This is a genomic window from Enterococcus sp. AZ095a (assembly GCF_050546735.1).
In the GTDB taxonomy this organism is placed as follows: domain Bacteria; phylum Bacillota; class Bacilli; order Lactobacillales; family Enterococcaceae; genus Enterococcus_D; species Enterococcus_D entomosocium.
In genome coordinates this window covers 3,493,242-3,596,248 of the sequence record NZ_CP172953.1, presented here as the reverse complement: position 1 = coordinate 3,596,248, position 103,007 = coordinate 3,493,242, and the positions used below count along the sequence as shown (strand labels likewise).

General features: G+C 45.1%; 90 protein-coding genes, 8 tRNA genes, 3 rRNA genes, 1 pseudogene, 1 riboswitch and 1 other annotated feature. Of the genes and pseudogenes, 83 read left to right on the top strand and 19 right to left on the bottom strand.

What is annotated here, in order from left to right; translation table 11 throughout:
- Positions 1 to 511: 511 nt before the first annotated feature.
- The 4 genes from rpmH (at position 512) to jag (ending at position 2,748) form a co-directional block, all read left to right on the top strand.
- Positions 512 to 646 (top strand): 50S ribosomal protein L34, encoded by a 135-nt coding sequence (gene rpmH, locus IGJ26_RS16655; RefSeq protein WP_002356012.1) that lies wholly within the window; start codon positions 512 to 514, stop codon positions 644 to 646.
- Between the two features lie 147 nt (positions 647 to 793).
- Positions 794 to 1,129 (top strand): ribonuclease P protein component, encoded by a 336-nt coding sequence (rnpA, locus tag IGJ26_RS16650; protein WP_008376940.1) that lies wholly within the window; start codon positions 794 to 796, stop codon positions 1,127 to 1,129.
- A gap of 18 nt (positions 1,130 to 1,147) precedes the next feature.
- Positions 1,148 to 1,972, top strand: coding sequence for a YidC/Oxa1 family membrane protein insertase (locus tag IGJ26_RS16645; RefSeq protein ID WP_008376942.1), 825 nt, complete (start codon positions 1,148 to 1,150; stop codon positions 1,970 to 1,972).
- Between the two features lie 17 nt (positions 1,973 to 1,989).
- Positions 1,990 to 2,748: an RNA-binding cell elongation regulator Jag/EloR gene (gene jag / locus IGJ26_RS16640; protein ID WP_086316718.1), complete on the top strand. Its 759-nt coding sequence runs from the start codon at positions 1,990 to 1,992 to the stop codon at positions 2,746 to 2,748.
- A 202-nt stretch (positions 2,749 to 2,950) separates the two neighbouring features.
- Here the strand turns inward: jag and IGJ26_RS16635 are convergent, their stop codons facing one another.
- Positions 2,951 to 3,280: a heavy metal-binding domain-containing protein gene (locus IGJ26_RS16635; protein WP_005226284.1), complete on the bottom strand. Its 330-nt coding sequence runs from the start codon at positions 3,278 to 3,280 to the stop codon at positions 2,951 to 2,953.
- A 238-nt stretch (positions 3,281 to 3,518) separates the two neighbouring features.
- Between IGJ26_RS16635 and mnmE the strand changes: the two genes are divergently transcribed.
- The gene (gene mnmE / locus IGJ26_RS16630) at positions 3,519 to 4,916 is read left to right on the top strand and encodes a tRNA uridine-5-carboxymethylaminomethyl(34) synthesis GTPase MnmE (protein WP_087664724.1); all 1,398 of its coding nucleotides are present in this window, start codon (positions 3,519 to 3,521) and stop codon (positions 4,914 to 4,916) included.
- Between the two features lie 33 nt (positions 4,917 to 4,949).
- A complete protein-coding gene (gene mnmG, locus IGJ26_RS16625) occupies positions 4,950 to 6,842 on the top strand; it encodes a tRNA uridine-5-carboxymethylaminomethyl(34) synthesis enzyme MnmG (RefSeq protein ID WP_008376950.1) in 1,893 nt (630 codons plus the stop codon).
- 105 nt (positions 6,843 to 6,947) lie between these two features.
- Here the strand turns inward: mnmG and IGJ26_RS16620 are convergent, their stop codons facing one another.
- From IGJ26_RS16620 to IGJ26_RS16610, 3 genes are all read right to left on the bottom strand, one after another.
- Entirely contained in the window at positions 6,948 to 7,466 is a 519-nt protein-coding gene (locus IGJ26_RS16620) for a helix-turn-helix domain-containing protein (RefSeq protein WP_005226263.1), read from the bottom strand.
- Positions 7,467 to 7,482: 16 nt separating this feature from the next.
- On the bottom strand, positions 7,483 to 7,950 hold the full coding sequence (locus IGJ26_RS16615) for a DUF5626 family protein (protein ID WP_430599760.1): 468 nt from the start codon (positions 7,948 to 7,950) through the stop codon (positions 7,483 to 7,485).
- A gap of 350 nt (positions 7,951 to 8,300) precedes the next feature.
- Positions 8,301 to 8,753, bottom strand: a complete 453-nt coding sequence (locus tag IGJ26_RS16610; RefSeq protein WP_016611678.1) for a DUF2188 domain-containing protein — start codon at positions 8,751 to 8,753, stop codon at positions 8,301 to 8,303.
- A gap of 256 nt (positions 8,754 to 9,009) precedes the next feature.
- Between IGJ26_RS16610 and IGJ26_RS16605 the strand changes: the two genes are divergently transcribed.
- From IGJ26_RS16605 to guaB, 12 genes are all read left to right on the top strand, one after another.
- Complete coding sequence (locus IGJ26_RS16605) at positions 9,010 to 9,903, top strand: SDR family oxidoreductase (RefSeq protein WP_008376956.1); 894 nt, start codon at positions 9,010 to 9,012, stop codon at positions 9,901 to 9,903.
- A gap of 38 nt (positions 9,904 to 9,941) precedes the next feature.
- Entirely contained in the window at positions 9,942 to 10,511 is a 570-nt protein-coding gene (amaP, locus tag IGJ26_RS16600; protein WP_008376957.1) for an alkaline shock response membrane anchor protein AmaP, read from the top strand.
- A gap of 7 nt (positions 10,512 to 10,518) precedes the next feature.
- Positions 10,519 to 10,710 (top strand): DUF2273 domain-containing protein, encoded by a 192-nt coding sequence (locus IGJ26_RS16595; protein WP_005226258.1) that lies wholly within the window; start codon positions 10,519 to 10,521, stop codon positions 10,708 to 10,710.
- Positions 10,711 to 10,734: 24 nt separating this feature from the next.
- On the top strand, positions 10,735 to 11,505 hold the full coding sequence (locus IGJ26_RS16590) for an Asp23/Gls24 family envelope stress response protein (RefSeq protein WP_005232937.1): 771 nt from the start codon (positions 10,735 to 10,737) through the stop codon (positions 11,503 to 11,505).
- Positions 11,506 to 11,516: 11 nt separating this feature from the next.
- Positions 11,517 to 11,660 carry a hypothetical protein gene (locus tag IGJ26_RS16585; protein WP_005232938.1) on the top strand — a complete coding sequence of 48 codons (144 nt, stop codon included), beginning with the start codon at positions 11,517 to 11,519 and terminating at the stop codon, positions 11,658 to 11,660.
- 142 nt (positions 11,661 to 11,802) lie between these two features.
- Positions 11,803 to 12,519: a 16S rRNA (guanine(527)-N(7))-methyltransferase RsmG gene (gene rsmG, locus IGJ26_RS16580; RefSeq protein ID WP_005226256.1), complete on the top strand. Its 717-nt coding sequence runs from the start codon at positions 11,803 to 11,805 to the stop codon at positions 12,517 to 12,519.
- Between the two features lie 11 nt (positions 12,520 to 12,530).
- Positions 12,531 to 13,295 carry a ParA family protein gene (locus IGJ26_RS16575; protein WP_005226255.1) on the top strand — a complete coding sequence of 255 codons (765 nt, stop codon included), beginning with the start codon at positions 12,531 to 12,533 and terminating at the stop codon, positions 13,293 to 13,295.
- The gene (locus IGJ26_RS16570) at positions 13,285 to 14,175 is read left to right on the top strand and encodes a ParB/RepB/Spo0J family partition protein (protein ID WP_005226254.1); all 891 of its coding nucleotides are present in this window, start codon (positions 13,285 to 13,287) and stop codon (positions 14,173 to 14,175) included. Before IGJ26_RS16575 ends, IGJ26_RS16570 begins: the two co-directional genes overlap by 11 nt.
- Positions 14,176 to 14,185: 10 nt before the next feature.
- On the top strand, positions 14,186 to 14,374 hold the full coding sequence (locus IGJ26_RS16565; protein WP_005226253.1) for a DUF951 domain-containing protein: 189 nt from the start codon (positions 14,186 to 14,188) through the stop codon (positions 14,372 to 14,374).
- 8 nt (positions 14,375 to 14,382) lie between these two features.
- The gene (gene ychF / locus IGJ26_RS16560) at positions 14,383 to 15,483 is read left to right on the top strand and encodes a redox-regulated ATPase YchF (RefSeq protein ID WP_005226252.1); all 1,101 of its coding nucleotides are present in this window, start codon (positions 14,383 to 14,385) and stop codon (positions 15,481 to 15,483) included.
- A gap of 71 nt (positions 15,484 to 15,554) precedes the next feature.
- Positions 15,555 to 16,247 carry a DUF1129 domain-containing protein gene (locus tag IGJ26_RS16555; RefSeq protein WP_005226251.1) on the top strand — a complete coding sequence of 231 codons (693 nt, stop codon included), beginning with the start codon at positions 15,555 to 15,557 and terminating at the stop codon, positions 16,245 to 16,247.
- 202 nt (positions 16,248 to 16,449) lie between these two features.
- Positions 16,450 to 17,934 carry an IMP dehydrogenase gene (gene guaB / locus IGJ26_RS16550; protein WP_005226250.1) on the top strand — a complete coding sequence of 495 codons (1,485 nt, stop codon included), beginning with the start codon at positions 16,450 to 16,452 and terminating at the stop codon, positions 17,932 to 17,934.
- Positions 17,935 to 18,092: 158 nt separating this feature from the next.
- Here the strand turns inward: guaB and IGJ26_RS16545 are convergent, their stop codons facing one another.
- Both IGJ26_RS16545 and IGJ26_RS16540 read right to left on the bottom strand, forming a co-directional pair.
- A complete protein-coding gene (locus IGJ26_RS16545; protein WP_005232940.1) occupies positions 18,093 to 20,798 on the bottom strand; it encodes an FtsX-like permease family protein in 2,706 nt (901 codons plus the stop codon).
- A 9-nt stretch (positions 20,799 to 20,807) separates the two neighbouring features.
- Positions 20,808 to 21,509 carry an ABC transporter ATP-binding protein gene (locus IGJ26_RS16540; RefSeq protein WP_430599758.1) on the bottom strand — a complete coding sequence of 234 codons (702 nt, stop codon included), beginning with the start codon at positions 21,507 to 21,509 and terminating at the stop codon, positions 20,808 to 20,810.
- Positions 21,510 to 21,594: 85 nt separating this feature from the next.
- Here IGJ26_RS16540 and IGJ26_RS16535 point away from each other — a divergent pair, with 85 nt between their 5' ends.
- Complete coding sequence (locus tag IGJ26_RS16535) at positions 21,595 to 22,221, top strand: TetR/AcrR family transcriptional regulator (protein ID WP_005232942.1); 627 nt, start codon at positions 21,595 to 21,597, stop codon at positions 22,219 to 22,221.
- Between the two features lie 69 nt (positions 22,222 to 22,290).
- Here the strand turns inward: IGJ26_RS16535 and IGJ26_RS16530 are convergent, their stop codons facing one another.
- From IGJ26_RS16530 to IGJ26_RS16515, 4 genes are all read right to left on the bottom strand, one after another.
- Complete coding sequence (locus tag IGJ26_RS16530; protein ID WP_034872098.1) at positions 22,291 to 23,811, bottom strand: polysaccharide deacetylase family protein; 1,521 nt, start codon at positions 23,809 to 23,811, stop codon at positions 22,291 to 22,293.
- Between the two features lie 288 nt (positions 23,812 to 24,099).
- Positions 24,100 to 25,377 carry a serine--tRNA ligase gene (gene serS / locus IGJ26_RS16525; protein ID WP_005232944.1) on the bottom strand — a complete coding sequence of 426 codons (1,278 nt, stop codon included), beginning with the start codon at positions 25,375 to 25,377 and terminating at the stop codon, positions 24,100 to 24,102.
- A 57-nt stretch (positions 25,378 to 25,434) separates the two neighbouring features.
- Positions 25,435 to 25,632, bottom strand: a binding site (T-box leader).
- Positions 25,633 to 25,667: 35 nt separating this feature from the next.
- On the bottom strand, positions 25,668 to 26,876 hold the full coding sequence (locus tag IGJ26_RS16520) for a sensor histidine kinase (RefSeq protein ID WP_005232945.1): 1,209 nt from the start codon (positions 26,874 to 26,876) through the stop codon (positions 25,668 to 25,670).
- Positions 26,866 to 27,555 carry a response regulator transcription factor gene (locus IGJ26_RS16515; protein ID WP_008376963.1) on the bottom strand — a complete coding sequence of 230 codons (690 nt, stop codon included), beginning with the start codon at positions 27,553 to 27,555 and terminating at the stop codon, positions 26,866 to 26,868. Before IGJ26_RS16515 ends, IGJ26_RS16520 begins: the two co-directional genes overlap by 11 nt.
- A gap of 714 nt (positions 27,556 to 28,269) precedes the next feature.
- On the opposite strand from IGJ26_RS16515, the gene IGJ26_RS16510 reads away from it, so the two are divergent.
- From IGJ26_RS16510 to IGJ26_RS16395, 24 genes and pseudogenes are all read left to right on the top strand, one after another.
- Positions 28,270 to 29,829, top strand: a 16S ribosomal RNA gene (locus tag IGJ26_RS16510).
- A gap of 228 nt (positions 29,830 to 30,057) precedes the next feature.
- A 23S ribosomal RNA gene (locus tag IGJ26_RS16505) occupies positions 30,058 to 32,972 on the top strand.
- An 81-nt stretch (positions 32,973 to 33,053) separates the two neighbouring features.
- Positions 33,054 to 33,169 (top strand): 5S ribosomal RNA (gene rrf, locus IGJ26_RS16500).
- The 16S, 23S and 5S rRNA genes sit together here with 8 tRNA genes alongside, the layout of an rRNA operon.
- A gap of 16 nt (positions 33,170 to 33,185) precedes the next feature.
- Positions 33,186 to 33,258, top strand: a tRNA-Val gene (locus IGJ26_RS16495).
- Positions 33,259 to 33,261: 3 nt separating this feature from the next.
- Positions 33,262 to 33,334, top strand: a tRNA-Lys gene (locus IGJ26_RS16490).
- A 14-nt stretch (positions 33,335 to 33,348) separates the two neighbouring features.
- Positions 33,349 to 33,430, top strand: a tRNA-Leu gene (locus IGJ26_RS16485).
- A gap of 7 nt (positions 33,431 to 33,437) precedes the next feature.
- A tRNA-Thr gene (locus IGJ26_RS16480) sits at positions 33,438 to 33,510 on the top strand.
- Positions 33,511 to 33,520: 10 nt separating this feature from the next.
- Positions 33,521 to 33,592 (top strand) — tRNA-Gly (locus IGJ26_RS16475).
- An 18-nt stretch (positions 33,593 to 33,610) separates the two neighbouring features.
- Positions 33,611 to 33,696, top strand: a tRNA-Leu gene (locus IGJ26_RS16470).
- An 11-nt stretch (positions 33,697 to 33,707) separates the two neighbouring features.
- A tRNA-Arg gene (locus tag IGJ26_RS16465) sits at positions 33,708 to 33,781 on the top strand.
- Positions 33,782 to 33,811: 30 nt separating this feature from the next.
- Positions 33,812 to 33,885 (top strand) — tRNA-Pro (locus IGJ26_RS16460).
- A 103-nt stretch (positions 33,886 to 33,988) separates the two neighbouring features.
- Positions 33,989 to 34,873: a ribosome small subunit-dependent GTPase A gene (gene rsgA, locus IGJ26_RS16455; protein ID WP_430599757.1), complete on the top strand. Its 885-nt coding sequence runs from the start codon at positions 33,989 to 33,991 to the stop codon at positions 34,871 to 34,873.
- 9 nt (positions 34,874 to 34,882) lie between these two features.
- Complete coding sequence (gene rpe / locus IGJ26_RS16450; RefSeq protein ID WP_176257020.1) at positions 34,883 to 35,536, top strand: ribulose-phosphate 3-epimerase; 654 nt, start codon at positions 34,883 to 34,885, stop codon at positions 35,534 to 35,536.
- Complete coding sequence (locus tag IGJ26_RS16445) at positions 35,537 to 36,169, top strand: thiamine diphosphokinase (RefSeq protein ID WP_016612034.1); 633 nt, start codon at positions 35,537 to 35,539, stop codon at positions 36,167 to 36,169.
- Between the two features lie 142 nt (positions 36,170 to 36,311).
- Positions 36,312 to 37,169 carry a rod shape-determining protein MreC gene (gene mreC / locus IGJ26_RS16440; RefSeq protein ID WP_005232949.1) on the top strand — a complete coding sequence of 286 codons (858 nt, stop codon included), beginning with the start codon at positions 36,312 to 36,314 and terminating at the stop codon, positions 37,167 to 37,169.
- 2 nt (positions 37,170 to 37,171) lie between these two features.
- Positions 37,172 to 37,681, top strand: coding sequence for a rod shape-determining protein MreD (mreD, locus tag IGJ26_RS16435; RefSeq protein ID WP_005232950.1), 510 nt, complete (start codon positions 37,172 to 37,174; stop codon positions 37,679 to 37,681).
- 185 nt (positions 37,682 to 37,866) lie between these two features.
- Positions 37,867 to 39,228 carry an NlpC/P60 family protein gene (locus IGJ26_RS16430; RefSeq protein WP_086332821.1) on the top strand — a complete coding sequence of 454 codons (1,362 nt, stop codon included), beginning with the start codon at positions 37,867 to 37,869 and terminating at the stop codon, positions 39,226 to 39,228.
- A 69-nt stretch (positions 39,229 to 39,297) separates the two neighbouring features.
- Positions 39,298 to 41,046 (top strand): PTS sugar transporter, encoded by a 1,749-nt coding sequence (locus IGJ26_RS16425; RefSeq protein WP_429960292.1) that lies wholly within the window; start codon positions 39,298 to 39,300, stop codon positions 41,044 to 41,046.
- Complete coding sequence (locus IGJ26_RS16420) at positions 41,027 to 43,057, top strand: BglG family transcription antiterminator (protein ID WP_101699574.1); 2,031 nt, start codon at positions 41,027 to 41,029, stop codon at positions 43,055 to 43,057. The genes IGJ26_RS16425 and IGJ26_RS16420 overlap by 20 nt, the downstream gene beginning before the upstream one ends.
- A gap of 12 nt (positions 43,058 to 43,069) precedes the next feature.
- A complete protein-coding gene (locus tag IGJ26_RS16415) occupies positions 43,070 to 43,504 on the top strand; it encodes a PTS sugar transporter subunit IIA (protein ID WP_144330821.1) in 435 nt (144 codons plus the stop codon).
- Between the two features lie 316 nt (positions 43,505 to 43,820).
- On the top strand, positions 43,821 to 45,593 hold the full coding sequence (locus IGJ26_RS16410) for a PTS mannitol transporter subunit IICBA (RefSeq protein WP_430599756.1): 1,773 nt from the start codon (positions 43,821 to 43,823) through the stop codon (positions 45,591 to 45,593).
- Between the two features lie 15 nt (positions 45,594 to 45,608).
- Positions 45,609 to 46,046: a PTS sugar transporter subunit IIA gene (locus tag IGJ26_RS16405; protein WP_005230254.1), complete on the top strand. Its 438-nt coding sequence runs from the start codon at positions 45,609 to 45,611 to the stop codon at positions 46,044 to 46,046.
- Positions 46,047 to 46,068: 22 nt separating this feature from the next.
- Positions 46,069 to 47,217 (top strand): mannitol-1-phosphate 5-dehydrogenase, encoded by a 1,149-nt coding sequence (locus tag IGJ26_RS16400; protein WP_008381686.1) that lies wholly within the window; start codon positions 46,069 to 46,071, stop codon positions 47,215 to 47,217.
- Between the two features lie 175 nt (positions 47,218 to 47,392).
- Positions 47,393 to 47,692: pseudogene (locus IGJ26_RS16395) on the top strand (hypothetical protein).
- A gap of 135 nt (positions 47,693 to 47,827) precedes the next feature.
- On the opposite strand, the gene IGJ26_RS16390 reads toward IGJ26_RS16395, so the two are convergent.
- Positions 47,828 to 48,340, bottom strand: coding sequence for a type 1 glutamine amidotransferase domain-containing protein (locus tag IGJ26_RS16390; RefSeq protein ID WP_008381689.1), 513 nt, complete (start codon positions 48,338 to 48,340; stop codon positions 47,828 to 47,830).
- Positions 48,341 to 48,464: 124 nt separating this feature from the next.
- On the opposite strand from IGJ26_RS16390, the gene IGJ26_RS16385 reads away from it, so the two are divergent.
- The 3 genes from IGJ26_RS16385 to IGJ26_RS16375 all read left to right on the top strand — a co-directional run bounded on the left by IGJ26_RS16385 (position 48,465) and on the right by IGJ26_RS16375 (position 50,396).
- Positions 48,465 to 49,016: a hypothetical protein gene (locus tag IGJ26_RS16385; RefSeq protein ID WP_061053507.1), complete on the top strand. Its 552-nt coding sequence runs from the start codon at positions 48,465 to 48,467 to the stop codon at positions 49,014 to 49,016.
- 181 nt (positions 49,017 to 49,197) lie between these two features.
- Positions 49,198 to 49,632, top strand: a complete 435-nt coding sequence (locus IGJ26_RS16380; protein ID WP_086316707.1) for a hypothetical protein — start codon at positions 49,198 to 49,200, stop codon at positions 49,630 to 49,632.
- Between the two features lie 8 nt (positions 49,633 to 49,640).
- Positions 49,641 to 50,396 carry a DUF6681 family protein gene (locus IGJ26_RS16375; protein ID WP_016621099.1) on the top strand — a complete coding sequence of 252 codons (756 nt, stop codon included), beginning with the start codon at positions 49,641 to 49,643 and terminating at the stop codon, positions 50,394 to 50,396.
- 55 nt (positions 50,397 to 50,451) lie between these two features.
- On the opposite strand, the gene IGJ26_RS16370 is transcribed toward IGJ26_RS16375, so the two are convergent.
- Positions 50,452 to 50,859: an Hsp20/alpha crystallin family protein gene (locus IGJ26_RS16370; protein WP_034871953.1), complete on the bottom strand. Its 408-nt coding sequence runs from the start codon at positions 50,857 to 50,859 to the stop codon at positions 50,452 to 50,454.
- 174 nt (positions 50,860 to 51,033) lie between these two features.
- Here IGJ26_RS16370 and ispE point away from each other — a divergent pair, with 174 nt between their 5' ends.
- Entirely contained in the window at positions 51,034 to 51,885 is an 852-nt protein-coding gene (ispE, locus tag IGJ26_RS16365) for a 4-(cytidine 5'-diphospho)-2-C-methyl-D-erythritol kinase (RefSeq protein ID WP_008381696.1), read from the top strand.
- A 179-nt stretch (positions 51,886 to 52,064) separates the two neighbouring features.
- Here the strand turns inward: ispE and IGJ26_RS16360 are convergent, their stop codons facing one another.
- Complete coding sequence (locus IGJ26_RS16360; protein ID WP_005232965.1) at positions 52,065 to 52,244, bottom strand: hypothetical protein; 180 nt, start codon at positions 52,242 to 52,244, stop codon at positions 52,065 to 52,067.
- 306 nt (positions 52,245 to 52,550) lie between these two features.
- Here IGJ26_RS16360 and IGJ26_RS16355 point away from each other — a divergent pair, with 306 nt between their 5' ends.
- From IGJ26_RS16355 to thiT, 7 genes are all read left to right on the top strand, one after another.
- On the top strand, positions 52,551 to 53,498 hold the full coding sequence (locus IGJ26_RS16355) for a metal ABC transporter substrate-binding protein (protein WP_139843219.1): 948 nt from the start codon (positions 52,551 to 52,553) through the stop codon (positions 53,496 to 53,498).
- Between the two features lie 12 nt (positions 53,499 to 53,510).
- Complete coding sequence (locus IGJ26_RS16350) at positions 53,511 to 54,191, top strand: metal ABC transporter ATP-binding protein (RefSeq protein WP_005232967.1); 681 nt, start codon at positions 53,511 to 53,513, stop codon at positions 54,189 to 54,191.
- Positions 54,164 to 54,994, top strand: a complete 831-nt coding sequence (locus IGJ26_RS16345; protein ID WP_005230272.1) for a metal ABC transporter permease — start codon at positions 54,164 to 54,166, stop codon at positions 54,992 to 54,994. The genes IGJ26_RS16350 and IGJ26_RS16345 overlap by 28 nt, the downstream gene beginning before the upstream one ends.
- 151 nt (positions 54,995 to 55,145) lie before the next feature.
- Positions 55,146 to 55,970, top strand: a complete 825-nt coding sequence (purR, locus tag IGJ26_RS16340; protein WP_008381701.1) for a pur operon repressor — start codon at positions 55,146 to 55,148, stop codon at positions 55,968 to 55,970.
- A 177-nt stretch (positions 55,971 to 56,147) separates the two neighbouring features.
- Entirely contained in the window at positions 56,148 to 57,521 is a 1,374-nt protein-coding gene (gene glmU / locus IGJ26_RS16335) for a bifunctional UDP-N-acetylglucosamine diphosphorylase/glucosamine-1-phosphate N-acetyltransferase GlmU (RefSeq protein ID WP_034871957.1), read from the top strand.
- A 116-nt stretch (positions 57,522 to 57,637) separates the two neighbouring features.
- Positions 57,638 to 58,612 (top strand): ribose-phosphate diphosphokinase, encoded by a 975-nt coding sequence (locus IGJ26_RS16330; RefSeq protein WP_008381705.1) that lies wholly within the window; start codon positions 57,638 to 57,640, stop codon positions 58,610 to 58,612.
- Positions 58,613 to 58,793: 181 nt separating this feature from the next.
- Positions 58,794 to 58,895: riboswitch (TPP riboswitch) on the top strand.
- 52 nt (positions 58,896 to 58,947) lie between these two features.
- Positions 58,948 to 59,520 carry an energy-coupled thiamine transporter ThiT gene (gene thiT, locus IGJ26_RS16325; RefSeq protein ID WP_430599755.1) on the top strand — a complete coding sequence of 191 codons (573 nt, stop codon included), beginning with the start codon at positions 58,948 to 58,950 and terminating at the stop codon, positions 59,518 to 59,520.
- A gap of 54 nt (positions 59,521 to 59,574) precedes the next feature.
- Here thiT and IGJ26_RS16320 read toward each other — a convergent pair whose 3' ends face one another.
- Entirely contained in the window at positions 59,575 to 60,363 is a 789-nt protein-coding gene (locus tag IGJ26_RS16320) for a hypothetical protein (RefSeq protein WP_005232973.1), read from the bottom strand.
- Positions 60,364 to 60,594: 231 nt separating this feature from the next.
- Between IGJ26_RS16320 and IGJ26_RS16315 the strand changes: the two genes are divergently transcribed.
- From IGJ26_RS16315 to gor, 18 genes are all read left to right on the top strand, one after another.
- On the top strand, positions 60,595 to 61,311 hold the full coding sequence (locus tag IGJ26_RS16315; RefSeq protein ID WP_005232974.1) for a class A sortase: 717 nt from the start codon (positions 60,595 to 60,597) through the stop codon (positions 61,309 to 61,311).
- Between the two features lie 75 nt (positions 61,312 to 61,386).
- Complete coding sequence (locus IGJ26_RS16310) at positions 61,387 to 63,051, top strand: patatin-like phospholipase family protein (protein ID WP_430599754.1); 1,665 nt, start codon at positions 61,387 to 61,389, stop codon at positions 63,049 to 63,051.
- The gene (locus IGJ26_RS16305; protein WP_005230288.1) at positions 63,044 to 63,259 is read left to right on the top strand and encodes a YdbC family protein; all 216 of its coding nucleotides are present in this window, start codon (positions 63,044 to 63,046) and stop codon (positions 63,257 to 63,259) included. The genes IGJ26_RS16310 and IGJ26_RS16305 overlap by 8 nt, the downstream gene beginning before the upstream one ends.
- Positions 63,260 to 63,286: 27 nt before the next feature.
- On the top strand, positions 63,287 to 64,171 hold the full coding sequence (locus IGJ26_RS16300; RefSeq protein ID WP_061053501.1) for a YicC/YloC family endoribonuclease: 885 nt from the start codon (positions 63,287 to 63,289) through the stop codon (positions 64,169 to 64,171).
- 13 nt (positions 64,172 to 64,184) lie between these two features.
- A complete protein-coding gene (locus IGJ26_RS16295; RefSeq protein WP_005230307.1) occupies positions 64,185 to 64,466 on the top strand; it encodes a hypothetical protein in 282 nt (93 codons plus the stop codon).
- A 124-nt stretch (positions 64,467 to 64,590) separates the two neighbouring features.
- Positions 64,591 to 65,205 carry a guanylate kinase gene (gmk, locus tag IGJ26_RS16290; RefSeq protein ID WP_005230308.1) on the top strand — a complete coding sequence of 205 codons (615 nt, stop codon included), beginning with the start codon at positions 64,591 to 64,593 and terminating at the stop codon, positions 65,203 to 65,205.
- A gap of 5 nt (positions 65,206 to 65,210) precedes the next feature.
- The gene (rpoZ, locus tag IGJ26_RS16285; RefSeq protein WP_005232977.1) at positions 65,211 to 65,516 is read left to right on the top strand and encodes a DNA-directed RNA polymerase subunit omega; all 306 of its coding nucleotides are present in this window, start codon (positions 65,211 to 65,213) and stop codon (positions 65,514 to 65,516) included.
- A gap of 128 nt (positions 65,517 to 65,644) precedes the next feature.
- The gene (priA, locus tag IGJ26_RS16280) at positions 65,645 to 68,047 is read left to right on the top strand and encodes a primosomal protein N' (RefSeq protein ID WP_144330826.1); all 2,403 of its coding nucleotides are present in this window, start codon (positions 65,645 to 65,647) and stop codon (positions 68,045 to 68,047) included.
- 10 nt (positions 68,048 to 68,057) lie between these two features.
- Positions 68,058 to 68,549: a peptide deformylase gene (gene def, locus IGJ26_RS16275; protein ID WP_005230314.1), complete on the top strand. Its 492-nt coding sequence runs from the start codon at positions 68,058 to 68,060 to the stop codon at positions 68,547 to 68,549.
- A complete protein-coding gene (gene fmt, locus IGJ26_RS16270) occupies positions 68,542 to 69,495 on the top strand; it encodes a methionyl-tRNA formyltransferase (protein WP_315044188.1) in 954 nt (317 codons plus the stop codon). The genes def and fmt overlap by 8 nt, the downstream gene beginning before the upstream one ends.
- Positions 69,485 to 70,843 carry a 16S rRNA (cytosine(967)-C(5))-methyltransferase RsmB gene (gene rsmB / locus IGJ26_RS16265; protein WP_086316704.1) on the top strand — a complete coding sequence of 453 codons (1,359 nt, stop codon included), beginning with the start codon at positions 69,485 to 69,487 and terminating at the stop codon, positions 70,841 to 70,843. The genes fmt and rsmB overlap by 11 nt, the downstream gene beginning before the upstream one ends.
- Positions 70,844 to 70,857: 14 nt before the next feature.
- Positions 70,858 to 71,598 (top strand): Stp1/IreP family PP2C-type Ser/Thr phosphatase, encoded by a 741-nt coding sequence (locus IGJ26_RS16260; protein ID WP_005230317.1) that lies wholly within the window; start codon positions 70,858 to 70,860, stop codon positions 71,596 to 71,598.
- Positions 71,595 to 73,598, top strand: a complete 2,004-nt coding sequence (gene pknB, locus IGJ26_RS16255; RefSeq protein WP_005232981.1) for a Stk1 family PASTA domain-containing Ser/Thr kinase — start codon at positions 71,595 to 71,597, stop codon at positions 73,596 to 73,598. Before IGJ26_RS16260 ends, pknB begins: the two co-directional genes overlap by 4 nt.
- Before the next feature lie 223 nt (positions 73,599 to 73,821).
- Positions 73,822 to 74,289 carry a CtsR family transcriptional regulator gene (locus IGJ26_RS16250; protein WP_005230319.1) on the top strand — a complete coding sequence of 156 codons (468 nt, stop codon included), beginning with the start codon at positions 73,822 to 73,824 and terminating at the stop codon, positions 74,287 to 74,289.
- A 5-nt stretch (positions 74,290 to 74,294) separates the two neighbouring features.
- Positions 74,295 to 76,775, top strand: a complete 2,481-nt coding sequence (locus tag IGJ26_RS16245; protein WP_008381720.1) for an ATP-dependent Clp protease ATP-binding subunit — start codon at positions 74,295 to 74,297, stop codon at positions 76,773 to 76,775.
- A 269-nt stretch (positions 76,776 to 77,044) separates the two neighbouring features.
- On the top strand, positions 77,045 to 77,965 hold the full coding sequence (locus IGJ26_RS16240) for a peptidase U32 family protein (RefSeq protein ID WP_016612060.1): 921 nt from the start codon (positions 77,045 to 77,047) through the stop codon (positions 77,963 to 77,965).
- Positions 77,966 to 77,978: 13 nt separating this feature from the next.
- Complete coding sequence (locus tag IGJ26_RS16235; RefSeq protein WP_008381725.1) at positions 77,979 to 79,220, top strand: peptidase U32 family protein; 1,242 nt, start codon at positions 77,979 to 77,981, stop codon at positions 79,218 to 79,220.
- A 93-nt stretch (positions 79,221 to 79,313) separates the two neighbouring features.
- The gene (gene gor / locus IGJ26_RS16230; protein WP_005230323.1) at positions 79,314 to 80,660 is read left to right on the top strand and encodes a glutathione-disulfide reductase; all 1,347 of its coding nucleotides are present in this window, start codon (positions 79,314 to 79,316) and stop codon (positions 80,658 to 80,660) included.
- A gap of 163 nt (positions 80,661 to 80,823) precedes the next feature.
- Here gor and IGJ26_RS16225 read toward each other — a convergent pair whose 3' ends face one another.
- The 4 genes from IGJ26_RS16225 to IGJ26_RS16210 all read right to left on the bottom strand — a co-directional run bounded on the left by IGJ26_RS16225 (position 80,824) and on the right by IGJ26_RS16210 (position 84,947).
- The gene (locus tag IGJ26_RS16225; protein WP_176257019.1) at positions 80,824 to 81,810 is read right to left on the bottom strand and encodes a polyprenyl synthetase family protein; all 987 of its coding nucleotides are present in this window, start codon (positions 81,808 to 81,810) and stop codon (positions 80,824 to 80,826) included.
- Positions 81,811 to 81,821: 11 nt separating this feature from the next.
- Entirely contained in the window at positions 81,822 to 82,382 is a 561-nt protein-coding gene (locus tag IGJ26_RS16220; RefSeq protein WP_005232987.1) for a Gx transporter family protein, read from the bottom strand.
- A gap of 10 nt (positions 82,383 to 82,392) precedes the next feature.
- On the bottom strand, positions 82,393 to 82,800 hold the full coding sequence (locus IGJ26_RS16215) for a NusG domain II-containing protein (RefSeq protein WP_010748871.1): 408 nt from the start codon (positions 82,798 to 82,800) through the stop codon (positions 82,393 to 82,395).
- 206 nt (positions 82,801 to 83,006) lie between these two features.
- Positions 83,007 to 84,947: an NAD(P)/FAD-dependent oxidoreductase gene (locus IGJ26_RS16210; protein WP_005232989.1), complete on the bottom strand. Its 1,941-nt coding sequence runs from the start codon at positions 84,945 to 84,947 to the stop codon at positions 83,007 to 83,009.
- 270 nt (positions 84,948 to 85,217) lie between these two features.
- Between IGJ26_RS16210 and pplA the strand changes: the two genes are divergently transcribed.
- The 3 genes from pplA to menA all read left to right on the top strand — a co-directional run bounded on the left by pplA (position 85,218) and on the right by menA (position 88,458).
- Entirely contained in the window at positions 85,218 to 86,156 is a 939-nt protein-coding gene (gene pplA, locus IGJ26_RS16205; protein WP_430599753.1) for an extracellular electron transfer flavoprotein PplA, read from the top strand.
- A 259-nt stretch (positions 86,157 to 86,415) separates the two neighbouring features.
- Complete coding sequence (locus tag IGJ26_RS16200) at positions 86,416 to 87,492, top strand: FAD:protein FMN transferase (protein ID WP_016612068.1); 1,077 nt, start codon at positions 86,416 to 86,418, stop codon at positions 87,490 to 87,492.
- Positions 87,493 to 87,504: 12 nt separating this feature from the next.
- Entirely contained in the window at positions 87,505 to 88,458 is a 954-nt protein-coding gene (gene menA, locus IGJ26_RS16195; RefSeq protein WP_008381742.1) for a 1,4-dihydroxy-2-naphthoate polyprenyltransferase, read from the top strand.
- 337 nt (positions 88,459 to 88,795) lie between these two features.
- On the opposite strand, the gene IGJ26_RS16190 is transcribed toward menA, so the two are convergent.
- Positions 88,796 to 89,758: a biotin--[acetyl-CoA-carboxylase] ligase gene (locus tag IGJ26_RS16190; RefSeq protein WP_008381744.1), complete on the bottom strand. Its 963-nt coding sequence runs from the start codon at positions 89,756 to 89,758 to the stop codon at positions 88,796 to 88,798.
- Between the two features lie 433 nt (positions 89,759 to 90,191).
- Between IGJ26_RS16190 and rpoB the strand changes: the two genes are divergently transcribed.
- The 8 genes from rpoB (at position 90,192) to IGJ26_RS16150 (ending at position 103,007) form a co-directional block, all read left to right on the top strand.
- On the top strand, positions 90,192 to 93,809 hold the full coding sequence (rpoB, locus tag IGJ26_RS16185) for a DNA-directed RNA polymerase subunit beta (protein WP_008381746.1): 3,618 nt from the start codon (positions 90,192 to 90,194) through the stop codon (positions 93,807 to 93,809).
- An 87-nt stretch (positions 93,810 to 93,896) separates the two neighbouring features.
- Positions 93,897 to 97,547: a DNA-directed RNA polymerase subunit beta' gene (gene rpoC / locus IGJ26_RS16180; protein ID WP_034871965.1), complete on the top strand. Its 3,651-nt coding sequence runs from the start codon at positions 93,897 to 93,899 to the stop codon at positions 97,545 to 97,547.
- A 244-nt stretch (positions 97,548 to 97,791) separates the two neighbouring features.
- Entirely contained in the window at positions 97,792 to 99,258 is a 1,467-nt protein-coding gene (locus IGJ26_RS16175) for a BglG family transcription antiterminator (RefSeq protein WP_429962065.1), read from the top strand.
- Positions 99,259 to 99,260: 2 nt separating this feature from the next.
- Complete coding sequence (locus IGJ26_RS16170) at positions 99,261 to 99,758, top strand: PTS sugar transporter subunit IIA (protein WP_061053488.1); 498 nt, start codon at positions 99,261 to 99,263, stop codon at positions 99,756 to 99,758.
- 16 nt (positions 99,759 to 99,774) lie between these two features.
- On the top strand, positions 99,775 to 100,089 hold the full coding sequence (locus tag IGJ26_RS16165; protein ID WP_005230357.1) for a PTS fructose transporter subunit IIB: 315 nt from the start codon (positions 99,775 to 99,777) through the stop codon (positions 100,087 to 100,089).
- Positions 100,090 to 100,135: 46 nt separating this feature from the next.
- Entirely contained in the window at positions 100,136 to 101,215 is a 1,080-nt protein-coding gene (locus IGJ26_RS16160) for a PTS fructose transporter subunit IIC (RefSeq protein WP_086298895.1), read from the top strand.
- A gap of 17 nt (positions 101,216 to 101,232) precedes the next feature.
- A complete protein-coding gene (locus IGJ26_RS16155; RefSeq protein ID WP_008381753.1) occupies positions 101,233 to 102,087 on the top strand; it encodes a class II fructose-bisphosphate aldolase in 855 nt (284 codons plus the stop codon).
- Between the two features lie 20 nt (positions 102,088 to 102,107).
- Entirely contained in the window at positions 102,108 to 103,007 is a 900-nt protein-coding gene (locus IGJ26_RS16150; protein WP_008381754.1) for a ketose-bisphosphate aldolase, read from the top strand.

Below are 103,007 nucleotides of genomic sequence, written 5' to 3'. Positions count from 1 at the left end.
AAATTGTCCTCCTATAACTAAGAATAGATATAACTAAAATAGCACGGATTGAAAAAGTTTTCCACAGATTACGATAAAAAAGGTTAGAAAAAAATACTTTTCCACAAAACGGGATAAAAGAAAAAAGGAAATGCACATGTTCGAAAATGCACTATCCACAGGTAGAAAAAGAATGTGCATAACTAGAAAAAAATCTCTCTTATCCACAGATCTATGTGAAGATCACGCCTTGATAATACTAGGTTTTAGGGCAGTTATCAACAGCCGGAAAAGCGATTGTGGAAAACTTTTCTACAGGCTGTTTGTTTGTGGAAAAAGTCAAAATAACTCTGGGGAAAAAGTTATCCACAAAAATTAGCTGTAAACAGCAAACCCACACAAATCAAGGGAATTGTGGATAAAGAATGGTCGATTTTGAGCAAACTTCTTATTGACAAACTAGTACTTGACTCGTTATACTATCAAAGTATGTCTGTGCGCATAAGCATTATCCTGATGGAGGTGGAAATAAATGAAAAGAACGTATCAACCAAATAAACGTAAACGTCAAAAAGTTCACGGATTCCGTAAACGTATGAGTACAAAAAATGGACGTCGTGTTTTAGCTAGCCGTCGTCGTAAAGGCAGAAAGGTTATTTCTGCGTAAGCCACTGAATGCCAGTGGTTTTTTTTTATGCCGTTTTTGCGGAATATAGTGTCTGACTTTTGGCAAATATGGTATTATTGACAGGTGAGTGGTTACGGATTCAATCCGTTTCGCGAAGCTTAATTGAAAGAAGTGAAGGAACCGAAGATGAGAAAATCCTATCGAGTAAAAACAGAGCAAGATTTTCAAAAAGTTTTTCAGGCAGGAAATTCTTTTGCAAATCGGAAGTTCGTGGTGTATGTCTTACCTAAAGAGCAATCACATTTTCGAGTTGGTTTATCTGTAGGAAAAAAAGTCGGTAATGCAGTGAAGCGAAATGAGGTCAAACGTAAGATTCGTGCGAGCTTAACGGAAATGAAGCCGCGAATCGAACCAGCGATCGATTTTATTGTGATCGCCCGTCCAAGTATCGCCACTTGTTCCTCAAAGGAAATCTACTCGAATTTAGAGCATGTCTTAAAGCTTGCCAAAATTATTCATTAATGGAAAGGAATTAGTTACGTGAAAAAAGGGAAACGCGTCTTACTATTTTTGGGAGTTCTCTCATTAGTAGTTGTCTTATCTGCCTGCGGTGCAACAGGTGAAGTAAATGCACAAAGTACCGGTCTATGGGATCGTTACATCGTTTATTATTTTGCAGAGGCGATCAAAGCCCTCTCCTTCGGCAATGCCGGGATCGGGATCATCCTCTTTACATTGATCATCCGGGTCATTTTGATGCCGTTGATGCACTTTCAAACCAAAAGCATGCGCAAAACGCAAGAATTACAACCGAAGCTAAAAGCGCTGCAGCAGCAATATGCGTCAAAAGATACAGAAACACAAAGCAAGTTAAAAGAAGAAACACAACGTTTGTATGCGGAAAACAATGTCAATCCCTATGCCGGCTGTCTACCATTATTGGTACAAATGCCGATTTTGATGGCCTTGTGGCAATCGATCTCACGGGTTCCTGCTCTGCAAGAAGGAAAATTCTTATGGCTGCAGCTGGGTGATCGTGACCCATACTTCATCTTGCCGATTTTAGCGGCGCTCTTTACTTTTGCAAGTACCTACTTATCAAGTATGAGCCAAGTGGAATCAAATGCGAGTTTGAAAATCATGAATTTCGCTATGCCGATGATGATCTTACTGATGGGGATCAACATTGCCAGCGGTCTTTCCTTGTACTGGGTTGTTTCTAATGCATTCCAAGTCTTGCAAACAATGATCTTAAATAACCCATTCAAGATTCGCCAAGAAAGAGAAGAAGCCGCCCGCAAAGAACGCGAGCGTGAACGAGCCCTGAAAAAAGCAATGAGTCCTAAAAAGAAACGGAAAAAATAAGAGGAGGTTGCACTGCAATGCCGATTTATGAAAATCTGACAGTAGCTGAAGCAATTCAAGAGGGATTGCAAGTCCTTGGTATCACCAAAGATCAAGCAGTAATCGAAGTCCTGGATGAAGGAAAAAAAGGCTTCTTGGGGCTAGGAAAAAAACAAGCACGGGTCTCCATTGAAAAAAGAATCGTTGAAGAACCGGCACCCGTTGAAGAAGTACCAGCAAAACCGCTGGTAGAACCAGATCCTGTGACGACAGAGGATGCAAGCAGTGTGATGGAGGCGGCCGCGAGCGAACCTGTTTTGCTGACGGATCTTTCAGATGAGGAAGCACTGGCTCAGTTGGGACTCTATCTGACAAATATTTCAAAAGCATTGAATGCACCTGCCTTAGTAAAAACCGCTCGTCAAGACGGCGTGATCGTCTTTCAATTAGAAACGCAAAAACAAGGCATTTTGATTGGGAAGCACGGCAAAACCTTGAATGCACTGCAATATTTGGCGCAAGTTTATATTCATCGCATCGCGAAAAACAAATTGTCGATCGTTGTGAATGTCGGGGATTACCGTGAAAAACGTCAAGCGATCTTAGAACGTTTGGCCAGCCGTACTGCTGAAAAAGTCAAACGAACAGGCCGCCCGGTCTTTTTAGAGCCGATGCCGGCGTTTGAAAGAAAACAGATCCATTCCGTATTGAGTAAAGATGCGTATGTTCAAACTCATTCTGAAGGGGATGAACCGTATCGCTACTTAGTAGTGGAACCTGCGGACAAACGAATTTAATGAAAAAAGGGAAAGGCGGTCTGACAAGCCTTTCCCTTTTTTGATGGGAAAAAGCGATTGACAACAAATTTAAAACCAAGTATCCTTGACTAGAAATCATTCTTATCAAAGTCAACATACGTTACGTAGGTCAGCCTTTGGTATCAAAAAAGAGTCCGTATGCCGCGGACTCTTTTTTGTATTTCGTTGTTCAAAGGGGCAATTAGCCGCCAATGGTTGATTGAGTAAATTGAACCACCGTACCATAGGCAAAGATCTCAAGGTAGGTTTTGTCGCCTTCGACGATGCGGTCGTGTTCGAAATGACAGTTGATCACTGCATTCGCACCGTAGCTGTGAGCTGTTTCTTTTAAGCGATAGGTCACATCTGCCAAAAGATCGTTCAAATTCACAGATGTATCAAATAGATCTACTTCGATTTTGTCTGCCGCAAAGACGATATCCCGCACGACATAAGGCCGATTCACGTTTCCTGTCGATAAAATGATTTCTTTAATGCGGGCAGCACTGTTTGATGATTTGATGGTTTCCATAATAGATCCCTCTTTTCTTATTCTTTGCTTTTATTTTAAAGGTTTTTGCGGACAGATGCAAAATTTAAAAGTTTTTGAAGGAAGCTTGCGACTCGCGCAAAAATGTGCTAATCTATTTCCAGAATTTAATTGACAAGCAGTCAAAGTGCTAAGTCTACTCGTTTTTATTGATTTTCAATCAATTTGACGGGTGGAGTGGGCACTTTTTTTATGTGAAAAAATAGGAGGAGCATGCAACATGGCGAATATTACGCAAGAATTTGATACGATTGCCGCAATTTCCACCCCGCCAGGCGAAGGGGCCATCAGTATTGTACGATTAAGCGGGGAAGAAGCAATCGCAATTGCGGATCGGATTTTTCAAGCAGGCACTAAAACCCTCGCCCAAGTCCCTAGTCATACGATTCATTATGGTCATATCGTGGACCCAGAAGAAAACCGTTTGATGGATGAAGTGATGCTTTCAGTGATGAAAAAACCGCGGACCTTTACCCGAGAAGATGTCATTGAGATCAACTGTCACGGCGGGATCGTTGTCGTCAATCAACTCTTGCAATTGGTTTTACGACAAGGCGCTCGTTTGGCTGAGCCGGGAGAATTCACGAAGCGGGCCTTTTTAAATGGACGGGTTGATCTTTCTCAAGCCGAGGCGGTGATGGACCTGATTCGTGCTAAGACCGATAAGGCGATGAATCTCGCTGTCAATCAGCTGGATGGCAATCTTTCCCACTTGATTCGGACCTTACGCCAAGAGATCTTAGAGACGTTGGCGCAAGTTGAAGTGAATATCGATTACCCTGAATACGATGATGTGGAAGAATTGACGACCCGCTTATTGTTAGAAAAGGCCACGATGGTCAAAGGGCAGATCCAAGCCTTATTAGCAACTGCCCAACAAGGAAAAATTTTGCGAGAAGGTCTGAGTACTGCGATCATCGGTCGGCCGAATGTCGGTAAATCCAGCTTATTGAACCATTTATTAAGGGAAGAAAAAGCTATCGTAACAGACATTGCTGGTACGACTCGAGATGTCATTGAAGAGTATGTCAATGTTCGCGGGGTACCGTTGAAACTGATCGATACGGCTGGTATCCGCGAAACGGAAGATGTCGTTGAGAAAATTGGGGTCGAACGCAGCCGCAAAGCACTGGCAGAAGCGGAGTTGATTTTGCTGGTTCTCAACCAAAGCGAAGGATTGACCCAGGAAGACAAACAATTGCTGGAGCTGACTGCTGGCAGCCGTCGGATCATCTTATTGAATAAGACCGACCTTGAGCCAAAACTAGCGCCCGCTGAATTAGCGCAGTACGCAGCAGATGAACCGATTTTTTCTGTCTCTGTATTGACCAACGAAGGCTTGGATCAACTGGAACAAGCCATTGCCGATCTATTCTTTGGGGGGAAAACCACCGACAAGGATGCTTCCTATCTTTCTAACACCCGCCACATTGCCTTATTAGAAAATGCCGTTCAGTCGTTGTCTGAGGTCATCCAAGGGATCGAAGCAGGAATGCCTGTCGACTTGGTTCAAATCGATATGACACGCTGCTGGGACTATCTAGGAGAAGTTGTCGGCGACAGTGTCCAAGATGAGTTGATCACCCAATTATTTAGTCAGTTTTGTTTAGGAAAATAAAGAATGCGCCACTGGCGTAAAAAGGAGAACACCATGCAAGAATATCAAGCAGAAAGTTATGACGTGATCGTTGTTGGTGCCGGCCATGCCGGATCAGAAGCTGCCTTAGCAGCCAGCCGAATGGGGGCAAAAACCCTTTTACTGACCATCAACTTAGACATGGTCGCATTCATGCCTTGTAATCCCTCCGTCGGCGGACCAGCAAAAGGCGTCGTGGTGCGCGAAATCGATGCTTTAGGCGGAGAAATGGGCAAAAATATCGATAAAACCTACATCCAAATGCGGATGCTCAATACAGGAAAAGGTCCCGCAGTGCGGGCTTTGCGGGCGCAAGCCGATAAACATGCCTATGCGGCTGAAATGAAACGAACGATCGAAAAAGAAGCCAATCTAACACTGCGCCAAGGGATCGTTGAAAAGCTGATCGTTGAAGAAGGCGAGTGCCGTGGCGTCGTGACATCTACAGGCGCTCGTTACCAAGCCCAAGCTGTAGTGATCACTGCAGGAACAGCGTTGCGAGGGGAGATCATCATTGGAGAGTTGAAGTATTCTTCTGGTCCAAACAACTCCCAGCCATCGATTGGATTAGCCGATCATTTGAAAGAGCTTGGTCTAGAGATCGCTCGTTTTAAAACCGGTACACCACCGCGGGTCAAATCCAGCACCATCAACTATGAGGTAACGGAGATCCAGCCTGGCGATGAACAACCGAATCACTTTAGTTACAGCACACCCGATGAAGCCTACAATCAAAACCAAGAACCTTGCTGGTTGACCTATACGAACGAAGGGACGCACCAAATCATCAACCAGAATTTACATCGGGCGCCGATGTTTACAGGGATCGTCGAAGGGGTAGGTGCCCGTTATTGTCCATCCATCGAAGACAAAATCGTGCGTTTTGCAGACAAATCTCGTCACCAACTATTCTTGGAGCCAGAAGGATTGAACACCGAAGAAGTGTATGTTCAAGGGCTTTCTACTTCTATGCCAGAAGACGTCCAAGTCCAAATGCTGCATTCCATCGCAGGTTTAGAAAAAGCGGAAATGATGCGGACGGGCTACGCCATTGAATATGATGTCGTGGTACCTCATCAATTGCGTCCAACATTAGAAACCAAAGTCATCGAAAACCTCTTTACGGCAGGACAAACCAACGGAACCAGCGGCTATGAAGAAGCGGCCGGTCAAGGCTTGATTGCCGGCATCAATGCCGCTTTGAAAATTCAAGGCAAAGAACCTTTCATTATGAAACGCAGCGACGGTTATATTGGTGTGATGATCGATGATTTGGTGACCAAAGGAACCAATGAACCATACCGTTTATTGACCTCTCGTGCCGAATACCGCTTATTGCTGCGTCATGATAATGCCGATCTGCGTTTGACCGAAGTGGGACATCAAATTGGGCTCGTCCCAGAAGCGCAATACGAAGCATATGTAGCGAAAAAAGAAGCTGTTGAAGCAGAAATCAAACGCTTGTCTAAAATCCGCATCAAACCAACGCCAGAAGTACAAGCATATTTGACTGCCAAAGGGACGGCCACCTTGAAAGATGGCGTTTTAGCAAATGAATTCTTGCGCCGGCCTGAAGTGACGTATGCCGAAATGCTACAATTTATCGAAGCCAATGAAGCATTGAAGCCAAAAGAGATCGAACAAGTCGAGATCCAAATCAAATACGAAGGCTATATCAAAAAAGCCCTCGAAAAAGTGGAGAAACTCAAACGGATGGAAGCCAAACGCATTCCTGAAAACATCGACTATGCCGCTATCAATGGCTTGGCAACAGAAGCCAAACAAAAACTGCAAAAAATCCAACCCGAAACCATCGCCCAAGCGAGCCGTATCAGCGGAGTAAACCCAGCTGATATCAGTATTTTGATGGTGTATATCGAACAAGGGAAGATTGCCAAGGTTAACTAAAGACGGTTAATATTCTTTGAAAAACCAATTTATAAATGGTAAATAGAGTGTCAAAAGCCCGCTGCGAAAACAATTCGCAGCGGGCTTTTTTTCTTAATAATAAAGTTATTCCACTTTTTCAATCGTAGTGGTTCCCCAATTCATGATGTTGCTGAGATGGACATAGCCATCGTACAAATTCAAGAAAATCGAGAAGGCACAGACGATATAGATCAATACATAAAAATTATTGGCTTTTTTGTTACGCCATAAAACAAAGCCATCTAAGATCAGTCCTAAAGGAAAAAGAAAGGAGCCGATTCCAGCTAACAGTAGCAAGAGCAGACTTTCATCTTTATCTGCTGCCATCGTTCTTTGGAGTAACGACAATTTTTCTTTCTTGTCGTTGATTTCTTGATTGTTGGTTTCGATCCGCTCTTTTAAGGCTTCGTTCTCACGTAAAAGCTCATCAATCGAGACTTGATAGAGATCGCTCAACAAAATCAAATTCTCAATATCTGGATAGCCGCGCCCGTTTTCCCATTTTGAAATCGACTGGCGTGAAATCTGTAATTTTTCTGCGACTGCTGTTTGCGACAAGCCGGAAGACTCGCGACAGCTTTTTAATTGTTCTGCTAAAGCCAATGTATGCTCCTATCTGCTATTTAACAACTAGCTTCCCATTTGAGATCGTGGTTACGACACTCCCATTGGTAGTGATTATACCTGCTTTTTGCTTAAACGTACAGGTGGCTTTAGTGGACGTGTGAGTTAATGAACTAGAAGTGATACTTCCTCTGTGAGCAACTAAACTTAAATTCGAAGTGCCTGTAAATTGATTGCGGCTATTGACCGTGACATTGTAACTAGCGGTCCAATTACCGGTGGATGTTTTTGACACGCGATACGTTCCTGCTGCCAGATTTGCCCGGAATGACGGCAATTTTTCAATGGTCAAAATCAACTCGTTGCCTTCTTCATCTATGGTGATCAGCTGCTCATAGGGACTATCTGATGCTAAGTCGTAAACGAGTTCAGGTTCTTCCACTGTTTGGGCGGCAGCTGGGAGAGCAAAGAAGAAACAAATAAAAATAAACGGCACAAAAAATAATTTTTTCACAAATACCACTCCTTGTACTTTTGATAGTTTAAGTATACAAGGTTTGGCTAGTTAAAGAAAGCACAAGCTAATTTGCAACGGCAACGGATGGTTTACAGTTGTTGCTAGAGCAGCATTTCATAGGCTTATTTTTTAGGATGTCGAGAAATTTTAAACGTAATGGTTCATTCAAAAGGTCTTCGTTTTTTAGGTTTCTGACAATGAAACGTTGTTTTTTAAAAGAAACGTTAAAGAAGCGGTTGCTTTAGTTTTAACCAAACCTAGCTGTAAAAGGAAACAAAAAAGCGAAAGAGAAGGTAACGTTTCGCGCCGTTAAAACGACAAACGTAAGACCTCCTTCCACTTTTCTGCGGCCAATTTTATTCTCCTAAATCAATATCCTTTTGATGGTCGCCGTCTTTTTTATAAACGTTCACCACGGATTCTTTATTTTCGGCAATTTCTTTGGCACGGGCGATGGCCTCTGCTTTATTGTCGAAATGATCACTGGCACGTTTTGCTCCTTTGGAACGGACTTGCCATTGGTCCTCTTCATACACAACTTCAACATCCGCATCCATTAATTTTTTCGCATTTTTATTGGTTTGATGGGCATCATCTTTTTGCGGATTTTTCTCTTTCTGAAAAGCTTTCTTCTCCTCTTCATCTGCATTGTCATACCATTTTTCTGCTTGACTCGTGGCGATCGGGATCGCCCGATCGTCGGAATAGCCATCGGCTAGCAGGGCATTGGCGATATCGATCGCTTTTTTACGAACTAAGGGGTCTAGATTCTTCATTGACGCAGGATAATCACGGACATTCCAAGGCATTGTTTGGTTCCTCCTTTTTCTTGATCCAAAGTCATTTTCCTAGGGGTTCCTTTTTACAGGCACCACCAGATATTACTTATTAGTTTACCCCCTTCTATAAAAAAGTGAAATCATTTGCTTTCTGGTCAAAAATGAGGGCACTTTCTTTTTTCATTTTCTAATAAACGAGGATTTATTTTTGTTAACAAAGCGTTATATTTCCCAAAAAAAAATGAATGGTTTAGAATTTTATTATAGAGAAAAGGAGGACGTAAGAATGAGTGAACCTATTTTGACTGATCCACGGGAACTTTATCACACGGGTAAATACAGCAAACAGGAACAAGATACGCCTGCTTTACAAGAAGAAATGCGACCAAAACCTGATTGTGGTGAAGACTCTTATGAGGGAAGTCAGCAGTTAGAAAACCGGCGGGTACTGATTACCGGTGGGGATTCTGGGATCGGACGAGCAGCAGCGATTGCCTTCGCTCGTGAAGGAGCAGACATTGCCCTGCACTTTTTCCCAGGAGAAGAAGAAGATGCCGAAGAAGTTGCAGGGTACATCAAAGAAGCCGGACGCAAAGTGATTTTGCTACCCTATGACCTGCGAGACGAAGCGGCACCACAAGAGATCGTTGACAAAGCGGTAGCAGCATTAGGTGGGTTAGATACATTAGTATTGAACGCAGCACAGCAAATCACGCGGCCATCGATTGCAGAATTACCGATTGAACAAGTGAAAGACACCTTTATGGTAAACATTATCTCAATGTTTGCATTAGTGAAAGCAGCTGAGCCACACTTACCGGCTGGGGGAGCGATCGTGACAACGACTTCTGTCCAAGCCTTTAGTCCAAGCGCCCATTTAATGGATTATGCGGCAACCAAATCGGCGATCGCCAGTTTTACAGTCAGCTTGGCGAAACAATTTGCTGAAAAAGGGATTCGGGTCAATGGGGTAGCCCCAGGACCAATCTGGACACCATTACAGTTAGATCATGGCCAACCGCAAGACAAGCTGCCTGAATTTGGTCAGCAAGCATTACTGGAGCGGGCAGGACAACCAGCTGAGCTGGCACCCGTCTATGTCTTTTTAGCTTCCAATAAAGCTAGCTATGTGACAGCACAGATTTATGGTGTTACCGGCGGAGAAGCCATCAACTTGTAAGCTTATCAAAAAATCGGAGAAAAAGGAGGAGGTGTCCTATGAGTAAAGGGTGGAAAATCGTATCAATCATCGTTTCGTTGATCTTTATCACTGTCTTATTACCAATCGTTTTAATGAGTAATCCTTACATGCAGCTGCCATTTGGTTTGGACAGCAGAGGCAATGTCGTCACGTATTTCTTTGACAACTTGTTTATGCGTCAATATATGTTTTGGGTAGCCGTTGTTTTAATCGCCGTATTCTTGATCGTGATCTTAGTCGTGCTGTTTTATCCAAAAACCAAAACAACCTTTGTTTTGAAAGAGGATAAGGGCGTATTGACGATCGATAAGAAAGCGATCGAAGGACTTGTACGTACGAAAGTAAATGAAAAAGAATTTGTTGAAGGACCAAAAGTTCATGTCAAGGCGACCAAAAATCGAATTTTAATCAAAATCAAAGGCCGCTTGAAACGGACGTCTGCCTTAGTTGGCAAAACCGAAAACTTAATGGCGGAAATCCAACAAGATGTCCAACGAGTGCTTGGCTCAAGTGAAAAAGTCAAAGTCGAAGTCAATTACGCGAATTTTGAACAAAATGAGACTCCGGAAAACCCGCGAGTAGAATAGGAGGGCTATGATGAACGAACTACAACAATACAAAATCCCATTGATTTTTGGAGCAATCGGCCTTGTTCTGGCTGTGTTGTTTGTAACGATCGGTTTTTTCAAAACATTGCTGATTCTACTCCTAACAGGTTTGGGTTTTGCGCTAGGATTGTATCTCCAACGTACCGGTATCATCGACGAATTTTTTAACCAACAATAACGTATTTTATAGGAGGAATTTTTAATGAATAACGATAAAAACGAATTAAACAATGAAAAAAATGTCAGTGCACATCCAGATCCAGTGGTTCCCAACACCAATCATCAAGCCAATGAAAATGCGATTCCAATGACTGAATCACCTGATCCAGTGGTACCAAATGCTGAAAAAGCAGTAGCAGGACAACAAAATGGACCAAAACCAGGGGATCATCCAGCACCAGGAAATCCAGATCCAGCCGGACATCATCCAGCACCGCCAAAACCTGGCCACAACGATTTTGAAGGACCAACCGGGGATGCACCCGTTCATGGTTCATTGACCTATGATGACAAAGTGATCCAAAAAATTATCGGAATTGCATTAGAAAATGTAGATGGTCTGTTGACGGTCGATGGTGGTTTCTTCTCTAATATTGCTGAAAAATTAGTTAATACAGACAATGTGACTGCCGGTATCAATACTGAAGTTGGGAAAAAACAAGTAGCCGTTGATTTAGATATCGTGGTTGAATACGACCGCAATATCCCAGAAATCGCTGAACAAGTCAAAGAAGTCATTCAAAAAGAAGTAACGACAATGACCCAATTAGAAGTGATCGAAGTCAACATCAACGTTGTGGATGTGAAAACAATCGCTGAATACGAAGAGGAACAAGAAACGGTTCAAGACAAAGTAACGTCAGCGGCTTCTAAAACCGGCGACTTTGCTTCACGTCAAACCAACAAAGCCAAACATGCGGCTTCCCGCGCGTCTGATCGTATCGAAGAATACAACGAACCTCGCGTGAAATAAAAAAGTTTCATATGAAACAAAAACAAGCATTGATCCTGAGATCAATGCTTGTTTCTTTGAGAAAAAAGCTGACCAGCAGGGTTGGCAGCCTTGCTGGTCAAGGAAAAATGAAAAAAGTTTTTTGGATTGAAATGAGTATAATTTCTATGCCTTAAACCAACCTTAAAGCCCCAGTTAAAAAATAGTAAATTCTCCTAGAAAGCAATCTCTGGCTATTGCATCGCACTGCTTTTTGCGTTAAAGTAGGAACTAGTCTGTGAAACATTTTTCTGTTTCACAAAATAGAAAGGATTCGTTATGCTACCTGAAGAATTTCATGAAGAATTACGCAAAAACGGGATCGTTTTAACCGAAGAACAAATGGAAAAATTCGCTGTCTATTTCGAGCGTTTAGTCGAATGGAATCAGAAGATGAATCTAACCGCAATCACGGAAAAATCAGAAGTGTATTTAAAGCATTTCTACGATTCTGTTTCCTTAGCTTTTGAAACCGCCTTTGACCCGCAAAGTCATTTGTGCGATGTCGGTTCAGGTGCTGGCTTTCCAAGTATTCCACTAAAAATCGTGTTTCCTGAATTAGAAGTGACGATCGTCGACTCTTTAAATAAGCGCATCACCTTTTTACAAACTCTTGTGACGGATCTACAATTGGAAAATGTCCACTTGTACCATGACCGTGCAGAAACATTTGGTCAAAACCCGCAATTTCGTGGGCAATTCGATTATGTGACCGCTCGAGCGGTTGCCCGTTTGAATGTGTTAACGGAACTCTGTGTGCCATTGGTGAAAAAAGCAGGCTATTTTTATGCGCTCAAAGCTGCCAAAAGCGAGGAAGAACTGGTTGAAGCCAAACCAGCGATCTCACTCTTAGGCGGCAAATTTATTGAAGAAAAAAGCTTTACCTTACCGGTCAGCGGCGATGAACGCCATCTTTTGATCATTCAAAAGAAAAAAGAAACGCCAAAGAAATACCCCCGCAAACCGGGAATGCCAGCGAAACAACCAATTAAATAGGAGGAAAATCAATGGCCCGTATTATTTCTGTTGCAAACCAAAAAGGCGGCGTAGGCAAAACCACCACAACGGTGAACCTAGGTGCGTCCTTAGCATTTGTCGGCAAAAAAGTGTTACTCGTAGATATTGATGCCCAAGGCAACGCCACAAGCGGTGTCGGCATTCGCAAACCAGATGTGGAACAAGACATCTATGATGTATTAGTCAATGAAACACCGATCGTTGAAGCGATTTTACCTAGCAGCCGAGAAAACTTGGATATCGTTCCAGCGACGATCCAATTAGCTGGTGCGGAAATTGAATTGACCTCCATGATGGCACGGGAATCTCGATTGAAATCGGCTTTGAATGAAATCAAAGAACAATACGATTATATCTTTATCGATTGCCCGCCATCTTTAGGTCATTTGACGATCAATGCCTTTACCGCCAGTGATTCGATTTTGATCCCAGTCCAATGTGAGTACTATGCATTAGAAGGGCTGAGCCAACTATTGAATACCGTGCGTTTAGTACAAAAACATTTTAACCCTGAGTTAGAGATCGAAGGGGTCTTACTGACGATGTATGATGCTCGCACGAACTTAGGCGCGGAAGTCGTGGAAGAAGTCCGCCGCTATTTCCAAGAAAAAGTATATGAAACCATTATTCCGCGGAATATCCGGTTGTCTGAAGCACCTAGTCATGGATTGTCGATCATTGATTATGATCCACGCTCAAAAGGAGCCGAAGTCTATCAGACGTTAGCAAAGGAAGTGTTAGCCCGTGAAGAATAAAGGGAAAGGATTAGGGCGTGGGATCGATGCGTTGTTTCAAGACCTGCAAGGGTTAGAAGAAGTCGATATCAAGACAGAAAAAGTCGTTGAACTGCCTTTAAACGAATTAAGACCCAACCCTTATCAACCGCGAAAAACCTTTGATGAGCTTTCATTACAAGAACTGGCCAATTCGATCCAGCATTCGGGGGTCTTTCAACCGATCATCGTGCGGCAATCATCCGTCAAAGGCTATGAGATCATTGCTGGTGAACGCCGGTTTCGAGCGTCCAAATTAGCTGGCAAGGAAACGATCCCAGCCATCATCCGCAATTTTGATGAAGAAGCGATGATGCAAGTCGCCGTTTTAGAAAACTTGCAGCGGGAAGATTTAAATCCTTTAGAAGAAGCAGAAGCCTATGACATGCTGATGAAGAACTTGAAATTGACCCAAGCACAAGTCGCTGAACGTTTAGGGAAAAGCCGCCCGTATATCGCCAATTATTTGCGGTTACTGTCCTTGCCGAAACTCGTCAAAGAAATGGTTCAAGATGACCGTTTGTCTATGGGGCAAGCCCGGACATTATTAGGCTTGAAAAACAAAGAACAGATCTTAAAATTAGCCAATCGTTGTGTCAAAGAAAATCTGACAGTCCGCCAATTAGAACAAATGGTCGCTGAGATGAACGACACGAAAAACGAAAAGAAAAAAGTGCCGCGTCTGATTCGGGAAAAACCGTACTATTTACGAGAAAGCGAAGAACGGTTGATGGATAAATTCGGCACGAATGTCGAGATCCGCGAAAAAGAAGGCAAAGGAAAAATCGAGATCGAATACCTGTCACAAAAAGATTTAACCCGTATTTTAGATTTATTGAACATTCAATTTGATGAAGCTTGAGGTGATAAAGATGTATGATCTTGGGGATATTGTCGAAATGAAAAAACCGCATGCCTGCAAAGCCAATCGTTGGGAAATCATCCGCATGGGGGCAGACATCAAAATAAAGTGTACGAATTGCGGCCACATCGTCATGATGACGCGCCGAGAATTTGATAAAAAGATGAAGAAAATCCTAGAAAAAAAAGAGAAAGAGTGAAGTGAAGCATGGCGTTAACTGCCGGAATCGTTGGATTGCCAAATGTGGGCAAATCTACTTTATTTAATGCAATAACCAAAGCAGGAGCAGAAGCCGCAAACTACCCGTTTGCGACGATCGATCCGAATGTAGGAATGGTGGAAGTGCCAGATTGGCGCTTACAGCGTTTAACAGAATTAGTCCGTCCGAAAAAGACGGTCCCAACCACCTTTGAATTTACGGATATTGCCGGAATCGTCCGCGGTGCCAGCAAAGGGGAAGGATTAGGGAACCAATTTTTGAGCCATATCCGCCAAGTGGATGCGATCTGTCATGTCGTTCGTTGTTTCGACGACGACAACATCACCCACGTGGAAGGCCGCGTGGACCCATTAGCTGATATCGACACCATCAACTTGGAGTTGGTTTTAGCAGATTTAGAATCCGTCAACAAGCGCTATACTCGGGTCGCAAAAATTGCCAAAACCAAAGACAAAGATGCGGTTGCGGAATTGGCCGTTCTTGATAAAATCAAACCGGTCCTAGAAGAAGGGATCTCTGCTCGTTCGATCGAATTTACAGATGAAGAACAGCGCATCGTCAAAAGTTTGTTTTTACTAACGACCAAACCAGTCTTATACGTTGCCAACGTAGCAGAAGAAGACGTGGCAGACTATGAAACCAATGACTATGTCAACAAAGTGAAGGAATTTGCAGCGAGCGAAAATGCGGAAGTGATCGTCATCAGTGCTCGTGCCGAAGAAGAGATCGCTGAGCTGGAAGAAGAAGACAAAGCAGAGTTTTTAGAAGCATTAGGAATTGAAGAATCAGGGTTGGATCAATTGATTCGTGCCGCCTATGATTTGCTGGGTCTAGCAACGTACTTTACCGCTGGTGAACAAGAAGTGCGTGCGTGGACGTTCCGCAAAGGCATCAAAGCACCGCAAGCAGCGGGGATCATCCATACGGACTTTGAGCGCGGCTTTATTCGTGCGGAAACTGTTTCCTTTGAAGATCTGAACCAATACGGCACGATGCAAGCGGCCAAAGAAGCCGGTCGGGTACGTTTGGAAGGAAAAGATTATGTCGTGCAAGATGGCGACGTGATGTTGTTCCGTTTTAACGTATAAAGGGCTTTCTTCCCAGTGAATTTGTGGTAAAATGTCCATTGTGAAGAAAACGCAGAAGGGAGAATCAATTCATGGAACCAGAAACTCTGCGAAATTATGTTTCCGAAAATCGTGAATTAGAACAACAATTAACAAAACGAAACCAACAATATATATTTGATTTAAAAAAATCGCTAGAGGCAGCCAACCTTTCTGAAGAAGAAAAAACGATTGCCTTGCATGAGATGCTGCCGGTCTTAGTCAAAGAACAAAAAGGCGGCAAAACGGCCCGCCAATTATTTGGTACAGTGTCTGAACGTACCGAAGCCATCATCAACAAACCCGTTGAGCAAAAAGAATCCGGCCCCTTCTTGATGTGGTTGGATAACACCTTGCTGATTTTAGGGATTTTTGGGTTGATGCTAGGGGTTATGGGAATCTTTACTAGAGGACAAGCACAACCTTATGGCTTATTGACCCTCTTCTTGATGGCGATGCTTGCTGGTTGGGTCTTCTACTTGATGTACAAATACATGTATCAATATGAACGCCCGGGTGCTGATAAGAGCAAACGGCCGAAGATGTGGAAGATCATTTTGATTTTAGTCGCAGCCTTCATGCTATGGATCGTTGTGATCTCGCTTTCTGCGATGATCCAACCACCATTGAATCCACAAGTGGACCCTGTGATCGAAGCCTTGATCGGGGCAGTGGCATTAGCAGCGAAGTACTACTTGAAACGCAAATACAATATCATCAGCAGTCTGTCTGTTCCTAGAGGCTGATGGCTACACGTTGATCGTGCGCCTTCTTTTGTTAAAAAAGACCGCACGATCAGCGTGTTTTTTTAGAAAAAATGGCGAATTATGAAATTTGACCAAAGGTTTGAAGAGGATTATTAAGAAAGCTTTCCGAATGGTTGACTTATGAAAAAATCTTTGCTATTTTTTTTAAAATACCTAAAAACTTTAAGGAGTGGTTACAAAAATGTCCAACTGGGAAACCAAATTTGTAAAAAAAGGGTTAACGTTTGATGATGTCTTATTGATTCCGGCAGAAAGTCACGTCTTGCCAAATGACGTGGATATGAAAGTGCAGCTTGCCCCGAATATTACACTAAATATTCCAATCATAAGTGCCAGTATGGATACCGTAACTGATAGTAAAATGGCGATCTCAATGGCGCGTCAAGGCGGACTTGGCGTGATTCACAAAAACATGAGTATCGCCGCGCAAGCAGATGAAGTGCGCAAAGTAAAACGTTCTGAAAGCGGCGTGATCATCGATCCGTTTTTCTTAACACCAAGCCACTTAGTTGCTGATGCAGAACATTTGATGAGCAAGTACCGCATCAGTGGGGTACCGATCGTAGAAACGATGGAGAACCGCAAATTAGTCGGTATCATCACGAACCGCGACATGCGTTTTGTCACGGATTATACGATGCCGATCAATGATGTGATGACCAAAGACCAATTGATCACAGCACCTGTCGGTACTTCGTTGAAAGACGCGGAAAAAATCTTACAACAACACAAGATCGAAAAATTACCGATCGTTGATGAAGCAGGGATCTTAAGCGGGTTGATCACCATCAAAGATATTGAAAAAGTGATCGAATTCCCGAATGCAGCCAAAGACACGCATGGACGCCTATTAGTGGCAGCAGCAGTCGGCGTTACCAGCGATACCTTTGAACGTGCACAAGCATTATTGGATGCAGGCGTGGACGCGATCGTCATTGATACTGCCCATGGACACAGTGCGGGTGTTTTACGCAAAATCTCTGAAATTCGCGCGCATTTCCCAGAAGCGACATTGATTGCTGGAAATGTTGCCACTGCAGAAGGCACGAAAGCATTGTATGATGCTGGTGTCGATGTCGTAAAAGTCGGGATCGGTCCAGGATCGATCTGTACTACTCGGGTGGTAGCCGGTGTCGGAGTTCCTCAATTGACCGCGATCTATGATGCAGCCTCTGTGGCACGTCAATATGGCAAAGCAATCATTGCCGATGGTGGGATCAAGTACTCTGGCGATATCGTCAAAGCTTTAGCAGCTGGCGGACATGCTGTAATGCTCGGTAGCATGTTGGCAGGAACTGACGAATCACCAGGTGAATTTGAAATCTATCAAGGCCGTCGCTTCAAAACGTACCGCGGAATGGGTTCATTGGGGGCAATGGAAAAAGGCTCCAGCGACCGTTACTTCCAAGGGGGCGTAAATGAAGCCAACAAATTGGTTCCAGAAGGCATTGAAGGACGTGTCGCTTATAAAGGCAGCGTTTCTGATATCATCTTCCAAATGATCGGCGGGTTGAAATCAGGGATGGGTTATGTCGGTGCCGGCAATCTGCAGCAATTACGTGATGAAGCACAATTCATCCAAATGAGCGGCAACGGACTAAAAGAATCACATCCCCACGATGTTCAAATCACGAAAGAAGCACCAAACTACTCCGTAAAATCATAAAATGTTTCACGTGAAAACCAACGCCCCCTCTGTTCAAAAGCGGACAGAGGGGGCGTTTGGTTCTAAAAAAGGGTGCCGATCTTGCCAAAATGGCTGAGATCGGCACCCTTTTCTCTAAAATCGCTGCTGGATGATCAGCAAATCGCTTTAGCAGTAACTTATTCGTTTGATTTCAACGCATCGATCATATTGACATGAGTCAGTTTCACATGGGTGACGTACATCACGATGATCGTAAAGAGAATCGTCATGCCACCGGCCAAAGCATAAGCCGGCCAATTGATCACTAATGGAAAGACCATGTTCTCCATCGAAGCTTGGATCAAAATAAAGTCAGTCAAGAAGTAACCTACCACGTAACCTGCGAGAATCCCAAATAACGTAAAGACGATATTTTCTCGTACGATGTACATAGTCACTTCCTTATTGTAAAACCCTAATACTTTGATAGTAGAAAGCTCGCGAATCCGCTCGGAAACATTGATGTTGGTCAAGTTATACAAGACGACAAAGGCTAATGCCCCTGATAATACAACTAAGATCAAGACAATGGCGTTCAAGTTACCCATCGAATCATCCTGCATTTTGATCTGAGTGGAAAGGAACGTCGTGTTTTTGACTTTGTCGGTATCTAACAAGGCTGTTGATAAAGCTTCCTCTTGTTTTTTCGTCATCGTCTTGCTTTTGACTAAGAACGCATTTGGTTCAAAGGTACTATTGGTGATTTCTTCATAAACGGTCGGCGACAGATAAAGAGAATTGCCTAAATAATTTTCTGCGATGCCACTAATAGGTACTTCATAGGCTTCTTGATCGCTGGTATAGAAGGTCAATGTATCGCCAACGTGCAAATCATATAATTCTGCGTACTTCATAGTCAGCACGGCACCCTCTGTTAATGACAGCTTCTGTCCTGCCGTCGTTTTCAAATGGACATAGTCTGCAAAAGCATCCTGATCTGCCGGAACCATCAAGGTCAGACTTTGTTTTCCTTGGTTAGTCGGTCGAATCTCGATCGTTTCATTGTAGACTAGCATCGAATGGGTCACAAGAGGCTCGTCTGTTAAAACCGTTTCAGCGGCAGCAACGGTTTCTTCCTTCGCATCATTTAAGGTCACGACGGCTTGATAATCCGTAATGGGCCCAAATTGTTTTGCAGTCACGGCACTTAGAGAATCTTTCAACCCAACGCCTGCCACCATCAGTCCCGTACAACCGGCGATGCCAATGATTGCCATGATCATTCGCGATTTGTAGCGGAAGATGTTACGGAAGCTGACTTTTTGATTGAAGCTTAAACGGGACCATAAGGGGGTAATTGCTTCTAATAAAATCCGTTTCCCGGGCTTTGGTGCGCGAACTTGCAGCAGCTGGGCAGGTTTTTCCCGCAATTCTTTGATCAGAACAAACAGACAGGCACCAAGCGTCGCCAGTAAAAAGGCGATTGCGGCCAAAATAATTGGCGACCAGACATAATAGACGCGAATCCCGTCTAAAAGATACCGTTCGCTGGATAGGAAATAGATCAAACGCGGCAACAGTTCGGTTCCTAATACGGCACCACTAATAATGCCAATGGCCGAAGAAAGGAGGGCATAAATCAAATATTTAAGGGAGATCTCGACTTTGCCATAGCCCATCGCTTTTAAGGTACCGATCTCTTTGCGGTTTTCTTCTACCATCCGCGTCAGTGTCGTAAAGGTGATCAACGCAGCGATAAAGAAGAAGAAGACAGGAAACACATTGGCGATCGCTGCGATACGATCAGACAGCCCACCATATTCTTGGAAACCGGGATTGTCTTTGCGTTGGTTGTAAAGATACGTCGGCTCTGCCAAGTCTTCGATCTCTGCCCGTTTTTCTGCCAGTGTTTGTTGGGCATCGGTTAGTTCTTGTTGCTGTTCATCTAATTGGTCTTGCTGCTGTGTCAATTCTGCTTCTCCAGCCGCCAATTGGCCTTCGAGGGCTGCTTGTTGTACGGGCGGCAGCTGTGCCAAGGCGGCTTGCTGTTGTTCTAGTTCCGCTTTGGCCTGATCCAGTTGGGCTTGTCCATCAGCTAACTGTTTTTGTCCATCGCGGACTTCTTTTTCTGCAGGGGCTAATTCATCAAAAGCGTCTTGTTGAATTTCTGCTAAGCGTTCCTTAGGACGGTCCGCAAACAGTTCCTCAATCGTTTCTTGATGGGCTGCCATCTTGTCGGTGTACGTATCGGAGTATGTTTCAAGCCCGGCGACATCATCAAAGGCGAGATAGAGGATCGATTTGACCTCCATCGTGAACTGTTCTTCCGGTACATAAGCAAAGTACGTCACGACACCGCTGCCGACATTTGCATAGCCCCGTTCGGCAGCACTGATATAAATGGGAGAAGTGGCAAACCCAACGATCGTATACTCTTTGTCCGACAGATTATCGGCATCATCGATCGTAAAAGTATCACCTATTTGCCAGCCATAATTTTTTGCTTCGGTGTCCAGCACGATTTCATCGGCTTTTTCTGGCAGTCGGCCGTCCTTCACCAGTAACTGGTTGAGTTCCTGTGAGGGGTCATAGGAGGTCACTTGCACGACTTCATCTGAATTGGCAGCGTAATAAAATTGATAGGCGGCTTCTGTGTGAGCACCGCTTTTTTCCGCGGCATCAATGTCTTCCTCTGTCAATCCCAGTGTTGAAGTGACTTGCAGATCTGCTAATTGCTGGCCGTTGACATATTCACTCGCGGAATGGTTCAGGATCGGGCCGGTTGCTTTGACACCGACAAAGAGAAACGTTCCTAAAAAAATGATCAAGGTGATTGCGATAAAGCGGCCTTTTGATTGGCGAATCTCTCGCAAACTTGCTTTAAGATAGGTCTTATTTTTCATCAGATCCTCCTACCAAACGATTTCATCGATCGAGATGGGATGAGGATTCTCTTCAATGGAACGGGCAGTGGCATCGTTGATATGGATCACCCGATCGGCGATCGGGGCAATGGCGCTATTATGGGTGATGATCAACACCGTATTGCCATTTTTCCGGCTAGCGTTTTGCAAAAGCTTCAACACTTGTTTTCCTGTTTCAAAGTCCAAAGCACCAGTCGGTTCATCGCATAGCAGCAGTTTCGGGTTTTTGGCTAACGCCCGAGCGATCGATACCCGCTGCTGTTCCCCACCAGAAAGCTGAGAAGGAAAGTTGTTTTTGCGGTTTTCTAACCCGACTTGGGCCAAGACTTCATCAGGATCGAGTGCATTCGGGGAGACTTCAGTAGCCAATTCAATGTTTTCTTTTGCTGTCAGATTTGGGACCAAATTATAAAACTGGAAGACAAACCCAACGTCTGTACGGCGGTATTCTGTTAATTGTTTGTCGTTAAACTTCGCGATATCGACATTGTCGATAATGATTTCTCCTTCATCTGGCGAGTCCATCCCGCCTAAGATATTCAAAACGGTCGATTTTCCGGCACCACTAGGTCCAAGAATCACCACTAATTCGCCTTCTTCAATGGCAAAGGAAAGATCATTGTTGGCAGTGATAGTGGTTTCGCCCATCTGATAGCGTTTATATTCATTCTTTACTTCAACATAACTCATTAATAAAGCCTCCATTTTTTAAACACGTGTTGATTTAATCACATGGTGTTAGTATACTAAGAAAGAAAAGTAAGAGCAATCCTCAATGCTTGCTTATTTGTCATTAAATAGACAAATATTGATTAAATGTACAGAGAAAAGGGGAAACGATATGGTAGGGACTGTCGGGAACCGTCGAACGATCTACTCGAAAAAAGTGATCCGGCGCGCCTTTCAGGAGTTATTGTTGGAAAAAGAGTATCGCAAAATCACGATCAAAGAGATTGCGGAACGAGCAGATATCAATCGGGGAACATTTTATAAATATTATAAGGACACAGCCGCTTTGTTGGAGGAGATCGAAGGGGAGCTCGTTGAGCAGATCGCATCGAACTTGCAGCAGGAAAATTTGTCATTGGATCTTTGGCTGGAAAAACTATTGACGATTTTGTATGAGAATCCTAGTACCACCCATTTGATTTTGTTGAACAACAGCCATTTGCTGAATCTTTTGTTGTCAGAAATCAAACCGGAGACCTTGAAACGATTTGCCCAATACTTTCAAGATGCTTCCGAGGAAGAATTGGAACTGTGCCTTAGCTTTTTTGTCTGCGGGTCTATCGGTTTGATCGAACGCTGGCTCAAAGATTTTTCAACGATGCCGCCAAAAGCTGTCGCTGATCTATTGATTCAAATTTTTGTGACTAATGTGTATGAAGAAAAGAAGGGCTAAAAAAGAGGGAATGATCCAATAACTAAAAAGGAACGCAGCAAGAGACAATTTGCTGCGTTCCTTTTTCTCTTAATCAACGAGGCGTTCATCGTTCATCCCAAAGTATTGATGCAACGGTTTTTGCCGTGCTTCTAATAATTGATCGACGGTCACGAATTCGTAGCCTTCGTTTTTGAGTGTTTTAATGACTCCCGGTACGGCTTTCACAGATTTCGGGTGAATATCATGGATCAAGATCATGGCACCATTAAAGACATTTTGTTGAACCAAGGCATTGATTTTCTTCGGATCCTTCAATTTCCAGTCTTGAGAATCGATGTCCCATTGAATGATCGGCATGCCGATGGTTTCTGCGCTTTGTTTGTCGATAGCGCCATAAGGGGGCCGTAAATTCCTAGGTAGTAAACCCGTCGCATGGTAAATGGCTTTATTGGTTTTCGTAACTTCTGCCTGCAAATCTTCCGCTGAAAGAGTATTCAGCTGCGGATGAGAGTATGAATGACTGGCGATCTCGTGCCCGGCTTCTTGGACTTTTTTGGCAGCTTGTGGATATTGCTCAACCATTTGTCCCAGCATAAAGAAGGTCGCTTTGACGTCATTTTCTTGTAAGATGTTCAAAAGATCCATAGTGGAGGTACTGTTGGGTCCATCATCAAAGGTCAATGCCACGTATTTTTTATTGGGGTCAAGACTTGGCAAGGCATTGTTGAGTTGGTCAGCAGCCACGAGATCAGGATCAATGAATGGGGCGATCTCGCTGTAAGACAGGGTGATTTCTGTCGCTTCCGTCTGATTTTTTGGCAATTCGATGGTCAGCTTTTCCGGATCATAAGTAAATTTCGAATCGAAGGTGATCCGCTCCATGGCCAAGACGGCGTCGATGATTTTTGCGGGTTCCTTGGCTTGATCCAGCAGTTTCTGTTGAATGACTTGTTGAATACCTAATAAGCTGCCTTCATCAGGAACAAGTTCTTTCAAAGACAATTCGGTTTGCGTCTTCTCTGATACGAAGATCGGTGCATCTGTTAAACGATCAGCATCTTCAAAACGACCGGTTTCTCGATTCCATACATAGCTGTCGGCTTTTAATGAATAGGTAGAGACTTTTGCAGCTACCGTTTGTGCTTGGATACGGGCAACGGTGACGACTTCTTTTTCCGTTTGTTTTTTGCGCAATGACTCAGCGGCTTTTGTCAACCGGTCTTTGATATCTTTGATGGGAAACGCATCGAGGTCTTGCGGGCGGTAGATCAGTTCTTTGTTTGCTCCTTCTGAGAGCACTTCAGGCGTTGTTTTTAACCCATTTTGGCTTTGTTCTGCTTGGATTGATGCCAGTAATTTCTCTGCAGCTGCCTCATATTTTGCTTTGGCCGCAACTTCTTGTTGGTGCAAGGTGTAAAGAACCGAGCCAGCCGTTGCGATCAAAACGATCAATAATAAGGCAAATAAGGAAAAAATTGCTTTCCGATACGGCTTCTTTCTCGAGGGTGGTCCTTTCGGTCTTTCTTCAGCTGATGCTGTTCGTTTTTGATTATTGTTTGGTTTCTTGTGCAAGTCACTCCGACGGGCATAGGTCTTTCGTTCGGGCATTGGTGAAGCTCCCTTCATTCCATCCTAAATTATGCCCACGTTACCATAAGTCACAGGCACTTTCAACGATCATGCCCGGTTTCTGATAGAGGATTAAAAAGACAAAGGGATTTTTCTAATTATTCGCTTAAAAATTACAGCCTTGTTGCGTTGTTTCTCTTGCAAGAAGTGATCAAAGTGGTTAGGGGGATGGAAACCACTCTAGGCTACGTAAACAAGAAAACCCCTAGGCAACAGCTCACGCGGTGTGACTGTTCTCTAGGGGGGTGCTACTGAGGTTACTAAGGCTTAGGCTTTTTCAATTTTTGTCAGTCCGCCCATATAAGGAACCAGAACTTCTGGTACCGTTACACTGCCGTCTTCGTTTTGATAATTTTCAAGCACTGCGGCTACCGTCCGACCGACAGCCAAACCAGAGCCGTTTAGTGTATGCATGTAGTGAATCTTGCCCTCTTGATCACGGTAACGGATCATGGCACGACGTGCTTGGAAGTCTTCACAGTTTGAGCAAGAGCTGATCTCACGATACATCTCTTGGGCAGGGATCCATACTTCTAAATCATAGGTCTTCGCTGCAGAAAAGCCCATATCTCCTGTACACAAGCTAAGCACACGGTAAGGCAAATTGAGTTTTTGCAAAATATCTTCGGCATTAGCCGTCATTTTCTCTAATTCTTCATAAGAATGTTCTGCATCACTGAATTTCACCATTTCGACTTTATTGAATTGGTGCAAGCGAATCAAACCGCGAGTGTCACGGCCAGCGCTGCCGGCTTCTGAACGAAATGATGGGCTCAAGGCAGTGAAGTAGGCAGGGAGCTGTTCTTGTTCTAAGATCTCCCCTTGATAGTAGTTGGTCAAAGGTACTTCCGCAGTCGGGATCAAAGTCAAATCAGTGTCTGCCAATTGGAAAACATCTTCTTTGAACTTCGGAAATTGCCCAGTACCGAACATTGCTTGGCTATTGACGATATACGGGGTGATCATCTCCGTATACCCATGCTCATAAACATGCTGATCCAACATGAAGTTGTATAAGGCACGTTCCAAACGAGCACCTAAGCCTTTGTAGTAAACAAAACGGCTACCAGAAACTTTGGCACCCCGCTCAAAGTCGAGGATCCCCAAGTCTTCTGCGATCTCCCAATGGGGTTTTGGTTCAAAGGCAAAGGTTTTTGGGTCTGCCCAGCGGCGGACTTCTACATTGTCGTCTTCATCTTTGCCCACCGGAACAGAATCATTGGGCAAGTTCGGCAACGTCGTGGCGATCTCTTTGATGTCTTCATCAATTTGAGCGATCTCTTCATCCAATTGCTTGATTTGGCTGCCGACTTCTTTCATTTGGGCAATTTTATCTGCCGCATCTTCTTTCGCCCGTTTCAAGGCGGCGATCTCACCAGAAACCTCATTACGCAATTTCTTGCGCTCTTCCGTTTGGACTAAGAGTTCTCGGCGACGCTCATCAAGTGTTAAAAAGCGGTCCAACACTTCTTTTTGGACACCTCGTGTTGCGAGTTTGCTTTGTACTTCAGCAAAATTTTGGCGAATCATTTTTACATCTAACATAGTGATACATCCTCCTTTGATTTTTCCATAGAAAAAAGGCCATTCCAATCCCGTATTGCTTGGGACGAAATGACCATTCGCGGTGCCACCCAAGTTCAGCTTGCGCTGCCCTTGCTGCTCGTATCGTGAGCCAACGATTTTTCTTTCGAAAAATACACGTTAAAGAACTGGATTCTATTTTTTCCAACACTGATTTTCACCAACCATCAGCTCTCTATACAGATGAAAAAAATATACTAGGTTCTGTGCCTTGATTATTTTCTCTAGCATACCCAAAAAATGTTGGGTCGTCAACCATAGGTTTGTGTGTTGGATAAGTTGTTGCGTTTCAACGGGAGATGGATAATAAAGGACGTCCATTCCGGCGTTGACTTGGCATAGATATAGCCGCCATGTAAGGCGACGATGCTTTGAGCGATCGCTAGACCTAAGCCAGTTCCTCCTGTTTCTTGAGAGCGGGATTCTTCCACTCGGTAGAAACGGTCGAATAGAGAATCAAGGGCTTGCTTAGGGATCATTTGCCCATTGTTTTTGACTGTTAAGATCGCTTCGGTCCCGACTTTCTCGACTTCCATGCGGATCTTATCGGCGCCTTTGCCGTATTTCAAGGCATTCGAAAGCAAGTTATTGAAGACCCGCACCAGTTTTTCGGTATCGCCATCCATCTCGATGTGTTCCGGACGGGTGTATGTTTCAATCTTGATGCCTTTCCGACTAGCTTCTAATTCAAAGTCCGCCGCCAATTGTTCCACTAGCTGGGCCATGTCAAATTCCATCACATTGATTGGGACGCTAGGCTGGCGCACTTTTGTGTATTCAAACAAATCATCGACAAGGGATTTCATTTGCTTGGCTTTGACATACGCCGTATGGGTATATTTCAGCAATTCTTCTTCTGAATGGTATTGTCGATCTTCAATTAGACCTAAATAGCCGATGATCGAAGTCAACGGTGTTCGAATGTCATGACTGACATTGGTAATCAGCTCATCTTTGGATTGCTCGATCCGCCGTTCATCTTCAATCGCCGCCACCGTACTGTCGACTAAGCCATTGATATTAGAAACGATCCGACTTAAATCGCCCCGTAACTCGAAGGGGATGCGATGATCGTAATTGCCTTCCGCAATAAAATGAAGCTCGCTGATGATGTGACGTAGCTGCATTTGATGGTAGCGACGAATCAAACGCCAATATAAGACGATCACATCTAATAGGAAGAACATCGGTAGAATGAAGTTGCGTCCACTGCGGAAGATATCTGTATTAAAGGCAGATGTGAAAGCATTCTTCGATGCGTAGATGGCATCAACTAAATCTGGTGAATTTTCAACGATTGAGGTCAAGATGACCAAAATAGCGATATTTAATAGAAGTAAAAGAACAATCGTTACAATTCCTTCGGCAAATAACTCACTGATTTCCTTTGAGGTCAGCGTGATCCGTTTCTTTTTTTCGATGGGTGTGTTGCGCTTTTTTTCAGTTGGTTTACTTCGCATCTATTTTGTAGCCGACCCCCCATACTGTTTGGATGACTTTTTCACCATCCGTGGCTTCTTCGATCTTATCTCGTAAGTGACTGACATGGACCATAACTGTTTTGGCAGAAACGACACTTTCTTGTTTCCAAACTCGTTCAAAAATCTCATCGGCGCTAAAGACACGGTTCGGATGCGATGCCAGCAAGTAGAGGATACCGAATTCTAATGCAGTCAATTGAATTTCGTTGCCATCGACGGTTTTTACTTCATGGGAATCGCGATTGATAATAAGGGAGCTTACTTCTAGAATCTCTGGTTGATTTGAAGCAGCCTGCATCTTGGTTCTTCTCAATAGCGATTTTACCCGGGCCATAACTTCTAATGGGTTGAAAGGTTTTGTGACATAATCATCCGCACCGGCGACCAATCCACGAATCTTATCCATATCGGTTGTTTTAGCGGTCAGCATAATAATAGGGATTTGGGATTCTTTTCTCAATTCTTTCACGACTTGCATGCCATCCATTTCTGGCATCATGATATCTAAGATCAATAGTTCGATATCAGAAGTGGTGCGGATCTTGGTCAGTGCTTCTTTTCCATCATATGCTTTGACCGATTCATAACCTTCATTGTGTAAATAAATGCTTAATAGTTCTACGATCTCTTTGTCATCATCTGCTACAAGTATTTTCATACTGGGTCCTCCTAGGAACAATATTCTTTTCTCCATTTTAGCAAATATTCCACAAAATAGATAAAATCATACTTAAATTTATAAGAATGATAGGAATTAAGAAAACACAAAAAGGAAAAAGACGAACGATAGGCAAATAATAACGGAAAAAGTCCTTAAAAAAGGCGGAAATCACGGACTAAAAATCACGAATCATCTTTGGAAACGGAGTAACTAGAAACGTTGGTCTATCAATCATTTTATGGTTGACGAATAGCGCAAGTCTTGGTATATTATTACATGTGCCAAATGACTAAACGAATTCGTAAAAAGAATTTAAAAAAGTGGTTGACGCACAGCTCGACAGATGATATTATAACGAAGTCGCAATTTTAAAATAGTTAATCGATGTTGATACATCAACAAAATTAATTAAAAAAAGTTGTTGACAAATAACAAATCATTTGTTATTCTAATGAAGTCGCTGAGACAGCCGCTGCGAAGTTGAAAAACAACGAGCGAAAAAAACTTTTAAAAAAGAGTTGACAATCAATTGTCGCTCTGATATGATATAAAAGTTGCTAACACAGCACTGTAGACCTTTGAAAACTGAACAAAGCAAGCAAACGAACCAATGTGTAGGACGTTTCAATTTATTGAAACAAATACATGCAAGCAATAGCTAGCAAAGTTAATTTTTATGAGCTTAATGACCATATGGTCATTCAAACAAATCATTATGAGAGTTTGATCCTGGCTCAGGACGAACGCTGGCGGCGTGCCTAATACATGCAAGTCGAACGCTTTTCCTTTCACCGGAGCTTGCTCCATCGAAAGGAAAAGAGTGGCGAACGGGTGAGTAACACGTGGGTAACCTGCCCATCAGAAGGGGATAACACTTGGAAACAGGTGCTAATACCGTATAACACTATTTTCCGCATGGAAGAAAGTTGAAAGGCGCTTTTGCGTCACTGATGGATGGACCCGCGGTGCATTAGCTAGTTGGTGAGGTAACGGCTCACCAAGGCAACGATGCATAGCCGACCTGAGAGGGTGATCGGCCACACTGGGACTGAGACACGGCCCAGACTCCTACGGGAGGCAGCAGTAGGGAATCTTCGGCAATGGACGAAAGTCTGACCGAGCAACGCCGCGTGAGTGAAGAAGGTTTTCGGATCGTAAAACTCTGTTGTTAGAGAAGAACAAGGATGAGAGTAAAACGTTCATCCCTTGACGGTATCTAACCAGAAAGCCACGGCTAACTACGTGCCAGCAGCCGCGGTAATACGTAGGTGGCAAGCGTTGTCCGGATTTATTGGGCGTAAAGCGAGCGCAGGCGGTTTCTTAAGTCTGATGTGAAAGCCCCCGGCTCAACCGGGGAGGGTCATTGGAAACTGGGAGACTTGAGTGCAGAAGAGGAGAGTGGAATTCCATGTGTAGCGGTGAAATGCGTAGATATATGGAGGAACACCAGTGGCGAAGGCGGCTCTCTGGTCTGTAACTGACGCTGAGGCTCGAAAGCGTGGGGAGCGAACAGGATTAGATACCCTGGTAGTCCACGCCGTAAACGATGAGTGCTAAGTGTTGGAGGGTTTCCGCCCTTCAGTGCTGCAGCAAACGCATTAAGCACTCCGCCTGGGGAGTACGACCGCAAGGTTGAAACTCAAAGGAATTGACGGGGGCCCGCACAAGCGGTGGAGCATGTGGTTTAATTCGAAGCAACGCGAAGAACCTTACCAGGTCTTGACATCCTTTGACCACTCTAGAGATAGAGCTTCCCCTTCGGGGGCAAAGTGACAGGTGGTGCATGGTTGTCGTCAGCTCGTGTCGTGAGATGTTGGGTTAAGTCCCGCAACGAGCGCAACCCTTATTGTTAGTTGCCATCATTTAGTTGGGCACTCTAGCGAGACTGCCGGTGACAAACCGGAGGAAGGTGGGGATGACGTCAAATCATCATGCCCCTTATGACCTGGGCTACACACGTGCTACAATGGGAAGTACAACGAGTTGCGAAGTCGCGAGGCTAAGCTAATCTCTTAAAGCTTCTCTCAGTTCGGATTGTAGGCTGCAACTCGCCTACATGAAGCCGGAATCGCTAGTAATCGCGGATCAGCACGCCGCGGTGAATACGTTCCCGGGCCTTGTACACACCGCCCGTCACACCACGAGAGTTTGTAACACCCGAAGTCGGTGAGGTAACCTTTTTGGAGCCAGCCGCCTAAGGTGGGATAGATGATTGGGGTGAAGTCGTAACAAGGTAGCCGTATCGGAAGGTGCGGCTGGATCACCTCCTTTCTAAGGAATATTTCGGAAGACTACACATCGTTTGCCTTTGTTCAGTTTTGAGAGGTTTACTCTCAAACAAATTTGTTCATTGAAAACTGGATATCGAAGAAAAAATCAAAACAAGTAACACACACCGAGTTGAAATGTTAAAAGAGTTTTTTAATAAGTTCAACGCTTATTTTCTTGAGCAACCTTCTATCGCTAGAAGAAGTACTCAAAACCGACCGTAAGGTCAAAGGTTAAGTGAATAAGGGCGCACGGTGGATGCCTTGGCACTAGGAGCCGATGAAGGACGGGACTAACACCGATATGCTTTGGGGAGCTGTAAGTAAGCTATGATCCAGAGATTTCCGAATGGGGAAACCCAGCATCTTTTATAGGATGTTACGTCTGCGTGAATACATAGCGCAGTCGAGGTAGACGCAGAGAACTGAAACATCTAAGTACCTGCAGGAAGAGAAAGAAAATTCGATTCCCTGAGTAGCGGCGAGCGAAACGGGAAAAGCCCAAACCAACAAGCTTGCTTGTTGGGGTTGTAGGACTCCGATATGGTAGTCTATTCAGATAGTCGAAATACTTGGAAAAGTATGTCAAAGAGGGTAAAAACCCCGTAGGCGAAATTTGGATAACACCTAGGAGGATCCTGAGTACGGCGGAACACGAGGAATTCCGTCGGAATCCGGGAGGACCATCTCCCAAGGCTAAATACTCCCTAGTGACCGATAGTGAACCAGTACCGTGAGGGAAAGGTGAAAAGCACCCCGGAAGGGGAGTGAAATAGATCCTGAAACCGTGTGCCTACAACAAGTTAGAGCCCGTTAATGGGTGATAGCGTGCCTTTTGTAGAATGAACCGGCGAGTTACGATAGCATGCGAGGTTAAGTTGAAGAGACGGAGCCGCAGCGAAAGCGAGTCTGAATAGGGCGAATGAGTATGTTGTCGTAGACCCGAAACCATGTGATCTACCCATGTCCAGGTTGAAGGTGCGGTAAAACGCACTGGAGGACCGAACCCACGTACGTTGAAAAGTGCGGGGATGAGGTGTGGGTAGCGGAGAAATTCCAAACGAACTTGGAGATAGCTGGTTCTCTCCGAAATAGCTTTAGGGCTAGCCTCGGAATTGAGAATGATGGAGGTAGAGCACTGTTTGGACTAGGGGCCCATCTCGGGTTACCGAATTCAGATAAACTCCGAATGCCATTCATTCATATCCGGGAGTCAGACTGTGAGTGATAAGATCCATAGTCGAAAGGGAAACAGCCCAGACCACCAGCTAAGGTCCCCAAATAACTATTAAGTGGAAAAGGATGTGGGGTTGCACAGACAACTAGGATGTTGGCTTAGAAGCAGCCACCATTTAAAGAGTGCGTAATAGCTCACTAGTCGAGTGACCCTGCGCCGAAAATGTACCGGGGCTAAATAGTTTACCGAAGCTGTGGAGTGCACCATTAGGTGCATTGGTAGGAGAGCGTTCTAAGGGCGTTGAAGGCAGATCGTGAGGACTGCTGGAGCGCTTAGAAGTGAGAATGCCGGTATGAGTAGCGAAAGACAGGTGAGAATCCTGTCCACCGAATGACTAAGGTTTCCTGGGGAAGGCTCGTCCGCCCAGGGTTAGTCGGGACCTAAGCCGAGGCCGACAGGCGTAGGCGATGGACAACAGGTTGATATTCCTGTACCCGTTGTTTTTGTTTGAGCAATGGAGGGACGCAGGAGGCTAAGAAGTGCAGACTGATGGATATGTCTGTTCAAGCAGTAAGTCTTGGTAGGAGTCAAATGCTTCTACCTATACGGACAAGCTGTGATGAGGAGGGAAATAATAGTACCGAAGCTTCTGATGTCACACTGCCAAGAAAAGCTTCTAGTGAGAAAACAACGGCCCGTACCGCAAACCGACACAGGTAGTCGAGGAGAGAATCCTAAGGTGAGCGAGAGAACTCTCGTTAAGGAACTCGGCAAAATGACCCCGTAACTTCGGGAGAAGGGGTGCTGCTCTAACGAGCAGCCGCAGTGAATAGGCCCAAGCGACTGTTTATCAAAAACACAGGTCTCTGCAAAATCGAAAGATGACGTATAGGGGCTGACGCCTGCCCGGTGCTGGAAGGTTAAGAGGAGTGCTTAGCGTAAGCGAAGGTACGAATTGAAGCCCCAGTAAACGGCGGCCGTAACTATAACGGTCCTAAGGTAGCGAAATTCCTTGTCGGGTAAGTTCCGACCCGCACGAAAGGCGTAACGATTTGGGCACTGTCTCAACGAGAGACTCGGTGAAATTTTAGTACCTGTGAAGATGCAGGTTACCCGCGACAGGACGGAAAGACCCCATGGAGCTTTACTGTAGTTTGATATTGAGTGTCTGTACCGCATGTACAGGATAGGTAGGAGCCGTAGAGATCGGGACGCCAGTTTCGATGGAGGCAATGGTGGGATACTACCCTTGCGTTATGGCCACTCTAACCCGCAGCCCTTATCGGGCTGGGAGACAGTGTCAGATGGGCAGTTTGACTGGGGCGGTCGCCTCCTAAAAGGTAACGGAGGCGCCCAAAGGTTCCCTCAGAATGGTTGGAAATCATTCGAAGAGTGTAAAGGCAGAAGGGAGCTTGACTGCGAGAGCTACAACTCGAGCAGGGACGAAAGTCGGGCTTAGTGATCCGGTGGTTCCGCATGGAAGGGCCATCGCTCAACGGATAAAAGCTACCCTGGGGATAACAGGCTTATCTCCCCCAAGAGTCCACATCGACGGGGAGGTTTGGCACCTCGATGTCGGCTCGTCGCATCCTGGGGCTGTAGTCGGTCCCAAGGGTTGGGCTGTTCGCCCATTAAAGCGGCACGCGAGCTGGGTTCAGAACGTCGTGAGACAGTTCGGTCCCTATCCGTCGCGGGCGTTGGAAATTTGAGAGGAGCTGTCCTTAGTACGAGAGGACCGGGATGGACTTACCGCTGGTGTACCAGTTGTCTCGCCAGAGGCATCGCTGGGTAGCTATGTAGGGAAGGGATAAACGCTGAAAGCATCTAAGTGTGAAGCCCACCTCAAGATGAGATTTCCCATTTCTTTAAGAAAGTAAGATCCCTGAGAGATGATCAGGTAGATAGGTCAGAAGTGGAAGGCCAGTGATGGTTGGAGCGGACTGATACTAATCGATCGAGGACTTAACCAAAAAGAAAAAAGCACGTAAACTCGTAGCGTTTTGATTTCTTCGATCCAGTTTTGAGTGAGCAACACTTACTCAATTGAATAGTGTGGTGGCGATAGCAAGAAGGATACACCTGTAACCATGCCGAACACAGAAGTTAAGCTTCTTAGCGCCGATTGTAGTGAAGGGTTTCCCTTTGTGAGAGTAGGACGTCGCCACGCGTTTTTTTTACCTTATGGGGGTTTAGCTCAGCTGGGAGAGCATCTGCCTTACAAGCAGAGGGTCAGCGGTTCGATCCCGTTAACCCCCATATGAGTCGTTAGCTCAGTTGGTAGAGCATCTGACTTTTAATCAGAGGGTCACAGGTTCGAGCCCTGTACGACTCATAGTAATAACCTATGCGGGTGTGGCGGAATTGGCAGACGCACTAGATTTAGGATCTAGCGCCTTCGGGCGTGGGGGTTCAAGTCCCTTCACCCGCACTTCATTGCCGGCTTAGCTCAGTTGGTAGAGCATCTGATTTGTAATCAGAGGGTCGAGGGTTCAAGTCCTTTAGCCGGCATCAGGAATACGCGGAAATAGCTCAGTGGTAGAGCACCACCTTGCCAAGGTGGGGGTCGCGGGTTCGAACCCCGTTTTCCGCTTTGCCTTAGCAATTTTCAGCCGGGGTGGCGGAACTGGCAGACGCACAGGACTTAAAATCCTGCGGTGAGTGATCACCGTACCGGTTCGATTCCGGTCCTCGGCATTTCATAATATGCGCCCATAGCTCAATTGGATAGAGTGTTTGACTACGGATCAAAAGGTTAGGGGTTCGACTCCTCTTGGGCGCGTAGTCTTTTTATTTGTTTCATTTTTATTATCGGGAAGTAGCTCAGCTTGGTAGAGCACTTGGTTTGGGACCAAGGGGTCGCAGGTTCGAATCCTGTCTTCCCGATTTTTTGATGCCTGAAGCATTCGCTTCAGGCTTTTTTTGTGTTTTCAGCCAGTGAGAAGACCTGAAAATATGATACAATAGTAAAAAACGAGGAGGAAATTGTTTGAAGGGACAAATCATCAAAGCGCTAAGCGGATTTTATTATGTGGCATCAGAAGATGAAATCTTTCAAACCCGCGCTCGAGGAAATTTTCGAAATCGAAAAATCACTCCTTTGGTTGGGGATGAAGTGATTTTTGAAAGCAGCAATCAAACAGACGGCTATCTTTTAGAGATCTTGCCGCGAAAAAATGAGCTGGTTCGACCGCCAGTCGCAAATGTGGATCAAGGAGTGGTCGTGACAAGTCTAGTTGAGCCGAACTTTTCCTATAATCTATTGGATCGCTTTTTGGTGACCTTAGAGTATGAGGGGATCGAACCGATCATCTTTTTGACAAAAGCGGATCTTGTGAAAGATCTTGCCGCAATGAAAGCAATTGAGGAGACCTATCAAGCAATTGGCTACCACGTGATCACGTCAAAAGCAGAAGGCGAAGATCTATTGGAACTTCAACGGTACCTCCCTGAGCGGATCACCGTCTTTATGGGGCAATCCGGTGCTGGAAAGTCTACGCTATTGAATCGAATCGTCCCGGAATTGGCATTGGAAACAGGAGTGATCTCAGAATCTCTCGGACGGGGGAAACATACGACCCGTCATGTGGAGCTCTTGCCGATTTGTGATGGATTGGTTGCCGATACACCAGGATTTAGTTCGATCGATTTTCTGGAAATCGAAGCAGTAGAGTTACCAAAGCTCTTCCCTGATTTTTTAGCAGTAGCTTCCAACTGCCGCTTTAGGGAGTGTATGCACCTCAATGAACCTGATTGTGCAGTTAAACAGGGAGTTGCAGCAAATGAGATTGCTGCAACTCGTTACAAAAATTACGTGCAATTTTTAGAAGAGATTGAAAACCGACGTCCGGTTTATAAAAAGAAGAAAAAGTGAGGGAAAAGCATGATGAAACTAGCACCATCTATTTTAAGTGCCGATTTTGCAAATCTTCAAAGAGACATTGAGTTAGTGGAACGCCATGGCGCAGATTACATTCACGTAGACGTGATGGACGGTCATTTCGTCCCTAATATTACCTTAGGCCCAAACATCGTTAAAGCGATTCGCCCAGTTACCAAGCTGCCGTTGGATGTTCATCTAATGATCACCGAGCCAGAAAAGTATATCCATGCCTTCGCGGAAGCTGGCGCAGATATCATTGGTATCCACGCGGAAGCAACGCCTCATATCCATCGTGCGATCCAAATGATTGTGGCAGAAAATGTCAAAGCAGAAATCGTCATCAACCCAGGTACACCAGTTTCAGCCATTGAACATGTTTTATCCATGTGTGATCAAGTGTTAGTTATGACGGTTAATCCAGGGTTTGGTGGGCAATCCTTTATTGAAGAATCACTGGAAAAAATTGCGGCGCTGGCTGCTTTAAAAGAAGAAAAAGGCTACCGTTATGATATCGAAGTAGATGGCGGGATCGTTCCTGAGACAGCCAAACGCTGCCTGGAAGCAGGCGCAAATGTCTTTGTAGCAGGAAGCTATATTTACGATGCCGATGAACCTGCGGCGCAAATCAGAGCCTTGAAAGAAGCTTTGCAATAAATGAAGATTTTGTTAGCGGCAGGTGGAAGTCCTGAAAATTGGCCACAGTTGATGGCGTATGATAAATACATTGGAATTGATCGTGGGGCCCTGTTTTTGCTTCAGCACCAACGGCCAGTCGATCTGGCAATCGGTGATTTCGACTCCCTGACCGCAGCAGAACTGCAAGCGGTCAAACAACAAGTTAAGACAGTGATCCAAGCCCCTGCTGAAAAAGATGATACAGATACTCAATTGGCATTGGTTGAGACGTTGCGTCTTTATCCAGAAGCGCAAATCGACGTGATTGGTGCAACGGGGGGACGCCTTGACCATCTTTTAGCCAATCTGTGGTTAGTTTTAGAAGATCGGTTTCGTCCATTTGCCCCAAATTTGCGTTTTTTAGATCGTCAAAATGTCGTTCAGTTCTTTTTACCAGGCACCTATCAATTGGAAAAAGAACCTGGGATGCAGTATTTGGCGTATTGCTGTTTGACGCCGGTAACAGATTTGACGTTAACAGGTAGCAAGTATTTATTAGAAAACGTCCAAGTACCGTACCCAACTTCTTATGCTAGCAATGAATTTCTGACACAAACAGCAGGTTTTTCCTTTAGCAGCGGGATGATAGCAGTCATTCAAAGTTGTGATTAAGAGACGGAACGTCTCTTTTTTTTGTTGAAAATTTCAGAAACTTAATTACAAAAAAAACATTAAGACGGACAACTTAGCTTTTGTTTGCAGGGTATTAATGGTAAAATTGGAACTACAGTTTGGAATTATTTGAGGTGTCTTTGTGAAAAAGTTTAATCCTAATAAAAATATTATCATCACATTGATTATTGTGATTTTAGTTGTCACCGTATTAAGCGTGACGATCGCCCGCCGAGCAGCGGGAAACTCCACCAATGCCGTGCAATCTACGGTCAATGACTCCGTTGGCTTTATCGATAAAATGATTACCGCTCCTTTTCGTTGGATCGAAAATGGTGCCAATTCAGTCAAAAATTTGTTTGTGACCTATGAAGAAAATGAACGTTTAAAAGAGAAATTGGACAGTTTTGAGGAACTGGAACAAGCGAAGGACAATGCGCAAAGAGAAATCGATGCCTTGAAAGAAGAGCTAGAGCTGAATGCAACCTTGACGAATTATGAACGGATCTCCGCCAATGTCATCAATCGGTCACCTGATACTTGGCAAGATATGCTGATCGTGGACCGAGGCTCAAGAGATGGCGTTGAGGTCAACATGGCAGTCATGTCGCAAAAAGGCTTGATTGGTCGTGTCATTGAGGTCAATGCAGCTTCTTCTAAAATTGAACTTTTGACTTCTGAAAACCAGAATTCCAACCACTATCCGGTTCGGATCAGCGGCGAAGATGGGTCAAACTTTGGGATCCTAAGTAGTTACGATCAAAAAGAACGTTCCTTAGTCATTACCCAATTGACGGGGGACAATGAGCTGAAGGAAGGCGATGTCGTGCAGACCTCTGGATTAGGAGGAAACTCGCCCGCCGACTTAGCGATCGGAACAGTGATCCGTACCACCAAAGATGAGTTTGGTCTTGATACCCAAGTATTTGTAAAACCGTATGCCCAAATGTATGATATTCAAGCAGTAACGATTATCAAACGCTTGGCAGGTGAGGAATAGCCATGAAAAAGCATGACTACATCAAATACCTGGCAGCGGGCGTCTTCTTTTTGATGATGTTGGCAGATGGACAACTGACGCGTTTTTTGGAAAAATGGACCCAAGACAATTATATCGCCAGTGCGCATCTTTTATTGATCGCCCTTTTATGTGGCGCGAAGTATTTGCCGAAAAACTTTTTGATTACCACGGCGCTGGTGATCGGCTGTCTCTATGACGTGTATTATGTCGGTGTGATCGGCATCTACACGGTGGCGTTTCCCTTGATCGTGTGGATTATGTATATTTTGAAAAATACGCTTTATCAAAATGTATTTACCATGTTTTTCGGAATGATCATCTTTGTTACCAGCTTAGAAGTTGTGACATTGGGGGTTCAATTGCTGTTTAAGATCGCATCAGTTAGCACGTCATTCTTTGTTTCCCGCTTTTTAGCACCAACGCTTTTATTGAACATCCTTTTGTTTATCCTTTTAGTTATTCCATTCATGAAGCTATTCAAAGACGAATAGCTTCATTTTTTTTGCGTTTGACTGTATAAAAATAACAGAGATTGAAATGTTTTTGTAATATTCCTTTTATCTCTCTGACATACGGCTGTGTTACAATCACACTATCGTGAAGGACTTTAGGTATTCTTAAGCATTTATACATAAAAAAACCATATTAGGGGAAGCAACAGCCGGAGGAATGAAGAGTGAAAAAGCGAATTTTATCTTTATTGTTAGTAAGTTCAATTGTTCTTACTTCTGCAGCAGCACCGACACTTGTCTTTGCATCAGATTTTGACAATAAAATTGAAGAAAAAAATCAAGAGATCTCTGACTTGCAAAACCAGCAAGCGAGCATCCAGTCACAAGTAGCAGCACTTGAAAGCGACGTGACTGCAATCAATGAAAAAGCCCAAACTTTGTTGCAACAACAAGGGGATTTGCGTGCGGATTCTGAAAAGTTGAAGCAAGAAATTGCCGATTTGAAAGTCAGAATCGAAAAGCGTGAAGAAGCGATCCAAAAACAAGCTCGTGATGTTCAAGTCAATGGACAAAGCACGAACTTTATTGATGCAGTATTAGAAGCTGACTCTTTAACAGATGCTATTGGCCGTGTGCAAGCAATGACGACGATCGTCAATGCTAACAAAGATCTTGTGGATCAACAAAAAGCAGACCAAGAAGCAGTTGAAGCGAAAAAAGCGGAAAACGACGATAAATTGGCAGAGATCGCAGCGAACCAATTTGAATTAGAAACACAATTAGGGGATCTACAAGCCAAACAAGCTGATTTGAATGTTTTGCAAGCGGAATTGGCTGTTCAACAAGCATCTAAAGAAGATGAAAAAGCTGATTTAGAAAAACAAAAAGAAGAATACGAAGCAGAACAAGCTCGCATCGCTGCAGAAGAAGCGGCGGCAGCAGCAGCTCGTGAACAAGCAGCACAAGAAGCAGCGGCTCAAGAAGCGGCAGCAGCTGAAGCAGCTACTCAGGAAGCAGCACCAAGCGAATCTTCAACGTCGAATTCAACGACATCAAGCGCCACAACAAATTCTAGTACGACGACTGATACTACGCAAGGCAGTTCATCACAAGGCAGCGGTTCAGCAAATACGACACCATCGACACCTGTCAATAATAACAATAGCAATAACAACCAAGGATCAAATAATAGCAGCAACGGTTCAAGCAGTACTCCTGCACCCGCACAAACGGTCAATGGTTCAGCAATCGTAGCAGAAGCAATGAAATACATTGGTACCCCTTATGTTTGGGGTGGTACGACACCAGACGGCTTTGACTGTTCTGGCTTTACACAATATGTATTTGCTAAAGTTGGGATCTCATTACCACGGGTAACTTACGCACAAGAATTTTCCGGTACGGTAATTTCGATCAACGAAGCAAAAGCCGGTGACTTGTTATTCTGGGGTAGCCGCGGAAGCACACACCACGTGGCGATCGCTATGGGTAACGGACAATACGTTCATGCACCAACACCTGGTCAAAATGTTTCTGTCAGCAGTTACTCTTATTACTCACCAGATTTCGCGGTGCGCGTAAACTAAATCAATTGAAGCTACTTCAAAAGCTGGCGTTTTACGTCAGCTTTTTTTGATTTCTGTTTTAAAAAACGTATGCTTTTTTTGTTTTCAGTCTTGCCAGAACATCTTATAATAGAAAAGAGAAAGGAAGCGGATAAAATGAACAAGACCTCGTCTTCCAGAGAAAAAATGATAACGGTTAAGTTTTATACGAATTATCTTTCTCGCATGATGATGCCGAATCTAAGTATTTTTATTGCATGGATGCTGATTTCATTCCTGCTGCCTTTGTTTTCAGTCGATCAACAAGTGATCCAGCAAATGGAACAAGGGGTCTTGACTGTGTTGCTGCCCCTCATGATTGCTTATACAGGTGGGCAAATGTTGGCACCTGAGCGAGGTGGGGTCGTAGGAGCAGTGGCGGTCTTAGGGGCTATTCTCGCAACGGATATTCCCCAAGTCTTTGGGGCGATGCTACTGGGTCCACTGGCAGGCTGGCTGTTGTATCGCAGTGATTCGTTCGTGAGTAAGGTCAAAAGTGGCTATGAGATGCTGGTGCGCAATTTTATTGCAGGTGCGCTTGGCGGACTCCTTTTTTTAGGTAGTTATTTCCTATTGGCGCCGCTTTTTAATTGGTTCAGTCTCGGCAGCTATCAGCTCGTGGATTATTTCGTTCGGCAAAATGTCTTGCCCTTTATTCATATCATTGTAGAACCATTGAAAGTTTTGTTTTTTAATAATATTGTCAACCATGGACTATTTACGCCGCTAGGAATCGAAGCCGCGGCAGTTAACGGTCAGTCGGTTTTATTTTTGATCGAGGCCAACCCTGGTCCGGGATTAGGGGTCTTAGCGGCGTATCTTTTCTTTGGTTCAAAGCGAAACCGAACGAATGCCGCAGCATCCATTTTTGTGCAGGCTATTGGTGGGATTCATGAAGTGTATTTCCCGTTTGTTCTGCTCGATCCTTGGGTGTTGCTCGGTCCGATCGTTGGTGGTTTCAGCGGTACACTGATCTTCCAATTTTTAGGAGTAGGCTTGAGAGCACCGGCGTCCCCGGGCTCGATTTTGGCGATTTTGCTCAATACACCGGCTTCTATGATCCTTGGTGTCTTAACTGGGATTGTCGTCAGTACGGTCGTATCGTTTGCGATCGTTAGTGTGCTATTAAAACGGAAGACCAATACAGAAAATGAGGAGCGTAAGATGCCGAAAATGAAGAAAGTCACGGAGATCGTCGTGGCCTGTGACGCAGGGATGGGGTCCAGTGCGATTGGTGCCAGCATACTAAAAAAACAGTTGCAAGAAGCCCAGCTAACGTTTCCTGTCCGCTATCAGTCGATTTATCGTGTGACCGATGATCCCAAGCTGTTAGTGATCACCCAACGGGAATTAGCAGCTATTGCCCAAAAGCAGACACCACACGCACAGCATTATGTGCTAGATAATTTTTTGGCGGCAGATGAGTATGCTCCGCTGATCCAAGAATTACAAAGAAGAGAACAGGATCCGCAAAAATCGTTACAAATCGAAGCAGAAAATTCGCTAGGGTTTTCAACGATCATCTTTTTGTATACTGGAAAAAAACGCGGTTCACAAACGATGGCAGTGGAGATATTAAGAAAAATGGCTCGCCAACAAGCGCTGTCTTTGACCATCAAAAAAATGGCATATGAAGGACAAGCTCTTGATCCTACGGCAGTCTATATCCTCCCGAAAGAACTTGCAGAAAAGTGCCCGATGCCAGATGTTTCTTTACTGGTGGTGGATGATTTATTGACGACAGATGCGTATCGTCAGTTACTGACAGAAGGAGTCGACTATGTTTTTGACCAATCGTGAAACACTTTTATTAACGGAATTGATGAATAGTACCGGTCCGGTTTCTTTAGATCGCATGATGCAAGTCTTAAAAGTCAGTAAACGAACGGTGTACCGTGAACTGGCTAATCTAGAAAAATCCTTAGAAACAGTAGGTGCTACCTTAGAGAAGGTCGGTCGTGGTCATTTCCAAATTTTTGCATCAGAAACGAGCATTCGCCAATTGCAAGAAGCCATTATGGCAGATACCGATCAAGAATTCGCGGCTAGTGAGCGGCAACACCGTATTTTGTTGCAACTGACTACCGCCACGAAGCCTGTATCCAGTCATTTTTTCTTGGAGCGTTACCAAATCAGCAACACGACGTTTTTTTCAGACATCAAACAGCTTGAAGAGAGTCTCGCACGGCTGCCGTTAAGGATCGTGCGCAATCAAGGGTATGAGATCGAAGGCTCCGAAAAGTATCGGCGGTTGCTCACAGCCAATACACTAGTGATGGAGATCAATGAATACCAATTTTTCCATTTACTGGAAACCGATGATGAAGCCCCGTTTATTTTTCAATTTCTGTCCCGCGACCATCTATTGCTAGCCCAGCGGTTGATTCGGGAAACCATCGAACCCCAATTCAAGGAACTTAGTGACCGCAAATTAGCCTTTATCGTCTTGATGCTGGCGCTAGCCATGGATCGGGTAGCTTTGGGCTATACGGTGGAAGAAGAGACGTACCCGAGTCAGATCAACAAAGACTTGCTGAAGGTGGCGAAAAAGATTTTTGCTCAGATCGCCGAAAAGACCAAACTGCTTTATTCCATCAACGAAATCGTCTTTTTTGCCGTGTTACTAGGTGATTTTGCCAATTCCTTTGATCGTGATTTTTTTGATGACAATTTTGACACCGACTTGGCTTATCGTGTAAAACGCTTGATCGAATTGGTCAGTGAGCAAACGGAAGTGGCATTTTATGAAGACACGAACTTGTATAAAATGCTGCTGACCCATATCTCAGGAGTAATGACGCGGGCTATTTTAGAAGAAGATCATTTGAACAACCCTATCCTAGAAAAAATCATGAACCAGTATGTCGAGATCGCCAGCGGGATTCGCAATCATCTGCCGCAAGTCTTTCCGCAGCAGCAGTTCTCGGAAGAAGAAATCGCTTATATGGTCCTGCATTTTGCCAATTCGTTGGAAAAAAATCCGAAAGTGTTAGAAGTCAATATTGCAGGGATCTCTCCTAGCGGATTAGCCTCCATCAGTTTGTTAGAGATGCAGCTGCGGAAACATTTTCCCTTTATCAATCAAATCACCTTCTTTCGAGTGGGGGATGTCAAACGGGAAAATATCGAGGAGACCTATGACTTGGTGATCTCGACTTCATTGCTGCCAGGGTATCAAGGAGAATACAAACTCGTTTCACCGATCCTGCTAGAAGAAGACATTCAAGAGTTGAAGAAGGCCTTCCAAGCCATTAGTCAGAAAAAACGTTCCGCCAAAAAAGCGCCCTCTGCTTTAGTCAAAGAGGAATCCTATGAAGCGGTCTTGGCTTTTATCGAAGCTATTAACCAGCTATTGGCGCTGTTTCAAGTGCAGGCGATTGATAACCCAGCGGACTTGGAAGAAACGTTGCAGCTGGTGCTGACGTCTTTTGATGCACATGTTGTTTTGGATCGTGAGAAAGTCGTTGATCGTCTCTTACGGCGCTACTTCCAAGCGCCAGTGGGCATTCCTGACACCCACTTTGCCTTGTTTCACGCGGCGAGTTCGGCGATCCTGCAACCAGTTTTTCGTATTTTCGATTTGAAACAGCCGCTGCCACTTCTAGCGATGGATAAAAAAGAGATCGCTGTTACCCGTTTATTAGTCATGCTGGCGCCCTATCCTATCAATGAAACAAGCTCTCAGATGTTAGGGAAGATCAGTGGTTCGATCATTATGAATGATCTAAATACGGAGATTTTTAATTCCGGCAATGATTCGATTATTTATCAGTTACTCTCTTCGCTCTTGATTGAAGAAGTAAAACAATAGGAGGGATCAGCGATGTATATTCCACAGGAGCGGATTTTGTTGGATCAACACTTTACCGATGCCACAGAGGCTCTGACAAAAATTGGCGAGTACTTAGTCAACCAGGAGATCGTCTCTTTACCTTATGTCAAAAGCCTTTTGCGGCGCCATCAAAAAACAGGTGTTTATATCGGTAACTTTGTTGCATTGCCCCATGCGGAAGAAGAAGCCCAACAATGGATCAAGGAAGAAGGGCTCTTTTTGATCCAAGTGCCGGATGGCGTCGAGTTCGGCACGAAGGAGCAACCCAAAATCGCTACGATCCTTTTCGTAGTCGTCCTAAAAGAGCAGCAATTAGCTGTTTTGCAAGAAATCGCCTTTTTTTGTTCCGATATGCAAAATGTTCGGGCGCTTAGTGATGCCGAATCGGTTGAAGAGATCCAACAGATTTTGCTGGCAGAAGAATAAGCAATCAGCAGCAGACTGGCTTGTAACAAGAGCAGCGAACGAAATGAGTGAATGAGCCGCCTCCGTGTGCTCGCTCTTTCTACCTTGAGTAGAAGGAGCGGGTACACGTTTTTTTTTCGTTTTGGCAAAAACCAAATAAAAAATGCTTCACGTGAAACATAACAAAAAGCCAGTGAGTGTAGGGGCTACTCGCGTTTTTTTGTTCTGCCTGTTTGGCTACAAGTTTTGGCACAGTTTTTTGTGCCAAAGTACGACTTTCGACCGTTTTGGGAAGCGCCTACAATAAGGGTGTAAGCAGACGAGAGGAGAGAAAAAAATGGAACAGACACAAAAAGCAGCCAAATCATCAGTAAAAGCAAAAGTTCAAAAATTAGGCAGTACGTTGTCGAGTATGGTGATGCCAAATATCGGCGCATTGATTGCATGGGGTGTATTAACGGCATTATTTATTCCAGATGGGTATTTACCAAATGAAGCCTTTGCAACGATGGTCGGTCCAATGCTAACGTATTTGATCCCAATCTTGATTGGGTATACCGGCGGGAAAGTGATTGCTGGTGACCGCGGAGCCGTGGTTGGGGCGATCGCAACGATGGGGGTCATCGTCGGAACGGATATCCCAATGCTCTTGGGTGCAATGATCATGGGTCCTTTAGGCGGTTGGGTCATCAAGAAATTTGACGAGATCTTCCAAGACAAAGTTCGCGCTGGCTTTGAAATGTTGGTCAACAACTTTTCATCAGGTTTGATCGGTTTTGCTTTAGCATTACTGGGCTTTGTAGCAATCGGGCCAGTTGTTAACACCTTGACAGAAGCAATGGCAGCAGGGGTAGAAGTGATCGTCAATGCCCACTTGATTCCATTAGCCAATATCTTTATTGAACCAGCAAAAATCTTATTCTTAAACAATGCCATCAACCATGGAATTTTGACACCACTAGGTACTGAGCAAGTCAGCGAATTTGGGAAATCAATTCTTTACTTATTAGAAGCCAATCCTGGACCTGGTTTAGGAGTCTTGATAGCCTTCACTTTCTTCGGAAAAGGAGCAGCGAAATCTTCGGCACCTGGAGCGATCATCATTCACTTTATCGGTGGGATCCATGAGATCTACTTCCCATACGTCATGATGAAACCATTGATGTTCTTAGCAGTGATTGCCGGCGGTGTATCAGGAAGCTTTACCTTCCAATTGTTAGGTGCAGGCTTACGAGCACCTGCTTCCCCAGGTTCGATCATTGCGATCTTAGCAATGACGCCATTCAACTCGGTGATGAGTGTCGTTTCTGTCTTAGCCGGAATTGCCGTAGGAGCAGGCGTGTCCTTTATCGTCGCTGCCGCAATTTTGAAAGCGGATGCGAAGGATACAGTGGATAATTTTGAAGAAAAAGTACAACAAACGCAAGCAGCAAAACTCAGCGCCAAAGGTTTGGCGGCTCAACCAATGACTGGCATCAATCGCATCATCTTCGCATGTGATGCAGGCATGGGCTCCAGTGCTATGGGGGCATCGATCTTACGTAAAAAAGTCAAAGAAGCGGGTCTTCCACAAAATGTTTCGAATTCCGCCATCAACAATTTGACGGACGATGCCAATACGCTGATCGTTACTCAAGAAGAATTGCAAGAACGTGCCAAACAAAAAGCGCCAAATGCGACCTTCGTCGCGGTTGAGAATTTCCTGAACTCTCCACGGTACGATGAAATCGTAGCTACATTGTCAGGGACTAAGACAGCGGGGGAGTCAGAAAAAAAGTCTGAAGTAGGCAACCAGGCAGATGTTCCTTCCGCCAATGACCTTAAGCAAGTCAGTGAAATCATTTTGGCCCACGATGACCGCAAAGGTTCGGCAACGATGGCTCAGAAAGTCTTCCAAGATCTTTTAGCCAAAGAAGCTCTGACGATGCCGATCAGAAAAAGCCATATCAATGATCTCCATGCCAACGCCTCTTCACTGGTGATCACAAAAGAAGCCTTAACGCCGCAAGCGCAAACCTCAGCGCCAGAAGCGATCCATCTATCCGTTAATAATCTGATGGGAACGACGAACTATCAACGGATCGTGGCATCGATCAAAGCAGCGAATTAAGAAAGGATGAGCCGAATGCAAGTATTAGAAAAAGACATGATTGAATTGAACAAACAATTTGCGACCAAAGAAGAAGCCATTCGTTACTGCGGCGAAAAACTGCTGGCGGCAGGCTGTGTGGAAAAAGAATACGTCGAAGCCATGCTTGAGCGTGACGAGATGCTCTCAGTCTATATGGGGAACTTTATTGCGATTCCTCACGGTACGGATGAAGCCAAAAAATACGTCAAAAAATCAGGTATCTGTATCGTGCAAGTGCCTGATGGCGTGAATTTCGGTACAGCGGACGAAGAAAAAATCGTCACCGTCCTTTTTGGTATCGCGGGCAAAGGGGAAGATCATCTGCAATTGGTCCAACAAATCGCCCTCTTTTGCAGTGATATCGATAACGTCGTCGAATTGGCGGATGCTTTGGATAAAGAAGAAATCGCCCAAAGTTTGACCGTAGCATAAGGATTTAAGGAGGAGACAAGACATGAAGGCAGTTCACTTTGGTGCAGGTAATATTGGTCGCGGCTTTATCGGCGAGATATTGGCTGCCAACAACTTTGAAATCACATTTATTGATGTCAATGAAACGATCATTGACGCCTTGAAAGCAAGACAAGGGTATACCATCGAATTAGCCGATGAGACCCAAGAACAGATCCACATCGAGCATGTGACAGGATTGAACAATGCCAAAGAACCAGAAGCGGTGATCCAAGCGATCGCCGAGGCAGACATCCTTACGACCGCCATTGGTCCCAACATTTTGCCGCATATCGCTGAGCTGATCGCCAAAGGCTTAGAAGCACGTCAGCAACACCCAGACAAGCCAGCCATTGATGTGATCGCCTGTGAGAATATGATCGGCGGATCGACCTTTTTAAAAAGCGAAGTGCAAAAATACATTGCGGATTGGTCAGCGTTGGAAGCGACGGTTGGTTTTCCAGATGCAGCGGTGGATCGCATCGTACCGCTGCAGCACCATGAAGATCCCTTATTCGTTCAAGTAGAACCCTTCTGCGAATGGGTGATCCAAGAGTCAGGGATGAAATCCTCGATCCATCTGCAAGGGGTCCATTATGTGGCGGATCTGGAACCGTATATTGAACGGAAATTATTCAGTGTCAATACGGGTCATGCCACGGTAGCGTACACAGGCGCCCTCCAAGGCTATCAGACGATCGATGAAGCGATGCAGGATCATTTAGTGGTGATCCAATTAAAATCCGTTCTCGAAGAAACTGGCCGCCTTTTAATTGAGAAATGGGCCTTTGATCCTGAAGAACATGAACGGTATATCGAAAAAATCATCCAACGCTTTAAAAACAAGCACATTTCCGATGCCATCACTCGGGTGGCACGGACACCTGTTCGCAAATTAGGGACCGAAGAACGCTTTATCCGACCAGTCCTTGAGTTAGAAAAACGCAACATGCAGCCAGATCATCTCTATGAAACGATCGGCATGATCTTCAATTACAAAGACCCTGAAGATGAGCAAAGCCAACAGTTACAAGCACTTTTGGATGAAAAATCACTACCGGAAGTCATTGCAGAAATCACTGGCTTGCGTGATGAAGACATGATTGAAACGATCCGACAAAACATTGAAAAATATGCGTATGTTGCCGCATAAAAACGAGTAAAACACAGAACAAGCAGATAAATTGCCGCATCCGTAAAAGTTAGCCCAACAAGCGAGCTTTTGCGGATAGGTCAATTTCTTTCAACGCTTGTTCTGTGTTTTTTTGCTCACCGATTGACCTTTGCTGCCAACTTGACGATAATAAGAAAAGAAATGAGGGAGAGCAATGGAACGATGGTTTGAAGAAGCCCAGCTTCAAGTAATTGAGTTGCCGATCGAATGGCAGGAAAACCGCCCCGTCTATCGGGCTTTTATCCGTGAATTGCCGACGATCCAAGGGGAAGGAACATCGCGGCAAGCTGTTTACCGGTAGTTGGCAGAAGCCTACGCGGCTTACCTTGCCCAACTTCGAGAGGTCAATGAGGCGCAGGAAGAAATGACGTCTTCCTTATTATCGACGGAAGAATTATTGCGCTACTATGATGGCGAGACCTTCGATGGTTTTGAGTTGCCCTCTGACGAGTAACAGGAAAAAAGCCATTCACTGAAAACTGAAAAGCTACGCAAAAAAAAACCGCTCAGCTGCAGCTCGATCGATACGAAGGATCGAACGCTGCAACTGGCGGCTTTTTTTCTCTAAGAAACCAAGTCTTATTCGTGGTTAGTTCAATGCCTCGGTAATGGCTTGATTGAAGGCATCTAAGTCATCTGGGTTTCGGCTGGTGATCAACCGATAGGTTTCGTCGATCACGACGGGCTCATCTTTGACGGTGGCACCTGCGTAGGCTAAATCTGGTCGCACAGAATCATAAGCCGTCAAGGTCAAATCTTTCGTCAGTCCTGTTTGGATAAACAGTTGTGGGCCGTGGCAAATGGCAAAGACGGGACGATCAGATGTCAAAAAGTCTTTCGTCAATGACACATAGCGCTCATCGGTCCGTAATTGGTCAGGGGAGAAACCGCCTGGGATCAACAAAGCATCAAAACTGGCGGGATCGATCGTATCGATGGCCGCATCAACGGGAAACGTTCCACCTTGTTTGCCTTTTACGGTCTCGGCGCCTTCATTACTAATAACGACTACTTCATGTCCGGCCGCTTCCAGTGCTTCTTTTGGTGACGTCAATTCAACATCTTCAACTAGATCAGTGACAATAACAGCAACTTTACTCATTCGATCTCCTCCTTATTACTTGATGAACAATTTGTTCACCTGCTATTATTTATGCTAACGAAGATTTTCGCTGTTGACAAATCATCTGTTTGTCTGCAGCTTGAAAAAGAAAGAAGGCAACGCCATGGCAACGATCCAACTATTTATCTCTGATACCCCCCTTTGCTTTGAAAAAGCGGAATTCACTTTTATGGAAGAAACATTTGTCATCGAGAAACAGCAACTATTTGAAAAAGTCGATGCGGTGATGCATCAAGAGGTATCCTCGTCCTTGGTTTCATTGGTAGAAAAAGCCCTTTTGACGCTAGAAGCGATCGGGGAAGAAGAGGATTATTTCGACCTGCTTTATTTGACCTATGAGAATACCCGGCGTTCCCTCAGCGGACAGCAATTACTCGCACAGCCTTTTCCAGCTGTAGAGGCAGCCTTGCAGCCGGTCTTTGATGAGTTGGCAGAACCGATCGTAGAAAAGTTTTATGAAGAGCTGACCAATCAATTAGAAGAAATCACCGATGATGAGCTGTTTAGTTCCTACTATCTGGATGATGAGCAAGCGGTGATTCAAATCGATGCCCCGATCCAACATGAAGAAGTAATCGCATTGCCCGCCCTTTTACGGGATTACCATGGCACGTTGCACCTGACCTTTGAAAAGTTTTATGAATACCTTGTGTAGCGGCGGCAACTGTCGTCGTTATTTTTTGTGAAAACAGTTACATGTTTAGTTTTTTTTAAATCCTGCGACAGAAGCCTCGGGAATCTTGACCCTTTTGTCAGAAACGATTATAAAGGTAAGAAGAGGCTGAAGGAACCGAGACTGCCGATGGGCAGAATCGGGTAAGAAAAGGATGAGAATCATGCGAAAAGTCCCGCCTATTTTAAAACCAATTGCACTTTTAACGATATCAACGATCATTGCCACTGCTACCGGCGTGGTGAATTCAGGCAGTTACCGCCAACCAAGTCGTGCGACGGAAACGACAGAAACGACCGAACAAACACCAAGTGAAAGCACACCGTCTTCGATAACGGAGGACAGTCAAAATCAAACACCTGCAAGCACGGACTCACAGCCGACGAACGATGACCAGCAGACAACACCGTCATCCAGCAGTGAAGTAGTAACACCAGAAACGACCCCGTCTTCTTCGGTGCCTGCAGAAACGACGCCATCAAGCGATGCCAATGTTTCACCGGCACCATCGGAAAACAATCAGGAAACACCTTCTTCAAGTGAAGAGACCACGCCAGATCCACAAGGGATCATGGATGAGAATCAAGGAAATGAGTAGGTGAGAAAATGACGCTTATTTTAGATTTAATCAACGGCATCCACAAATTTTTGGGCTATCTTGACATCAGTCCCAAATACTTGAATCGCGCCTATACCATCCTCAGTATTATTCCAACGGCGTATATTTTACGGATCATCTATGGAATGTTTGCGAACCAAAACTATTTTCAAGCGATCCTTTATACGATCGGCTTTTTGGTCTTAGTCTATTTTTGGGTACTGAATATCTTCTATTATTTCTTGAATAAAAATATGAAGTTCGATGTCACTCAGACCTTTGTCAAAGTCTTGCCGGATGAAGTCTTCAATATTGAAGGGGAAACTATCAGCACCACCGACATTGATCGTTTGACGACTGAAAAAGCGGTGATCGATTTTGAAGAAGACTATCAGCTGGTATTGGCGAATCATTTGCAGACCTTGATCGCTCAAGAAGAATTGGCGATCAAACCGTCATCCAACGGCTTTACGATTCCGAAAAATACCTTGTACCCTTACTATTTTGTCAAACAGCAAGGGAAAAACGAGTACGTATTGCAGATCGGGACCAGCTACACGGAGATGACGAAAATTGGCACGATTCAATGGACAGGCAAGCAACCTTTAGAGCCAGTGGGCTTATTTATCACTGGCGGTGATTTTGTCAAAAACGATGTCAAATACCACGAACCATACAGTTTAAAATTGTATGTCAAAAAAGAGGTCTCCGAAGAAGAACCGCAGACCTCAAGACAGGCGTATCGACGACAAGCACGCAAATAAGAAAAGCAGTCCCGACCAGAGTTTCCTCTGGGGGGACTGCTTTTTTAATTTGTTGTTATTCGATCGGAATGTTTTTTGCAGGTGCGTCTTTGTAGCTAGCTTTCGGTAAAGTCAGGGTCAAAACGCCGTCTTCAAACACTGCTTTGATGGACTCGTCATCAATGTCTGTGATGGTGAAGGTCCGTTGATAGGCACTGCTGGAGCGTTCTTTGCGCAAATAATGTCCGAAATCATCCTCGGTTTCAGTGGTCTCCGTTTGAGCCGCTGAAATCGTCAGCGTGTTGTTGACGTAACTGACGCGGATGTTTTCTTTCTTGATGCCGGGTAAATCTGCTTGAACGAGATACTTGTCTTCGTATTCTTTAATGTCCGTGTTCATTTGTCGTTCTTGCCAAAAACTGTTCATTAATTTGCCTAATAGTTCTTCGCCGCCTGCTAAATCTCTTGGAATCAAATTTGCCATGTGGTTCCCCCGCTTTCTTTTATCCATTGAGTTGGTACCTCTATTTTACGAGGAACCAAGCCAAAGGGCAACCAAAATGGCAACAATCATAAAAACAAGAGAAATCACTCAACTATCTTATAAGAATCTGCTATGATAGAACTAAATAACTATCAGATGATTGGATGAATGAAGATGGAGATTATTGAAAAAGCGCCAGCTAAGATCAACCTCGGTCTCGATGTGTTAGAGAAAAGAACAGACGGCTACCATGAGTTGGAAATGGTGATGTCTAGTGTTGATCTAGCCGACCGTCTGATAATGGAAGAGATAGCAGAAGATAAGATCATTGTAGAAACCAACAAAGCTTTTTTACCAATCGATAAACGCAATAATGTCTATCAGGCCGCCAGTATTTTAAAAAAACGCTATGGTATCAAAAAAGGCATTCGTATTCGCATCACCAAGAATATCCCGGTGGCAGCTGGGTTAGGTGGTGGCAGTACGGATTGTGCGGCAGCGCTGCGGGGGATGGTTCGCCTTTGGGACTTGGATCTCTCCATGGCAGAGCTGATCGATATTGGTATGGAAGTTGGCACTGATGTTCCCTATTGTCTGTATGGGACCACTGCTCATATTGCAGGAAAAGGGGAGCTGGTGACGCCGCTGCGGCCGATGCCGCAATGTTGGGTCATCTTAGTCAAACCTCGTCTGAGTGTTTCAACGGGGAAAATCTTTCAAGAAGTTGAGCTGGACCAACTGCACCATCCAGATATCGCAGCATTGTCTGCCGCCGTCTTAGCCGAAGATTACCCAGCAATGATCGCTGCCATGGGCAATAGCCTAGAAGCCATCACGATCCCGAAGTATCCGATCGTCCAACAGATCAAAGATCGCATGATGAAATACGGCGCAGATGTTGCCTTGATGACCGGCAGCGGACCGACTGTCTTTGCTCTTTGTCAAAAATATTCACGGGCACAGCGGGTCTACAATGCCTTAAAAGGGTTCTGCGACGAGGTTTATCTTGTACGTACATTGAAATGAATGAGTCAAGGACACAGGCTGGATTCGCCTGTGTTTTTTTGCATTCCTTCTATAAAATCCAGTTCAATAGTAAAGAATAAGGCAGCTGAGGTAGGGAGGAAGCATCTAGAAGCTGCCTTACAGAAAAGACCCCGACGAAAAAAAGGCGTCGGGGTCTGATTCTTTACGTAAAGCAAAGGCTATTCTTTTTGGTGCTGCTTCTTTGCGGATTTTTTCTTTTTGTCTTCTTCGTACAATGGTTTGTCGATCGTTTTGCGGATTTCTTCGGTTTGCTGCGATGCAGGATCTTCTGGTAAATCGATTCGATTCAGCAGTTCGCTGTTGTTTACAGTTGGCGGCACAGTTACAAATTCGTTCATCTTCGTTTCCTCCAAGTGCTTTTAAATGATTATCCTACTTACTCTCTAATTTTTCAAGTTATCACAAAGGAAACGCATGGCCAACGGTGTAAAATAAGACGATGTTCCCGAGAGAAGAATCCGCTTCAAATGAACGTTTTCTCCTATGTTTTCCGATTTATCTCGAAATAAAAGTTTTAAATCGTAAAACGTACGATTTGTCTTGACGAACCGGAAATCATTTGATAGAGTAACTTTTGCTAACAAAACGGAGTTGTTCCGTTTTAAAATAAAAAGATGAGTCAGCAAATGGAAGGGGAAATCCCGATGAAAAAAATCTTACTTACTACAGCACTCCTTTTAGGGGGCGTGCTTCTTGGCGCTTGTGGGCAGCAAGAAGCGACAAGTCAATCCAGTGACGCAGAAAAACTGTCGATCGTCACGACCTTTTACCCAATGTACGAATTTACGAAAGAAGTCGCAGGTGAGGCAGCGGATGTCTCCTTGCTGATCCCTGCAGGAACAGAACCCCATGACTATGAGCCAAGTGCCAAAGATATGACAAAAATTATGGATGCAGATGCCTTGGTCTACAATAGTCCTGAGCTAGAAACTTGGGTTGCTAGTTTGACGGATTCCGTCGATCCTGAGCAAACAGCAGTGATTGAAGCGGCCAAAAACATTCAGTTGGTGGAAGGCACAGAGGAAGAGCATGGTCACGAGGACGAAGACAGCCATGAAGGCCATGATCATACGTATGACCCTCATGTTTGGACCGACCCAGTCTTAGCGATCCAAGAAGTAGAAACGATCCGCGATGACTTGATTGCGAAGTTTCCTGAGCAAAAGGCAACTTTCACGGAAAATGCGGCTGCCTATATCGAAAAGCTTTCTGCTTTAGATGAAGCCTACCAAGCGGCATTAAAGGATGCGACCCAACGAACCTTCGTTACGCAGCACGCAGCCTTTGGCTATTTGGCACGGCAGTATGATTTAGTCGAAGAATCGATTTCGGGCATTTCACCCGATCAAGAACCAACGCCAAGTCGGTTGGCTGAGCTGAAAGAATATGTGGAAGAAAAACAAGTCAAAGTTATCTATTTTGAAGAAAATGCCTCATCGAAGGTGGCTGAGACCTTAGCCTCTGAAACGGGCGTGGAGTTAGCGGTCTTGAATCCATTAGAAAGCTTGACGCAAGAGCAGATGGATAACGGCGAAACATACCTGTCTGTAATGGAAGACAATTTGGCAGCATTACAAAAAAGTATTCACTAAGGAGGCGCCTGCGTGCGTTATATCGATGTAAAAGATTTGACCTTTTATTATGACGATGAGCCCGTCTTGGAAGACATTTCCTACTTTGTTGAAGACGGCGAATTCGTGATTTTGACCGGCGAAAATGGGGCGGCAAAATCTACTTTGATCAAAGCAACCCTTGGTTTGTTGAAACCTTCTAAAGGAGCAGTCACCTTGGCGACCAAGAATGCAGCTGGTGAAAAATTAAGCATCGGCTACATTCCTCAGCAGATTGCTTCCTTTAACGTCGGGTTCCCCAGCACCGTTTTGGAATTGGTCCAATCAGGCCGCTACCCAAGAGATCGTTGGTTCAAGCGACTGACGAAACGAGACCATGAACATGTCCGCCGTGCATTAGATGCCGTCGGGATGTGGGACGTGCGTCATAAACGGATCGGTGAGTTGTCCGGTGGCCAAAAACAGCGGATCAGCTTGGCACGGGTCTTTGCCACGGATCCTGATTTATTTATTTTAGATGAACCGACTACGGGGATGGATGAACAATCCCGCAATCTGTTTTATGAACTGCTGCGGCACAATGCTCATGACCACGGCAAGTCGATTTTGATGATCACTCATGATCACGAAGATATCAAAGAATATGCGGACCGTCAGATCCGTTTAGTGCGGAAGGAGGATTCACCATGGCGCTGCTTTCATATGAATTCATGAGAAGAGCTTTTCTTGCGGCGATTTTTATTGCTGGTATCGCACCAATGCTAGGGGTCTTTCTGGTGATTCGAAGACAGTCATTGATGGCTGATACGCTGTCCCATGTCTCTTTAGCAGGGGTGGCACTAGGCTTCTTTCTAAATCTAAATCCGAGTTTGACGACGCTATTGATTGTAGTCATTGCCGCAATCATTTTGGAATACTTGCGAACACTGTACCGCAGTTATTCAGAGATTTCGATCGCCATTTTGATGTCCGGCGGTTTAGCGTTAGCCCTCGTCTTGATGAACCTTAGCGGGGGGAACTCCGCAACGAGTATCCAATCGTATTTGTTTGGGTCGATCGTTACGATCACACAAGAGCAAGTTTGGATCTTAGGCTTTTTGTTTTTAGTCGTTTTTGCTTTATTTTTCTTATTCAAACGGCCCATGTACATTTTGACCTTTGATGAAGATACCGCTCATGTCGATGGCTTGCCTGTGCGAGTGATGTCGATGCTCTTTAATGTCTTGACGGGGGTGGCAATCGCCATGATGATCCCGATTGCGGGTGCATTGCTGATCTCTGCGATCATGGTTTTACCAGCTGCCATCAGTATGCGTTTAGGCAAAAGCTTCAACGCGGTGATTTTGATCAGTGTCGTGATTGGCATGATTGGGATGATGTCTGGTTTGACCAGTTCCTTTTATTTGGACACACCACCGGGAGCGACGATCACGCTGGTTTTTATCGCTCTTTTCTTAGTAATCAATTTGATCAAACGCATCGTGATCCTCGTGCAACGAAAACAACGCCTCAAATAAAGGGCTTTATGAAAAAGAAACGAAGAATTTTCGTTTCTTTTTTTTAAACTCTAATCAAAACCGAACGATATAAGCAATATTTCAGATAATGCTCGCATTTATCCCGAAAAAGCCTTATAATAAGGCGAATAAACTAAAGGAGTTGTCCGGTGTGAAAATACGTCGAAGTGAACGACTGATCGATATGACACATTACTTGTTGAATCATCCCCATGAATTGATTTCATTGTCCTTCTTTTCTAAACGATATGCCTCTGCAAAATCATCGATTAGCGAAGATTTATCTATTATCAAAAAGACCTTTAAAGAACGAGGAACAGGCATTCTTGATACCGTGCCAGGCGCTGCTGGCGGTGTTTTTTTTGTGCCTGAAATTTCTGAAGAAGAAGCGTATGCGTACGTTGAAGGGCTGGCAAAACGCTTGTCTGAGCAAGACCGTTTGTTGCCTGGCGGCTATGTCTATCTATCTGACTTATTGGGCGAACCGGAATTGCTGCGCCAAGTCGGCCGCATCATCGCTTCCAAATATTTAGGCGAACAAATCGATGCGGTGATGACCGTTGCTACTAAAGGAGTTCCGATCGCTCAAGCAGTCTCTTACTACTTGAATGTTCCCTTCGTGATCGTGCGTCGTGATTCCAAGATCACTGAAGGCTCGACCGTGAGTGTCAATTATGTCTCTGGTTCTTCAGAGCGGATCGAAAAAATGGAATTATCCAAACGCAGCTTAAAGCGCGGCTCTAGAGTATTGGTGGTCGATGACTTTATGAAAGGCGGCGGCACGGTCAATGGGATGAAGAGCTTGATTGAAGAATTTGAAGCCGAATTAGTCGGTATTACGGTTTTTGCCGAAACGAAATTCAAAGGCAAGCGGGCCATCAGCGATTACAGCTCTCTGCTGTATGTTGAAGATGTCGATACCCAGACCAAAACGATCTCGGTAGTACCGGGAAATTATTTTGAGAAAAAAGCCTGATTTTTGTGGCTCTTAGACTGGCGCAAGCAGCTGTTTTTCGAACGGCGGCTGCCAGTCTTTTTTTGATTGGTCTAGGTGGGGATTCCTTAAATCGTTGAAATTTACAAGTACTTGGGCTAAACTGTTTATAGGAAATTCAATGAACAAAAATCGTTCAGATTGATAGGAGTGGAATACGTGGACGCACGTTTTGCAATAATTTTAGCGGCTGGAAAAGGCACGCGCATGAAATCGAAGTTATATAAAGTGTTACATCCGGTTTGCGGTAAGCCAATGGTGGAGCACATCATGAACCGAGTGGTGGAAACAAATCCTGAAGAGATCGTGACGATCGTTGGTCACGGGGCGGAAATGGTCAAGGAGCAACTGGGGGATCGCACCAATTACGCCTTACAAGCCGAACAATTAGGTACCGGTCACGCTGTCGTTCAAGCCGAATCATTTTTAAAGGGCAAAAAAGGCACGACCTTAGTAATTAGTGGGGATACGCCGTTATTGACGACGGAAACCTTGAATAACTTGTTCGATTACCATCAAGGGAAAAATGCATCGGCAACGATCTTGACGGCACAAGCGGCAGACCCAACGGGCTATGGCCGGATCGTACGGGATCATGTCGGCATCGTGGAAAAAATCGTCGAGCAAAAAGATGCGTCGACCGAAGAAGCACTGATCCAAGAAATCAATACAGGCACGTATTGCTTTGACAATGAATTGTTATTTGACGCCTTGGCAAAATTAGATACGGACAATGCCCAAGGGGAGTACTACTTGACTGATATTATCGAGATCTTAAAGGAAGACGGCAAAATCATCGCTGCTTATCAAACCGAAGATTTCCATGAATCTTTAGGAGTCAACGACCGCATCGCCTTAGCCGAAGCCAATCGCTTGATGCGCCAGCGGATCAACCGTCAACACATGCAAAACGGCGTGACCTTGATCGACCCGGCGACGACTTATATCGACGAAGGCGTTGTGATTGGTTCAGATACCTTGATCGAAGCCGGTGTGATCATCAAAGGGCAGACGACGATCGGAGAAGACTGTGTCATTACGGCAGCTTCTGAAATTGAAGACAGCAAGATCGGCAACCAAGTGACGATCAAGGCATCGACGATCGAGGAGAGCATCATTCATGATGGCGCCGATGTCGGTCCCAATGCCCACCTTCGCCCCAATGCGGAAATTTTGGCCCATGCCCATATCGGTAACTTTGTGGAAATCAAAAATGCGACGATTGGTGAAGGCACCAAAGTCGGACACTTGTCCTATGTCGGTGATGCAACCTTAGGCAAAAACATCAACGTCGGCTGCGGTGTAGTCTTTGTTAATTATGACGGCAAGAGCAAATTTAAAACGACTGTCGGGGACAATTGCTTTATCGGCTCCGGGTCTAATCTGGTTGCACCCTTGACCATCGAAGAGGAAACGATGATCGCTGCTGGCTCAACGATCACCAAAGATGTTCCTAAACACAGTATGGCGATTGCCCGCGCCCGTCAGGAAAATAAAGCGGATTACGCGAAAAAGTTACCTTATCTAAATTAGAAATAGCGAAATGACTTGATTTCTTAAGGAAAAATGACTACTATTTATTAGGAAGAAGATTCTAGTAAAAAGGAGTCATTTTTTTCTAGATGAACGCAAAGAAAGTGGAGGTTCTCATGTCAAATCATTATTTTGATCCAAGATTGAAGATTTTTTCTCTGAACTCAAATCGTCCTTTGGCGGAAAAAATCGCAGCTGCAGTAGGTGTTGAATTAGGTAAGTGTTCAGTCAAACAATTTAGCGATGGTGAAATCCAAGTGAATATTGAAGAAAGTATTCGTGGTGCCCACGTCTACGTGATTCAATCAACCAGCAGCCCTGTAAACGATAACCTAATGGAATTGCTGATCATGATCGATGCTTTGAAGCGCGCCAGTGCGAAGACGATCAATGTAGTAATGCCTTATTATGGTTATGCAAGACAAGACCGCAAAGCGCGATCAAGAGAACCAATCACCGCAAAACTTGTAGCAAACATGATCGAAAAAGCCGGTGCGAACCGTATGGTTACACTGGATTTGCATGCTTCACAGATTCAAGGGTTCTTTGATATCCCAGTTGACCACTTGATGGGTGCACCATTGATCGCCAACTACTTCTTGGAAAGAGGCATTCAAGGCGATGACGTCGTAGTCGTTTCACCAGACCACGGTGGCGTGACTCGTGCCCGCAAATTAGCTGAGTTTCTTAAGTCACCAATCGCGATCATCGACAAACGTCGTCCGAAAGCCAACGTAGCGGAAGTCATGAATATCATTGGTCATGTTGAAGGCAAAACTTGTGTCTTGATCGACGATATGATCGATACTGCTGGTACCATCACATTGGCTGCGAATGCGTTGAAACAAGCAGGTGCCAAAAGTGTTTACGCCTCATGTACTCACCCTGTCTTGTCAGGACCTGCCTTGGAACGGATCGAAGATTCGGCCATTGAGCATCTAGTTGTGACAGATTCGATTTACTTGCCAGAAGACCGTAAGTCGAAAAAAATCGATGAGATCAGTGTTGGTGCCTTGATGGGCGAAGCGATCAAACGAATCCATGAGAACAAACCAGTAAGTCCACTGTTTGAATCAAAATTATCAATTTAATCGTGCCTCATAAGCATGAGAACAACAACCAATGGTCGGTCTTTAACCGCTCATTGGTTGTTTTTTTCTGAGGAGTTTCAGGATGTTTTTAGAAAAAACGATCGCAGTCATGTTTCTTTTCATCAATTTATGGTATTCTTGAAAGTGACTTGCGAAACGCAAGCACAAAATAAAATAGAATCTAATCACAAAGGGGAGTCTGCAAAGGCTGAGAATGAGAGTACTCTAAACCCTTCGTACCTGTTTCGATCATGCGAACGTAGGAATTGTGACGAGTTGAAGTGTCTAACACTTCTCCTTTGTGAATTGTGATGATTCTAAAGGAGGAGTTTTTTTTGAAACGAAAAATGTCGCTGCAAGTGTGGACGGAAGGAACGATGATTGCTGCTATCGGGGTCGTCTTGTCGTATATCCCGATCCAGACAGCCAATTCCAGTATCGACTTGTCTCTAGGGCTCGTGCCCTTGGTCTTGTATTCGTATCGTCGCGGGGTGCTGCCGGGAATGACGGCGGGATTTATTTGGGGCTTGCTGAATATTTTGATTGGTAGCGCCATGCGTAACTTTATCACCGTTCCACAGATCATCTTTGAATACCCCTTTGCCTTTGCTTTTGGCGGGATGGGCGGCTTGTTTGCTAATAAAATCCAACAAGCGATCCGTCAAAACAGCAAAACCGTTACGTGGTATGTCGTCTTAGGGGGCATCGTGGCGGTGATCAGCCGTTGGTTTTGGCATTATTGGGCTGGAGTCTTTGTCTGGGGAATGTACGCACCGCCAGGACAAAGTCCGTATCTGTATTCCTTGATCTTCAATGGATCATCGGTCATTATCAATATCGTTTATGTAGGGGTCGTCCTAGGTCTCTTAGTCAAGGCAGCCCCGAAATTATTTGTGCCTAAAGCTTAGTTTTAGAAATGAAATCATAAAAAATGTCTTGATGCTCTTTGAAAAAGAGAAGCATCAAGACATTTTTTTGTCGAAAAAGCCAAAAGCCAAATCTTCTTGATCAATTTCCAACGACCAGTTTTTTTTGCTGGCTGAGTAGCGCAAAACTGCAATTTGATCTAACTCTTTTTGATTGACCAATGTGCTTTTCAAGCCAGCATCTTCTGACAGATAGATTGGGATCGTATAAGTTTTATCGATCAGTTGTTCTTGTGTCAGACAGAAGACGATGCCTTCTTGCATGATTCCCCGCAACTCTTTCAGCAAATTAAAATCGAGTTTTTCCACCGGTGTTGCTTTTTTAAAAAAGGAGAGGCGATCATTGATTTTTTCTAAGACGATGCGGGTGATCCGATCCGCCAAGATCCGGTAATACTCATCTAAGTAACGATAATAAACGCGGGAACGTGCATCTTTTAAGTCAAAGAAAACAAAGTTATTTTGCAGTTTGTAAAAGAAAGGGGAGTGGAGGTGTGTCTTCATGTGGCCAAAATATAACAATTCGGAGATCTCTAAAGGCGTCAATTCTTTGACCATCTCGTAATCATTAAAATCGATCCACTTCATTTCTTCGGCAATGCGACCTTTGTTGATTTGCTGAAAAAACAGTTGGACATCTTCCATTCCGCGTATCACTTTTAAGCCCGTATGACCGTCGAATTCGCCGAAATCACTGGAAGGATCAAGCAAGAGCAAATTCTTGGGCTGATGGACGATGCTCTTGTTAAAATCTTGGGGGGCAAGCCCGCGGGTCAAGACGGCATTGCTGGTTGTATCAATATGTACGTAAATCGTGTTAGACATGCCGATCGATCCCTCCTATATACTAAGTTCATTCTACAACAAAGCGCTGAAAATTGCTTGTATCTTTTCGTTTAAAGTTATATTACAAAATAACAGAAAAAACAATTTTTAAGTTCCCTTTTTCGACAAAAAAAGGCAAATCTTGTCTTTTCGTAAAAAAACTGGCCAAAATTGGCGTCTTTATGAGGATTTTGGTATGATAAAAGAAGAAACTAATGGAGACGAGAACCTATGAGAAAAAAGAAAAGCAGACTTTCGAATTGGCTGAGCAATCTCTTTTTGCTTGTGCTGTTATTGATTGGTTTAGCATTGATTTTTAATAATCAAATCAAAAATTATTTTATTAAACAAACAGGTGAAGCATACGCAGTCGGCACCATTGATCGTAGTGAGGTCGAAAAAAATATGGAAGCGGAAGCGACCTTTGATTTTGATGCCGTGGAGCCGGCAAGTTCAGAAGCAGTCTTACGGGCGCAGCTGAGCAACAAAGCTTTGCCAGTGATCGGCGGCGTGGCGGTTCCCAGTGTTGGGATCAATCTGCCGATTTTTAAAGGCTTGGCCAACGAGGCCTTGCTGTATGGTGCTGGTACGTTAAGTCCCACCCAAAAAATGGGGGAAGGCAATTACGCGTTAGCTAGCCATCGCGCTCAATCGCCAGAGCTCCTGTTTACACCATTGGATGATGTCGCGATCGGGGCGGCTATCTATGTGACCGATCTGGAAAATATTTACACGTATACTGCGACTTCTTCTGTGCGGGTCGACCCGACCGATGTTTATTTGCTTGACGAAGTAGAAGGCCGCAAAATGATCACGCTGATCACCTGTGGGGAAATGGGCGGTGTCACCCGTCGTGTGATCCAAGGTGATCTGGAATCTGTAACGCCTGTCGACGAAGCAACGGATGAGATGTTGGCAGCATTCAACATGGCACAACGAACATTTTAATCAAAAGAATAGCTCGAGTGGTACGGCAGCTGGCGTGTCATTCGTCTATTCTTTTTTGCATAAGGAGGCGTCTTGATGAAAGTGAAAAAACTGACTTCGATCGATTTTCTTGCACAAAGGGCAGGATTTCAAGAAAGCCGACTCGTCTTTTCCTTTTTTGAGTCGCATTCAAAAGCGCGACGAGCCTTTCTAGCCGATATAGCGCAGCAGGGCTGGCAGATCGACAGCCGTTACGGACGTCTTTACCTTGCTGGGCAGTTTGATTTTGACCAAAAGACACTGACTATCACCAATCTGCTGGTGGAAGCGGCCGCCGAGTTTACTTGGAAACAACTGCTGGCCGTGACAGAAAACTTCGCCCGCAGTCGCTTTGTAGCAGCCGTCTTGTGGCAGCTTCCTCATCGGACCCCCTTGGCGGAGTGGTTTATCCAGCAAGGGTATCAGGTGGTCCCTCAAGGGTATCAAAAAGCGCTAGCTTATCAGACGGCGCTGGTTTTAGGCGGTGGCGGTGCTCATGGGGCGTATCAAATCGGGGTTTGGCAAGCGCTGCAAGAACGGGGCATCACCTTTGAATGGATCACGGGAACTTCCGTCGGTGCCTTGAATGGTGCCTTGATTTTAATGAACGATGTGGAAGCGGCCGTCGATTTATGGGCAAATATCTCCAGCGAGCAAGTATTGCACTATCCGCTTGCTTCGGTACGAGCCCAAACACTGCGGGATTTGATGAATCAAGCCAACTCGCTGGTCCGTGAAGCGGTCAAAAGCAACGGCGCCAGTACCGAACCCTTGGCAAAGCTTTTGCAAAAGACCTTTGATCAAGAAAAATTCAGCCAAACTGCTTGTCATTTGCTAATCTGTACGACTCGTCTGCCAGATTTCAAGGAGACGGTTTATGCCTTTGATCCATCAGCAGTAGAAGAAAACCTGCATTGGTTATTGGCATCCGCCTCATTTTATCCAGCGATGCAGGCGCAAAAAATTAATGACGCCTATTACATCGATGGCGGCTATCGCAACAACCTGCCCATCGATGTCGCTCTACAGCAGGGGGCAACGGAATGTATCACCGTGGATGTCCAAGGACCCGGCATCAATAAAAGGACGGTTTTGACGGAAGAAACTGCGCAACTTTCGTTAGGGTCTCCTTGGTCCTTAGGCAGCTTTTTGGTTTTTGATGCCCAGCGTTCGCTGGATAATATGACCTTGGGCTATTTGGAAACCTTGAAAGTGTTCGGCAAATACCAAGGCCATTGGTATACCTTTGAAAAGACGGTTGATTTTCAGCCGTTATGGCGGGGCTTTTTGAAAGAGCTACGCCAGACAGACCCGTTGCTTTATCAGGAACTAAAGAAAAAAGAATTTTGGAAAAAAATGCGTAAATTCTATCAACAGGATGTGCCATTTGAGCAGTGGGGGCGTATACTGATAGAGTGTACCGCGAAAGTATTGTATCTAGCGCCTACGGTGATTTATGAGCAGGAAACGATGCTAACGGCTTTAGCTGAAAAAATTGCGCTAAAGGCAGTGGAAGAAGCCGATGCCTGGTCGATCACCGAGTGGCTGAGCTATTATCGCGACCGTTTTTTTGTCTTGTCCGAGCAAAACCGCTTTTTCTTTTTTTATCGGACGCAGCAATTGAATCTGCCCGCCCTTCAGCAGATTCGTCGGCGTTACCCGCTGACTGCTTTAATGGCAGCGTATAGTCACTATCTTTTGAAAGGAGCAGAAAATGGATAAATTTTCGTATGAAATCGTTGAAGAGATCGCCGTGCTTTCGGAAAATCAAAGAGGCTGGCGCAAAGAATTGAATTTGGTGAGCTGGAATGGGCGTCCGCCAAAATTTGATCTGAGAGATTGGGGCCCAGAGCACGAGAAGATGGGCAAAGGCGTGACCTTATCCAATGAAGAATTTGCAGAACTTAAAAAAGCCCTGCTTTCCATGTAAGAAAGCAAAACGGTGAGGAGTGATCAAATGAAAAGTATGACTGGTTTTGGCAAAGGCAGTGCAGAAACGCCAGATGTGCAGATCGAAATTGAGATCAAAAGTGTCAATCAGCGCTTTTTGGACCTGCAGCTGCGAATGCCCAAACAATTGAATCCTCTAGAAGGTGCTTTACGGCAGTCGATCAAGCAGACCCTCCAGCGGGGGCGAATCGAATTGTATGTGACGTTAAAAGAAAAAACCGCAAATACGAAACAGATCGAGATCCAATGGGACCTGCTGGAACGTTTCATGCAGGAGATCGATACCGAAGCCAACGCCCGTTTTGACCTGACAGAGCTGCCAAAAGCAGCATTGCTGGAACAATTCCTGCTCCATGAGGCTTTTCTAACGATCTCTGATCAAGAGCCAGAAGAAAGCACCTTAGCCGATGGCGTGATGGAAGCATTAGACCAAGCGTTGGCAGCGATCGACCAAAGCCGCTGGGTGGAAGGGCAAGGCATTCTGCAGATCTTACAAGAAAACCAGCGACAGCTGCAGGAAAAGCTGACAGAACTCAAACAATTCGTGGCCCTCTATGAGGCGGACTACCAAGAACGCTTTGAAAAGAAACTGACTGCTTATTTAGGGGAAGAAGTCGATCGCGATCGTTTACTGACAGAGTTGGCGATTTTATTAGAACGCGGCGATATCCACGAAGAACTGGATCGTTTAAGTATCCATTTAACGACGATGACGGAGCTGCTGGCAGCTGAGACGCCGATAGGTCGAGAGCTGGATTTCTTGATCCAAGAGATGAACCGAGAAGTCAATACGATTGGCTCAAAATCAAGTCCGATCCAAATCAAAAACAGTGTCGTCCAAATGAAGACGATCATTGAGAAAATCAGAGAACAAGTTCAAAACATCGAGTAGGAGGAATGAACCAATGAAATATTACGATATCACCTTTCACGAACTGAGCGGAAAAAATGTCATCAAGCGCAGTATTCCCTCTGATAAAGAGAATTTCTCTGCGTGGGAAGATGCCTGCGTAGCCATCGAGCCGGATTTTCTTCATCTACTAGTTGATGGCGTAGCTGTTTCTTTAAATCGTCGGTACATCGTACGTATCGATTGCCAAGAAGTGACGGATCCGACCGAAAAAGCGATCACTGCCAAAGACGAATTAGCAGGGGTCATCAATACCTTAAGCAACATGGGCTTTTAAGAAAGCAGCCGAAGTGTAGACTAGCAATTTCATGAAATTCCCATTATAATAAAGTAGTTCTTGAAAGTTGCTGAAAAAAAGTGCAAAATAGACGTTAAGCAAATGTCAGTGAAAGGACGTCATTATGTCAGAGCGAGGATTACTTATAGTTTTATCAGGACCTTCCGGAGTAGGGAAAGGGACCGTGCGCAAAGCAATTTTTGAGAGTGACGACAACGATTTTCAATATTCCGTTTCAATGACCACTCGTCAAAAACGCGAGGGGGAAGTGGAAGGGGTCGATTACTATTTCCGCACGCGGGAAGAATTTGAAGCCTTGATCGAAGCCGGTGAAATGCTGGAATACGCCGAATATGTCGGCAATTATTATGGCACCCCATTATCTTATGTCCAACAAACACTGGATCAAGGAAAAGATGTATTTTTAGAGATCGAAGTGCAAGGGGCAAAACAAGTAAAAGACAAAGTTCCCGATGGTGTGTTTATTTTTCTGACGCCACCTGATCTGGCAGAATTACGCTCTCGTATTACAGGAAGAGGAACCGACTCTGCCGAAGTGATCGATGAACGGATGCGTGTCGCCCGTGAAGAAATCGAAATGATGGCTTTGTATGATTATGCCGTTGTCAATGATGAAGTACCTAAGGCAGTCCAACGAATTCGCGAAATTATTTCGAGTGAACATTTTCGCGTTGACCGAGTGATCGGAACCTATATCAAAATGTTAGAGGAGCTGTAAGAAATATGATGTTAAAACCTTCAATCGATTCTTTGTTGGATCGTGTCAACTCAAAATATTCATTAGTGATCTTAGCAAGCAAACGGGCGCATGAACTTGATGCCGGTGCGCAAGCAACATTAGAAAACTTTGATTCAGTGAAAAGCGTGGGTCAAGCGCTTGAAGAAATCGAAGCGGAATTAGTCGTTAATGATCCGCATCCGGAAATCAAACGGGCCCGTTTGAAAATGGAACAAGAAGAGCGCAAAGCGCAAAAAGACCAAGAACAAAAAGAATTAGAAGCGCGTATCCGCGACGAACAAAAGCTATAGACAAAAGCAAGCTAGAGCACGCCTGTGTTCTGGCTTTTTCTTTTGAATGGCGATGGTTAAATTTTTGTAAGGGGTACAGACAAACCCCAGCCCATTTAGTAAAATAGAACCTAAAAGGAGGAGAAGAGATGGCGTACATAGCAGAAGTGATCGTGGATGTTCCCACGATGCAGACCGATCAGCCTTTTACTTATCTGATCCCATCAGAATTACAAGCCGCCATTGAGACAGGAATGCGGGTCGAAGTGCCATTTGGCAAAGGCGACCGCCATATCCAAGGGTTCGTCGTCGGGCTTTCAGAAGTTGCCGAACCGCAACAGACCTTAAAACCAATCGTTCGTTTGTTGGATTTGTCGCCTGTCGTCAATGAAGAACTTCTCCAATTAGCCGACTACATGAAGGAAACGACCTTTGCCTTTAAGATTACTTGCTTGCAGACGATGCTGCCTAGTGTGATGAAAGCCGAGTACCAAAAGCAGATCGTTTTACTCGAAGGAAATCATCCCATCAAAGAATATTTTCCCGAAGACGGCATCCTCAGCTGGCAAGCCGCCGAAAGTGCAGGGCTGCTGCCGCAGTTGAAGCCTTTGCGGGAAGCCGCAGTAGTTGAACTGCAGTACCTCGTGAAAAATAAAAACAAAGCGAAAATGACCCGTTATATTGAACGTAGGATCGAGCCAGCAGAAATCCCCGCCGTCCAGCAACAGCTGCGCAAAGGGGCCAAACGCAAGCTGGAAATCTTACAGATTTTGACAGAGGAAGCCCGCTTGCCGGTTTCCTTTTTTACCGAACAAGGGATTTCCACCGCGGCTTTGAACCAAGCACAAGAAGCTGGCTGGCTGACCTTTACGGAAGTTGAAGCCTACCGTGATCCTTACAAAGACCGTCAATTTCAAAAAACGGTCCCCCTTGAATTAAATGAAGAACAGGCAGCTGCAGTAGCGCAAATCACTGCTTGTGCGGATAACCAAGAGGCGCAGACTTTTTTACTGGAAGGGATCACCGGCAGTGGAAAAACAGAAGTCTATCTGCAAGCGATCGCCCAATTGCTGAAACAAGGCAAAACCGCGATCATGCTCGTACCGGAGATCGCTTTGACCCCGCAAATGGTCGAACGCTTTAAAAGCCGTCTCGGCGACGCAGTGGCTGTTTTACACAGCGGCTTGTCCCAAGGTGAAAAATACGATGAATGGCGTAAGATCGAACGTGGGGAGGCGCAGGTGGTGGTTGGCGCCCGCTCGGCGATTTTTGCTCCGTTGAAAAACATCGGGGTCATCATCGTCGATGAGGAGCACGAAGCTTCCTACAAGCAAGATGAAGCCCCTCGTTACCATGCGAGAGATTTAGCGATTTGGCGCAGCCAGTACCATCACTGTCCAGTGGTGTTAGGCAGTGCGACGCCGTCATTGGAGTCTCGTGCCCGGGCGCAAAAAGAAGTCTACCGCCTATTGAAATTGAATCAACGGGCAAAAACCAGTGCGCAATTACCGCAGATCGAAGTCGTGGATATGCGTACCGAATTTGCCAACAAAAAGTATCAAACCTTTTCTCGTCCGTTACAGGAAAAAATCACAGACCGCTTGGCCCGGAAAGAACAGATCGTCTTGCTACTGAATCGGCGCGGCTACTCTTCCTTCGTGATGTGCCGCGATTGTGGGTATGTTTTGCCTTGCCCAAATTGCGACATCTCCTTGACGCTCCATATGGATACCAAAACGATGCGCTGTCATTATTGCGGACATGAAGAACACATCCCCCATCGTTGCCCCAACTGTAATGCAGACAAGATTCGTTATTACGGAACGGGCACGCAAAAAGTGGAAGAAGAGTTGAAGGAACTGTTTCCCGAAGCGCGGGTTTTACGGATGGATGTCGATACCACCCGCAAAAAAGGCGCCCACGAAAAAATCTTGACCTTGTTTGGGGAGAAAAAAGCGGATATTTTGTTAGGGACTCAAATGATCGCCAAAGGCTTGGATTTTCCTGATATCACGCTGGTAGGGGTCTTGAATGCCGATACGGCCTTGAACTTGCCAGATTTTCGTTCGAGTGAACGGACGTTCCAGCTGCTGACTCAGGTCAGTGGTCGGGCAGGTCGGGCGGAAAAAACCGGCGAAGTGGTGATCCAAACATTCAACCCTGAGCACTATGCCATCCAGTTGGCGCAGTCGCAAGACTACGAAGATTTCTATCAAAAAGAGATGTGGATGCGGCACCAAAGCGGTTATCCACCGTATTATTTCACCGTCAAAATCACCTGCAGCCATCCCGAAGAGCAAGTCGCCGCTCAGAAGATGTTTGCGATCGCGCGGGATCTGCAGCAGGAGCTGTCACCGCGCAGTATTTTGTTGGGTCCGGCACCAAGTGCGATTTTGCGGGTGAAAAACCGTTATTACTACCAATTGATCATTAAATACAAAAATGAACCGCAGCTACCTGCTTTGTTGACCCGTCTGTTGGATCAAAGTCAAATCGATCAGCGCAAAGGATTGTACGTATCGATTGACCAAGAGCCGTTGAATTTTATTTAGAGGAGAAAATATGCGTTATCCTATTATTATCACCCCCGATGAACGTCTTCGTCGGCAAGCAAAACCCGTCAAAGTAATTACCGATGAACTCGTTCAGCTACTAGACGACCTTTATGAAACGATGGTCGCCCATGACGGGATCGGTATTGCCGCACCGCAAGTCGGCAAAAACCTGCAAGTGGCGATCGTGGAAGTCGAAGAAGACGATCGCTTTGAAATGATCAACCCTGAGATCATCGCTTCTTCTGGTGAATCCCTTGATGTGGAAGGCTGCTTGAGTATTCCCCACACCTTTGGGACCGTCAAACGAGCAGACGAGATCACTGTCCGCTATTTCGATCGAGAAGGAGAAGAAATGGAAGTGGAAGCATTCGGTTACTTGGCGCGTGCGATGCAGCATGAGATCGATCATTTAAATGGCGTGCTGTTTGTCGACAAGCTCGTCGAACGCATTCCTGAAGAAGACTTAGAAAAGTATATGGAGGAACATGAAAATGACTAAAATCGTCTTTATGGGTACCCCGGCGTTTTCCGTCCCAATTTTAGAAGGCTTGCTTGAAGCCGGCTATGAAGTGGCAGCAGTCGTGACACAGCCGGATCGTCCCGTCGGTCGCAAAAAAACCATCACTCCGACACCCGTCAAAGAAGCGGCGTTGAAGCATGGCTTGTTGGTTTTACAACCAGAAAAAATCAGTGGGTCACCAGAAATGGAGCAGATTCAAGCTTTAGCACCTGATCTGCTGATCACGGCAGCTTTCGGACAATTTTTACCTAGTGCTTTACTAGAAGTACCGAAGTATGGCGCTATCAACGTTCATGCGTCCTTACTACCGAAATACCGTGGCGGAGCACCTGTGCATTATGCCATCATGGAAGGCGAGCAAGAAACGGGTGTAACCATCATGGAAATGATCAAAAAAATGGATGCTGGCGGTATTTTTGCTCAAGCTCGTTTGCCGATCACGGCACAAGATGATGTGGGGACGATGTTTGATAAGTTGAGCCTATTAGGCAAAGACTTGCTGCTGGAAACCCTGCCGAAAATCTTGTCAGGAGAGTTGCAGCCGGTTCCGCAAGAAGAAGCGAAAGTAACCTTCTCGCCGAATATCAGCCGTGAACAAGAAGCCATCGACTGGCAGAAAACGGCGGTGCAAATCGATGCCCAAGTCCGAGGCATGCGGCCATGGCCGATCGCCTTTACGACACAAAACGGCAACCGCTGGAAGCTTTGGCAAGTAACACCGCTGGAGCAAACGACGACAGCCCAGCCAGGAACGATCATTGAACGGACGAAAAAAACGTTGCTGATCGCTTGTGGGGAAGGCACGGTATTGGCTATCGATGAATTGCAGCCAGCTGGAAAAGGCCGACAAGACATTGCCGCATTCTTAAACGGCAGTGGACAACAGATTCAAAAAGGGGATCAGGTAGGTACCTATGAAGCGTAATCTTGGAGACATACAATATACAGTGCGTTTTGTGGCACTAGAAGCGTTGTTGCGAATCGAAAAAGGAGGTGCTTATTCCAATCTACTGCTGCGGGAATTGATGAATCAAGGGCGTTTAAATGACAAGGACGGTCGCTTACTGACTGAATTGGTGTACGGCACCATCAGTCGTCAGCTTTTATTGGATTATTATTTGGACCGGTTTATTAAAAATGCCCGCAAAGTCGACCCGTGGGTCAAAACGCTGCTGCGGCTTTCCTTGTATCAGATGCTGTATCTCGATAAAGTACCCGCCCATGCCATCATTCATGAAGCCGTGGATATTGCGAAAGCCAAAGGCAATCCGGGGACTGGTAAATTCGTCAATGGCGTGCTGCGCACGATCCAACGACAAGGAGTGCCAGACTTGGCATTGATTAAAGACCCAATGGAACGTTTAGCAACGGAAATCAGCCTGCCCTTATGGCTAACGAAGAAACTAGTCAAACAAATTGGGATCGAAGAAACCAGTGAGCTAGGCTATGCCTTATTTGAACCCAATCATGCCAGTGGTCGTATCGACCTGCAGCGCATCTCGCAAGCAGCAGCGATCGAACGGCTGCAAGAAGAAGGCATTGACGCACGACCAAGTGAGCTTTCCCCCTATGGGGTTGTGGCTGACAAAGGCTTTATGGCGGGCTCTTTCCTCTACAAAGAAGGCTTACTGACGATCCAAGATGAAAGTTCGATGCTGGTTGCCCCCGTTTTACAAGTAGCCCGGGACCATCAAGTATTGGATGCCTGCGCCGCACCAGGAGGCAAAACGACCCATATCGCTGCCTTCTTGTCTGCCGCAGAGGGCGGCAAAGTGACAGCACTGGATATCCATGCCCATAAGGTTAAGCTGATTCAGCAAAATGCCCAACGTTTAGGCGTAGAAGCAGTTGTGGAAACCCGTGTGATGGATGCCCGAGAGACGGCTCAAACCTTTGCCCCCGAACAATTTGATCGCATCTTAGTGGATGCCCCTTGTTCTGGATTAGGGTTGATGCGCCGTAAGCCGGACATCAAATACAGCAAGACGGAGGCCGATTTCCAACGCTTGCCGCAGATTCAGCGAGAGATTTTGGAAAGTGCCGCCCCAACCTTGAAAAAATCGGGTATAATGGTCTACAGCACATGTACGATTCTAGAGGAAGAAAATCAACAAGTCGTGGCAGCGTTTCTCGCTGACCATCCTGAATTTGAGCAAATGCCTCTTGCGGTAGGACCGCTGGCAGCCGAAGCGGTTCAAGAGGATATGTTGACGATCTATCCGCAAGATTTTATGACAGATGGCTTTTTTATCAGTTGTCTACGCAAAAAGTAACGAGGTGAAAGAAATTGGAGATTCGTTTTCAAACAGATGTCGGCAAACGTCGCAACACAAACCAAGATTTTGCAGCAACCTATGTAAATAAAGCCAATGTGACATTGGCCTTGCTTGCCGATGGCATGGGGGGCCACCGGGCCGGAGATGTCGCTAGCCGTCAAGCAGTCAGTGAGATCGGCACCGCTTGGGAACAGACAGAGCTGACAGACAGTGAAAAAACTGCCCAATGGCTGATCCAAAAAATCCAAGCAGAAAGCCAAGTGATTTTCCAAAAAGGACAAGAACAAGAAGAACTTAGCGGCATGGGCACCACGATCATTGCTGTGGCCTTATTAGGCGACCAGTTTACGATTGCCAATGTCGGGGACAGCCGTGCCTATCTTTTACGCAATCAAGTGCTGACCCAAATCACAGAGGACCATTCACTGGTCAATGAATTGGTGAAGTCAGGACAAATCACAGCAGAAATGGCCTTGAATCATCCTCGCAAAAACGTTTTGACCCGCTCGATCGGCATGCCAAGCGAAGTCGAAGTCGATGTGGCGATCCACTTTATTGCAGACGGGGATTATTTGCTGCTGTGTTCAGACGGATTGACCAACATGGTCTCAGATGAAGAGATCACAGCAACGATCCAAGAAACCCCTGTGCTGGAAGAAGCAGTGCAATCATTGATCGATCAAGCCAACGAACGCGGCGGTGTCGACAATATCACGGTATTATTGATTAAAGTTGGAGGAGAGCGCCCATGATCGAAATTGGGAAGAAGATAAACGGCCGATACAAAATCATCGGCAATATCGGCAGCGGCGGAATGGCAAATGTGTTTTTGGCGCATGACTTGATCTTAGACCGTGAAGTGGCAATCAAAGTGCTTCGTTTTGACTTCCAAAACGACCAAAGTGCGATTCGGCGCTTTCAACGAGAAGCATTGGCGGCGACTGAGCTGGTTCATCCCAACATCGTAACCGTTTATGATGTCGGCGAAGAAGACGGCATGCAGTTTTTGGTGATGGAATATGTCAAAGGGATGGATCTCAAGCGCTATATCCAAACGCACTATCCAGTACCTTATTTGCAGATCGTTGATATCATCCAACAAATCTTATCAGCGGTAGCGCTGGCCCATCAACACCGCATCATTCACCGGGACCTCAAGCCCCAGAATGTGCTGATCAATGAAGACGGCGTGGTGAAAATCACCGATTTTGGGATCGCGATCGCCCTATCAGAAACATCGATCACCCAAACCAACTCGATGCTAGGCTCGGTGCATTATCTTTCACCAGAACAAGCACGAGGCAGTATGGCGACCAATCAATCAGATATTTATGCGATTGGGATCATTCTCTATGAAATTTTAACCGGCAAAGTACCTTTTGATGGCGAATCAGCCGTAACGATCGCCCTGAAACATTTCCAAGATGAGATCCCTTCGATTCGGATCTATGACAAAAATGTTCCGCAATCACTGGAAAACGTCGTATTGAAGGCGACCGCCAAAGAACCGGCGGATCGGTACAAAACTGCCGATGAAATGCGAGCGGATCTTGATACTGTATTGTCACCTGATCGACTCAATGAACCGAGATGGGAACCTCATGCCCTGATGGATGAAACGAGAGTGCTGACCCCTGTAGAAGCAGCCCAAGTTGAAACGCCGCCAGTGGAAGAACCCGTGGCAGAAACGGCTGCGGATCAAGCCGAAGAATCAGCGAAACCGAAAAAGAAAAAACGCAAACGCTGGCTGCTGCTGCCGGTCATTATGGTGATCGCACTGCTAGGCATAGGCAGTTATTTCCTATTCGGCGGTGGTCGGGGGGATGTAGCGATTCCTGAAGTCAACGGCCAGACAGAAGCGGCCGCCCGGGCCGAACTGGAAGCCGCTGGCTTACAAGTGGCAGACGAGGTAGAAGAAATCGAAGACGATGAAGTCGAAGCAGGCAATGTCGTCAAGACCGATCCGCCAGAAGGCAATGAAGTCAAAAAGAATTCCGTCGTGACCCTCTACATCAGTAGCGGAACCAAGAAAATCACCCTTGATGACTATGAAGGTCGCTCCTTTGATGATGTCAAAAAAGAGTTGATCGATTTGGGCTTTGATGAAGACAGAATCAAAGAAGAGCTAGAGTCGTCAGATGATGTCGATGAAGGGGATATTATCAGTCAATCACCAGCAGCAGGGCGGGAAGTTTCCCCAGCAGAAGACGAAATCACCTTTAAGGTCAGCTCCGGACCAGATAGCTTCGCAATGGACAACTATTATGGCATGACAGAGGCAGATGCACGAGCAGCATTGACTTCTCGTGGTGTCGACCGATCACAGATCGAAGTGAACTATCAATCTAGCAGTCAACCATCAGGCACGATCATCGCCCAAGCACCCGCAACAGGTGAAACGGTGGTGACTTCCCAAACGACCATCACTTTGACGGTCAGCAGTGGGCAGGAAATGGTCAATGTACCAAGAATCGTTGGGAAAAGCCAAGCCGATGCAGAAGCAGACTTGAATGAAGCGGGATTGGACTCAACTTTTGAGGAAGAGGACGGCTATAATGACTCGGTACCAGCTGGACATGTTGTCCGTGTCTCTCCAGGTGCTGGAACCTCCGTCGAAGTTGGCTCCACTGTAACGGTCACGATCTCTAGAGGACCTGAACCAGATGATTCGTCCTCATCGACGCCAAGCAGTAGTTCAGATGATTCCTCTGATTCAAGCGCTACGAGTGAAAGTAGCTCAGAAAGTGATTAGAAACTAGCTAAAATCAAATACTTTAACCAAGCAGCTTACGGGGACCAAAGAATTTTCTTTTTGTTCCCCGTCCAGCTGCTTGTTTTTGTTTCTAAACCTTATAGTGAGACACAGGTGTCTTTAAAATTTCCTTTAGACCTTCCTTTTGTGCAAGCGTACATCTTTCCAAGGATTCAAAAATTGGGTATAATGAAGGTCAGAATTAGTCAAGGGAGGGAATGAATTGAGTCATCACAATACTTCCGATTTGATTGAAGCATATTTGAAGAAAATTCTTGAAGATAGTGAAACCATTGAGATTCGTCGCGCGGAAATGGCAAATTTGTTCAACTGCGTGCCCTCACAAATAAACTACGTGATCAATACCCGCTTCACCGTTCAAAGAGGCTATGCGGTTGAAAGCAAACGCGGCGGGGGCGGCTATATTCGGATCGAAAAAGTCAAAATCACGGACAGCCACCACTACTTAAAAGAAATGAATCAACTATTCGATGAAACCATCTCGGAAAAAGATGCGTATGCAATAATCCAGAAACTTTATGAGGAAGGAATCCTGTCCAAGCGAGAAGGCAACTTATTATTGACCGTCATCGCGAAAGCAGTTCTAGGACGTTCTCCTTATGAAAATAGAACACGAGCTGATTTGCTCCATGCAATTCTAGAACGATTAAGTTACGAAGACAGGAAGTGAAAGAGATGGATGAATTATTCACCCAACGCGCGAAAGCCGTTTTGGCTATCGCCCAAGAAGAAGCAAAATACTTTAAGCACCAAGCAGTAGGTTCTGAACATATTCTATTGGCATTGGTCATTGAACAAAACGGGATTGCCGGCAAAACCTTGCGGGAAATGAATATCACAGAAAATGATATTCGTGAAGAAATCGAACATTTAACAGGGTATGGCACTGTCCGTCAATACCCAGAAAACGCCTATCTCGCGTATTCACCACGAGCAAAACATACATTTGCTTATGCAGGGGATGAAGCCAAACGCTTAGGGGCACCACAAATCGGTACTGAACATCTATTATTAGGCTTATTAAGAGATGAAGACATTTTGGCTTCTCGAATCATGCTGAATCTCGGCTTGAGTCTCGCGAAAATGCGTCAGCTTTTGAAGAAAAAAATGGGCTTCAATGAAAGCAAAACCAACGGAAGTGCTGGTCGTCGTCGTCCAGCCCAAGCCAAAGCGCAGCAAGGAACACCGACCTTGGATTCCTTAGCCCGTGATTTGACCAAATTAGCCCGTGAAAAACGGTTGGATCCTGTTGTCGGTCGTGCCAAAGAAGTCAAACGCCTGATCCAGATCCTTAGCCGTCGGACCAAAAACAACCCTGTTCTCGTGGGGGAACCTGGTGTTGGGAAAACCGCGATCGCCGAAGGCTTAGCCCAAAAAATCATCAATGGGGAAGTCCCAGAAGACATGCAAAACAAACGCTTGATGATGCTGGACATGGGGGCTTTAGTTGCCGGAACGAAATATCGTGGGGAATTTGAAGACCGAATGAAAAAAATCATTGATGAGATCTATCAAGATGGTCAAATCATCTTATTCATTGATGAATTGCATACACTGATTGGGGCCGGCGGAGCAGAAGGGGCGATTGATGCCTCGAATATTCTGAAACCAGCCTTAGCCCGTGGGGAATTGCAAACCATCGGTGCCACGACACTAGATGAGTACCAAAAATACATTGAAAAAGATTCTGCATTAGAACGCCGTTTTGCCCGGGTGCAAGTTGACGAACCGACACCAGAAGAAGCGGAAGAAATTTTACGGGGCTTGCGTCCTCGTTATGAAGAACATCATGGGGTGGAAATTTCTGATGATGCGTTACACGCCGCTGTGCAACTGTCCGTGCGTTACATCAATTCGCGCCAATTACCAGATAAAGCCATCGATTTGATGGATGAATCAGCTGCCAAAGTGCGTTTAGACAAAACCGATGAAAGTTCAGAATTGGCAGATCTGCAAAACGAGATCGCCAACTTGATCGAAGAAAAAGAAGCCGCTATTCGTCAGCAAGATTTTGAAGCAGCAGCTCGTTTACGGATCAAGGAAAAGAAATTGACCCAACAGCTGACGGAAGTAGCGTTTATGGAAGTCAAAGAAGCATCAGGCTATGCCGATAGTGTTACTGCAGAAGATGTCGCCACGGTCGTTTCCCAATGGACTGGTGTACCTTTGCAACAGATGGAGAAAAAAGAAAGCGAACGCTTGTTGGATCTTGAAAAGATCTTGCATCAACGGGTAGTTGGCCAAGAAGAAGCGGTCAAAGCAGTCGCTCGTTCGATCCGTCGCGCCCGCAGTGGGTTGAAAGACCCCAACCGTCCAATTGGTTCCTTCATGTTCTTAGGCCCGACCGGTGTCGGGAAAACCGAGCTTGCCAAAGCCTTAGCAGAAGCGATGTTTGGTAGTGAAGATGCCTTGGTTCGTGTCGATATGTCCGAATTTATGGAAAAATACAGCACGAGCCGTTTGATCGGTTCACCGCCAGGCTATGTCGGCTACGATGAAGGTGGGCAATTGACGGAAAAAATCCGTTCAAAACCATACTCCGTCATCTTATTGGACGAGGTGGAAAAAGCCCATCCCGATGTCTTCAATATCCTCTTGCAAGTGCTGGATGATGGCCATTTGACGGATGCCAAAGGTCGGAAGGTCGATTTCCGCAACACGATTTTGATCATGACCTCTAATATCGGTGCCCAACAAATCCGCGAAGAAAAAAGCGTTGGGTTCAATGTCACTGATTTAACGAAAGATCACCAAGCGATGCAAAAACGGATCTTAGAAGAGCTGAAAAAAGCCTTCCGTCCAGAGTTCTTGAACCGTGTGGATGAAACAGTGGTCTTCCAATCCTTAGGTGAAGGGGAGATCCACGAGATCGTGAAGATCATGAGCAAAGCGATCATCAAACGATTAGGCAACCAAGACATCCAATTGAAGATCACGCCATCTGCCATTGATGTGATCGGTAAAGCTGGTTTTGATCCAGAATATGGGGCACGGCCGATTCGTCGAGCATTGCAAAAAGAAGTCGAAGACCGTTTAAGTGAAGCACTCCTATCAGGACAAATTCATTTAGGTGACAAAGTGACGATCGGTGCTTCCAAAGGATCGATCACCCTCAATGTCAAAGAGGGACAAGCACGGGTCTTGCAACAAGTTTAAGTCGAGCCAATAACGGCAGTGGCGTTTCTATGGTCGAGCAATCGGCATCCATAGGAACGCCGCATTTTTGTCTTGTTATGTCTAGTAGTGATCAAGAATTATCCACTGATTATGATTGATGATTCACAAAAAAATATCCTTCTAAATAGCTTTATGACAACGATTGATTAATGAGAAAAGCGCTATTCGTGAAAAAAAGAGTAACGAGACCTCTTGGAAAGAATCCTGCTGTGTGATACTATGAATGAGTTGAAAAAAGGAGGAGTATTATGGTTGAGATTATCGCCACGGTGGAATCGATCGAGCAAGCACAGCAGCTGATCCCTTATGTTGATACATTGTTTTTTGGAGAAGAGACATTTGGGCTGCGCCTACCGGCCTCTTTTTCTCGTGAAGAGCAAATCAGACTGATCGACATGGCCCACGAAGCTGGAAAGAAAGTGACGATCGCGGTCAATGGCATCATGCACCCAGAAAAAATGAAGCTGATTCCAGAATACCTAGCATTTCTGAAGACCAATCAAGCCGATCAAATCGCTCTCGGAGATCCTGGGATCATTTACCGCATGAAGCAAAATCCAGAATGTGCCTTGCCATTTATCTATGCAGGGGAAACCTTAGTAACAAGCGCTCGTCAAATCAATTTTTGGGGACAAAAAGGGGCAAGGGCAGCCGTTTTAGCGCGAGAAGTTCCTTTCGAGGAAATGAAAATCATGGCCCCGCAACTAAATATTCCTGTGGAAGTATTGGTTTATGGTGCGACCTGCATTCACCAATCGAAGCGTCCGCTTTTACAAAATTATTATAACTATACCCAACAATCGGAAGAAAAGAACCACGATCGTGGGTTGTTTTTATCCGAACCGAAAAAAGAAGAAACCCACTATTCCATTTATGAAGATAGCCACGGTACGCACATTTTTGCCAATAACGACATTAATTTGATGCTGCAGCTGGCGGAATTAGCCGAAACAGGCTTTCAAACCTGGAAGTTGGACGGAATCTATACACGAGGGGCAGCCTTTGTGGCAATTGCTAAACTGTTTGCCCAAGCCAAGACCCTTGTAGAAAGTGGGGAGTGGCAAGCAGAGCAAGCTGCTGTGCTCAGTGAACAAGTTGCCCAACTTCATCCGGCAGAACGTGGGTTAGACACTGGATTTTATGCCATCGATCCTGACGATATCAAGTAAGGAGCAAGAACAAATGACCGTTAAACAAGCATTGAAACGACCAGAAGTGTTAGCACCAGCTGGTACGTTAGAAAAATTAAAAACAGCGATCCACTATGGCGCTGACGCTGTCTATATCGGCGGCAATGCCTATGGCCTACGGAGTCGCGCGGGAAACTTTACCTATGAAGAAATGGCGGAAGGGGTAGCTTTTGCCAAAGCCCACAACGCAAAAGTCTATGTAGCAGCCAACATGGTGACTCATGAGGGCAATCAAGAAGGTGCAGGGGAGTTCTTTCGGGAATTGCGAGATGTCGGTATTTCGGCCGTGATTGTTTCTGATCCCGCTTTGATCCAGATCTGCGCAACAGAAGCGCCGGGTCTACCGATCCATTTGTCCACCCAAGCCAGTGCCACGAACTATGAAACGTTGGAATTTTGGCGAGAAGAAGGCCTAGAACGGGTCGTCCTCGCTCGGGAAGTGTCGATGGAGGAAGTCGCTGAGATCCGCAAAAATACCAGCGTGGAGATCGAAGCCTTTATTCATGGCGCCATGTGTATTTCGTATTCTGGCCGTTGTACTTTGTCCAATCATATGTCGATGCGAGACGCTAATCGCGGCGGCTGTTCGCAATCTTGCCGTTGGAAATATGATCTGTTTGACATGCCGTTTGCAACGGAACGAAACAGTTTGACCAAGAATGGGACAGTGGAAGAAGAATTCTCCATGAGTGCCGTGGATATGTCGATGATCGAACATATCCCTGATCTGATTGAAAACGGCGTGGATAGTTTCAAAATCGAAGGCCGCATGAAATCGATCCACTATGTTTCAACCGTGGCGAACGTTTATAAAGCAGCCGTGGACAGTTACATGGCCGATCCAGAGAACTATGTCTGCAAACAAGAATGGATCGATGAACTGTGGAAAGTTGCGCAGCGCGAGCTTGCGTCAGGCTTTTACTATGATACCCCGAGTGAAAATGAGCAGTTGTTTGGTCCACGTCGGAAAATTCCACAATACAAGTTTATTGGGGAAGTCATGGCATATGATCCGGCAACGAAAACAGCTACGATCCGGCAACGGAACCACTTTTCCGTCGGCGATGAAATCGAATTTTACGGTCCCGGATTCCATCACTTTCACCAAACCGTCGAAGTCATGTATAATGAAGACGGTGAATCCATCGATCGTGCACCAAATCCTATGATGCTGCTGACGATGCCGGTCAAAGAACCGGTGGAAGTCGGAGACATGATTCGGAAGAAAAAATAAGGTCGAGAGTTTCTCTCGGCTTTTTTTGTTGAATCAATCCAGCCAAAAAGGATCGATGAGAACATAGACAATCTTAAGGAGGAAACAACAAATATGGAAACATACGACTACATAGTAATTGGCGGCGGCAGCGGCGGGATCGCCTCAGCCAATCGAGCAGGAATGCACGGCGCCAAAGTATTATTGATCGAAGGCAATGAATTAGGCGGCACCTGTGTCAATGTCGGCTGTGTGCCGAAAAAAGTCATGTGGCAAGCCAGTGAGATGTTAGAAATGATCAAGCGGGACGCAACTAGCTACGGCATTTATCCACATGTGGATAAATTTAATTTCACTGAGCTTGTGGATAACCGTGAAAAATACATTGATTTTTTACACACAGCCTATCAAAAAGGCTTAGATAGCAATAATGTAGAAGTTATCCACGGTTATGCACAGTTTGTGGATAACCACACGGTTACCGTCAATGGGGAAAACTACCATGCAGCAAACATTTTGATTGCCACCGGTGGAAAACCTAGCGCGATGAATATTCCCGGCGGTGAGTACGCCATTGACTCGAATGGTTTTTTTGCGTTGCGAGAAGCACCAAAGCGTATGGTCGTCTTAGGGGCAGGCTACATCGCAGCCGAAATCAGCGGGGTCAGCCAACAGCTGGGCAGCCAAGTGGCTTGGGCGTACCGCAAAGAGCGGCCATTACGAACCTTTGACAAGATGCTTGCGGATAATCTCGTGGAGATGTACCAAGAATCAGGAATCGAAACTTATGCAGGCTACGTTGCCTCTCGTATCATTAAAGAAGGTGACGAGTATCTCGTTCACTTTGAAAATGGCGAAACCTTGACCGGCGATTGCGTCCTTTTTGCTGGTGGTCGCGTGCCGAATACGGATAAGTTAGGTCTGGAAAACACCGATGTCCAATTGGATGAAAAAGGGTTTATCATTGTGGACAAATATCAAAATACCACAGCTGACTCGATTTTTGCAGTGGGCGATGTCATTGGAAAATTGGATTTGACCCCGGTTGCGATCGCCGCCGGTCGTCGCTTGTCTGAGCGCTTGTTCAACGGTCAAAGCGATGCGTACTTGGATTATCACTTAGTACCGACGGTCATCTTTACGCATCCACCGATTGCCACGATTGGTTTATCCGAAGAAGCAGCCTTGGCAAAATACGGCCAAGAGCAGATAAAGGTGTATCGTTCGCGCTTTACACCGATGTACTTTGCTTTAAATGAGTATCGCCAAAAATGTGAGATGAAATTGGTGTGCTTAGGAGAAGAAGAAAAAATCATCGGTCTGCACGGCATCGGGATCGGTGTCGATGAAATGCTGCAAGGCTTCGCTGTAGCCATCAAAATGGGTGCTACAAAAGCAGACTTTGATCAAACCGTTGCCATTCATCCGACGGGGTCAGAAGAATTTGTGACGATGCGTTAAAAGAAAGAAAGCCTCAACGGACAGATGAGTTGTCCGTTGAGGCTTTTTTTGCGTATAAAATTCTAGCTATCAACTAAAAAGTCCCCAAAAGTAGATCAGAAATCGAACCTTGGGGGCTTATTTCAGTATGATCCCAGCTGCTGGGTTTATCCTAGATCCTTGATCAGTTCTGACGCCCAAGGATCTGAGCAGTGATCTGATAAAGATATGTTTTGGTTTCATCTTTGGTCTCAGGCAATTTCTGGATCGCTTGCAAAGCTTTTTTCGTGTAGTCGGCAGCGAGTTTCTTGGCTTCGTCAATCCCGGCGCTTTCTTGGACGATCCGATAGACTTCATGGGTATCCGCCTCAGTCATGGCAGCTTGTTTTTCCAGCAGTGGCAACAGTTGTTGGCGGTCATTTTTCAATGCCATCAACAGCGGCAAAGAATAGACGCCTTGCCGAACATCTTCCAATACTGGTTTTCCTAAGGCAGTCGCATCTTGACTGTAATCCAAGACGTCATCCATGATTTGAAAGGCAAGGCCAATGGCTTCGCCGATCTCACGGGCTTGATTGGCAAAGCGCAAAGAAGTACCGCTTTCGTAAGCCCCGATGAAGCAGCTTAAAGCAAACAACTCAGCGGTTTTGCCGCGAATGTTTTCTAAGTAATCCTCGATAGTGACGGACAAATCGTATCGTTTGCTCATTTGTCCTAATTCGCCGGCCAGGATTTTTTCCATACTACGGGAATTCATCTGCAAGCTTTTCATGGAGCTGGCATAATCCGCCATCAATTTAAAGCAGCAGACAAAGAGGTAATCACCAGCATAGACAGCGACATCGTTGCCAAATTCGGAACGAATGGTCGGCAGCTTGCGTCGGGTGTCCGCATGATCGACGATATCGTCGTGAATCAGCGAAGCAGTGTGGAGCATCTCGATCGAAGCCGCCAATGCGACGGCTTTTTCGCGATCTTTGTCACTGCCATAAGCAGAAAAGAGCAGCTGATAAGCAGGACGCAGCAGTTTCCCACCTGAATGGATCATGGACAGGATCGCTTGTTCGACCTCTTTGTTTTTTAGTTTTAATGATTTTTCCATCAATTGCAAGGAGGCAGATAAGTCAGCTTGCAGTGCTGGATACTCTTGCCACATGGAATGAAGTTTCATAATTAACTCCTTTATTCTGAATCCGAGCGCCATTTGACTTTGGTCTGGCGTTCATAATCAATTTGAAAACGGCGCAGTGTTTCAACACGACGCAGCAAGTAGTTGGCGGCGATCCCGATAGCGATCCCGGACAAGATCCCAAAGAAAGACAGGACCGGCAAGTAGAGCATCACGCTCCAGGATTGAGCGATCCATGAGGCGGTGATCAACTGTCCGACGTTGTGCAAGAAACCGCCAGCCGCACTAATGCCGATGATACTGACACGCTTAGGCCCCAACTGTTTCACCAAAGACATCCCAAAGTAGCTCAGTAAGGAACCACTCATACTATATAAGAAGGTCGAAACCGTTCCTCCTAGTAACGTCGTTAAAATCAGTCTTAGCCAAATCAAGAGAAAACTGTCTTTTTTCGGCATGGTGAACAAAGCAATAATGGTAATTAAATTTGCCAAACCTAGTTTCGCACCAGGCGCAAAGGCAAATGGATAAGGGATCATATTTTCAACTAAACCAATCACGACCCCTTGGGCGACCAGCAGTGAGATGAAAATTATTCGTTGTAATCGACTCATAAGCAAACGATCAATAGATTAGATCGTCGGTCTCACTCCCATCTGCGGCTTGGATTTCGATCACCAATTTATGAGGTAGACAGACAATGGTTTCCCCATTTTTACTGGCCCAGCCACGGCGCACACAAATCTGGTCGCCGCAATCAGCTTCCTTGATTCGGATCCGATCGCCTTCGATCTCCAGTAAATTGGTATCCCCGTCTTCATCTTCATAAAGATAGGTGTACGTTTTTTGACCTTCAACTAAGTCAAAACGTTTGATTTCTGTCCCATCGACCCGCAAGACGGCTTCTTTGTCAGCCGTTTGCGTCTGGCCAAAAATAAAAATCGGTAAAAAAGAGCTGAGGATCAAAACAAGTATGATGACGCCATCCCATGGTTTTAAATGGGCATCGCGGATAAATTCTTTTAGTTTCATCAAAAAAGACTCCTGTTCTTTCATGTGATGTGTCTCATTCTAGCATAAGAAGACAAGATTCTACTAGCTGAATCCTCAATAATCCACCGATTTCTGTGCAAGGACGATCAAGAAAAAGTTCTGTACTTGGAAAGAGACCAAGACACTGATTGAAAATCAGAATGTCTTAGTCTCATGAAGTCGTACAGGTATTCTATTTTGCTGGCTTATTTATTGCCATATAAGGAGCGAGGGGTACCGTACCACCATTTTCCAAGGGTACGTTGCAACCATGGGATTACCCAACGATCTAAACCGACTGCGCGTCCTGAACCGTTCATCAAGGCAAACGCAACTGGAATGAACCAGATGTTTACCCAGTAGAACATACCAGACATACAGAAAGTCAACACTAAAACGATGGTCGTTGCGTTCACTAACCAAGTGAAGAGACCAGCCATCAATGCAAGAGCTAAAGCAATTTCAAAGAAGACCATGAATTTTTGGAAGAACATTGCAACGTCGTTGTTTGGCATAATAAATTGCATAACTTTTGTGAACCAGTCAGGTGATTTTTCGATCACGATCATTGGTTGTTCACCGTAAGCATAGCTCAAACCAAAGTGTGCGGCTTGTGTCGCTGCATCGGCTGCTTCACCGGCGCCACTAGCGGCACTTGCTGCATCGGCTGCTTCACTAGCACCACTTGCTGCATCAGCGACTGTTTGATATTCCCAAGTCCAAGGGAATACGCTGTTGCCTTGGAACCAAGAACCTTCACCGAACCAAGTACCAGGTTTGAAGACTTCCCCATTCGTACCTAAAATTTTCTTGAAGGCTTCAACGAACCAGACAAGACCATAGAAAATACGAAGCGGAACACTCCACAAGACGTTACCGTAACGAGACGTGTGACCACGAGCGACTGTCCGGTCATCTTTGATGTGGAAGATTTCATGCATCAAGTATTGGAACATGTAGTAACCAGAACGAATATCAAAGAAGTATTTCAAGTTAACGATGTGTTTCATAATGATCGCTAAGAAACCGCTCAGGTGAATCTTATTGAATAAGTTCGCCACGCCCCATTTGGCACCGATCGAAACCATAAATCCTTGGTAGTTTCCTTTGAATTTATGTTTTTCGCCGCCTTTGATGGCTGCAACGATGTTCGTTGCTGCAGTGTGACCTGTTTGTTCAGCTGCTTGCACGATTTGTGGTGTTGGTGTATTCGGGAATTCTTCGAAGTAAACCAAGTCACCAATAATATAGATGTTTTTGTCTTCGTAGCCTTTTGCTTCCATGTACTCATTGGCAACTAGACGGAAACCACGGGCTGTTTCTAAACCGAAATCAGCAGCATCGCTAGTTCCTTTGACACCGGCAGTCCAGATCAATGTGTGGGTTGGGATCGTTGAACCATCTTTTAGTTTGATGTGGTCAGGTGCCACTTCAACGATTGGTGCATTCAAGACAAGATCAACATTGTTTTTCTTCAAGTAGCGTTCTGCTTTGGCTGCATCGTTACGATCAAGCATGTTCAAGATCGTTGGCATTGCTTCAACGACTTTCAAGCTGATTTCACTTGGGTCCAATTTATAATCGGAAGCTAAACGATCTTTCCAATCGATCAGTTCACCGATCATTTCGATCCCGGTAAATCCAGAACCACAAACGACAAAGGTCAACATTGCTTTGCGTAATGCTGCATCTGGTTCGATCGCTGCTTTTGCGACAGTTTTTTCAATGTGTTCGCGAATACGGACAGCATCGTCAAATGACCATAAAGTAAAGCCGTTTTCTTTAACACCAGGTGTACCAAAGTCATTCGGTTCGCCACCCATCCCTAAAATCAAGTAGTCAAATGAATAGCTACCTAATTTTGTTTGGACGGTTTTATTTTCTTTATCGATCCCAGTTACTGTATCGGTTACTAAACGAACATTTTTCTTGCGTGAGAACAAGCGCTGCAAGTCATATTGAATTGCGGTAGGTTCTACACGTCCTCCAGCGACTTCATGCAGTTCAGTCATCATCGTATGATAAGAGTGACGGTCGATCAATGTTATCTCAACATCATTGTCTTTTTTCAATTTCTTTGCCATGTACTTCGTAGCAGAAACGCCTGCATAACCGGCACCGACAACGACAATGTTTTTCTTTGCCATTGCAAATCTCTCCTTAATAAAAATAATCTATGATAATAATTACACAATCGTTCCTATTATATAGACAAATGGTTCATTTGTCTAACGATTCTGATGAAAAAAACGCATATTTCCTGAAATTCGTGAAAACTTGCGAAAATCAAAAATTAAGTCCTTTTTCCGTAAAAAAGCGGAAAGGAAGCGGTTGACATATCGTAAATTTACTTTACAATGTTAGATGTATCACAAACTTTTTTGTGGGGAAAATAAACAAGTAAAAGGTGGATAATTATGAAAGCAAAGAAATTGATTGTAGGTATGGCGGTATTTTCATTCTCAGCAATGTTGTTAGGGGGTTGCGGAGCAGATGACAATAACACAGCTTCTTCGTCAACTAGTGAAAGTACATCACAAACTTCTGCAAGCGATTCAGCATCAACAGAAAGCACGGAAGCAACCATTGTTGCGGGCGAGCCAATGCAAGATGGGACGTATCGTTTAGAAGAAAAGAACTATAAAAACGACTACCGTGTCACATTTGAGATCACAGTCAAAGACGGCAAAATCGTTGAATCAAAATATGACAACGTCAATGCGGATGGCGAATCAAAAACAGAAAACACTGAATACAATGAAACGATGAAAGAAAAAGCAGGCATCAGTCCAGAAGAATTTATTCCTAAATTCAATGAAGAATTAGTTGCCGCACAAAGCCCTTCTTCAATCGAAGTAGTTTCTGGCGCGACTCATTCCTTTGATTCCTTCCAAAACTATGCACAACAATTGATTCAAGCGGCGCAAGCAGGCAACACGGATACCATTGAAATCGACAACGGTGCAGACTTGCAAGACGGAACCTATACATTAGAAGAAAAGAACTACTCAAACGGTTACCGCGTGGTCTTCTCAATGACTGTGGCTGACGGCAAAATCTCTGAATCAAACTACGACTACCTAAACGAAGCCGGCGAGTCGAAAAAAGATGATGCATCATACAACGAAAACATGGAAGCAAAATCTGGTACAAGTCCAGAAGAGTTCATTCCAAACTTCAATGAAGCCTTTGTTTCTGCAGTCAATGCCGAAGACGGCTCTGTGGCAGACATGGATGTTGTTTCAGGAGCAACCCACAGCTTCCACAGCTTTGTTATCTATGCACAACAATTGTTGAATGCCGCTGAAAAAGGCGACCAAACAATAATCGAAGTGGATAACTTCGTTACTGAATAATCACAACTTCTTTCCATTAAGAGGACAGCATTCGTTTTGAATGCTGTTTTTTTTGTGGGCAACCATGAGAGGGGGAAAGTTCGTGCAAAAAAAAGCAATCTGGTGAGTACTTTTTTTAAAAAGAAATGGGTTCTTTAATGATGGAAAGCATCGATTAAGGATTCCTAAAATACCTTGAGAAATCACGGAATGCCCCTTTTCATTCTGCCAAAAAAAGGCTATTATATGAAGGTTGAAGACAATAGAAAAGAGGAAAATCATGAAAAAGAAAGTAACGTTTTTTCTGATGTTTGTTTTTTTAGGCACAATGTTGGCAGCTTGTGGCAGTAATCAGGAAGCAACGACGCTGCGGGAAGAACCATATTTTCAAGAAGAATTTTTATTAGGCACTTATACTCGAATCCGCATTTATGATGAAGGCAAAGAGGACGCTATGAAGCCAGCCTTTGACCGCATCAGAGAATTAGGCGATAAAATCACCATCAACCAAGCAGGATCAGAGATCGATGAAATCAATGCGCAAGCTGGCATCAAACCAGTGAAGGTTTCGGATGATATTTATTATTTGCTAAAAGAAGCTTACGATTACAGTGTGAGATCAGAAGGCGGCTTTAATATGGCCATCGGTGCCATCACCCAATTATGGCGAATCGGCTTTGATGATGCCCGCAAGCCAGAGCAATCTGAGATCGATGAAGCATTGAAACATATCAATTATGAACAAGTCGAGTTTAACGATGAAGATCAAACCGTTTATTTAAAAGACAAGGACATGATCCTTGACCTTGGGGCGATCGCTAAAGGCTATATCACGGACGAAGTCGTCAAAGTGTTGAAGGACAATGGCGTGACTTCCGCGATCGTCGATTTGGGCGGGAATGTCTATGTGTTAGGTCATAGTAACCGTGGCACAGATGAGCCATGGAATGTCGGAATCCAAGACCCGAACAAATCTCGCGGCTCGATTATCGGTAGTATCAAAGAAACCAATAAAACAGTGGTTACTTCAGGGATCTACGAACGCTACTTAGAAGTAGACGGCAAAACGTATCACCATATTTTTGATTCTGAGACTGGTTATCCTTACGATAGCGATGTAGCAAGTGTGACTGTGATCACCGACAAATCCATCGATGGTGACGGGTTGACTACGGTGGCGTTTGATAAAGGGGTCAAAGAAGGCTTGGCTTATATCGAACAGCATACCGAAAAGGGGACCGATGCGATCTTTATCACAAAAGAAGATAAAGTGTACGTAACAGACGGCATCAAAAATACCTTTGAGCTTTCAGAGGAATCAGGCTACACGATGGGTGATCGTGCTGATTTAGAATAGGAGGAGTGAAAGATGTCTCTTTCAGTGTTTTTAGAAGTAGTGGAGATCCGTACCAAAGTGGCCAGTGTCTTCCCCTTCATTATGGGTGTGTTGTTCTCGTTGGTGTATTTTCATGAATTTCATCCTTTGAATACCGCAATCTTTTTTCTGGGGATGCTGCTGTTTGATTTGACGACAACGTCCATCAACAATTATATGGATTTCAAAAAAGCCAAATCAGAAACCTACAAATACCAGCACAATGTGATCGGGCGAGAAAACATCTCAGAAGCTACTGTTCGCAATCTGATTTTTGCGATGTTGGCAGGAACCTTGTTAATTGGTCTTTACTTGTCGTTTGTCACTGGCTGGTTGCTGCTAGTGATGGGGTTGGTCGTTTGCTTTATCGGAGTCTTTTATACCTTTGGCCCCATTCCGTTATCGCGGATGCCTTTAGGCGAGGTGTTCAGCGGCGTAACGATGGGATTAGGGATTTTTGCCATCACGATCTATATCAATACTATTGATCAAAAAGTTTTTTATCTGGCACTGGATTTTGCGAACGGGACCTTTGGCTTAGTGGGGAACCTCTGGGCCGTTTGTGCGATTGTGTTGGCATCCTTGCCATTGATTTTCACGATTGCTGACATCATGTTAGCCAATAACTTACGGGATCTGGAAGCCGATATCGAAAATCACCGCTACACACTGGTGTACTACATCGGTCGCGAAGCAGGTATCCGTCTGTTTCAAGGAATGATGCTAGCTTCCTACGCCGCTATTTTATTGGGCCTCTTGTTTGGTCTCTTCCAATGGCCGATTTTGCTCGTGTTTCTGACACTGCCGAAAATCCACCAAAATTTGAAAGAGCATCAAGCTAGCCTGCCCCACCCACGTAGTTTCGGCTATTCGATTAAGAACATGATTCTATTCAACAGCAGCTATGCTTTGGGCTTGCTTTTCTGTCTGTTGTGGCAATTGCTTTAAAAAAAAGATCGACCCGCTCTTGAAAGAGCAGGTCGATCTTTTTTATGTGGGGAATGAAATAGCGCATAAAAACTGTAGAAAAGACATGATAAAAGAACAAGCATCCTACTTAGTATGAAAAGATGAGGCTCGCTTTCTCTGCGATCCTGATTGCAACAGTAAAGTTTTGGTGACAGTGGCTAAACCCGATAGAAAGGGGAGCTGCCTAGGTTGTTCTTTTGTATGACTCCTCGGAATAAGCAGGTCAGCTTATGGAGCATTTGTGCTTGCGCTTGCTTTAACTGATTGCCTACGAAAGCAGCGAATCAGCAAGCTGGTTTGCGGTTTTTTCGCAGCATCAATACCGTTCCAAACTGATTTCTCCAGAAGAAAGCACCTTGCGCTCCGTCGCTGTTTCCACCACTAATTCACCGGTGTTGGTAATGTCTTTGGCGATCCCTTCATAGGTCACACCTTGTTGCGTAAATTGAACGGTGCGGCCCAAAACGAAGGATTTCTGCCGATAGCGGGCCATATAATTCATGTCAGGCAGTTGCGCTAACAATTGGAAGAACCGACGCCAAATTTCTTGGATCAACGCGGCCCGAGAAAAGGTTGGATACTCTTCACCAGGAAAGAGTGAGGTCGCTTTTTCCCGAATCTCTGCTGGAAACTGCTGTTGCGGAATTGAAAAACTGATGCCGATACCGATCACAACCGAAGTAATACGGCCTGTCTCAAAGTCACTGGTTGCTTCAGACAAAATACCGCAGATTTTTTTTCCATCTAAGTACAGATCGTTGACCCACTTAATGGCCGTTTCCTTCATTAGAAGGGCATCGATGGCTTCGGCAACTGCTACCGCCGCCAGAACGGTATATTGCGGCAATTCTTGAAACGCTTGGTTTGGTTTTAAAAGCAAGCTCATATAGATCCCTTGTTTTTTCGGTGAGAAAAACGGTCGTTCGAAGCGGCCATGACCGCCTGTTTGCGTTTCGGTCAAAAAAAGGGCGGGGGTTGCCAGACCACTATCCAAAGCGGCAATCTTGGCTTCTTTCATGGTGGATTCAACAGCTTCCTTGATTTGAATCGTGGGAATCATCGGCAAGGCTGCCGCAAGTGCTGCTTGATCGTATCGATCATCCGAGACAAAGCGATAGCCGTTGGCCAAGTGTTCGAAATGATAGCCTTCTTTCTCGAGTTCTTTAATGGCTTTCCAGACTGCGGTGCGGGAGATCGACAAAGCTTGGGCTAGTTTCTCTCCAGATAGCACAGTATCTTCTTTTTGTAATAAGGTCAGTATTTTTTCTTTTGTCGTCATAAGGATATCCTTCCTAATGTTTCACGTGTAACGTTTTCGTTAGCATAGCAAGAAATCGGCAAAAAGCAAAGTAGTTTCTTACGAAAAACCGTCCACACCAGCCTTGTTTTTTTCTTTAGAAAATCTTAGGAAATGGGTGCATCAGAAAAGCATTGGAACTTCCAATGAAAGCTTGACAGAGAAGTGCTTCATCTGTATAATAAGGAGTTGCAAAAACTATCTGAACGAAAAAAGCAGAAACGAAATATTGTCCGTTTCGGCTTAGGAATAAGGAAACAAAAGTAGAAAATGCCCAATGCATCCGTTCTATTTTTGGTTTTTTTTTGCCTAAAAGCCGCAAAAAATGCTTTCTGTAACCTATATTTAATATTTGTTACAGTTTTGTAAATAATCGGATAGCCTTTTTGAAAGACTTTATGAAGAGGTGAAGAGCTTGGCTGGACACGTAGTAAAATACGGAAAGCATCGCGAACGTAGAAGTTTCGCACGGATCAGTGAAGTATTAGAATTACCGAATTTGATTGAAATTCAAACCGACTCTTACCAATGGTTCCTAGATGAGGGCCTCAGAGAAATGTTTGAAGATATTTTGCCAATCGAAGGATTCAACGGTAACTTGTCCCTAGAATTTGTGGATTATGAATTGAAAGAACCAAAGTATACAGTAGAAGAAGCCCGTGCCCATGATGCAAACTATTCGGCACCATTACATGTTACTTTGCGTTTGACGAACCGTGAAACCGGGGAAATCAAATCCCAAGAAGTATTCTTTGGTGATTTCCCATTAATGACTGAACAAGGAACCTTTATCATCAACGGGGCAGAACGGGTTATCGTTTCTCAGTTGGTCCGCTCTCCAGGTGTATATTTCCATGGCAAAGTCGATAAAAACGGCAAAGAAGGCTTTGGTTCAACTGTTATCCCTAACCGCGGTGCGTGGCTAGAAATGGAAACTGATGCCAAAGATATCTCTTACGTACGGATTGACCGTACCCGTAAAATTCCTTTGACGGTCTTAGTCCGTGCCCTAGGGTTTGGTTCTGATGACACGATCTTTGAAATTTTCGGCGACAGTGAATCATTGCGTAACACGATCGAAAAAGACTTGCATAAAAACGCAAGCGATTCTCGTACCGAAGAAGGATTGAAAGATGTTTACGAACGTCTTCGTCCAGGCGAGCCAAAAACAGCAGACAGCTCACGCAGCTTGCTGAACGCACGTTTCTTCGATCCAAAACGTTACGACTTAGCAAATGTTGGTCGCTACAAAGTAAACAAAAAATTAGACTTGAAAACACGTCTATTGAACTTGACCTTAGCAGAAACCTTGGTTGACCCTGAAACAGGCGAGATCATTGTTGAAAAAGGCACTGTTTTGACTCACCAAGTCATGGAAACACTAGGCGCATTTATCGATAATGGCCTAAACAGTGTAACGTACTATCCATCAGAAGATGGGGTCGTTACCGAACCAATGACGGTCCAAGTCATCAAAGTCTTTTCACCAAAAGATCCAGAACAAGAAGTCAACGTGATCGGTAATGGCTATCCAGATACTGCCACACGTACCGTTCGTCCAGCAGACATCATTGCTTCAATGAGCTACTTCTTCAACTTGATGGAAGGCATCGGCAATGTCGATGACATCGACCACTTAGGAAACCGTCGGATTCGTTCTGTTGGTGAATTATTGCAAAACCAATTCCGGATCGGGCTTGCTCGGATGGAACGTGTCGTTCGTGAACGGATGTCGATCCAAGACACCGAAACCTTGACACCACAACAATTGATCAATATTCGTCCGGTTGTCGCAAGTATCAAAGAATTCTTTGGTTCTTCTCAGTTGTCACAGTTCATGGACCAAACAAACCCACTGGGTGAGTTGACCCATAAACGTCGTCTATCTGCCTTAGGACCTGGTGGTTTGACGCGTGATCGTGCTGGCTATGAAGTCCGAGACGTTCACTATTCCCACTATGGCCGTATGTGTCCGATCGAAACGCCTGAGGGACCAAACATCGGGTTGATCAACAGCTTGGCCTCTTATGCCAAAGTCAACAAGTATGGCTTCATTGAAACACCATACCGTCGAGTTGACCGCGAAACAGGCCGTGTTACAGACAAGATCGATTACTTGACTGCCGATACCGAAGACCACTACGTTGTGGCCCAAGCAAACAGCTTGTTAAATGAAGACGGCTCTTTCGTAAACGACGTTGTTATGGCGCGTGCTACTTCTGAAAACTTGGAAGTATCGATCGATAAAGTCGACTACATGGACGTATCACCAAAACAAGTAGTCGCAGTCGCAACCGCATGTATTCCTTTCTTGGAAAACGATGACTCCAACCGTGCCTTGATGGGTGCCAACATGCAGCGGCAAGCTGTACCATTGATCAATCCGAAAGCACCTTGGGTTGGTACTGGTATGGAATACAAATCAGCACATGACTCAGGAGCTGCTTTGTTATGTAAACATGATGGGATCGTAGAATACGTGGATGCAGCCGAAGTGCGCGTTCGTCGTGACAATGGCGCATTGGACGTTTATTCTGTTACCAAATTCCGTCGTTCAAACTCAGGAACCAGCTACAACCAACGTCCATTAGTGGCACTTGGTGAAAAAGTGGAAAAAGGCGACATCTTAGCAGATGGCCCATCTATGGAACAAGGCGAAATGGCACTAGGACAAAACGTCTTAGTCGCATTCATGACTTGGGAAGGGTACAACTATGAAGATGCCATCATCATGAGCCGTCGTTTGGTGAAAGATGATGTTTACACTTCTGTCCATATTGAAGAATATGAATCAGAAGCCCGCGACACAAAATTAGGACCTGAAGAAATCACTCGCGAAATCCCGAACGTTGGGGAAGACGCGTTGAAAGACCTAGACGAAATGGGTATTATCCGCATTGGTGCGGAAGTCAAAGATGGCGATCTGCTTGTTGGGAAAGTCACTCCAAAAGGGGTAACGGAACTTTCAGCAGAAGAGCGTTTGTTGCACGCAATCTTTGGTGAAAAAGCCCGCGAAGTGCGTGACACTTCTCTACGCGTGCCTCACGGCGGCGGCGGAATCGTCCACGATGTCAAAATCTTTACCCGCGAAGCTGGCGATGAATTGTCACCAGGTGTGAACATGCTGGTTCGCGTTTATATCGTTCAAAAACGGAAAATCCATGAAGGGGATAAAATGGCCGGACGTCACGGAAACAAAGGGGTCGTTTCTCGCATTATGCCAGAAGAAGACATGCCTTTCTTACCAGATGGCACACCAGTCGATATCATGCTGAACCCATTAGGGGTACCTTCTCGGATGAACATTGGACAAGTATTAGAGTTACATTTAGGAATGGCTGCGCGTCAATTAGGCATTCACGTGGCAACACCAGTCTTTGATGGAGCCAGCGATGAAGATGTTTGGGCAACGGTTGCTGAAGCAGGAATGGCCAGCGATGCCAAAACAGTGCTTTACGACGGACGTACCGGCGAACCATTTGATGGCCGCATCTCCGTTGGTGTCATGTACATGATCAAATTGGCCCACATGGTCGATGATAAATTGCATGCCCGTTCCATTGGACCTTACTCATTGGTTACGCAACAACCATTGGGAGGAAAAGCCCAATTTGGTGGACAACGTTTCGGAGAGATGGAAGTTTGGGCACTGGAAGCATACGGTGCTGCTTACACCTTGCAAGAAATCTTGACCTACAAATCAGATGACGTGGTTGGTCGTGTGAAAACATACGAAGCGATCGTCAAAGGGGAACCAATTCCAAAACCAGGTGTACCAGAATCATTCCGCGTATTAGTAAAAGAATTGCAATCACTGGGTCTAGACATGCGTGTCCTAGATATCGATGATGCAGAGATCGAACTGCGTGATATGGATGATGACGATGATGATTTGATCACCGTTGATGCCTTAACAAAATTTGCGGAGCAACAAACAGCCCGTGAATTAGAACAAAAAGCACAAACAGAAGCTAAAAATGCCGCCGACGCGTTGAACCAACAAATCGAGACAGCAGAAGATCGCTTGCAATAATAGACGGCCCTCGCTATTTCCGCCACTAGCGGAAATAGCCCCCGTTCTATCGGATATGTCCATGAAATGAAATGGAGGGAACCTTTTTTGATCGATGTAAATAAATTCGAAAGTATGCAAATCGGTTTGGCTTCTCCTGAAAAAATCAGAAGCTGGTCTTATGGTGAAGTAAAAAAACCAGAAACCATTAACTACCGTACGTTAAAACCTGAACGCGAAGGGTTGTTTGACGAGCGTATTTTCGGTCCAACCAAAGACTGGGAATGTGCTTGCGGCAAATACAAACGGATCCGCTATAAAGGCATCGTTTGTGACCGTTGCGGCGTGGAAGTAACACGTTCAAAAGTGCGTCGTGAACGCATGGGACACATTGAACTAGCAGCACCAGTATCACACATTTGGTACTTCAAAGGCATTCCTTCACGGATGGGTCTTGTCTTAGACATGAGCCCACGTGCATTGGAAGAAATCATCTACTTTGCTTCATACGTAGTGATTGAACCAGGAAACACCAGCCTTGAGAAAAAACAACTATTGACTGAACGGGAATACCGTGAAAAACGTGACCAATACGGTCAAGAATTTTCAGCAGCAATGGGTGCCGAAGCCATCAAACAATTATTAGATGGCGTTGATCTTGAAGGCGAAGTTGCTGAATTAAAAGAAGAATTGAAAAACGCGACTGGTCAAAAACGGACCCGTGCGATCCGCCGTTTGGATATCTTAGAAGCATTCCGTGCTTCAGGAAACAAACCAAGCTGGATGGTCATGGACGTTATCCCAGTTATCCCGCCTGATTTGCGTCCAATGGTGCAATTAGAAGGTGGACGTTTTGCCACAAGTGACTTGAACGACTTGTATCGTCGTGTAATCAACCGTAACAACCGTTTGAAACGCTTGTTAGATTTGAATGCACCAAACATCATCGTTCAAAATGAAAAACGGATGCTGCAAGAAGCAGTCGATGCCTTGATCGATAACGGTCGTCGCGGCCGTCCAGTTGCAGGGCCAGGGAACCGCCCATTGAAATCTCTTTCTCACATGTTGAAAGGGAAACAAGGTCGTTTCCGTCAAAACTTGCTAGGAAAACGGGTCGACTACTCAGGTCGTTCAGTTATCGTCGTTGGTCCATTCCTTAAAATGTACCAATGTGGTCTGCCAAAAGAAATGGCGATCGAATTGTTCAAACCATTCGTGATGCGGGAACTTGTTTCTCGTGAAATCGCGTCAAACATCAAAAATGCCAAACGCAAAATCGAACGTCAAGAAGACGAAGTTTGGGATGTCTTAGAAGATGTTATCAGAGAACATCCAGTGCTATTGAACCGGGCACCTACGCTTCACAGATTAGGTATCCAAGCATTTGAACCAGTCTTAGTTGAAGGCCGTGCCATTCGTTTGCACCCACTTGTTTGTGAAGCCTACAATGCCGATTTCGATGGAGACCAAATGGCCGTTCACGTACCATTGAACGAAGAAGCGCAAGCAGAAGCACGTATGCTGATGTTAGCAGCCCAAAACATTTTGAATCCAAAAGACGGAAAACCAGTTGTAACACCATCTCAGGATATGGTCCTAGGGAACTACTACTTGACGATGGAAGAAGAAGGCCGTGAAGGGGAAGGCATGATCTTCCGTGACATGGACGAAGCAGTTACGGCATGGCGCAATGGCTACGTGCATTTACACACACGGATCGCCATCAATCCAAACACTTTAGGGGACAAACCATTCACGTCTGAACAAAAACAACGCTTGATGGTAACAACGGTGGGTAAAGTGATCTTTAACTCGATCATGCCACCAGAATTCCCATTCTTGAACGAACCGACAGACTACAACTTGACGGTTCAAACACCAGACAAGTACTTTATTGAAGCTGGTACAGATGTGCCTGCCTTCATCAAAGAACAAGAGCTTGTTGGCCCATTCAAGAAGAAAAACTTAGGAAACATCATTTCAGAAGTCTTCAAACGTTTCCGCATCACTGAAACGTCACGCATGCTTGACCGTATGAAAGACTTAGGATACAGCCACTCAACAATGGCGGGTATCACCGTTGGTATCGCTGATATCATGAACTTGCACGAAAAACATGAAATCATCGACAATGCCCACAAACAAGTAGAAACGATCACGAAACAATTCCGTCGTGGATTGATTACCGATGACGAGCGTTATGAACGAGTTATTGGTGTTTGGAATGCAGCCAAAGATGAAATTCAGTTAAAACTGATGGAATCATTGGAAGCGAAAAACCCAATCTTCATGATGTCTGATTCCGGTGCCCGTGGTAACATCTCCAACTTTACTCAGCTTGCTGGGATGCGTGGATTGATGGCCGCGCCTAACGGACGAATCATGGAGTTGCCGATCATCTCAAACTTCCGTGAAGGTCTGTCTGTCTTAGAAATGTTTATCTCGACCCATGGTGCCCGTAAAGGGATGACCGATACCGCCTTGAAAACAGCCGATTCCGGTTACTTGACACGTCGTCTCGTTGACGTTGCCCAAGATGTCATCATCCGTGAAGACGATTGTGGTACTGACCGTGGTTTAGACATTCAAGCAATTCGCGAAGGAAACGAAATCATCGAATCCTTAGAAGAACGTTTGATTGGACGTTACACACGTAAATCAGTGATCCATCCTGAAACTGGCGAAGTCCTTCTAGGGGTCAATGAATTGATCACTGAAGATTTAGCTAAAGCCATCGTGGACGCTGGTATCGAAACAGTATCCATTCGCTCTGTCTTTACATGTAACACCAAACATGGTGTATGTAAACATTGTTATGGTCGCAACTTAGCCACTGGTTCTGAAGTTGAAGTTGGGGAAGCAGTCGGTACCATCGCTGCCCAATCAATCGGTGAACCTGGTACTCAGTTGACCATGCGTACCTTCCATACCGGCGGGGTTGCCGGAGACGATATCACGCAAGGTCTCCCTCGTGTCCAAGAAATCTTTGAAGCCCGTAATCCGAAAGGACAAGCGGTCATTACCGAAGTTACCGGAGAAGTCATCGATATCTCAGAAGACCCTTCAACTCGGACCAAAGAAGTGACCATCAAAGGGGAAACCGATACGCGTACGTATACCGTTCCTTATACTGCCCGGATGAAAGTAGCAGAAGGCGACTTTATCCATCGTGGTGCGCCATTGACGGAAGGTTCGATCGATCCAAAACAACTGTTACAAGTTCGCGATGTCTTGTCTGTTGAAAACTACCTATTACGGGAAGTTCAACGCGTTTACCGGATGCAAGGGGTAGAAATCGGCGACAAACATATCGAAGTAATGGTTCGTCAAATGCTGCGTAAAGTCCGCGTCATGGATCCAGGTGATTCAGGCATCTTGCCAGGAACATTGTTGGATATCGCCGACTTTAAAGACCGCAACTACGACACATTGGTAGCCGGCGGCGTTCCTGCAACTAGCCGTCCAGTCCTACTAGGGATCACGAAAGCATCTTTGGAAACCAACAGCTTCTTGTCTGCTGCGTCCTTCCAAGAAACCACTCGTGTGTTGACCGATGCAGCGATTCGCGGCAAGAAAGATCCACTTCTTGGATTGAAAGAAAATGTTATCATCGGTAAGATCATCCCAGCTGGTACTGGTATGCCTCGTTACCGTGAAATGGAACCAAAAGAAGTAACAGTTGCCAGCGAAAATGTCTACAGCATCTCAGACATCGAAGCACAAATGGCTGCTGAAGACGCATTGAACAGCCAGAACTAATCAATGCCCAGCACCTGATTGACTCAGTGTGACGGAAAAGCTTGTCATTCTTCGGAATGGCAAGCTTTTTTTGTTTAGCAAAAGGAAATATCATGAAAATGAATGCGCCCTTCTTTCCTCCTAGAAAAGGGGCATTTGGGACGATTAATGAAAGCGTTATTTTTAAAATGTCCAAATCAGTGGACATCGATTAAGAAATACTCGAGCCAAAGAAGGCTATAGTAAAGATACGGAGGGAGACAGTATGAAGCTGAGCAAGAGAGAAACACGTTTGATTGAGCAGTTTATGACACAAGGGATGAATTTGACCGCTAATGAACTAGCCACAGCTGCTAAGGTTTCAACAAAAACCATTTATCGGACGATCAAGCGGATCAATGAGGCTGCTGGTTCAGAAATCATTCGGTCTGAAATCGGCAAAGGATTTTGTTTGGATTATGAAGCGTATCTCAAAGGCACGATTGAAAATCAAGAAACGGATCAACATGATGAGCCGCTTGAGCGGCGTCATGCGATTGCACTGCATGTATTGTTTAAATCACCAAAGCGATTAATGATCAAAGAGCTGTTCGCCCCTTACTATTTGAGTGAAGCAGTGATAAGTAGTGATATCAATCGTCTTTCGGAATATTTTCAGTACTTTGAACTCCAATTGATCCGATCCGATAAGAGAATTGCAGTGATTGGTACCGAAAAAAATATCCGTCGCTGTGTCAATGATCTCTTTACGAAAACCCATGTGTGGAATGAAGAAATGGTCGCGCAAAAATATCCCATCAATGCCTTTGATATCAACTTTATTACCTCCATTCTTGAATTCATTGAGCGAAAACTCGCGAACAGTATTGCGTATCCTTACAATATGAATATTTTCTCGCATCTGTATATTCTGATTTTACGAATGAGGGAAGGAGAAATTGACCGCGAAGAGATAATTGAGGGTTTAGATGAGGAAGAACAGCATTTGATTGAACAGCACCAAGAGTTTTATCAAATTGCCCAACAAGTGATTGAAAAAATCAATGCCTATCTCGTGACGGAGCTACCAGAAAGTGAGGTATTTTATCTCTACCAGTATCTAGTGTCTTCCAGAGTGGAAAACAAACCCTTGGCAATGACCAATCTGACAAAAGAAGCCAGCGAAATCACGGAGTTTTTTACTAAGCGGATGGAAAAAGCACTGGGTATCAAATTGAACCAGCAAACAGACAAGACCAATCTACTTTGCCATATCCAGCCGATGCTCTATCGGCTAAAGAATAAAATTATCGTGAAAAATGGGCTGCTGAATGACATTCAACTAGAGTACCCAAGGATTTTTGAGCAAGTGGCACAAGTCAGCAAGGAAGTGGAGCAAACCTATGGAACGAATCCCATATCGGAAGACGAGATTGGTTTCTTGGTTCTGTATTTTGTGAAATTTAAAGTCATTCGTCGGCGCAGACAGCGAGTCTTAATTATGTGCAGCAGCGGCGTAGGGACTTCTGAACTGCTGAAAGTCAAAGTCCAACGGGCATTTCCAGAGTTGGATATCGTGGATGTGCTTTCCGCTCGTATGTACCGAAAGCATGCGCAAGACTATCAGGATATCGATCTGATCTTAACCACCATTAATTTGCCAGTAGAAACGAAGGTGCCGACGATTTTAGTCAATTCGGTATTTACCAAACAGGATGAAAAGCGAGTCAAACAACTATTAGGAGAGATGTAAAGATGAAAAACGAAAGCCAAACGATCCAAGCGTTCAGCATCGCAGATGTAATCAATCCCAATCTTATCAAGATGGAAATGGAAGCGAATTCAAAAGAAGAAGCGATCACTGAACTGTCTGAACTTTTATATGAAAACCAGATAATTACCGATTTAGCAGGGTTCACCCAAGATGTCTTTGCCCGAGAAACGGAAGGAATGACCGGTATCGGGCATGGATTGGCAATTCCTCACGGAAAGTCGGACAGTGTGAAAAAAACCTCTTTAGTGATCGGAAAAACCAAGCGTCCGCTTGAATGGGAGTCCATCGATGAAGCGCCCGTTCAAGTAATTATCTTGTTTGCAGTCAAAAATACCGATGCCAATACGATGCATATCAAACTGCTGCAAAAGGTAGCGATGCTACTAGCGGATGAATCGTTTATTGATCGTCTCGTTGCGTCAGGGACAAAGGATCAAATGATGACCTTGCTTGCTAAAGATCCAATGGCAGAAAACTAAGAAAGGGGGAGAAAAGATGAAAATCGTTGGTGTAGCTGCTTGTACTTCAGGAATCGCTCATACGTATATTGCTAAGCAGAAAATCGAAACAGCTGCGAAAGAACTTGGTCATGAAGTCCATATCGAAACCCAAGGAACCATCGGGACGGAAAGTGAATTGACGGAAGCCGCTATTCAAGCAGCCGATGTTGTCATTATTGCGGCAGATATCAAAATCGGCGGCAGAGACCGCTTTGAAGGCAAGCGAATAGTAGAAATTCCAACTAGTATGGTGATCAAAGCGCCTAAGCGTTTGCTTGAAACAATTGAAGAAAAATTAAATCAGGGATGAATCAATAAATGTTCTGACAATTCAAATTTAAAGGGGGATGAAACAAATGATGAAACAGCTGCAGTTGAAAAAACATGCCTTAACCGCCATCTCGTATATGCTGCCGGTCGTTGTCACAGCCGGGCTTTTGATTGCGATCGGCAATCTTACCAACGGCACAGTCATTGAAAATTACGATGCTGCCTATACGATCCCGGATGCACTGGTCTCGCTGGGCGTTTTAGGGATGGGGCTGCTGGCGCCAGTGATCGCTGCCGCGATCGCCTATTCCATTGCTGATCGTCCAGGAATCGCTCCGGGACTCTTTATGGGACTGATTGCCAATGCGATTGGCGCAGGCTTTTTAGGGGGAATGTTAGGAGGCTATCTCGCAGGTTATCTGGTCTTATTCTTAGTAAAAAACCTTAAAGTACCACGTTGGGCACAAGGTCTGATGCCAATGATGATCGTACCGGTCTTGTCGACACTGATCGTCGGTGCTTTGATGTTCTTCGTCATCGGTGTACCGATCGTGTGGGCTACGGAGGCGTTGACTACTTTCTTAACGAATCTGCAAGGCTCGGGGAATTTCTTATTTGGCGCGATTGTCGGTGGCATGGCTGCCTTTGATTTTGGCGGACCCGTCAACAAAGTCGCCTCGCTATTTGCTGATGGTCTATTACTGGAAGGCATTCAAGAACCCGAAGCCGTGAAAATTTTAGCCTCAATGGTGCCTCCCTTTGGTGTTACGATCTCTTGGGGCCTCTCTCGTCTCTTACGCCGGCCCAAATATTCTACGGAAGAAGAAGACAACATCAAGATCGCTTTTCCAATGGGCCTTTGTATGATTACAGAAGGAGTGATCCCGATCGCTGCCGTCGACCCGTTTCGCGTCATTTTTTCTTGTACGGTCGGAGCAGCCGTCGGCGGTGGTCTAAGCATGGTTTGGGGCGTCGGTTCACCAGTGCCATCTGGTGGGGTCTTCATCATTCCTGCCATGACGGATCCACTGAAATTTACCATCGCACTCCTGATTGGTTCTGCCATCACCGGTGTTTTGCTGTTTGCATTGAAAAAGGCACCCGTGGAAATGCCGATCATGGAAGAGGAAGAAGACATTGACTTTTCGTCGATTGAAATTTCCTAAAAAAAGGAGCGAAGAAGATGTATGTATCAATGAAAGAGATGCTGCAAAAAGCCAATCGAGAAAACTATGCGGTTATGGCCATCAATTGTTTCAACCTGGAAACCGCTAAAGCAGTGATCGATGCCGCTGCAGAATCACATGCACCCATCATCGTGGATTTGCTGCAAGACCATTTAAAGACCCATCTAGATCATCGTTACTTAACCCAGCCGATCATTCGAATGGCGGAAAATGCCAATGTGGAGGTTGCCATCAATCTGGATCACGGACAGGATATCGCCTTCGTCAAACAATGTCTCCATGAAGGGTTCTCAAGCGTCATGATGGATGCCTCTATGCATCCTTTAGAAAAAAACATCGCCATCACCAAAGAGATCGTACAGTTTGCGCAAGCCTATAATGCCAGTGTCGAAGCAGAAGTTGGGGACATGGGAGCAGTGGCTGGGGATCAGTTTACTAGCGATGGGATGTATACCGATCCAGAGGAAGCCATCCATTTTATTCGAGCAACCGGGGTCGACTGTCTCGCCCTTTCTTACGGCTCCAGTCATGGGGATTATCCAGCAGGATATCGTCCGGCATTTCGCTTTGACATCGTTCAAACAATCAAAGAAGCCACTGACCTACCGCTGGTTTTGCATGGCGGCTCGGGAGCCGGCAGTGAAAATATCTTGCGTTCCGTGGCATTAGGGATCAATAAGATCAATGTAGGGGCTGATTTTATGAAAGCCCAGAGAAATGCCCTGCACCAACAGCTGAATGCTTGTCCGGAAAGCGATTATCCGACCCTGGTCCACCAAACCATCGAAGCAGGAAAAGCAGTCGTCAAAGAGTATATCGAATTATCTGGATCAAAAAACAAATCACTTTAAAAAGATTGGAGCACACTTATATGTTGATCAATATGAAACAATTACTGACCGTTGCCAAAGAAAATCAATTTGCCGTTGGTGCCTTTAACGTCGCAGACAGTAACTTCTTACGCGTCGTTATCGAAGCAGCGGAAGAAAACGATGCACCAGCCATCATTGCGATCCACCCAACAGAATTGGCCTTTACAAAGGATGAATTTTTCCACTATGCAGTTTCCAGAGCGAAAAACAGTTCTGTGCCGATCGTGATCCATATGGATCATGGCGACAGTCTGGCGAGTATCATGCGGGCGATCCATTGCGGGTTCAGCTCAGTGATGATTGATGGGTCGTTGCTGCCTTTTGAAGAAAATATTGCTCTGACAAAACAGATTACCGAGATTTGCCATCCGATTGGGGTTTCTGTCGAAGGCGAGCTGGGAACGATCGGTAATACCGGAACCTCCGTTGAAGGGGGCGTCTCCGAAGTGATTTATACTCGTCCAGAAGATGCACAAGAATTCATTGAGAAGACAGGCATTGACACTCTGGCAGTTGCGATTGGAACTGCCCATGGTATTTATCCGAAAGATATCAAACCGGAATTAAAAATGGATGTCTTACAAGAAATCAAAGATCGTGTCGATATCCCATTGGTGTTGCATGGCGGATCGGCCAATCCCGATGAAGAAATCGCTCAGGCAGTGGCAATCGGTATCCAAAAAGTAAATATCTCCTCTGATTATAAATACGCCTTTTACAAAAAATGCCGTCAAATTTTAGCTGAAACAGAATTATGGGATCCAAATGCTATTTACCCAGAATGCATTGAGGCAGCCAAAACAGTGGTTACGCAAAAAATGTCCCTCTTCAATGCAATTGGGAAAGCAGCTCTGTATCGCCAGCAAAATATCCAGCCATGGCGTAGTGAACAAAACTAA

Excerpts from the sequence above, each read along its gene's own strand:
- rpmH (WP_002356012.1), top strand. The coding sequence starts at position 512 with ATGAAAAGAACGTATCAACCAAATAAACGTAAACGTCAAAAAGTTCAC.
- rnpA (WP_008376940.1), top strand. The coding sequence starts at position 794 with ATGAGAAAATCCTATCGAGTAAAAACAGAGCAAGATTTTCAAAAAGTT.
- jag (WP_086316718.1), top strand. The coding sequence starts at position 1,990 with ATGCCGATTTATGAAAATCTGACAGTAGCTGAAGCAATTCAAGAGGGA.
- IGJ26_RS16635 (WP_005226284.1), bottom strand. The coding sequence starts at position 3,280 with ATGGAAACCATCAAATCATCAAACAGTGCTGCCCGCATTAAAGAAATC.
- mnmE (WP_087664724.1), top strand. The coding sequence starts at position 3,519 with ATGGCGAATATTACGCAAGAATTTGATACGATTGCCGCAATTTCCACC.
- mnmG (WP_008376950.1), top strand. The coding sequence starts at position 4,950 with ATGCAAGAATATCAAGCAGAAAGTTATGACGTGATCGTTGTTGGTGCC.
- IGJ26_RS16610 (WP_016611678.1), bottom strand. The coding sequence starts at position 8,753 with ATGCCTTGGAATGTCCGTGATTATCCTGCGTCAATGAAGAATCTAGAC.
- IGJ26_RS16605 (WP_008376956.1), top strand. The coding sequence starts at position 9,010 with ATGAGTGAACCTATTTTGACTGATCCACGGGAACTTTATCACACGGGT.
- amaP (WP_008376957.1), top strand. The coding sequence starts at position 9,942 with ATGAGTAAAGGGTGGAAAATCGTATCAATCATCGTTTCGTTGATCTTT.
- IGJ26_RS16595 (WP_005226258.1), top strand. The coding sequence starts at position 10,519 with ATGATGAACGAACTACAACAATACAAAATCCCATTGATTTTTGGAGCA.
- IGJ26_RS16590 (WP_005232937.1), top strand. The coding sequence starts at position 10,735 with ATGAATAACGATAAAAACGAATTAAACAATGAAAAAAATGTCAGTGCA.
- IGJ26_RS16585 (WP_005232938.1), top strand. The coding sequence starts at position 11,517 with ATGAAACAAAAACAAGCATTGATCCTGAGATCAATGCTTGTTTCTTTG.
- rsmG (WP_005226256.1), top strand. The coding sequence starts at position 11,803 with ATGCTACCTGAAGAATTTCATGAAGAATTACGCAAAAACGGGATCGTT.
- IGJ26_RS16575 (WP_005226255.1), top strand. The coding sequence starts at position 12,531 with ATGGCCCGTATTATTTCTGTTGCAAACCAAAAAGGCGGCGTAGGCAAA.
- IGJ26_RS16565 (WP_005226253.1), top strand. The coding sequence starts at position 14,186 with ATGTATGATCTTGGGGATATTGTCGAAATGAAAAAACCGCATGCCTGC.
- ychF (WP_005226252.1), top strand. The coding sequence starts at position 14,383 with ATGGCGTTAACTGCCGGAATCGTTGGATTGCCAAATGTGGGCAAATCT.
- IGJ26_RS16555 (WP_005226251.1), top strand. The coding sequence starts at position 15,555 with ATGGAACCAGAAACTCTGCGAAATTATGTTTCCGAAAATCGTGAATTA.
- guaB (WP_005226250.1), top strand. The coding sequence starts at position 16,450 with ATGTCCAACTGGGAAACCAAATTTGTAAAAAAAGGGTTAACGTTTGAT.
- IGJ26_RS16545 (WP_005232940.1), bottom strand. The coding sequence starts at position 20,798 with ATGAAAAATAAGACCTATCTTAAAGCAAGTTTGCGAGAGATTCGCCAA.
- IGJ26_RS16540 (WP_430599758.1), bottom strand. The coding sequence starts at position 21,509 with ATGAGTTATGTTGAAGTAAAGAATGAATATAAACGCTATCAGATGGGC.
- IGJ26_RS16535 (WP_005232942.1), top strand. The coding sequence starts at position 21,595 with ATGCTTGCTTATTTGTCATTAAATAGACAAATATTGATTAAATGTACA.
- IGJ26_RS16530 (WP_034872098.1), bottom strand. The coding sequence starts at position 23,811 with ATGCCCGAACGAAAGACCTATGCCCGTCGGAGTGACTTGCACAAGAAA.
- serS (WP_005232944.1), bottom strand. The coding sequence starts at position 25,377 with ATGTTAGATGTAAAAATGATTCGCCAAAATTTTGCTGAAGTACAAAGC.
- IGJ26_RS16520 (WP_005232945.1), bottom strand. The coding sequence starts at position 26,876 with ATGCGAAGTAAACCAACTGAAAAAAAGCGCAACACACCCATCGAAAAA.
- IGJ26_RS16515 (WP_008376963.1), bottom strand. The coding sequence starts at position 27,555 with ATGAAAATACTTGTAGCAGATGATGACAAAGAGATCGTAGAACTATTA.
- rpe (WP_176257020.1), top strand. The coding sequence starts at position 34,883 with ATGATGAAACTAGCACCATCTATTTTAAGTGCCGATTTTGCAAATCTT.
- IGJ26_RS16445 (WP_016612034.1), top strand. The coding sequence starts at position 35,537 with ATGAAGATTTTGTTAGCGGCAGGTGGAAGTCCTGAAAATTGGCCACAG.
- mreD (WP_005232950.1), top strand. The coding sequence starts at position 37,172 with ATGAAAAAGCATGACTACATCAAATACCTGGCAGCGGGCGTCTTCTTT.
- IGJ26_RS16425 (WP_429960292.1), top strand. The coding sequence starts at position 39,298 with ATGCTTTTTTTGTTTTCAGTCTTGCCAGAACATCTTATAATAGAAAAG.
- IGJ26_RS16420 (WP_101699574.1), top strand. The coding sequence starts at position 41,027 with ATGTTTTTGACCAATCGTGAAACACTTTTATTAACGGAATTGATGAAT.
- IGJ26_RS16415 (WP_144330821.1), top strand. The coding sequence starts at position 43,070 with ATGTATATTCCACAGGAGCGGATTTTGTTGGATCAACACTTTACCGAT.
- IGJ26_RS16410 (WP_430599756.1), top strand. The coding sequence starts at position 43,821 with ATGGAACAGACACAAAAAGCAGCCAAATCATCAGTAAAAGCAAAAGTT.
- IGJ26_RS16405 (WP_005230254.1), top strand. The coding sequence starts at position 45,609 with ATGCAAGTATTAGAAAAAGACATGATTGAATTGAACAAACAATTTGCG.
- IGJ26_RS16400 (WP_008381686.1), top strand. The coding sequence starts at position 46,069 with ATGAAGGCAGTTCACTTTGGTGCAGGTAATATTGGTCGCGGCTTTATC.
- IGJ26_RS16390 (WP_008381689.1), bottom strand. The coding sequence starts at position 48,340 with ATGAGTAAAGTTGCTGTTATTGTCACTGATCTAGTTGAAGATGTTGAA.
- IGJ26_RS16385 (WP_061053507.1), top strand. The coding sequence starts at position 48,465 with ATGGCAACGATCCAACTATTTATCTCTGATACCCCCCTTTGCTTTGAA.
- IGJ26_RS16380 (WP_086316707.1), top strand. The coding sequence starts at position 49,198 with ATGCGAAAAGTCCCGCCTATTTTAAAACCAATTGCACTTTTAACGATA.
- IGJ26_RS16375 (WP_016621099.1), top strand. The coding sequence starts at position 49,641 with ATGACGCTTATTTTAGATTTAATCAACGGCATCCACAAATTTTTGGGC.
- IGJ26_RS16370 (WP_034871953.1), bottom strand. The coding sequence starts at position 50,859 with ATGGCAAATTTGATTCCAAGAGATTTAGCAGGCGGCGAAGAACTATTA.
- ispE (WP_008381696.1), top strand. The coding sequence starts at position 51,034 with ATGGAGATTATTGAAAAAGCGCCAGCTAAGATCAACCTCGGTCTCGAT.
- IGJ26_RS16360 (WP_005232965.1), bottom strand. The coding sequence starts at position 52,244 with ATGAACGAATTTGTAACTGTGCCGCCAACTGTAAACAACAGCGAACTG.
- IGJ26_RS16355 (WP_139843219.1), top strand. The coding sequence starts at position 52,551 with ATGAAAAAAATCTTACTTACTACAGCACTCCTTTTAGGGGGCGTGCTT.
- IGJ26_RS16345 (WP_005230272.1), top strand. The coding sequence starts at position 54,164 with ATGGCGCTGCTTTCATATGAATTCATGAGAAGAGCTTTTCTTGCGGCG.
- IGJ26_RS16330 (WP_008381705.1), top strand. The coding sequence starts at position 57,638 with ATGTCAAATCATTATTTTGATCCAAGATTGAAGATTTTTTCTCTGAAC.
- IGJ26_RS16320 (WP_005232973.1), bottom strand. The coding sequence starts at position 60,363 with ATGTCTAACACGATTTACGTACATATTGATACAACCAGCAATGCCGTC.
- IGJ26_RS16315 (WP_005232974.1), top strand. The coding sequence starts at position 60,595 with ATGAGAAAAAAGAAAAGCAGACTTTCGAATTGGCTGAGCAATCTCTTT.
- IGJ26_RS16310 (WP_430599754.1), top strand. The coding sequence starts at position 61,387 with ATGAAAGTGAAAAAACTGACTTCGATCGATTTTCTTGCACAAAGGGCA.
- IGJ26_RS16305 (WP_005230288.1), top strand. The coding sequence starts at position 63,044 with ATGGATAAATTTTCGTATGAAATCGTTGAAGAGATCGCCGTGCTTTCG.
- IGJ26_RS16300 (WP_061053501.1), top strand. The coding sequence starts at position 63,287 with ATGAAAAGTATGACTGGTTTTGGCAAAGGCAGTGCAGAAACGCCAGAT.
- IGJ26_RS16295 (WP_005230307.1), top strand. The coding sequence starts at position 64,185 with ATGAAATATTACGATATCACCTTTCACGAACTGAGCGGAAAAAATGTC.
- gmk (WP_005230308.1), top strand. The coding sequence starts at position 64,591 with ATGTCAGAGCGAGGATTACTTATAGTTTTATCAGGACCTTCCGGAGTA.
- rpoZ (WP_005232977.1), top strand. The coding sequence starts at position 65,211 with ATGATGTTAAAACCTTCAATCGATTCTTTGTTGGATCGTGTCAACTCA.
- priA (WP_144330826.1), top strand. The coding sequence starts at position 65,645 with ATGGCGTACATAGCAGAAGTGATCGTGGATGTTCCCACGATGCAGACC.
- def (WP_005230314.1), top strand. The coding sequence starts at position 68,058 with ATGCGTTATCCTATTATTATCACCCCCGATGAACGTCTTCGTCGGCAA.
- fmt (WP_315044188.1), top strand. The coding sequence starts at position 68,542 with ATGACTAAAATCGTCTTTATGGGTACCCCGGCGTTTTCCGTCCCAATT.
- rsmB (WP_086316704.1), top strand. The coding sequence starts at position 69,485 with ATGAAGCGTAATCTTGGAGACATACAATATACAGTGCGTTTTGTGGCA.
- pknB (WP_005232981.1), top strand. The coding sequence starts at position 71,595 with ATGATCGAAATTGGGAAGAAGATAAACGGCCGATACAAAATCATCGGC.
- IGJ26_RS16245 (WP_008381720.1), top strand. The coding sequence starts at position 74,295 with ATGGATGAATTATTCACCCAACGCGCGAAAGCCGTTTTGGCTATCGCC.
- IGJ26_RS16240 (WP_016612060.1), top strand. The coding sequence starts at position 77,045 with ATGGTTGAGATTATCGCCACGGTGGAATCGATCGAGCAAGCACAGCAG.
- IGJ26_RS16235 (WP_008381725.1), top strand. The coding sequence starts at position 77,979 with ATGACCGTTAAACAAGCATTGAAACGACCAGAAGTGTTAGCACCAGCT.
- gor (WP_005230323.1), top strand. The coding sequence starts at position 79,314 with ATGGAAACATACGACTACATAGTAATTGGCGGCGGCAGCGGCGGGATC.
- IGJ26_RS16225 (WP_176257019.1), bottom strand. The coding sequence starts at position 81,810 with ATGAAACTTCATTCCATGTGGCAAGAGTATCCAGCACTGCAAGCTGAC.
- IGJ26_RS16220 (WP_005232987.1), bottom strand. The coding sequence starts at position 82,382 with ATGAGTCGATTACAACGAATAATTTTCATCTCACTGCTGGTCGCCCAA.
- IGJ26_RS16215 (WP_010748871.1), bottom strand. The coding sequence starts at position 82,800 with ATGAAACTAAAAGAATTTATCCGCGATGCCCATTTAAAACCATGGGAT.
- IGJ26_RS16210 (WP_005232989.1), bottom strand. The coding sequence starts at position 84,947 with ATGGCAAAGAAAAACATTGTCGTTGTCGGTGCCGGTTATGCAGGCGTT.
- pplA (WP_430599753.1), top strand. The coding sequence starts at position 85,218 with ATGAAAGCAAAGAAATTGATTGTAGGTATGGCGGTATTTTCATTCTCA.
- IGJ26_RS16200 (WP_016612068.1), top strand. The coding sequence starts at position 86,416 with ATGAAAAAGAAAGTAACGTTTTTTCTGATGTTTGTTTTTTTAGGCACA.
- menA (WP_008381742.1), top strand. The coding sequence starts at position 87,505 with ATGTCTCTTTCAGTGTTTTTAGAAGTAGTGGAGATCCGTACCAAAGTG.
- IGJ26_RS16190 (WP_008381744.1), bottom strand. The coding sequence starts at position 89,758 with ATGACGACAAAAGAAAAAATACTGACCTTATTACAAAAAGAAGATACT.
- IGJ26_RS16175 (WP_429962065.1), top strand. The coding sequence starts at position 97,792 with ATGAAGCTGAGCAAGAGAGAAACACGTTTGATTGAGCAGTTTATGACA.
- IGJ26_RS16170 (WP_061053488.1), top strand. The coding sequence starts at position 99,261 with ATGAAAAACGAAAGCCAAACGATCCAAGCGTTCAGCATCGCAGATGTA.
- IGJ26_RS16165 (WP_005230357.1), top strand. The coding sequence starts at position 99,775 with ATGAAAATCGTTGGTGTAGCTGCTTGTACTTCAGGAATCGCTCATACG.
- IGJ26_RS16160 (WP_086298895.1), top strand. The coding sequence starts at position 100,136 with ATGATGAAACAGCTGCAGTTGAAAAAACATGCCTTAACCGCCATCTCG.
- IGJ26_RS16155 (WP_008381753.1), top strand. The coding sequence starts at position 101,233 with ATGTATGTATCAATGAAAGAGATGCTGCAAAAAGCCAATCGAGAAAAC.
- IGJ26_RS16150 (WP_008381754.1), top strand. The coding sequence starts at position 102,108 with ATGTTGATCAATATGAAACAATTACTGACCGTTGCCAAAGAAAATCAA.